The sequence below is a fragment of the Thioalkalivibrio sp. XN8 genome (assembly GCF_011058255.1).
GTDB lineage: Bacteria > Pseudomonadota > Gammaproteobacteria > Steroidobacterales > XN24 > XN24.
In genome coordinates this window covers 1-114578 of record NZ_JAALFH010000052.1, presented here as the reverse complement: position 1 = coordinate 114578, position 114578 = coordinate 1, and the positions used below count along the sequence as shown (strand labels likewise).

100 protein-coding genes and 1 riboswitch (1 of these 101 running past the window's edge) are annotated in these 114578 nt (G+C 69.5%); of the genes, 60 read left to right on the top strand and 40 right to left on the bottom strand.

Annotation, left to right across the window (positions count from 1 at the left end):
• From G6N75_RS06630 to G6N75_RS06620, 3 genes are all read right to left on the bottom strand, one after another.
• A protein-coding gene (locus G6N75_RS06630; RefSeq protein WP_165347566.1) for a DMT family transporter crosses the window boundary here: on the bottom strand, positions 1-479 show its 5' portion. 415 nt of this gene lie to the left of the window's left edge; only the first 479 of its 894 coding nucleotides appear in the window; it begins with the start codon at positions 477-479; its stop codon lies beyond the left edge, outside the window.
• Positions 480-541: 62 nt separating this feature from the next.
• Positions 542-1462: a hypothetical protein gene (locus G6N75_RS06625; protein ID WP_165347565.1), complete on the bottom strand. Its 921-nt coding sequence runs from the start codon at positions 1460-1462 to the stop codon at positions 542-544.
• 20 nt (positions 1463-1482) lie between these two features.
• Positions 1483-3510: a copper-translocating P-type ATPase gene (locus G6N75_RS06620; protein ID WP_206202977.1), complete on the bottom strand. Its 2028-nt coding sequence runs from the start codon at positions 3508-3510 to the stop codon at positions 1483-1485.
• A 68-nt stretch (positions 3511-3578) separates the two neighbouring features.
• Between G6N75_RS06620 and G6N75_RS06615 the strand changes: the two genes are divergently transcribed.
• Positions 3579-4403: an amidohydrolase family protein gene (locus G6N75_RS06615; protein WP_165347564.1), complete on the top strand. Its 825-nt coding sequence runs from the start codon at positions 3579-3581 to the stop codon at positions 4401-4403.
• Between the two features lie 15 nt (positions 4404-4418).
• Here G6N75_RS06615 and G6N75_RS06610 read toward each other — a convergent pair whose 3' ends face one another.
• From G6N75_RS06610 to G6N75_RS06550, 13 genes are all read right to left on the bottom strand, one after another.
• Complete coding sequence (locus tag G6N75_RS06610) at positions 4419-5876, bottom strand: alpha/beta fold hydrolase (RefSeq protein ID WP_165347563.1); 1458 nt, start codon at positions 5874-5876, stop codon at positions 4419-4421.
• 28 nt (positions 5877-5904) lie between these two features.
• Positions 5905-8127, bottom strand: coding sequence for a patatin-like phospholipase family protein (locus G6N75_RS06605; protein WP_165347562.1), 2223 nt, complete (start codon positions 8125-8127; stop codon positions 5905-5907).
• Between the two features lie 47 nt (positions 8128-8174).
• Entirely contained in the window at positions 8175-8993 is an 819-nt protein-coding gene (locus G6N75_RS15285; RefSeq protein WP_165347561.1) for a transporter, read from the bottom strand.
• 156 nt (positions 8994-9149) lie between these two features.
• Positions 9150-10844 (bottom strand): SulP family inorganic anion transporter, encoded by a 1695-nt coding sequence (locus G6N75_RS06595; RefSeq protein WP_165347560.1) that lies wholly within the window; start codon positions 10842-10844, stop codon positions 9150-9152.
• Positions 10845-10872: 28 nt separating this feature from the next.
• Complete coding sequence (locus G6N75_RS06590; protein ID WP_165347559.1) at positions 10873-11736, bottom strand: YihY/virulence factor BrkB family protein; 864 nt, start codon at positions 11734-11736, stop codon at positions 10873-10875.
• Between the two features lie 64 nt (positions 11737-11800).
• Complete coding sequence (locus G6N75_RS06585) at positions 11801-12178, bottom strand: SHOCT domain-containing protein (protein WP_165347558.1); 378 nt, start codon at positions 12176-12178, stop codon at positions 11801-11803.
• A gap of 116 nt (positions 12179-12294) precedes the next feature.
• Complete coding sequence (locus G6N75_RS06580; RefSeq protein ID WP_165347557.1) at positions 12295-13455, bottom strand: hypothetical protein; 1161 nt, start codon at positions 13453-13455, stop codon at positions 12295-12297.
• Positions 13437-15044 (bottom strand): HAD family hydrolase, encoded by a 1608-nt coding sequence (locus tag G6N75_RS06575; RefSeq protein WP_165347556.1) that lies wholly within the window; start codon positions 15042-15044, stop codon positions 13437-13439. Before G6N75_RS06575 ends, G6N75_RS06580 begins: the two co-directional genes overlap by 19 nt.
• Complete coding sequence (locus G6N75_RS06570) at positions 15041-15433, bottom strand: DUF1622 domain-containing protein (RefSeq protein WP_165347555.1); 393 nt, start codon at positions 15431-15433, stop codon at positions 15041-15043. Before G6N75_RS06570 ends, G6N75_RS06575 begins: the two co-directional genes overlap by 4 nt.
• A 67-nt stretch (positions 15434-15500) precedes the next feature.
• Positions 15501-16991 carry an arylsulfatase gene (locus tag G6N75_RS06565; protein ID WP_165347554.1) on the bottom strand — a complete coding sequence of 497 codons (1491 nt, stop codon included), beginning with the start codon at positions 16989-16991 and terminating at the stop codon, positions 15501-15503.
• A gap of 43 nt (positions 16992-17034) precedes the next feature.
• A complete protein-coding gene (locus tag G6N75_RS06560; protein ID WP_165347553.1) occupies positions 17035-18450 on the bottom strand; it encodes an anaerobic sulfatase maturase in 1416 nt (471 codons plus the stop codon).
• Positions 18447-18914, bottom strand: a complete 468-nt coding sequence (locus G6N75_RS06555) for a DUF202 domain-containing protein (protein ID WP_165347552.1) — start codon at positions 18912-18914, stop codon at positions 18447-18449. Before G6N75_RS06555 ends, G6N75_RS06560 begins: the two co-directional genes overlap by 4 nt.
• Entirely contained in the window at positions 18914-19414 is a 501-nt protein-coding gene (locus G6N75_RS06550) for a hypothetical protein (RefSeq protein ID WP_206202975.1), read from the bottom strand. Before G6N75_RS06550 ends, G6N75_RS06555 begins: the two co-directional genes overlap by 1 nt.
• A 289-nt stretch (positions 19415-19703) precedes the next feature.
• On the opposite strand from G6N75_RS06550, the gene G6N75_RS06545 reads away from it, so the two are divergent.
• The 5 genes from G6N75_RS06545 to G6N75_RS06525 all read left to right on the top strand — a co-directional run bounded on the left by G6N75_RS06545 (position 19704) and on the right by G6N75_RS06525 (position 27303).
• Positions 19704-20672 carry a LysR family transcriptional regulator gene (locus tag G6N75_RS06545; RefSeq protein WP_165347551.1) on the top strand — a complete coding sequence of 323 codons (969 nt, stop codon included), beginning with the start codon at positions 19704-19706 and terminating at the stop codon, positions 20670-20672.
• 132 nt (positions 20673-20804) lie between these two features.
• On the top strand, positions 20805-22205 hold the full coding sequence (locus G6N75_RS06540) for a DUF1254 domain-containing protein (RefSeq protein ID WP_165347550.1): 1401 nt from the start codon (positions 20805-20807) through the stop codon (positions 22203-22205).
• A 19-nt stretch (positions 22206-22224) separates the two neighbouring features.
• Positions 22225-23697, top strand: coding sequence for a DUF1214 domain-containing protein (locus tag G6N75_RS06535; protein ID WP_165347549.1), 1473 nt, complete (start codon positions 22225-22227; stop codon positions 23695-23697).
• A gap of 3 nt (positions 23698-23700) precedes the next feature.
• Positions 23701-25635 (top strand): PhoX family phosphatase, encoded by a 1935-nt coding sequence (locus G6N75_RS06530; RefSeq protein WP_165347548.1) that lies wholly within the window; start codon positions 23701-23703, stop codon positions 25633-25635.
• A gap of 159 nt (positions 25636-25794) precedes the next feature.
• The gene (locus G6N75_RS06525; protein ID WP_165347547.1) at positions 25795-27303 is read left to right on the top strand and encodes a DUF1254 domain-containing protein; all 1509 of its coding nucleotides are present in this window, start codon (positions 25795-25797) and stop codon (positions 27301-27303) included.
• Positions 27304-27337: 34 nt separating this feature from the next.
• Here G6N75_RS06525 and G6N75_RS06520 read toward each other — a convergent pair whose 3' ends face one another.
• Complete coding sequence (locus G6N75_RS06520; protein ID WP_165347546.1) at positions 27338-28210, bottom strand: bile acid:sodium symporter; 873 nt, start codon at positions 28208-28210, stop codon at positions 27338-27340.
• Positions 28211-28337: 127 nt separating this feature from the next.
• Here G6N75_RS06520 and G6N75_RS06515 point away from each other — a divergent pair, with 127 nt between their 5' ends.
• The gene (locus G6N75_RS06515; RefSeq protein ID WP_165347545.1) at positions 28338-29306 is read left to right on the top strand and encodes a LysR family transcriptional regulator; all 969 of its coding nucleotides are present in this window, start codon (positions 28338-28340) and stop codon (positions 29304-29306) included.
• Between the two features lie 6 nt (positions 29307-29312).
• On the opposite strand, the gene G6N75_RS06510 is transcribed toward G6N75_RS06515, so the two are convergent.
• Positions 29313-30020: a Crp/Fnr family transcriptional regulator gene (locus tag G6N75_RS06510; RefSeq protein ID WP_165347544.1), complete on the bottom strand. Its 708-nt coding sequence runs from the start codon at positions 30018-30020 to the stop codon at positions 29313-29315.
• Positions 30021-30125: 105 nt separating this feature from the next.
• Here G6N75_RS06510 and G6N75_RS06505 point away from each other — a divergent pair, with 105 nt between their 5' ends.
• The gene (locus G6N75_RS06505) at positions 30126-31463 is read left to right on the top strand and encodes a DUF1214 domain-containing protein (RefSeq protein ID WP_206202974.1); all 1338 of its coding nucleotides are present in this window, start codon (positions 30126-30128) and stop codon (positions 31461-31463) included.
• Positions 31464-31487: 24 nt separating this feature from the next.
• Here the strand turns inward: G6N75_RS06505 and G6N75_RS06500 are convergent, their stop codons facing one another.
• Positions 31488-33101, bottom strand: coding sequence for an alpha/beta-hydrolase family protein (locus G6N75_RS06500; protein ID WP_346765501.1), 1614 nt, complete (start codon positions 33099-33101; stop codon positions 31488-31490).
• Between the two features lie 275 nt (positions 33102-33376).
• Here G6N75_RS06500 and G6N75_RS06495 point away from each other — a divergent pair, with 275 nt between their 5' ends.
• Genes G6N75_RS06495 through G6N75_RS06460 form a run of 8 tightly spaced genes read left to right on the top strand, consistent with a single transcriptional unit; the run spans position 33377 to position 44305 of the window.
• Entirely contained in the window at positions 33377-34123 is a 747-nt protein-coding gene (locus G6N75_RS06495) for a hypothetical protein (RefSeq protein WP_165347542.1), read from the top strand.
• Positions 34124-34133: 10 nt separating this feature from the next.
• Positions 34134-35174: a DUF2860 family protein gene (locus tag G6N75_RS06490; RefSeq protein ID WP_165347541.1), complete on the top strand. Its 1041-nt coding sequence runs from the start codon at positions 34134-34136 to the stop codon at positions 35172-35174.
• Between the two features lie 53 nt (positions 35175-35227).
• Positions 35228-35815 (top strand): DUF4136 domain-containing protein, encoded by a 588-nt coding sequence (locus G6N75_RS06485; RefSeq protein ID WP_165347540.1) that lies wholly within the window; start codon positions 35228-35230, stop codon positions 35813-35815.
• Positions 35816-35847: 32 nt separating this feature from the next.
• The gene (locus G6N75_RS06480; RefSeq protein WP_165347539.1) at positions 35848-36435 is read left to right on the top strand and encodes a hypothetical protein; all 588 of its coding nucleotides are present in this window, start codon (positions 35848-35850) and stop codon (positions 36433-36435) included.
• Positions 36428-38191, top strand: coding sequence for an autotransporter assembly complex family protein (locus G6N75_RS06475; protein WP_165347538.1), 1764 nt, complete (start codon positions 36428-36430; stop codon positions 38189-38191). The genes G6N75_RS06480 and G6N75_RS06475 overlap by 8 nt, the downstream gene beginning before the upstream one ends.
• Positions 38188-41523 carry a translocation/assembly module TamB domain-containing protein gene (locus tag G6N75_RS15545; RefSeq protein ID WP_165347537.1) on the top strand — a complete coding sequence of 1112 codons (3336 nt, stop codon included), beginning with the start codon at positions 38188-38190 and terminating at the stop codon, positions 41521-41523. Before G6N75_RS06475 ends, G6N75_RS15545 begins: the two co-directional genes overlap by 4 nt.
• Before the next feature lie 15 nt (positions 41524-41538).
• A complete protein-coding gene (locus G6N75_RS06465; RefSeq protein ID WP_165347536.1) occupies positions 41539-43362 on the top strand; it encodes an SLC13 family permease in 1824 nt (607 codons plus the stop codon).
• A 19-nt stretch (positions 43363-43381) separates the two neighbouring features.
• Entirely contained in the window at positions 43382-44305 is a 924-nt protein-coding gene (locus G6N75_RS06460; protein ID WP_165347535.1) for a cation diffusion facilitator family transporter, read from the top strand.
• 4 nt (positions 44306-44309) lie between these two features.
• Here the strand turns inward: G6N75_RS06460 and G6N75_RS06455 are convergent, their stop codons facing one another.
• From G6N75_RS06455 to G6N75_RS06445, 3 genes are read right to left on the bottom strand one after another with little or no spacing between them, the layout of a single operon-like run.
• Complete coding sequence (locus G6N75_RS06455; RefSeq protein WP_165347534.1) at positions 44310-45416, bottom strand: hypothetical protein; 1107 nt, start codon at positions 45414-45416, stop codon at positions 44310-44312.
• Between the two features lie 3 nt (positions 45417-45419).
• Positions 45420-46673 (bottom strand): arginine deiminase, encoded by a 1254-nt coding sequence (arcA, locus tag G6N75_RS06450; protein ID WP_165347533.1) that lies wholly within the window; start codon positions 46671-46673, stop codon positions 45420-45422.
• Between the two features lie 27 nt (positions 46674-46700).
• Positions 46701-48134, bottom strand: coding sequence for a basic amino acid/polyamine antiporter (locus tag G6N75_RS06445; protein ID WP_165347532.1), 1434 nt, complete (start codon positions 48132-48134; stop codon positions 46701-46703).
• Positions 48135-48340: 206 nt separating this feature from the next.
• Between G6N75_RS06445 and G6N75_RS06440 the strand changes: the two genes are divergently transcribed.
• Together G6N75_RS06440 and G6N75_RS06435 are read left to right on the top strand one after the other, a co-directional pair.
• Positions 48341-49468, top strand: a complete 1128-nt coding sequence (locus G6N75_RS06440; protein ID WP_165347531.1) for a copper resistance protein NlpE N-terminal domain-containing protein — start codon at positions 48341-48343, stop codon at positions 49466-49468.
• 10 nt (positions 49469-49478) lie between these two features.
• A complete protein-coding gene (locus G6N75_RS06435) occupies positions 49479-49922 on the top strand; it encodes an HIT family protein (RefSeq protein WP_165347530.1) in 444 nt (147 codons plus the stop codon).
• A gap of 12 nt (positions 49923-49934) precedes the next feature.
• Here the strand turns inward: G6N75_RS06435 and G6N75_RS06430 are convergent, their stop codons facing one another.
• The gene (locus G6N75_RS06430) at positions 49935-50969 is read right to left on the bottom strand and encodes a sodium:calcium antiporter (protein ID WP_165347529.1); all 1035 of its coding nucleotides are present in this window, start codon (positions 50967-50969) and stop codon (positions 49935-49937) included.
• Between the two features lie 18 nt (positions 50970-50987).
• Entirely contained in the window at positions 50988-51860 is an 873-nt protein-coding gene (locus tag G6N75_RS06425) for a neutral zinc metallopeptidase (protein WP_165347528.1), read from the bottom strand.
• A gap of 111 nt (positions 51861-51971) precedes the next feature.
• Here G6N75_RS06425 and G6N75_RS06420 point away from each other — a divergent pair, with 111 nt between their 5' ends.
• Positions 51972-52493, top strand: coding sequence for a DUF937 domain-containing protein (locus tag G6N75_RS06420; protein WP_165347527.1), 522 nt, complete (start codon positions 51972-51974; stop codon positions 52491-52493).
• A gap of 12 nt (positions 52494-52505) precedes the next feature.
• Here the strand turns inward: G6N75_RS06420 and G6N75_RS06415 are convergent, their stop codons facing one another.
• On the bottom strand, positions 52506-53177 hold the full coding sequence (locus G6N75_RS06415) for a Crp/Fnr family transcriptional regulator (protein ID WP_165347526.1): 672 nt from the start codon (positions 53175-53177) through the stop codon (positions 52506-52508).
• A gap of 176 nt (positions 53178-53353) precedes the next feature.
• On the opposite strand from G6N75_RS06415, the gene G6N75_RS06410 reads away from it, so the two are divergent.
• The 4 genes from G6N75_RS06410 to G6N75_RS06395 are packed head-to-tail and all read left to right on the top strand — an operon-like array spanning position 53354 to position 58994.
• Positions 53354-55261, top strand: a complete 1908-nt coding sequence (locus G6N75_RS06410; RefSeq protein WP_165347525.1) for an amidohydrolase — start codon at positions 53354-53356, stop codon at positions 55259-55261.
• Between the two features lie 5 nt (positions 55262-55266).
• A complete protein-coding gene (locus G6N75_RS15275) occupies positions 55267-56073 on the top strand; it encodes a transporter (protein ID WP_165347524.1) in 807 nt (268 codons plus the stop codon).
• A 37-nt stretch (positions 56074-56110) separates the two neighbouring features.
• Positions 56111-57223 (top strand): choloylglycine hydrolase family protein, encoded by a 1113-nt coding sequence (locus tag G6N75_RS06400; protein WP_165347523.1) that lies wholly within the window; start codon positions 56111-56113, stop codon positions 57221-57223.
• 34 nt (positions 57224-57257) lie between these two features.
• A complete protein-coding gene (locus G6N75_RS06395) occupies positions 57258-58994 on the top strand; it encodes an amidohydrolase (protein WP_206202973.1) in 1737 nt (578 codons plus the stop codon).
• A gap of 13 nt (positions 58995-59007) precedes the next feature.
• Here G6N75_RS06395 and mgtE read toward each other — a convergent pair whose 3' ends face one another.
• On the bottom strand, positions 59008-60390 hold the full coding sequence (mgtE, locus tag G6N75_RS06390) for a magnesium transporter (protein ID WP_165347522.1): 1383 nt from the start codon (positions 60388-60390) through the stop codon (positions 59008-59010).
• A gap of 149 nt (positions 60391-60539) precedes the next feature.
• Between mgtE and G6N75_RS06385 the strand changes: the two genes are divergently transcribed.
• Complete coding sequence (locus G6N75_RS06385; RefSeq protein WP_240900981.1) at positions 60540-60923, top strand: CBS domain-containing protein; 384 nt, start codon at positions 60540-60542, stop codon at positions 60921-60923.
• A gap of 27 nt (positions 60924-60950) precedes the next feature.
• On the opposite strand, the gene G6N75_RS06380 is transcribed toward G6N75_RS06385, so the two are convergent.
• The 3 genes from G6N75_RS06380 to G6N75_RS06370 form a co-directional block, all read right to left on the bottom strand.
• Entirely contained in the window at positions 60951-63254 is a 2304-nt protein-coding gene (locus G6N75_RS06380; RefSeq protein ID WP_165347520.1) for a tetratricopeptide repeat protein, read from the bottom strand.
• A 129-nt stretch (positions 63255-63383) separates the two neighbouring features.
• On the bottom strand, positions 63384-64934 hold the full coding sequence (locus tag G6N75_RS06375; protein WP_165347519.1) for an alkaline phosphatase: 1551 nt from the start codon (positions 64932-64934) through the stop codon (positions 63384-63386).
• A 104-nt stretch (positions 64935-65038) separates the two neighbouring features.
• Entirely contained in the window at positions 65039-66304 is a 1266-nt protein-coding gene (locus G6N75_RS06370) for an MgtC/SapB family protein (RefSeq protein WP_165347518.1), read from the bottom strand.
• Between the two features lie 103 nt (positions 66305-66407).
• On the opposite strand from G6N75_RS06370, the gene G6N75_RS06365 reads away from it, so the two are divergent.
• Entirely contained in the window at positions 66408-67250 is an 843-nt protein-coding gene (locus G6N75_RS06365; protein WP_165347517.1) for an alpha/beta fold hydrolase, read from the top strand.
• A 12-nt stretch (positions 67251-67262) separates the two neighbouring features.
• Here the strand turns inward: G6N75_RS06365 and G6N75_RS06360 are convergent, their stop codons facing one another.
• Both G6N75_RS06360 and G6N75_RS06355 read right to left on the bottom strand, forming a co-directional pair.
• Positions 67263-67859, bottom strand: coding sequence for a hypothetical protein (locus G6N75_RS06360; protein ID WP_165347516.1), 597 nt, complete (start codon positions 67857-67859; stop codon positions 67263-67265).
• Entirely contained in the window at positions 67856-68350 is a 495-nt protein-coding gene (locus tag G6N75_RS06355) for a sigma-70 family RNA polymerase sigma factor (protein ID WP_165347515.1), read from the bottom strand. Before G6N75_RS06355 ends, G6N75_RS06360 begins: the two co-directional genes overlap by 4 nt.
• Before the next feature lie 192 nt (positions 68351-68542).
• On the opposite strand from G6N75_RS06355, the gene G6N75_RS06350 reads away from it, so the two are divergent.
• The 3 genes from G6N75_RS06350 (at position 68543) to G6N75_RS06340 (ending at position 72175) form a co-directional block, all read left to right on the top strand.
• A complete protein-coding gene (locus tag G6N75_RS06350; protein WP_165347514.1) occupies positions 68543-68881 on the top strand; it encodes a hypothetical protein in 339 nt (112 codons plus the stop codon).
• A gap of 86 nt (positions 68882-68967) precedes the next feature.
• Positions 68968-69624 carry a DoxX family protein gene (locus G6N75_RS06345; RefSeq protein ID WP_165347513.1) on the top strand — a complete coding sequence of 219 codons (657 nt, stop codon included), beginning with the start codon at positions 68968-68970 and terminating at the stop codon, positions 69622-69624.
• A 139-nt stretch (positions 69625-69763) separates the two neighbouring features.
• Positions 69764-72175, top strand: a complete 2412-nt coding sequence (locus tag G6N75_RS06340) for a fused MFS/spermidine synthase (RefSeq protein WP_165347512.1) — start codon at positions 69764-69766, stop codon at positions 72173-72175.
• A 19-nt stretch (positions 72176-72194) separates the two neighbouring features.
• Here G6N75_RS06340 and G6N75_RS06335 read toward each other — a convergent pair whose 3' ends face one another.
• Positions 72195-73073 carry an alpha/beta hydrolase gene (locus G6N75_RS06335; protein WP_165347511.1) on the bottom strand — a complete coding sequence of 293 codons (879 nt, stop codon included), beginning with the start codon at positions 73071-73073 and terminating at the stop codon, positions 72195-72197.
• A gap of 163 nt (positions 73074-73236) precedes the next feature.
• Between G6N75_RS06335 and pgaA the strand changes: the two genes are divergently transcribed.
• From pgaA to pgaD, 4 genes are read left to right on the top strand one after another with little or no spacing between them, the layout of a single operon-like run.
• The gene (pgaA, locus tag G6N75_RS06330) at positions 73237-75642 is read left to right on the top strand and encodes a poly-beta-1,6 N-acetyl-D-glucosamine export porin PgaA (RefSeq protein WP_165347510.1); all 2406 of its coding nucleotides are present in this window, start codon (positions 73237-73239) and stop codon (positions 75640-75642) included.
• The gene (pgaB, locus tag G6N75_RS06325) at positions 75642-77594 is read left to right on the top strand and encodes a poly-beta-1,6-N-acetyl-D-glucosamine N-deacetylase PgaB (protein WP_165347509.1); all 1953 of its coding nucleotides are present in this window, start codon (positions 75642-75644) and stop codon (positions 77592-77594) included. The genes pgaA and pgaB overlap by 1 nt, the downstream gene beginning before the upstream one ends.
• Complete coding sequence (pgaC, locus tag G6N75_RS06320; protein ID WP_240900980.1) at positions 77594-78865, top strand: poly-beta-1,6-N-acetyl-D-glucosamine synthase; 1272 nt, start codon at positions 77594-77596, stop codon at positions 78863-78865. The genes pgaB and pgaC overlap by 1 nt, the downstream gene beginning before the upstream one ends.
• Positions 78862-79371, top strand: a complete 510-nt coding sequence (pgaD, locus tag G6N75_RS06315; protein WP_165347508.1) for a poly-beta-1,6-N-acetyl-D-glucosamine biosynthesis protein PgaD — start codon at positions 78862-78864, stop codon at positions 79369-79371. The genes pgaC and pgaD overlap by 4 nt, the downstream gene beginning before the upstream one ends.
• Here pgaD and G6N75_RS06310 read toward each other — a convergent pair.
• Together G6N75_RS06310 and G6N75_RS06305 are read right to left on the bottom strand one after the other, a co-directional pair.
• The gene (locus G6N75_RS06310; RefSeq protein ID WP_165347507.1) at positions 79316-79828 is read right to left on the bottom strand and encodes a LysM and BON domain-containing protein; all 513 of its coding nucleotides are present in this window, start codon (positions 79826-79828) and stop codon (positions 79316-79318) included. The genes pgaD and G6N75_RS06310 overlap by 56 nt on opposite strands.
• A gap of 19 nt (positions 79829-79847) precedes the next feature.
• Entirely contained in the window at positions 79848-80693 is an 846-nt protein-coding gene (locus tag G6N75_RS06305) for a hypothetical protein (RefSeq protein WP_165347506.1), read from the bottom strand.
• Between the two features lie 76 nt (positions 80694-80769).
• Between G6N75_RS06305 and G6N75_RS06300 the strand changes: the two genes are divergently transcribed.
• The 20 genes from G6N75_RS06300 to G6N75_RS06205 all read left to right on the top strand — a co-directional run bounded on the left by G6N75_RS06300 (position 80770) and on the right by G6N75_RS06205 (position 99414).
• Positions 80770-82185 (top strand): hypothetical protein, encoded by a 1416-nt coding sequence (locus G6N75_RS06300; RefSeq protein WP_165347505.1) that lies wholly within the window; start codon positions 80770-80772, stop codon positions 82183-82185.
• A gap of 87 nt (positions 82186-82272) precedes the next feature.
• The gene (locus G6N75_RS06295; RefSeq protein WP_165347504.1) at positions 82273-82695 is read left to right on the top strand and encodes a hypothetical protein; all 423 of its coding nucleotides are present in this window, start codon (positions 82273-82275) and stop codon (positions 82693-82695) included.
• Positions 82692-82919, top strand: coding sequence for a helix-turn-helix transcriptional regulator (locus G6N75_RS06290; RefSeq protein WP_165347503.1), 228 nt, complete (start codon positions 82692-82694; stop codon positions 82917-82919). The genes G6N75_RS06295 and G6N75_RS06290 overlap by 4 nt, the downstream gene beginning before the upstream one ends.
• 231 nt (positions 82920-83150) lie before the next feature.
• Positions 83151-83239: riboswitch (cyclic di-GMP riboswitch) on the top strand.
• Positions 83240-83360: 121 nt separating this feature from the next.
• On the top strand, positions 83361-86243 hold the full coding sequence (locus G6N75_RS06285; RefSeq protein WP_165347502.1) for a hypothetical protein: 2883 nt from the start codon (positions 83361-83363) through the stop codon (positions 86241-86243).
• 8 nt (positions 86244-86251) lie between these two features.
• Entirely contained in the window at positions 86252-86773 is a 522-nt protein-coding gene (locus G6N75_RS06280) for a hypothetical protein (RefSeq protein WP_165347501.1), read from the top strand.
• A 3-nt stretch (positions 86774-86776) separates the two neighbouring features.
• Positions 86777-87556 carry an SH3 domain-containing protein gene (locus G6N75_RS06275; protein ID WP_165347500.1) on the top strand — a complete coding sequence of 260 codons (780 nt, stop codon included), beginning with the start codon at positions 86777-86779 and terminating at the stop codon, positions 87554-87556.
• 9 nt (positions 87557-87565) lie between these two features.
• A complete protein-coding gene (locus G6N75_RS06270; protein ID WP_165347499.1) occupies positions 87566-88225 on the top strand; it encodes an outer membrane beta-barrel domain-containing protein in 660 nt (219 codons plus the stop codon).
• Positions 88226-88233: 8 nt separating this feature from the next.
• Complete coding sequence (locus tag G6N75_RS06265) at positions 88234-88713, top strand: TlpA disulfide reductase family protein (RefSeq protein ID WP_240900979.1); 480 nt, start codon at positions 88234-88236, stop codon at positions 88711-88713.
• Positions 88714-88715: 2 nt separating this feature from the next.
• Complete coding sequence (locus tag G6N75_RS06260; protein ID WP_165347498.1) at positions 88716-88937, top strand: DUF4266 domain-containing protein; 222 nt, start codon at positions 88716-88718, stop codon at positions 88935-88937.
• Positions 88924-90042, top strand: a complete 1119-nt coding sequence (locus tag G6N75_RS06255; RefSeq protein ID WP_165347497.1) for a DUF3570 domain-containing protein — start codon at positions 88924-88926, stop codon at positions 90040-90042. Before G6N75_RS06260 ends, G6N75_RS06255 begins: the two co-directional genes overlap by 14 nt.
• Positions 90029-90562, top strand: coding sequence for an AraC family transcriptional regulator (locus G6N75_RS06250; RefSeq protein WP_165347496.1), 534 nt, complete (start codon positions 90029-90031; stop codon positions 90560-90562). The genes G6N75_RS06255 and G6N75_RS06250 overlap by 14 nt, the downstream gene beginning before the upstream one ends.
• Positions 90563-90572: 10 nt before the next feature.
• Positions 90573-92444: a hypothetical protein gene (locus G6N75_RS06245; protein ID WP_165347495.1), complete on the top strand. Its 1872-nt coding sequence runs from the start codon at positions 90573-90575 to the stop codon at positions 92442-92444.
• A complete protein-coding gene (locus G6N75_RS06240) occupies positions 92441-95230 on the top strand; it encodes a tetratricopeptide repeat protein (protein ID WP_165347494.1) in 2790 nt (929 codons plus the stop codon). Before G6N75_RS06245 ends, G6N75_RS06240 begins: the two co-directional genes overlap by 4 nt.
• Positions 95214-95810 (top strand): tetratricopeptide repeat protein, encoded by a 597-nt coding sequence (locus tag G6N75_RS06235; RefSeq protein WP_165347493.1) that lies wholly within the window; start codon positions 95214-95216, stop codon positions 95808-95810. Before G6N75_RS06240 ends, G6N75_RS06235 begins: the two co-directional genes overlap by 17 nt.
• Positions 95807-96154 (top strand): hypothetical protein, encoded by a 348-nt coding sequence (locus G6N75_RS06230; protein ID WP_206202971.1) that lies wholly within the window; start codon positions 95807-95809, stop codon positions 96152-96154. The genes G6N75_RS06235 and G6N75_RS06230 overlap by 4 nt, the downstream gene beginning before the upstream one ends.
• A 3-nt stretch (positions 96155-96157) precedes the next feature.
• Positions 96158-96820, top strand: a complete 663-nt coding sequence (locus tag G6N75_RS06225) for a MotA/TolQ/ExbB proton channel family protein (protein WP_165347492.1) — start codon at positions 96158-96160, stop codon at positions 96818-96820.
• A gap of 1 nt (position 96821) precedes the next feature.
• A complete protein-coding gene (locus G6N75_RS06220; protein ID WP_165347491.1) occupies positions 96822-97322 on the top strand; it encodes a biopolymer transporter ExbD in 501 nt (166 codons plus the stop codon).
• Entirely contained in the window at positions 97319-97813 is a 495-nt protein-coding gene (locus G6N75_RS06215) for a biopolymer transporter ExbD (RefSeq protein WP_206202970.1), read from the top strand. The genes G6N75_RS06220 and G6N75_RS06215 overlap by 4 nt, the downstream gene beginning before the upstream one ends.
• A 10-nt stretch (positions 97814-97823) precedes the next feature.
• On the top strand, positions 97824-98768 hold the full coding sequence (locus G6N75_RS06210) for an AgmX/PglI C-terminal domain-containing protein (protein WP_165347490.1): 945 nt from the start codon (positions 97824-97826) through the stop codon (positions 98766-98768).
• Between the two features lie 10 nt (positions 98769-98778).
• Positions 98779-99414, top strand: a complete 636-nt coding sequence (locus G6N75_RS06205; RefSeq protein ID WP_165347489.1) for a hypothetical protein — start codon at positions 98779-98781, stop codon at positions 99412-99414.
• Positions 99415-99436: 22 nt separating this feature from the next.
• Here the strand turns inward: G6N75_RS06205 and G6N75_RS06200 are convergent, their stop codons facing one another.
• From G6N75_RS06200 to ppk2, 4 genes are all read right to left on the bottom strand, one after another.
• Entirely contained in the window at positions 99437-99808 is a 372-nt protein-coding gene (locus G6N75_RS06200; RefSeq protein WP_165347488.1) for a nuclear transport factor 2 family protein, read from the bottom strand.
• Positions 99809-99820: 12 nt separating this feature from the next.
• Entirely contained in the window at positions 99821-100213 is a 393-nt protein-coding gene (locus G6N75_RS06195; protein ID WP_165347487.1) for a nuclear transport factor 2 family protein, read from the bottom strand.
• A 122-nt stretch (positions 100214-100335) separates the two neighbouring features.
• Entirely contained in the window at positions 100336-101568 is a 1233-nt protein-coding gene (locus tag G6N75_RS06190; protein ID WP_165347486.1) for an outer membrane protein transport protein, read from the bottom strand.
• 38 nt (positions 101569-101606) lie between these two features.
• Positions 101607-102485, bottom strand: coding sequence for a polyphosphate kinase 2 (gene ppk2, locus G6N75_RS06185; protein WP_165347485.1), 879 nt, complete (start codon positions 102483-102485; stop codon positions 101607-101609).
• A gap of 112 nt (positions 102486-102597) precedes the next feature.
• Here ppk2 and G6N75_RS06180 point away from each other — a divergent pair, with 112 nt between their 5' ends.
• From G6N75_RS06180 to G6N75_RS06165, 4 genes are all read left to right on the top strand, one after another.
• A complete protein-coding gene (locus G6N75_RS06180) occupies positions 102598-103302 on the top strand; it encodes a TMEM175 family protein (RefSeq protein ID WP_165347484.1) in 705 nt (234 codons plus the stop codon).
• A gap of 82 nt (positions 103303-103384) precedes the next feature.
• Positions 103385-104650 carry an iron-containing alcohol dehydrogenase gene (locus G6N75_RS06175; RefSeq protein WP_206202969.1) on the top strand — a complete coding sequence of 422 codons (1266 nt, stop codon included), beginning with the start codon at positions 103385-103387 and terminating at the stop codon, positions 104648-104650.
• Positions 104651-104681: 31 nt separating this feature from the next.
• Positions 104682-106835, top strand: coding sequence for a saccharopine dehydrogenase NADP-binding domain-containing protein (locus G6N75_RS06170; RefSeq protein ID WP_206202968.1), 2154 nt, complete (start codon positions 104682-104684; stop codon positions 106833-106835).
• Positions 106832-108295 (top strand): wax ester/triacylglycerol synthase family O-acyltransferase, encoded by a 1464-nt coding sequence (locus tag G6N75_RS06165; RefSeq protein ID WP_165347483.1) that lies wholly within the window; start codon positions 106832-106834, stop codon positions 108293-108295. The genes G6N75_RS06170 and G6N75_RS06165 overlap by 4 nt, the downstream gene beginning before the upstream one ends.
• 30 nt (positions 108296-108325) lie before the next feature.
• Here G6N75_RS06165 and G6N75_RS06160 read toward each other — a convergent pair whose 3' ends face one another.
• The gene (locus G6N75_RS06160; RefSeq protein WP_165347482.1) at positions 108326-110056 is read right to left on the bottom strand and encodes a TIR domain-containing protein; all 1731 of its coding nucleotides are present in this window, start codon (positions 110054-110056) and stop codon (positions 108326-108328) included.
• Positions 110057-110213: 157 nt separating this feature from the next.
• Here G6N75_RS06160 and G6N75_RS06155 point away from each other — a divergent pair, with 157 nt between their 5' ends.
• Both G6N75_RS06155 and G6N75_RS06150 read left to right on the top strand, forming a co-directional pair.
• Positions 110214-111305, top strand: a complete 1092-nt coding sequence (locus tag G6N75_RS06155; protein ID WP_165347481.1) for a ketoacyl-ACP synthase III — start codon at positions 110214-110216, stop codon at positions 111303-111305.
• A 128-nt stretch (positions 111306-111433) separates the two neighbouring features.
• Complete coding sequence (locus G6N75_RS06150) at positions 111434-112033, top strand: 1-acyl-sn-glycerol-3-phosphate acyltransferase (RefSeq protein ID WP_206202967.1); 600 nt, start codon at positions 111434-111436, stop codon at positions 112031-112033.
• On the opposite strand, the gene G6N75_RS06145 is transcribed toward G6N75_RS06150, so the two are convergent.
• Complete coding sequence (locus G6N75_RS06145) at positions 112030-112326, bottom strand: hypothetical protein (protein WP_165347480.1); 297 nt, start codon at positions 112324-112326, stop codon at positions 112030-112032. The two genes, G6N75_RS06150 and G6N75_RS06145, sit on opposite strands and share 4 nt — an antisense overlap.
• Before the next feature lie 73 nt (positions 112327-112399).
• Here G6N75_RS06145 and G6N75_RS06140 point away from each other — a divergent pair, with 73 nt between their 5' ends.
• Positions 112400-112924 (top strand): hypothetical protein, encoded by a 525-nt coding sequence (locus G6N75_RS06140; protein ID WP_165347479.1) that lies wholly within the window; start codon positions 112400-112402, stop codon positions 112922-112924.
• A gap of 1 nt (position 112925) precedes the next feature.
• Positions 112926-114110: an iron-containing alcohol dehydrogenase gene (locus G6N75_RS06135; protein WP_165347478.1), complete on the top strand. Its 1185-nt coding sequence runs from the start codon at positions 112926-112928 to the stop codon at positions 114108-114110.
• Positions 114111-114578 lie beyond the last annotated feature (468 nt).

The window sequence follows — 114578 nt, the reverse complement described above, 5'->3', positions numbered from 1 at the left end:
ACGACGCCGAGCGCCGTGATGCCGCTGGCGGCGACATCGTGAATACCGGTGAGCAACACGATGCCGAGCATCACCAGCCCGATGCCGAGCCACCGGTAAGCATTGGGGGCTTCGAGCTTGAGCACGAAGGAGACGATATAGACGTACACCGGCGCGCAGTACATCAGCGTGACCGCGACGGCGACGCTGCCGTTCTCGATGCTGACGAAGTAAAACGTGAAGTTGCCGGCCACGCCCAGGCCGGCGATGATCGCCCATAACCACAACAGGGGATCGGCCAGGCCGCTGCGGGCCGGGTGCGTGGCCAGCCAGCCGAACACGAACAGCAGCCCGATGGCGCCGCGGTAAAAAGCCACGACCGTCGCATCCCAGCCGGCGTTGACCAGGATCCCGGCAATGCCGCCGGAAAGGCCCCAGCAGAAGGCCGCCAGGGCGACCAGCACCAGGTTTTCATCGGGCGCGCGACGTCCTTTCGCCATGCCGCAACCATAGCCGCTTTCGCCGGCGGCTACCGGCCGGCGGGCTTCTCCCGCGGCCGGGCTTAACGCGGCGGCCCGGTGAACCGGTAGGTCGCCGACCAAGTCGCTGTTTCGCCGGGCTCCAGGGCGGCGCGCTTGAATACCTCCGGGCAAAAGCCGCGGGCGTCGGCGTAGAGCGCGAATCGTGCCGGCGGGAAAGACGCCCGGTAGCGTACGACCGGCACGCCCTCGACTTCCCAGGCGAAAGTGTTCGAGCCGGCCGGGACCCCGGCCAGTTCGCCGGCGTAATAGGCTGCCGCGCCCGCGGCCAGCGGCTCCGCCAGCCCGAGCGCAGACCCGGTGCGATCGAGCGCAGTCTCGGCCGCCGGCAGCGCGTAGCCCGTGACCACGCGGTAGCCCGGGCCGACCGGCAGGTCGCCCAGCCGGAACCAGTGGTGGTTGTAGTGCTCGAAGCTCCACCCGACGGCGCCGGTGTTGCTGAGCTCGTAGCGGATCGTCAGGGCGTCCGGGCCGTGCAGTTCATAGGTCTTGCGGTAGCGGTACTGCCAGGGTCCCTCGCCGTCCGAGTGCTGGCCGACGGTCAGCGTGCGCTCGCCCGCTGTCACCTCCACGGGGAACAGCGTAGCGACGGGGTACGGATGATCGAACCGGTAGTCCGCGCCGGTGTCACGCCGCAGCCGGCCGATGCCGATCTTGGTGAAGGTGTCGTCCACGGCGGCCGACTCGAAGCCGAGCACGCCGTCGCCGTAGAGGCCGAACTCGTCGGGCAGGCCCCACGGCCCCAGCAGCTCGATCCCGTCCAGCATCACGCTGCGCACGACGGCGGTGCGGTCGAAGCGCGGCCCGAATTCCGCCGCGAGCCGGTCCGTCGCCACCTCGATCTCGAGCCGCAGATCGCCGGCAGCCAGGACATGCAGGTCCCCTGCTGCGGCGTGCCCGCCGCACAGGCAGGCCGCGACGACGGCGATGGCTGGATTGCGCATGCGTGGAGAGTAGCAGCGCCTCAGCCGGCGAGCACGTCGGCCCGGGACAGCAGCTTGGCGTTGATCGCCACCAGCACCGTGCTCGCCGACATCAGCGCCGCGCCGACGGCCGGCGACAGCACGATGCCCCAGGCCACGGCTACCCCGGCCGCCAGCGGGATGGCGACCACGTTGTAGCCGGTGGCGAGCGCAAAGTTCTGCAGCATCTTGCGCCAGGTCGCGCTTGAGAGCTTGACGATCGAGACCACGTCGCGGGGATCGTTCTGCACCAGCACGACGTCCGCCGACTGCACCGCTACGTCGGTGCCCGCGCCGATGGCCACGCCGAGATCCGCCTCGACCAGCGCCGGCGCGTCGTTGACGCCGTCGCCGACCATCGCCACCACGCCGCCCTCCGCCTTCACGGCCTTCACCTTCTCCGCTTTCTGGTCGGGCAGCACCCCGGCGAAGTACTCGTCCAGCCCGAGCTCCTCGGCCACGCGCGCGGCCACCGGCTCGACGTCGCCGGTCAGCATCAGGCAGCGGATACCCATCTCCTTGAGCTGCTTCACCGCCTCGCGGGATTCCTCGCGCACGATGTCGGACAGCGCCACCGCGCCGGCCACCTCGCCGTCCTCGATCACGTAGATGACGGTCTTGCCCTCTGCGGCCGCCTCGCGCACGTCGTCGCGCTCGAAGGACAGCCCCTCCTCCTCCAGGTACTTCGGGCTCACGGCCTTCACGCTGTGCCCGTCCACCCTGCCCTCGGCGCCGCGGCCCTTGATGGCCTCGAAGTCCTCCGGGCTACCGAAGTCCAGCGCCCTATTTTCGGCCTCGCGCACGATGCCCCTGGCGATCGGGTGCTCGGAGTGGCTCTCCAGCGCCGCGGCCAGCGCCAGCACCTCGTCGGGCTCGCGCTCGCCGGCGGCGAACACGTCGCTGACGCCGAAGCGGCCCTCGGTCAGCGTGCCGGTCTTGTCGAAGATCACGGCCGCAAGATCGCGGGCGCGCTCGAAGGCGGTGCGGTCGCGGATCAGCAGGCCGCCCCTGGCGCCCATGCTGGTGCTCACGGCAACCACCAGCGGCACCGCCAGGCCCAGCGCGTGCGGGCAGGTGATGACCATGACCGTGACCATGCGCGAGAGCGAATAGGTGAAACTCTGGCCGAGGGCCAGCCAGGTGAACAGCGTGACCAGGCCGACGGTGATGGCGAGGTAGGTCAGCCAGCCGGCGGCACGATCGGCCATGTTCTGGCTCTTCGAGCGCGACTCCTGCGCCTTGCGCACCATTTCGACGACCTGCGACAGGTAGGTCTCTGCGCCGGTCTTCTGCACCTCGATCTTGATCGAGCCATCGCCGTTGACCGAGCCGCCGACCACCTCGTCGCCCTCGTCTTTCTCGACCGGCTGCGACTCGCCGGTCAGCATGGACTCGTCCACGCTGGTCCGGCCGTCCACGATCTCGCCGTCGACGGGAATCTTCTCGCCGGGCCGCACCAGGACCCGGTCGCCGGCGGACAGCTCGCGCACCGGCACCTCCTCGGTGTCGCCGGACTCCCTGATCCGCGTCGCCTTGTCCGGCATCAGCTTCACCAGCTCCTCGAGCGCGCCCGAAGCGCCCATGACCGAGCGCATCTCCACCCAGTGCCCGAGCAGCATGACGACGATCAGGGTCGCCAGCTCCCAGAAGAAGACCTCGCCGCGCAGCCCGAACACCACCGCCGAGGAATAGGCATAGGCCACGGTGATGGCCAGCCCGATCAGGGTCATCATGCCGGGCTGGCGATCCCGGAGCTCGCCGGCCAGGCCGGTGAGGAAGGGCCAGCCGCCGTAGAAGAACACGGCGGTGGCGAGGCCGAACAACACGTAGTCGTCGCCGGGAAAGTCGAGCAGGCCCTCGATGCCGAGGAAGCGCTGGATCAGCGGCGACAGCGCCAGGATCGGGACGGTGAGCGCGAGCGAGATCCAGAATCGCCGCCGGAAATCGCGGACCATGTGCTCGTGGTCGTGCGACGTGTCGTGCGATTCGCCGTGCTGCTGCTCGCCCGTTTTGTCGGCCTGCTCGTTCATGCGCTCTACCTGAGTCTAGCAGCGCGCCGCGCCGCATGCCGGCGGCCGGATGCGTTAGGATGAGGGGCATGCTGATCGACTGCCATGTACACCTGAACACCTACGAAGAGAACCGCCAGCGCACCGTCAACGACGCCCTGGCCGAGCTGTATGCCGCCATGGACGCGAACGGTGTCGACCATGCCGTGGTGCTCACGTCCTACAAGGTCAACGCCCAGCGGCCGCACGTGGACGAGGTCATCCGCGCCGTGAACGGCGACCCGCGCATCACCATCATCGAGGGGCTGCGCTGGCGCGATCCCGAGGAACGCACCGACCTGTTCAACATGGAGGAGCGCATCCGCAGCGGCCTGGTGAAGGGGATCAAGCTCTATCCCGGCTACGACCGTTTCGCCATCAACGATCCGTCGCTCGAGAGCGTGTTCCGCATCGCCGCCAAGCACGAGGTGCCGGTGATGATCCATTGCGGCGACACCTACTCGAAGCACGCCAAGGTCCGGCAGGCCCATCCGCTGCTGGTGGACGACGTCGCGGTGGACTTCCCGGACGTGCAGTTCGTCATCTGCCACCTGGGCAACCCGTGGTTCCAGGACGCGGCGGAGGTGCTGTACAAGAACGACAACGTGCTGGCCGACATCTCGGGGCTGACGCTCGGCGACTTCCACTACGAGTTCGAGCGCTACATGGTCCAGCGCGTGCGCGACATGATCAGCTACATGGGCGATCCCGGTAAGCAGCTCATGTACGGCACCGACTGGCCGCTGGCCGGAATGCGTACCTATCGCAAGTTCTTCGACGGCCTGGAGCTGGCGGACGAGGCCAAGGAGGGCATCGCCTGGCGTAACGCCGCGCGGCTGTTCAAGATCGACCTCGACGCCGCCGCCGCGACTTGACCGGGGCCGCTCGCCTCACTCGACCGTCGCGCCACCGGCGCTGATCCAGTCCAGCGCGCGTGCCTCGAGATAGGGATAGAAGGGGTTGTGCCGCAGGCGGAGCAGCCAGTCGGCGGGAAACAGCAGCAGCCCGCGTTCGCCCTGGATCGCCATCTGGCCGAGAAACAGCAGGTCCTCGCTCTCCGGCGGGCGCTGGCCGTAAAGCGGATCGTCCGGCGGAAACGGCAGCGCCACGTGCGACAGCGAAATCACGCCGGCCGGCCATGCGAGGCCGAGCGGCTCGGCCGGCCCGGTCGCGGCCGACCGCGGCGGCTGGCGCCGCGCCACGACCGACGGGCTGTCCTCGTGCTCGTTGGTCACCAGCGTCACGGCGAACGGCAGGCCGGGGTTGCCCGCCACCTGCATCGACAGGGACCGGGGATCGACCGCCGTGAGAATCGACTTGGCCGCGTAGCGGTTGATGTCGAACAGCACCAGCTCGTGGCGCCCGCCCGCCAGGCGCCCGAGCAGCCGCTGCACCACCGCCGTCGTGGACACAGTGGCGTCCACGTCCGATTTGAACACCAGCGTCGGCGGAAAGTCCTGCAACCCGCCTGCGCGTTCCCGCTCGGCGATGCGGCGGGCGACGGACGCGGTCAGCCGGTGCACCTGCTCGCCCGCGTTGGTGGCGAAGGAGTTGTACTTGTAGGGGTCGAACTCCGGCTCGATCGCCAGCCAGCCGAGGCCGCCGAGGCCGGGCAGGACCGACAGGCGCCGCTTCCAAGCCGCCAGCGCGGCCGCGGGACTGATCCCGACCGCCGGCGAGACCAGCACCAGGCTCGCCGGCACCGGCGCCGCGGCCCCGTCCAGCGCCGCCAGCGTGAAGTCCAGGGCCAGCGTCGCGCCGTTCGAGTAGCCGACGAGGTGAACGGGCTTGCCGCCGAGGCTGGTCGCGAGGTGCGCCATGGCAAGGCGCACTGCGGCCGCCATGTCCGCCACCGAGACCGTGCGCAGCCCGGCCGGCGAGGTGCCGTGCCCCGGCAGCCGCAGGCCCACCACCTGGTAGCCGCGCGCCTGCAGCGCTTCACCGAGCGCGCGCAGGCTGTAAGGCGAGTCCGACATCCCGTGCAGCAGCAACACGCCGCCGACGGGGTCCGCCGCGGGCAGCAACTCGAAGCTGCGGTTCCAGTTCGGCGCACGGACTGCCGGATCGGCGATGCTGCCCTTGCTGAAGCGCACCAGCGCATACTCGGGGCCGGTCCCGGTCTGCGCGTAGACCTTTTCCTCCAGCTGCGCGAACAGGCGCTCCTCGAGCTGCAGGTAATCCTCGAAGCTGCGGATTTCGTCGGCCTTGCGCGCCGTGAACTCCTCGTCCAGGGTCTCGGTGTGCCAAGGGCTCAGCGGCGGGCCCGAGCAGGCCTGCAGCAGCAGCGCGGCAGCTGCTACCAGGATCCAGTGCGCCCCGAATGGGGCCGTGGCGGCGGCGCGAGTCATGCGTTCCGTCCTGTCGGCCGATGCCGGTCTATTGCAGGCGGTCGAGCAGCGTGCCTTCCGGAATCGGGCGGCCGAGCGCGAACTGGAGCTGGGCGCGGCCATTGTCAGCGGCGCCCACGGCAAGGATAAAGGGCCCGAAGGCCGTGCGCGCACCGATGGCCAGGGAAACCCCGAACAGGGTCCCCTCGTCCACACCGTCGAGCCGGTCGGTCATGCCGGCGGCGTGCAGGCCGAGGCTGCCGAATACTCTCTGGCCGAACGCCGGCGCCAGGTCGATCAGCCGCAGGGCCCAGTTCGCTGACGCCGTCCAGTAGCCCTCCCCGCGCAGTTCCCCCGGCGCAAAGGCCGGGAAACTGCGGATGCCCCCGACCTTGAAATCCCGGTGCCGGGGCAGCTCGCCGCTCACCAGGCGGCCGGCGCCCGCGGCCAGCAGCACGGTGCCATTCGACCATGGCAGCGACCGGCTCGCCACGCCCTCGATCACGTCGTAATCGAACTCACCGCCCAGCCAGCTGCCGGAACTGGTGTAGCTGAGCTGGGCGAACATGCCGCGCGTCGGCAGGGCCGCCGCGTTGCGGGTGTCGTAGAGCGCTGTGAAATGCAGGTTGGCGTCGCGGCGGCGCGTCGTGTCCACCGCGTCGATGCTGCGGATATCCTCGTCGAACTCGGTGCTGCCCCAGCGCAGCCCGGCCGTGGCGCGGGCGTGGTTGCCGAAGTTGACGCCGCCGTCGAGCCGCAGCTGCGCCTCGACCAGGTCATAGCGCGCCACGCGGTCGCCGTCGTCGTAAAAATTCTCCAGTGAGCGACCGACACTCGCGCCGGGTTCCACGAAGTAGCGCTGCGGGACGTCGAGCGGCTGGTAGAACGCCGAGTCCAGCAGGCCGAATGTGCCGAGCTGCACAGTGTTGCGCCACTGGCCGCCAAGATCATTCACCCACTCGCGCCGATGATCTGCGCGCAGCACGAACTGGGTATCCCCATCGGTTGCGCCCGCCAGCCCGACGTCGAAGCGGATGAAGTCGGTCCCGCCGGGACGTTCCACCGCCTCGATTTCGACGATCGCGCCGCCGCCGGGGCCCGGCGGGAGGTGGTAGCCGACGCGCTCGAAGTCGCCGCTGGCGTAGACCCGGCTCATGTCGGCTTCCAGGGCCGCAACGGAAACCTCGTCTCCCGGCTGCGTCACCAGGCGCGTCCTGAGGAAGTCCACCGAGGCATGCTGCAGCGGCTGGAAGCGGATTTCCGCCACGCGAACCAGGCCGTGCTCCGGCCGGTCGATCCCGGCCCGCCAGGCCCGGTACTCGTCCTCCGATACGGCGTAGCGTGACAGCTCCGCCGCTACCCGCCGCGCTGAAGCCTCGCCCAGCGACAGGGTTTCCGGCACGCGGCCGAACTGCGTGGAGCCGATGTCGCCGGTCGGCACGATCACCGCAACGTCACGCTCCGTGAGGCTGGCCAGCTGCGCCCGTTCGTTGGCGATGACCATCGCGCTGAACGAGCGGCCCGTGATCGCCAGCGCCCCCTGCAACTGGCCAAGGGTCGGCGGCGGCGCCTCCAGCGACACGGCAATCACCACGTCGGCGCACAGCCCCCGCGCCACGTCCACCGGCAGGTTGCGCATCATGCCGCCGTCGGCGAGCACCATGTCGCCCTCCAGCACCGGGGCGAAGACGCCCGGCACCGCCATGCTGGCGCGCATCGCGCGGATCAGGTCGCCCGTGCCGATGACCACCATCTGGCTTGTCGCCAGGTCGGTGGCCACGGCGCGGAAGGGGATCGGCAGCTGGTCGAAATCATCGATGTCGCGGGCGCCGCCGACCACGGCCCGGAAGAAACCCTCGATGTTTTGCGTGGACACGAGGCCGGAGGCCCCCTGGAGCCCCTGGCGCGAGATCGCCAGCTCGATGCTGTTGCTGTAGGTGATGCCGGCCAGCTTGCGCTGCATCGGCAGCTTGGAACGACGCCCCGCCGAGCCGATGGTGGCGCTCCAGTCAGCGTCCAGGATCTGGCGCTCGATGCGCTCCATGGGCACGCCCGCGGCATAGGTCGCGCCGACCAGGGCGCCCATGCTGGTGCCGGCGATACAGTCGATGGGAACGCGCAGTTCTTCCAGCACCGCAAGCACGCCGACGTGGGCGCCGCCGCGGGCGCCACCGCCGCCGAGCGCCAGCCCGATGCGCGGACGATCGGGCGCCGCGACCTCTGCTGCAAGCGTCGGCTGGGCCCACAGCGGTGCTGCGAGCAGCAGCAACACGGGGGGGAGACTCGCCCAGGCCCCGCGCGAGCCTTGTTTGATTTGCCCTATCTCGGGAACAGCAGGGTGACGGTGAAGCGGAAGCCCCATCCTTCCGGCCCGCGGTCGGTGCTCTGCACCCAGTAATTCACGCCCCCCGCGACGCTCATCAGCTGGCTGCCGACGCGCGTGACCTTCGAGACGACGCCCCGGATCGGGATCTGCCATTCGCTGTTTTCCCAGTCGTAGGTGCTCTCCGACTGCAGAGTGTAGGTCCATGCCGTCGGCGTGGTAAACGACATGAAGGGCTGGATGAAAGTGGCGCTGATATCGTCGCGGGCGCTTTCGCCGGCAAAGGACCAGATGTGATTGCCCAGCACGCCGACCGTCCACGGTCCCTGCTGGCGCAGGGCGACGCCGGTCGGGCCAATGCCCCACTTGTCGGTGGTCAAGAGGTCGTCGCTTCCCGTCGGCAGGAGGAACACGGGGCCGGCGCCCCAGATCCAGCCGCCCGCAGTGGGCGCCTTCGGCGAGAAAAACACGCTTTGCACCGTGTCGCCGATGCCGCTCTGGCTGCCCGCGCCCGGGAAGATATCGCTCTGGTCCACGAGCGGCAGGATGGTGCGCGAGATCAGGTTCCAGTCTTCATTGAGGTCGAAAGGGATGACCGGCTGGATGTTGAGCACCCACTGCTCGCCGTCGTCCACGGGGCCTACGTCGCCGTTGTAGTTGAGCTGGATCGGCACGCTGATCAGGGCCGCGACCGGGTTGGTCAGCTGCCGGGCCAGCTCCTGTTCGGACTCGGTTGCGAGCGCTGGCGCCATGGCGGCAGTCGCGCCCAGCAGGACGGCGCAGATCGAGGCAAGATGGTGTCTGGTTCTCGACATGGTCAGGGACTCCTGGGCCGGACGGGGGGCACCGGCCAGATTCTAGTGAGACGGCCCGGGAAGATTGTCCGGTCTCGCACAATCGGGCGGATTGGAAAGTATCAAGACGCGAACCGGCGCCTGTCTAATACTTTTCTGGTAAACGACTCATAACTTTCATGTGTGCGGCTGCGTCCCGCGAGCAGCGGATTGCGTACGTTCGTAGTGATCCACCGCTTCCTGCAGCGAGTCGAACTTCGGCGGCAGCGGCGCGTTCGCGGCCTGCGTCACCTGTACGACGAGCAGCCAGCCGCGCTCACGGGGATTAACCAGCCAGAGCTCGATACCCTGCGCGCCCAGGCTCCTGGCCGCGGCGAGGAATGCATTGGCTGCTGTCGTGTCGATCCCGGCGGCCGCCGTCGCGTCTATCACGACGACCCGTACGTCGCCACGGGCGGCCGCGAGCTCCTTGAGCTTGCCGGCGAGCTCGCGGGCGTTCAGGAAGACCAGCGGCCCGTACTGCCGCCAGATCAGCATGCCGGGAATCTCGCGTGCCTGTGAATGCTCGGCGACATCGACGAACGCCCCCGTCGGCGTACGCCCCACGACCGCGCACGGCGGCGAGCGCACGTGACGCCCGAGGGCGAACAGCGCCAGGACCGTGCCGACCAGCAACCCGCCGACGATGTCGAACAGCAGCACCGCGAGCAGCACCACGATCGCCAGCAGGCACTCGCCCCGGCGTTGCGACCACAGTCGGGCGAAGTAACCGAAGTCCGACAATCCCAGCAGTACCGTGATGACGATCGCCGCCAGTGCTGTCAGCGGCAGCGTCGCCAGTGCCGGCGTAAAAAAGGCGATGACGACCACGGACAACACTGCGGCCGTGATGCCGGCCGCCTGGCTCCGGCCGCCAGCCTGGATGCTCAGGGCAGTGGCGCTCAGCGAGCCCGCCACGGCATAGCCGCCACCGAGGCCTGCGACTATATTGGAGCCGCCCAGCGCACGCAGTTCGCGATCCAGGTTCAGGTCCTCCCCTGAACGTTCGGTGGCGTACATCAGTGCGCCGATCGACTTGGCGTAGCCGATCACCACGATGGCCAGCGCACCCGGTGCGAGCGTAGTCACGGTGTCCAGCGAAAACGCCGCGACCGGAACGGGCAGCGCCAGCCCCTCGAGGTCGATCGCGCCTAGCACCGCGATGCCGGGGCCGGCGTGCAACCCCAGCACGCTGACCCCCAGCGTCGAGGCCACGAGGACGACGAAGGGTCCCGGTAGCGCCGGCGCATAGCGCTTCAGCGCGACCAGGGTCACGAGCGAAATCATGCCCAGCAGCGCCGTGGGGATATGAATGTGCTGCAGCGAGCGCAGCAGCTCCAACAGCCTCTCCAGAGTGCTGCCTGTTGACAAGGTCAACTCGAGCCCGAGCAGGGTGTCGACCTGCTTGAGGATCGTTACCCAGACGAGCCCTTCGATGAGACCTTTCAGCACCGGATACGGAATGAGGTCCGCGATCCAGCCCATCTTGAGGAACGAGAACCCCAGGTAGAATACGCCAACCAGCAGCGCCAGAGTGGCCGCGAGCTGGGCTGCGGGGACGTCGCTACCGGCGACCAGTGCCAGGGTGCTGCCAGCGAGCACGGCGACAGCGGCATCGGGGCCCGCCACCATCAACCTGGACCCTCCGAACAGCACATAGCCGACAATCGCCAGCGGCACGGTCACCAGGCCGACGACCGGAGCAACGCCCACCAGCCCTGCGAGCGCGATCGACACCGGGGTCAGCAGCGCCCAGATCCCTGCACCCGCCACCAGGTCGTGGCGCAGTCTCGACAAGCGTCCGCCCCCAGGGTTCCCACTCTCCTTGTTCATCGGTGCCTCCTCGATCCCGCCACGGTTCTCAGGAACCAGGCGCATTCCGGGGCCGGATGCCTCCGGCGTAAAACTCGGCAAAAACCCTGGTGAACACGGACCCGAAGATAAAAAACTGGGCCAGGAAATAGATCGCGATCAACAGCACGGCCACGGTGCCAGCCGCTTCGAAGGCGGAGCCGACGTGTCCCCTGGCCAGGTACCATCCCAGCATTTTCGTGCCGGCCAACAGCAGGAAGGCCGTCACGCCCGCGCCGACCAGTGCCGCTCTCCAGCTGATTCGCGCATCGGGAAGGAACCTGAAGGTCAGTGCAATTGCGGTGCCGTAGATGAGCCAGTTCGTGCCGGCATTCAGGTAAGGAACATCCATCTGCAACTGGAGCAGGGAACCGAAGAAGGAAAGCAGCAGATTTGACAGCGAAATGACGAGGATCAGGATCCCGGCACACAAAACCATCGCAAAGGAGATCAGCCGGTTCACCAGGAACGCTTTCGTCTGCCCTTTGGCCGCCGGCGGGACCTTCCAGATCGTGTTCAGGGCGTACTGCAGCTTGAAGAACACCAGCGACGCACTCAACAGCAGGGCCAACGAAGTGACGACAAGATCAATATTGGCGCGACTCGATGATTCCTCGGCAATTCTCTCGAGGGCATCCTGCAAGAACTCAGCGACCTCGGTCCCCATCACGAGCTCGACCCTGGCGAACAGGAACTGTATTGCGGCCATGTCGTCGATGAACAACCGCGCAATCAGGAGCGCGATGTAGAGCGTCGGGACCAGGGAGAACAGCGAATAGTAAGACAGTGCCGCGGCGAAATTATTCGGCATCTCGACGATGTAGGTACGGTAGATCTCCCCGAGAAAATCACCGACCGAGCGTGATGCACTCATGCTTCTGGCGCCCCGCACGGCAGCATGAACTTGTTGTCGAGAGTGGCCATGCGGGCGATACGCGTCAAGCCAACGCCTTGGCTTTCAGCTGGTCGAACTCCGCCTGCGTGATCGTGCCCGCGTCTAACAGCGCCTTGGCCTCGGCAATGTGCGCGGCCGGGGATTTGCCGGCCACATCCTTGATGTAGGCCTCGGTATCGGCCTTGGCTCGCTGCACGCTGGCCTGCTGCCGCGCGGCCATGCCCTCGCCGCGGGTGATGATGTAGATGATTGCCGTCAGGACCGGCAGGAAGATCAGGCCGACCATCCACAGCACCTTCCATCCGCCGCCCAGTCCGCCGTCCCTGAACAGGTCGACGACGATCTGGAACATGATAAGAAGGTACGCGATGAAGAAGAAGCTGGAGACCATTAACCAGAAGACGTCCCAGAAGTTGCTCATAACGATTCCTCATGCTGCAGTCGGCGAAGGGATTGGGGCACGATGCCCGCGAAGGCGATGGCCAATGGCTTATAGATGTAGCGCATATTGCAGACCCCGGAAGCTGGATACCCGGGTCACAGCCCGATCAGACGATTGACGATCTGGTCGATCATCGTCGCCAGGGGATACTCGAGTGCGAGCAGCGGCAGCATCGGTAACAGGGTACTGCCGGCGAGTGACCACAGCATCCTCGGCCCGATCGGAAGTAACCGCATGTTGCGGACGATGGTGACGCTCGTCGAAAGATCGGCCAGCGTCTGGATGTCCGCCGAGCCGAGCAGTGCTTCGTCCATCGAGGTATCCGCGTCGAACCACTTGCGTTGGAACGCGGACGCGTATTGCGCGGCCAGCTCCATGTGATCGTGCAGGCCCTGCTGCCGGCACGCCCAGAGGCGGGGCGCGAAGACTGCCAGGGGTCCAAGCAGCAGCAGGCTGGCACCGAGCAGTATCGCCACGAAGGCCACATACATGAGCTCGAGCGGCACGCGGCCGGCAACGATGTCCTCCGCGAACGAGGCGGACAGCACCGCAGAGATCGCGACGACCAGGGGCAGCAGGTGCAACTGCACGTCCCCGAGGATGGCCAGGCCGCCGCACCCGTCCGCATGGGCCGGCATCAGGCGCAGGTCCAGCCACGACAGGTGCCAGAGCAGGTAGCACCAGAGCGCGAAGCGCCAGATCCACCGGAACAGCAGGAACCGGAACAGCGCCAAGCCCACGACCCACCACCACCAGGCGAGGGATGCGGCGCCTTCCGCAGCGGGGCCGGACGTCACGCCGCCCCAGGGGGTACTCGGGCTGGCGAGCGCCAGCAGTACCGCGGCCGCCAGGCACACCACTTCCGGCACCCAGGCATCCCGCCAGCGCATGATCCGGGCGAGCCGGGTCTCGAACGCAGCCAGCGCCTCGGCCGTGAGCAGTCCGGTTCGCCTGCAGTAGCGGGCGAACCTGCCGAGCTGCGGGTCGAATATCGTCTCGCAAAGGAAAAACAGTGGAATGGCCACGAGCAGGCGCACGTGCGCGCCGATCACTTCCACGGAGAACAGCTGCGCGAGATGGCCTTCCGCGGCCGCCAGCAGCACGCCGATCAGCCATGGCACGAGGCCCAGGACCACGCCGACCAGGACAGTGTTGTTGCCGTGGCGCACTAGCCCTGCGCGGCTGGCGAGCCGATGCAGCGGCCCGCCCAGCAGCGAGAATCCGGCGCCCGGCGAATTCAGCGTTGCGTCGGCCATGCACGCAGCTTCTTCCGCGCGGTGCCGAAATTCCCCAGCTGGTAGACGGCTGCCCCGGCCGGCGAGAACGTGAACGGCTCGAACGGCTCGGCGAGCATGCGGTCGAGGTAGTCGCGGGGTCCGATGCCGATCGTCACGTGCGGCTTGAAGTGGTCGCCGCTCGAGCGCGGCACGAACCCGGCCACGTAGTCGATAACCGCCGGATCGATCACCGGGTCGTCCGGGGTCGTGAAGAAGGCTTCCGGAAATCCGGTTGTCGCCGTGAACGGCGCGACGGCCTCGACCAGCGCCCGCTGCAGTTCGACCAGCGCCGGCACCGGCTTCGCGACGATGCCCGCGAGACCGACAGGGCCGCTCGGCATGTAGTAGTACTTGCAGGCCTCCAGCCGCAGGGCGCCGAGGTCGAAGTCGGCGATCGCCGCGCCGGCGGCTGCGTAAACGCGCTCGAGGTCCGCCGTGCGGACGAAGCGCTGGAGCAGCGTGACGTGGGGATGATGGGTCGCGTCCAGCGCGAAGCCCGGCGGGAACACGGCGCGCAGCCGCGCGTTGTCCTGCTGCGCACGCTCGACCATGGTGGCGTCTGGCTCGAGCAGGATGTTGATCGCAGTGACCGAGCTCGGCTCAAAGGAGAAGACCTGGTTCCAGTCCGCCTTCATGCTGACGACCGTCCAGCCGGCCGCATGCGCCTGGTCGAGCAGCGCCTGGGGGAACGCACCGAGCGACGGCTCGGGCAGCCCCAGTGCCGGGCCGTACGCATATTCGCGCGCCGCGTCGTCGTGCAGGAGCAGCAGTCCGAAGCGCGGGCCCTCCCCGCCCAGCGTGTACTCGATCATGTGCTGGTCGCCCGCCGAATTGCCGAACGCGGCGAGCGGCCGGCGGCCGATGTAATGGTGAATCGCGACGACCTTGTCGGCCTTGTCGTTGTAGAAGCTCAGTTCAGGCAGGCGGGCGAGGACCGGCCGGCCATCACGCACCTCGAATTTCGTCTTGATGCTGCTGCCGATCACCTGCTCGGGCGGCACGCCGTAGACGCGCTCGGCCCACACGCGCATGAACTCCACGCCCCCCGCCGACACGATGAAGGTCTTGAAGTCCTTGGCATGCAGGTAGGCCAGCAGCTCGAGCATCGGCCGATAGATCATATCGGTGTACGGCCTGCCGGTCTCCGGGTGTCGAGCGCTGGCAATCCATTGCTCGACGACTTGTGCGAACTCGGTCGTCGTCATGCCGGCATGCGTGGCCATGACGACCTCCAGGAGGCCCGCCTCGCCGCCGGCCAGGGCGCACTCGAGGTCGCCGCGCAGCAGCGACGCGAACGGTTCGCGGTTCCGCCACTCGGGATGCAGGTCAGCAAGCGCGACGACCCGGTCGAGCGCGAAATACATCTGCACGGGCACCGGCTGCTCGCACCACAGCGTGCCATCGTTGTCGAAGGTTGCGATGCGTTCGGCCACGGGGACGAACGCCGGCGAGTCCTCGCGCGTCACGCTGTCGACGAACGCGATGATGCTGTGCCTGGCCGCCTCGTCGTTCCACGACGGCAACGGGTCCGGCGTGGGCGCGATATGCGCTTCAGGCTGTGCAGTCATATCGCCTTTTGCGTATCTGCGCCGCGATCGGGCGGGCTGGACTGTGCCGCGCGCCGCCTCTTTTCCTCCTGCGCCAGATCGTGCTCGAGGAAGTAGTTGATGAAGGCCCGGATCGCGGCAATGGCGGCCAGCTGCCCGACCTCGTCCCAGCTCGGGGCGAAGGCCGTCTGCACGATGTCGGCGGCGAGCTGAAAGGTCAGCCCGGCGATCAGCCAGCGTGCGAACCGGATGTAGCCGGCGTGGAAATCGCCGCCGCCGGGCGACGGCCGGAACATCGCGCGCACGCTGTGCGCGAAGGCCTGCAGCGTCCCGAAAACAACGACCACCAGTGCCATGGCCTGGATGATCGTGACGACGTGGGCGACGACGATGGCGAGCCATTCGTTCATGGTCGGTCCTTCGGTGCGGGATCGGCTGGGCCCCGGCCGGCAGTCACCGGCCGGGGCGCACCGAGCGTCAGTGGTGGCCGCCGCCGCCGGCGGATTCCAGGTCGCGCATCACCATGTCGAGGTTGAAGGACGCAGGCTTCTGCCTCGGCGGGAACTGCTTGAACGCCTCGATCTGCTGGGCCACGAGTCCTTGCATCGCGTAGATGATGTAGGCGTGCGAGATCAACCAGTCATAGTAAGTGTTCGAGTTCTCGTCGGCCCGCTCGAACGGGTCGCGCCGCAGGTTGAACATCTTCGGGACCCGCAGTTTCACGAACGGCTCCGCCCAGCACGCCAGCTGCTTGGCGCGCTGCTCCATCAGCACGACCTTCCAGTCTTGCATGCGAATCGCCAGGATGTCGCCGTCGTCACTGATGTAGAAGAAGAACTTCCGCGGGCTCTCCTTCACCTCGCCTTTCAGGTAGGGCAGCATGTTGAAACCGTCGAGGTGCACCTTGAAGGTCTTGTCGCCTGCCTTGTGGCCTTCGAGCAGCTTCTCCGTTATGTCGGGCACGCCCGCGGCGGCCAGGAAGGTCGCCAGCCAGTCCTGGTGGGAGACGACGCCGTTGATCACCTTGCCGGCCTCGAACTGGCCCGGCCAGCGTACGAAGCAGGGCACCCGCCAGCCGCCTTCCCAGTTCGTGTTCTTCTCTGAGCGGAACGGCGTGATGCCGGCGTCCGGCCAGGTGTTGTAGTGCACGCCGTTGTCGGTCGAGTACATCACGATCGTGTCGTCGGCGATGCCGAGCTCGTCGAGCTTGTCCAGCATCTTCCCGACGTTCTCGTCGTGCGCGACCATGACGTCGTTGTACTCGCCCTGGCCGCTCTTGCCCTTGTGCTTCTCCGCACAGTGCGTGCGGAAGTGCATCGCGGTCGTGTTCCACCAGAGGAAAAACGGCGTGTTCGCCTCATGCGCTTCGTCGATGAAGCGCAGGGCATGCTCCGTCACCTCGTCGTCGATCGTCTCCATGCGCTTGATCGTCAGCGGCCCGGTGTCAGTGATCGTCTGGCCGCCCTTGCCGTCTGCCTTGCAGTGCAGGACGCCGCGCGGGCCGAAGCGCTTCTTGAACTCCGGGTCCTTCGGGTAGTCCTCGTGCTCCGGCTCCTCCTCGGCGTTCAGGTGATACAGGTTGCCGAAGAACTCGTCGAAGCCGTGCATCGTCGGCAAATGCTCGTCGCGGTCGCCGAAGTGGTTCTTGCCGAACTGGCCCGTGGTGTAGCCCAGCGGCTTCAGCAGCTCGGCGATGGTCGGGTCGTCGGCCATCAGGCCGTTGGGGGCGCCCGGCATGCCGACCTTGGTCAGCCCGGTGCGGATCGGGTTCTGGCCGGTCATGAACGCGGCCCGGCCGGCGGTGCAGCTCTGCTGCGCGTAGTAGTCGGTGAAGGCGATGCCTTCGTTGCCTACGCGGTCGATGTTCGGCGTCCGGTAGCCCATCTGGCCGCGACTGTTGTAGCTGATGTTCCACCAGCCGATGTCGTCGCCCCAGAGGATCAGGAAATTCGGTTTTTTCGCTGGCATGTCTCTTCTCTCCATCGTGTCGTGCGTAAATCGTGAATCGGGGTCAGGTATCGGCCGCGGTGCTCGCCTCACGGGCCATCGCCAGGGGCTGCGTGGCACGGCCCTTCTCGCCGTGACAGAAGCGGAACTTGCGGCCACTGCCGCAGGGACAGGGGCGGTACGGCCCGAGCCGTGCGTCCTGTTCGCGGATGGCGGTCATCACGTCGGCCGGCGCGCGCCCCTGGCGCAGCAGCTGCACCATCAGGTTGAAGGTCGGGCCGACGTGGGTGAAGAAAAGCTCGAGCCCGGGGCAAAGATAGTTCTGGCCCGGCTCGCCGTCGCGCGACAGCGCGAAGCGGTCCTTCGGGCAGCCGCCATTGCACCAGTTGAGCACCTTGCAGTTGCGGCACTGGGCGGTCAGCGTGTCGCGCTTGGCATCACCAAACTTGCGTTGCGCCGGCGAGGCGACCATCTCGAGCATGTGCCGCTCGTGGATGTTGCCGAGCTTGTACTCCGGCTCGACGAAGTGATCGCAGGAGTACAAGTCGCCGTTGTGCTCGAGCGCCGGGCCGTAGCCGCAGGTCGGCGCGTGGATACAGAGCAGGTGGCGGTCGAAGAAGGCTTCCAGCGTGACGTCGAACAGCTGCACGTACACTTCGCCGACGTCGTGGCGCACCCACTCCTCGAAGACGTCGATCAGGAACTGGCCGTACTGCCTGGGGCCCACCGTGCGCTCGGTGACCAGGTTGCCGGTCTGCGTGTACAGCAGGCGCTTCTTGCCGGCCTGCTCGCTCCAGCCCTTGTTGGCGATGGCTATGGTCTGTTCGGTGGCACGCTCGATGATGGGGATGAACTGCACCCACTTCGCGCCGAGCTCGTCGCGGAAGAAGCGGTAGACCTCGAGGCCGTGCTGCTGGTTGGCGGCGTTGACGGTGCAGAGGATGTTGAAGTCGACCTCGTGCTTGCGCAGGAACTCCCAGCCGCGCATCACCAGGTGGAAAGTGCCCTGGCCGCGACGGTCGACACGATAAGTGTCGTGGATCTCGCGCGGGCCGTCCACGCTCAGGCCGACGAGGAAGCCGTGCTCCTTGAAAAATGCGCACCAGGCATCGTCCAGCAGCAGGCCGTTGGTCTGGAACGTGTGCTGCACGACCTGCCCGGGCCGCCGGTACTTCTCCACCAGCTCGACGGCGCGCCGGAAGAACTCGAGCTTCATCAGCGTGGACTCGCCGCCCTGCCAGGCGACCGTGACGTGCGGCGTGCGGTGCGACTCGAGCAGCTGGCGCAGATAGGCCTCGAGGGTGGCCTCCGACATGCGGTGCCGGTCGTTCGGGTACAGCGCTTCCTTCGACAGGAAGAAGCAGTAGGTGCAGTCGATATTGCAGGTGGACCCGCTCGGCTTGGCGAGCAGGTGGAAGCCGAGCGGTGCGTCCGCTGGCAGCAGCGGAGTTCCGCCCCCGGGTGCCCTGGCAGTGGTCATCCGCCGCCCCACGGCAGAGCAGAGGCAGGGAGGCTCAGCAGCACGGCAAAGAAGGCGAACAGTCCGATGACGATCAGGACGCCGGTGATCGCAAAGAGCGACGTGAACGCCGGCTCCGGCTGCTCGCCGGCGATGGCACTGTACGACTTGCTCCAGAGGTAGTCGATCTGCCGCCGATACTCCCAGAGCGAGACGATCGCAGCCGCCACGCCGCACAGGATCAGGGCAAGCCCCAGCCACCACGCGGCATAGGGAAAGCGGAGGTCGTTCACGCGAACCTCGTGGACGCGCTGGATGAACTGGAAGATCGTGAAGCCGAACGCGATCAGCGACACCGACGTGCGCATGTAGGCCATCATCGTGCGTTCGACGGCCAGACGGGTGCGCACCCAGGCGAAGTGACTGTCCGAGGTCACCCGGACTTCGAACTGTCGCCCGCCAGCGCCAGTCTGCCCCGTACTCATCAGGCGAGATCCTTTTGCCGACCGAACCACCAGCGCGCTGCGCGCGCGAACAGCCCTCGCAGGATGACGTAGGGCACGAAGGCGAGCGCGAGCGCGAAGATCACGGCCTCGCCGGGGAAGAAGTAATCTAAAACGATCGCCTGGTAGATGATGTCCATCACCAGTCCGAGCAGGATGATGCGCGACGTGGCGACCAGCGCCTCGTCGAAGCGGGCGCGCCGCTCGGCCGGCTCGGTGATAGCCCCCCACAGAAACGGCGAGCGCCCGGTGCGCGCATCGACCAGGCCGGCCCGCCACGCCGCGATCGCGCCCATGGTCGGCTGCAGGAAGTAGCGGAAGACCATCGGACCGTCCTGGCGCCCGACCAGGTTGTACCAGATGCGGGCACGGGCCTCGGCCGAAAAGCCGTACAAGAGCAGGCCCGCGATCGTGAACATGATGATCAGCGCGAGCACCAATCGAGCGAGAAGCACCTGGGACCGGGTTACTGGCTGAGTCATCGTCCGGGCTTGTCCTGAATCCTGTGTACTGGCCGATTGGGGAGGCCCGTCTTCGCGCGCCGCTCGGTCTCATGAGTTACGGGCGCTGCCGCGGCCGTGCCGCGAAAACGCCACGTATGGGAGGCGATTGCCCGACTTTCCATGAGCCGACAGGCGCCCTTTGCAGTATCGGAACGTGAACTGCGGGCTGTCTAATGCTTTTCTGGTCAATCGCTCATAACTTTTCCGTAAGCCGATGCGCGCGGGAGAAGCTGGTGCATTTCCGTGCCGCGGCTGATACCTTTTGCGCATGCGCTTCAAGCTCCGCCAACTCGCCCACGCCCTCGCCGTCTGGAAACACCACAGCTTCCGGCGCGCCGCCGAGGAGCAGCACATCTCCCAGCCGGCCCTGTCGCGCAGCATCCACAACCTGGAGGAATCCCTCGGCGTGCAACTGTTCGACCGGGAGGCCACCGAGGTCACGCTCACCGCCTTCGGCGAGGTCTTCCTCCACCGGGCCCAGGCCCTGCTGGTCGAGGCCGACGAGCTCGAGCGGGAAATGAACCTGATGAAGGGCCTGGGCGTCGGGCGCTTCTCCGTCGCCATGGGGGCGAACGCAGCCCGGGTGTCCGGGATTCCCGCGCTGGCGCAGCTGCTGGCGGAGCATCCCGGGCTGCAGGTCAGGCTGGAGCACCAGAACTGGCGCGACACGGAACGGCTGGTGCGCAACCGCCAGGTGGACCTCGGCTTCGGCGAAATCGCACACCTGCAGGAAGCGTCGGAGCTCTATGTCGAGTCCGTCGCCCAGCACGAGGTGGTGTTTTTCTGCCGGGCCGGTCATCCCCTGTTGGGCCGGGACATGCCGGTCACTACCGGGGACATCGACGCTTACACCTTCGTCGGACCCCCGGTCCCCTACCGCCTGGCGCACCTGTTCCCGCGCAACGGCACCGTCGATGAGAAAACGGGGGACATTTTCCCGCCGGTGGTGGTCGAGGATCTCAACGCGGTATGCGCTATCGTGGCCGCAACCGACGCCTTCGGGGTGTGCGTTCCAGTGTCCATCGAGCCGCGCCTGCGTAGCGGCGAGATCGCGGTGGTCCCGTTCCGAGCACCCTGGCTGCGGGTGGATTACGGTTTCATCCGGCTCGCGGCCCGCAGCGTGTCGCCCGCCGCGGCGGCTTTCATGGCGCTGGTCCGGGCGGCCGAGCCCGAGCTCGAGCAGCGCAACCGGGCGCTGATGGCAGAGCTGTTCGGTCGCGCAGCCCCGGCGACCTGAGGACCGTCACCCGCCCGCCGCGTGCGGGCCGTGCACGGGCGCTCCCGATTGTGCGGACTCGCACAATGTTCCACGCATCTCTCCCTAGAATCGAGCTCAAACCCACGCATGTGGGCATGGGAGGGTCAAGTCGTGTCCAAGTCAAGAATCCTGGAGGGCTGGCTCGCCGCCGGCCTGCTGGTCGCTGCTGCAGCATTCTCACCGGCGCGCGCCACCGAGCCCGCGCAGGACGAGAACCTCGCCTACACCGTCGGCGTGCAGGCCTACATCAGCCATTTTCCGCTGATGGACCTCTACCGGACGCTGTGGGAGACCTCGTTCGACCCCGGCCGCGGTCATGACCGGACGGTCAACGAGTACTTCGTCTTCGACCGCCTGATCACGAGCAAGGACGACTGGGTCATCACCCCCAACAACGACACGATCTACCTGCGCGCCTTCCTCGACCTGCGCGCCGAACCGGTCGTCCTCGTGATCCCGCCGATGGGCGACCGGCAGTACTGGGTGCCCGTCAGCGACATGCACCACGATTTCGACGCCAACCTGTCGTGGGACACGGTCGGCACCCGCGGCGGCGCCTTTGCCTTGTGCGCGCCCGGCTGGCAGGGCGTGCTGCCCGAGGGCGTGCAGCGGGTCGACATGGGCACGCCGATCATCTGGACGCTGCCCCGCATCGCCGTTGACGGCGACCCGGACCTGCCCGCAGCGGTTGCGCTGCAGAAGGGCTTCAAGCTCGTCCCGCTCAGCCAGTGGGGCGCGGCCAAGGTCACCCGGCCCAAGCCGAATCCGGCCGACTTCCCGCGCTTCACGCGCCACGAACTGACCAACGCGAAGGCCTACTTCACGACCCTCAACCAGGTGCTTCGGCTCTCGCCCCGCCTCGGCAACCCGATGGACGACGCGATGGCCGGCTGGCTGCGCGAGATCGGCATGGACCCGGCCACCGGCTTCGACTGGGACAAGCTCTCGCCCCAGGCGCAACGCGGCCTTGAACGGGCCACGGCAGACGCGCACCGGATCATCGCCCAACGCATGCCGCGGGCCGTGCCTGTCGAGAACAACTGGCAGCTCGCCCGCCTGGCCAAGCGCAAGAGCGGCGATCCCGTCATCGCGGCTGCCGCGTCGATGCTCGGGCTGCTGTGGAACCCGGCCGAGATCAGCACCTATGACGTCGCCTTCGTCGACGGCGCCGGCGTGCCGCTGGACGGCGCCAACCGCTACGTCCTGCGCTACGCCCCGCCACCGCCGGTCGCGGGCTTCTGGTCGGTCACGATGTACTCGGCCGAGAACCAGCTCTTTGTCCCCAACCCCATCGACCGCTACTCGTTCGGCGACCGCACGAGGGGAATCGTGTACGAGGAGGACGGCACGCTCGAGGTCTTCCTCCAGCACGCGGAACCGACCGATCCGAAAGAGCGGGCGAACTGGCTGCCCGCGCCCCAGGGGCGTTTCTACCTGGTGACGCGGCACTACTCCCCGCGTCCGCCGATCCTGACCGGCGACTGGCTGCCGCCGGCCATCACCAAGCGCTGAATTTCACGGAGCTGTTGCCATGAAGCACATGAACCATCTCGCCATCGCCTGCGTCTGCGCAGTCGCTGCATGGGCACCGCTGGCCAATGCGGCCGAGCCGGCCCGCCATGAAACCCGCGCCGGCGTGCTCGAATTCGAAGCCAACGGCTATCCGACCGACGCCACCGTCGAGCGCGTGCGCGAAGAGGTCGACTACCAGCGCGCCGTGCAGGCCTACATCCATTACCTTCCGGCCGTCGGCTTCCAGACGTTTCGCAACGCGCATTTTGGCCCTCTCGGCGGCAAGGCGGGTGACCTGGTCATTTACCGCACCACCGAGCAGAAACTGCCCATCCTGACCCCGAACGACACCACGACCTACATTGTCAGCTGGGCCGAACTGAGCGACACCGGTGGCCTGCTCATGTACGAGGTGCCGCCCGGGCCCACCGGCGGCGGCGTTCTCGATATCTGGCAGCGGCCGGTCTCGGATACCGGCATGGTCGGCCCGGACCGCGGCCGGGGCGGTAAGTTCCTGATCGTGCTCGAAGGCACGCCGGTTCCCGAAAATCACGGGGCCGATTTTGTCATCACTTCCAAGGCCAACACGGTGTTCATCGGCACCCGCATCCTGACCCCGGACCCGGAGGAAGGGGAGCGCATTCTCAAGGCGCACAAGATCCATGGCCTCGGCCAGGAGTCGAAAATCCGCATCTTCGAGGCGCCGAACCGGGACTGGTGGAACTACCAGCCCCGCGGACTGGAATACTGGCGGCTGGTCCACGAGGTACTTCAGATCAATCCGATCGAAGAGCGCGACATGGCCGTGCTGCAGGGGTTGAGGAACCTCGGCATCGAAAAGGGCAAGCCATTCAATCCGACGCCCTACCAGCAGGAAATACTCACCGAGGCGGTGCTGGTCGGCGAGACCTGGGCAATGGGCAACAGCTTTTTCAAGCGGGACCCGGTCAGGCACTGGACCGATGATCCGAAGTCCCAGTGGCAGTACATCCTGTTCATGGAAAGTCCGCTCGACCATATGGCCGCGACCCACATGGAGATTGATGCGCGATCTGCCTATTTCTACGAGGCCATCACCGTCACCGAGGCCAACACGACACCGATCGTCGACGCCGGCATCCAGTACCTCGCTTCGTACAAGGACGACGCTGGCCGGTGGCTGGACGGCGCGAAGACCTACGAACTGGTCGTGCCGAAGGACGTGCCGATGCTGAACTTCTGGTCGGTCGTCCTTTACGACGTCGACACCCGCGGCATGATCATCAACCCGCAGGGCAAGACCGAGGTCAACAGCCGCCAACCGCTGGTCGCCAACGCCGACGGCGCCGTGCGCCTGGTGTTCTCCCCCGAGAAGCCGGACGGCGTGCCCGAGGCCAACTGGATCCAGACCAACCCGGAGAAGGGCTGGTTCACCTATTTCCGCTGGTACTCGCCGACGAAGGCGTTCTTCGACCGCTCGTGGAAGATGGGCAACATCGTCGAGATCGAGTGAGCGATGGCCAAAGACTTCGACTCGATGGAGGACAGCAACCGCAGCGCCAACCCGTCCATCCACGAAGTCTCGGACCCGGCGCGGCGGGTGTTCCTGCTGGGCGGCATCGGCGCGCTGGCGGTCGGCGCGCTCTCGCCCTGGCTGGCCGGCCGGGCTTTCGCCGCCGGCCGCGGCCCGCTGCTCGGCTTCCAGCCGGTGCCGGTGAGCGAGGCGGACCTGGTGCTGGTGCCGGAGGGCTACGAGGCCGTGCCCATCGCCGCGTGGGGCGAGCCGGTCGGCGTGCCGGGCAACATGCCGGCCTTTCGCTGGGACGCGAGCAACAGCGCGGCCGACCAGGCGGCGCAGATGGGCATGCACCACGACGGCATCCACTACTACCCCATTGACGGCAGCAGCACGCGCGGCCTGCTGGTGATGAACCACGAGTACACCGACGACGGCCTGTTGTTCCCGGACGGGAAGAGCAACTGGACCGCGGAGAAGGTCGCCAAGGCGCAGGCGGCCCACGGCGTGGCGGTGATCGAAGTCGAGTTGCGGGACGGCCGCTGGGAAATGGTGCGCCCGTCGAAGTACGCCCGGCGCTACACCGCGCGCACGCCGTTCAAGGTCAGCGGGCCCGCGGCCGGGCATGCGCTGCTGCAGACCGAGGCCGACCCGGATGGCCGCACCGTGCTCGGCACGTTGAACAACTGCGGCAGCGGGATGACGCCCTGGGGCACCTATCTCAGCGCCGAGGAGAACTGGGCCTTCTACTTCGACGGCCCGGCCGAGCGCGGTGCCGACCAGCGCCGCTGGGGCCTGCTGCGGACCGGCCTGTCGCGCTGGGGCGAGCACGATCCGCGCTTCGACGCGGGCCGCCACCCGAACGAGTTCCACCGCTTCGGCTGGATCGTCGAGATCGATCCGTTTGATCCGGCGGCGATGCCGGTGAAGCGCACCGCGCTCGGCCGCGGCGCGAAGGAGGGCGCCTGGGTCGCGACCACCCGCGACGGCCGTGCGGTGGTTTACTCCGGCGAGGACGCGCGCTTCGAGTACATCTACAAGTTCGTCAGCCGCGACCGGATCGCGCCTGGCGGCGCCAGGGCCAACGCCACCCTCCTCGACCACGGCACCCTGTACGTCGCGCGCTTCGACGCCGACGGTACCGGCCGCTGGCTGCCGCTGGTGCAGGGCGAGGGGCCGCTGACCGCCGACAACGGTTTCGCCGACCAGGGTGCGGTGCTGGTCCGCAGCCGCCAGGCGAGCGACCTGCTCGGCGCGACGAAGATGGACCGGCCGGAGTGGATCGCAATCGACCAGGGCGGGCGCACCGTGTACTGCACCCTGACCAACAACAGCCGGCGGGGTGCGCCGGGCCGTCCCGGCGTGGATGCGGCCAACCCGCGCGCCAACAACACCATGGGCCACATCATCCAGTGGACCGAGGACGAGGACTTCGACGCAACCACGTTCTCCTGGCGACACCTGCTGCTGGCCGGCGACCCGGACAACGAGCGGCCGGAGGCGCGCGGCAACATCCGCGGCGACAGCTTCGCCTGCCCCGACGGGCTGGCAATGGACACGCGCGGCGTGCTCTGGATCCAGACCGACATCACCTCCGACGAGAAAGGCCGGGGCGAGTTCCAGGGACTCGGCAACAACCAGATGCTGGCCTGCGACCCGGCCACGGGCGAGGTGCGGCGCTTCCTCACCGGCCCGGTCGGCTGCGAGATCACCGGCCTGACGCTCACCCCGGACGGGAGCACGATGTTCGTCAATATCCAGCACCCGGGCGAGCCCCTCACCCCGCGCGAGGACAACCTCGAGGTGCCCAACCTGCACAGCAACCCGGCGGACCCGAGGAAGTACTCGAACTGGCCCGACTTCAGGCCGGACGGCCGGCCGCGCTCGGCCACCGTGGCGATCCGCAAGCTGGACGGCGGGCCCATCGGCACTTGAGGCGGCGTGTCATGCGCAGGACACGCCGGGGCAAGTCGGAAAAGCTCCGGATTGCGCGCGGCCGAGCAATTTCCCCGAGCGCTGCTCCATAGAATCCGGAGCAGTAGAACCGGCTGCCGCCGGTCATCACCAGGCGCCGCATCTCACGGAGTTGTTGCCATGAAAACCAGGAATCATCTCGTCCTTGCCTGTGCCTGCGCGGTCGCCGCATGGATGGCGCCGGCCAACGCCGCGGACCAGCCCCCCCGCTATAGCGCCAAAGTGCCGCCGTCGATCACGACGCCGGATCAAGCAGAAACCGAGCTATTGGGAACGCTCAGCTTCCGCGACGGCATGCCGAGCGCCGAGACCGCCGAGAAGGCGCATGATTTCCTCACGGTGTCGCGGGGCGTGGAGGCCTTTCTCTCGGGCCTGTCGGCCACTTCGATCCAGGGCATGATGGATGGCTACAAGAGCATCGGCGTCAACCCGGGCGACCTGGTCATCACGCGGTTCATGGACGCCCGCATGTTGTTCCTGACCCCCAACACCTCGACCGTCTACGGGTCGGCCGAGCTGAACGTGGCCGACGGCCCGATCGTGATGGTGGTTCCGCCCCGCGTGCTGGGCCCGGTGATGGACGGCATGATGCACTACATCACCGATGTCGGCTTCGTCGGCCCGGACCAGGGCAAGGGCGGCCGTTATCTCTTCGTGCGGTCGGACTACGAGGGCCCGATCCCCGACGGCTACTTCGTCATCCGCACGCCGTCCAACCGCAACCTCCTGTTCTTCCGGTTCTTCATCGAGGGCGGGAACGTCGACGCGGCGGTGGACTCGGCGCGCCGGGACTTCAACATCTATCCCCTCGCTCTGGCCGGCAAGGCGCCGCCCGTGCGCGTCGTCGATGCGACAGGTGTGCAGTTCAACACCATTTTCAGCAACGACTTTAGCTATTTCGAAGAGCTGAACCGGGTGGTGCAGAACGAACCGCCCGAGCTGTTCGAGCCGCAGCTCTACGCCACCTTTGCGGCGATCGGTATCCGCAAGGGACAGCCCTTCGAGCCCGACGCACGCACCCGGAAGCTCCTGACCGAGGCGGTCGCCATCGGCAATGCGTACGCCCGCGCCATCACCTTTGCGCCGCGGGACTCCGAGCGGCTGCGAGTCTGGCCGGACCGGCAGTACTTCGATTGGAAAGGAACCTGGGATTTCCTGGTGGACGACAGCCTGTCGCTCGATGACCGGACGCGCTGGTACTACAGCGTGACCGGCCACTCGGAATCGATGGTTACGCCGCAGGTCGGCGCGGGCTCGGTCTATCCCTACTTCACGCGCGACGTCAACGGCGACTACCTGGACGGCAGCAGGACCTACAGCCTCACCCTGCCGGGCCCGGTCCCCGCCCGCAATTTCTGGGCCTTCACCGTCTACGACAACCAGACCCGCTCCCTGCTCGAGACCGACCAGCGCTCCGCGGGCATCGACAGCAACCGGGAAGGCCTCACCCCCAACCCGGACGGCAGTTACACTGTCTGGTTTGGCCCGCAACCGCCGGAGGGCCGCGAGGGCAACTGGGTGCAGACCCGGCCAGGCCGCGGCTACTTCGTCATCATGCGCCTCTTCGGCCCGCTCGAGCCGTGGTTCGACCAGACCTGGCGGCCCGGCGACGCCGTTCCTGTCGACTGACAGCGGCCGCTCCCGCCGGGCCCCGGCCTGCGTGTCAGCCGACGCGCAGGCCGGGGTCCGGTGAGTCCGCCAGGCGCCGGCGCAGCATCACGGCGATCAGCAGTAACGGCGCCTGGAGCAGCACGAAGAACGCGCTGAAGACCGCGAACTCGCGCTGCTGGAAGGTCGTCACTGCGAGCAGCGCGGCGATGCCCGCGTTGCGCACCCCGAACTCGATTGCCAGCACCAAACGGTCGCCGGGGTCCAGGCTGAGCACGCGCCCGCTGACCCACCCGGCCAGGAGGGCCAGCAGCGTGAAGCCGGCCGTCAGCACCACGGCCTCGCCGAACAGCGCGGCGACGGCCTCGCGCTGATCGGCGAACAAGAGAGCGAGAAACACCGCGAGCAGGCTGAAGCCGAAAACCCGCACAAGCCGCCGGCCGCGCTCGAAGACAGCCGGAAAGCGGTGCCGCAGCGCCATGCCGAGCGCCACCGGCAGCAGCAGGAACAACACCAGGCGGGCCGTCATTTCGCCCACCGGCACCCGGAACGCCTCGAGCCCGAGCGCGGCGGGTACGAGCGCCGCAAACAGGAGGGGCATCGCCGCCAGGGCGACTACCCCGGAAACCGCCGTCAGCGCAATCGAGAACGCCACGTTCAGCCGGGCGACGGAGCAGTAGTAGTTGGACAGTACCCCGCCCGGGCTGACCGCTATGAGCAGCAGCCCGACCGCCAGCGCCGGATGCGGCTGGAGCAGCCAGATCATCAGCAGCGCCAGCATGGGCAGGAGCACCAGCTGCCCCAGCGTGCCCCCGGCGAGCGCCCGGCGCATGCGCAGCGAGGCGTCCAGTTGCCCGCGCGTGATGTCGGTGCCGACGATGGCCATCATCAGGAACACGATGATCGCGAAAAGGGTCTCGAGCGTCATGGGCGGGATCCGGCAGCCTCCGATGCGCCAACTTTGTCCCGACATTGTGCGGTGTCGAACAATCTTCGGGGTGCCGCTGCCTAGAATCAAGCCGTATCCGCGCCTTCCGGCTCGAGGCCGCCCAACCATGCGAATGAAGCTGCGCCAGATCGCCCACGCCCTCGCCGTCTCGCGCCACGGCGGCTTTCGTCGCGCCGCCGAGGCGCAGCACCTGTCGCAGCCCGCCCTCTCCCGCAGCATCCACAACCTCGAGGAAGCGCTCGGGGTGCCCTTGTTCGATCGCGAGTCCAGCGAGGTGACCCTGACGCCCTACGGCGAGGTCTTCCTGCGCCGGGCCGAGGCCATCCTCGCCGAGGCCGCGGAGCTGGAGCGCGAGATGAGCGCCATGAAGGGCCTCGGCGTCGGGCGCCTCGCGGTCGGCATGAGCGTGACGGCGGCCCGGCTCTCCGGCGTCCGGGCCATGGCGCAGCTGCTGGGGGAACATCCGGGCCTGCAGGCCCGGCTCGAAACGCGTCCCTGCCGCGACGTGGAACGACGGGTGCGCAGCCGGCAGGTGGACATCGGTTTCGGCGAGATCGGCCACCTGCACGACACGCCCGAGCTCGAGGTCGAGGCGGTCGCGCGCCACGAGATGGTGTTCTACTGCCGCACCGGCCATCCCCTGCTGGACCGCGACGACGCGCTCTCCCACGCCGACCTCGACGAGTATCCCTTCGCCGGCATCCCGATCCCGTTCCGCCTCGCGCGGCTGTTCCCGCACAATCGCCACCTCGATCAGGACACCGGCGAACTGTTCCCGCCGATCCTGGTGGAAGACCTCGAGGCCGCCTGCAACATCGTCGCCCGGACCGACGCCCTCGGCGTGGCCGTGCCGCTGCTGCTCGAGCCCTGGCTGCAGCGGGGCGAGCTGGCGGTGCTGCCGTTCCGCCGGCCGTGGCTGCGGGTGGACTATGGCTTCATCACGCTGGCGTCGCGCGCCACGGCGCCGGCCGTCGAGCTGTTCAAGGACCAGGTGCGAGAGCTCGAGCTCGAGGTCGTGGCGCGCAACGAGGCGCTGCTCGAGGAAGTTTTCCAGGCCGCCGCCCCGGCGGCCTGAGGCTTCTCACCACCCCGTCGCGAGGGCTCGCAAACCGGGCGCATCGGCAACCCGCAACGTCCGGTAACCGCGCTCGACCAGGCCGCGGGCCTCGAATGTCCTCAGCACCTGCGCCAGCGTGGTACGGGAGACATGCGCCATCGTCGCCAGCTCTTCCTGCGTCACCGGCACGTCGGTCCGCCCCGGGCGCGAGCGCCGCGGCGGGTTCAGTCCCGTGATGCGCAGCAGCACGCTGGCGCAGCGGCGCTCATGGTCGTCCAGCAGCGAGTCGGCGTAGGCGGAGATCGCCGTATCACCGTACTCCATGATGCCGCTGGCGATCGCCTCCCACCATTCGGGCCTTTTTGCGAGCAGCGAGCGGAGGACCCGGTCCGGGATGGCCGCCATCAGCGTCTCGACGCGCGCCAAGGCGGTGACCCGCGGCGCGCTCCGGCCCACGACCGTACCGTAGCCGATCCAGGCGCCCTCGTGGAGGATATGCAGCAAAGGGTTGTCGCCGGCGCCGAACCGCGAGTAGATCTCGACCGCGCCATCCACGATGCCGCAAAAATTGACGTGCGAATCGGTGGCCCGGTAGATCGGCTGGCCGGCCGGACAGGTCACCCAGGCGCACCGGCCGAGGACCGCGTCCTGGAATTCCTCGGGGGCGCGCCCGAACCAGCCCTCGTTGTCCTTGAGGATCGCCACGCGTTCAGGAATCGGCAGTCGGGACATCCAAAAAAACCCCCGGGATTGTGCGCGCCCGGCCAATCTTCCGGGGGGCGCTTCCTAGAATCAAGCGTTAACTCGCGTACGGCCTTGCTTCGAGGGAGAGAAACCGTGAGCACGACACTTCGCGCACTCCATGGCCTGGCGGCCGGCCTGGCCCTCCTGGCCACGCTCGCCGCGCCCATCCAGGCGCGCGCCGCCTCCCCGGCGCTCGACGAACAGGTCATCGCCGACGCCTACGTGTACCTGATCGGGCGCGCCCTGGTGGTGCGCCAGGAGCATCTCGATATAGCGGCCCAGGGCGGCTACAACGTAGCCTTCCACAATCGCCTCGGATCGGCCGACTTCGTCAACCCGAACCTCGGGGTCGCCAACACCGAGGCCTGGATCGCGGTCGACGACGACACGCCCGTCGTGCTCGAGATTCCGAAGATCGAGGGCCGCTACTACACGGCGCAGATCCTCGACGAGTGGGGGGAGACCCTGACCAACATCCACGAGCGCAATTACCCGCTGCAGCCCTATGGCAAGTTCGCCTTCGTCGCGCCGGGCTCCCGCGTGGCGATCCCGGACGACGCGGTCCGCATCGAGCTGCGCTCCTACAAGGCGAAGATGCTGGCGCGGGTCGAGCTGCAGAACGACCGCGAGGGCGCGGTGGCGCTGCAGCGCCAGATCAGCATCAGCCCGCTTGGCGAGCCGAAGTTCCCGCCCGCCGTGAAGATCCCCGAGTTCGACCACGCGCAACTGGTCGGCGTGGAGCTGTTCGACGCGACCGAGGACCTGCTCAAGAGCGCCCCGGACGTGTCGCCGATCGCCGCGCAGCTGCAGGCCCAGGTCCGGGCAGTGGCGCTCGCGACCAAGGACCCGGCGCAGCGGGCGGCCATCGACAAGACCCTCCGCGACCAGGTCATTCCGCGGTTCATGCGCTATGCCACCCAGGAAGGCGGCCAGGCGCGCAACAACTGGCTCGGCACCGCCATGATTCTCGGCAACTACGGCGAGGAGTTCTGGACCCGCAGCGGCGCGAACCTGATCGGCATCTGGGCCAACAACTCGCACGAGGTGGTCTATTTCATCGGGACCCGCGACGAGGCCGGCCGGCCGCTGGACGGCAGCAAGACCTACCTACTGCACTTCCCCAACGACGCGCTGCCGCAGGACGTGGTGCACGCCTTCTGGTCGGTGCACCTGGTGGGCGTGCCGGACTTCATGCCGGTGCCCAACCGGCTTGACCGCTTCATGCTGAGCTCGCACTCCAACACCCGGACCAACCCCGACGGCTCACTGACCCTGGTGCTCGGGCCAGAGCCGGTGGCCGGGATTCCCGAGTCGAACTGGCTGCCGACAGCGCCCGGGCGGATGTTCTCCCTGAACTGGCGCGCCTATGTCCCCAAGGAGGTCGTCCGGCGGGGCGAGTGGTTCCCGCCCCTGGTCACGAAGCGGGACTGAGGCTTCCGTCGCCCGCGCGCCGCGTCACTCGAACAGCCGCTCCAGCCGCTCGAGCTCGGCCGGGGTCCAGCCGGCGGGCGCAATCAGCGCCCGCCAGGCGCTTAGGTAGTCGCGGGGCGCGTACTCGTGGCCGAAGCCGGGGGGCGCGGTGCCGACCATCATGTCGGCGCCCAGCTGCAACATGGTGACGACCGGGAACCAGCGCAGGTCGGGCGTCACGCCCGGCCCGCGCGGCGGCTTCATCCAGGCGGGCGCGCGCCAGGCGGCGCTGGGCTCGAAAAAGGTGATCGGGTCGCTCGGGTACTGCAGCACGACGATCCGGAAGTCGCCCCAGGGCGCGTAGTCGGCCATCGCCTCCTGCGGCTCGTCACCCGCCCCGAGCGTGAACCGGACCACGGCCCCGTCGCGAAACACCGGCAGCCAGGCCGGCGAGCCGGGCGCCCGCTCGCGAACCATCCGCCGCCAGCTCTCGTTGCGGAACGGCGGGCCGACCCAGAGCACGCCGTCGAAGGGATCGTCGATGATGTCGAACAGGTCGAAGGACAGGTCCGAGTTGAGCGAGCCGAGGCTCAGCCCGCTGAGGAACAGGCGCGGCCGCGAGTCCGGCGGCAGCTCGCGCCAGTAGCCGTAGATCTCCCGGAACACGACCCGCGCCGTTTCCGCACCGTAGGCGCCCTTGGTCAGCAGGGCCAGCGGGCTGTTCAGGTAGGAGTACTGCACGGCCACGGTGGCGATGTCGCCCCGGAGCAGGTATTCGAGCGGGTCCTGCCCGGCCGGGTCGATCCAGCCGGTGCCCGTGGGCGTCGCCAGCACCAGCACCGAGCGCTCGAAGCCGCCGGCGCGAATCAGCTCTTCCAGCGCCAGCCGCGCCCGGTCCTCCGGAGAGTCGGCCGAGTTCAGGCCCACGTAGACGCGGATCGGCGCCGGCAGGTCCGCGGCGAAAAACGCGCTCAGCGCCGCCCCGTCGGGCCCGCCGGCCACGAACCGCCGTCCCTGCCGGCCTAAAGTCGACCAGTCGACCAGGGACGCGGCGCTGCCCGTCTGCTCCGGGCGCGACGGCAGCGGCAGGTCGGCCTCGATCAGCGCATCGAGCTGCTGGAAGGAGCGGTCGGCCGTCCGCAGCACCGCACCCACCAGCACCCCGTCGATGAGCGACCAGAACACCACCACGGAGGCGACGACGGCGACCATGTAGGACACGCGCCGCGGCACATAGGCCTTCAGGCGCGTCGAGAGGAAACGGGACAGGCGCCGGAACAGCCGCGCCAGCGCCAGCAGCACGAGAAACACCAGCAACGCAACCGGACCGACGACCGTCGGCTCCAGGCCCCAGTCCTGGTCCATGCCCATCAGGGCCCGGAGGGAGTTCTGCCAGTTCGAGGCCTGCCAGAGAAACGCCAGCGCAACCACCGCGCACAGCGCCCCGGCCCCGAGCACCAGGACCCGACGGGACCGCCCGGCCGCGACCGGCAGCCCGAGGAAGTTCCAGGTCGCCAGGCCGGCGACCCCCAGCGCGTAGCCGACGGCAAAAGACGCGCCGGACAGGATGCCCTGGACGACAAAAGGCCGGGGCAGCAGCGAGGGCGACAGCGAGACGGCGAAGAACAGCGTGCCGACCAGCACCCCGACGATGCTCAAGCCAGCCCAACCCTGTCCCAACCTGCCCGGCGGTCGCTCAGCCATAGGGTTCATATTCTGGCACCGGCAACGGCATCGGTCGCAGCGGTACCGGTTGAATCTCGATGCGAAAAACCTATCGGAGCCGAAGCAAAAACACATTAGACGGGCCGGCAGCGCTGGGGCAAATTCATGGCATCCAGGCAACTTTGGCCGGGTCCCGGCCATGGGCGGGGATCGACCGCCGAACCGCGGCGTCCCGCCCGGTGCCCGCTGCACAACAACCAGGGTGGACCATGTTCAGAGCAAGCAAGACCGCCGCGGCACTCGCCGCGTCCCTGATGATCGCCGCGCCGGCGCTGGCCCAGGATTCGTCCGGCGAGTGGCGGCAGACCATTTACTTGTACGGGATGGGCGTCAGCATCGACGGCGAGGCGCAGATCGGCCCCGTCACCGTCGAGGTCGACAAGAGCATCTCGGACGTGTTCGATGCGCTGAAGTTCGGCGCGATGGGCCAGTACCGGCTCGAGAACGGCACCTGGTCGTTCAGCGCCGACGCAACCTACATGAGCCTCGGCGACCGCGGGACCGGCCCCCAGGGCATCGTCGGCGCGCGCCTCAATACCGACCAGCTGACGGTGATGGGCACCGTGGGGCGCCGCTTCAGCCCGCGCCTCGAGGGACTGTTCTCGCTCGCCTACTTCGACCTGTCGGCCGACCTCCGGCTCGGCGCCGCCGGCCAGAACGTGTCCGCCAGCCGCGACGCGGACTGGGTGGACCCGCTGGTGGGCCTGCACTACACGTCGCAGCTCGACGACAACTGGTCGCTCAGCCTCCGGGGCGACATCGGCGGCTTCGGCATCGGCTCGGACCTCACGCTGCACGGCTGGGCGACGCTGGTGCGGCAGCAGACGCCCAACTTCTCCTGGTACCTGGGATATCGATACATCTCGTACGACTATGAGACCGGCAGCGGCATCAATTTCCAGCGCTACGACCTGAGCCAGTACGGCCCGGGCGCCGGCGTCGCCTGGTCCTTCTAGGAGTCGGCTGATGTCCGGTGTGCGTCCCCGCTTGGTATTCGTAGCTGCGCTCGCGGCCGCCGTCTCAGCGCCGGCGCTCGCGGTCGACCCGGTGCCCGCCACGCCGGGCTGGCGCGGCTTCGTGGTCGTGGCCGCCGGATCCACCGACGTGCGCAGCAATGTCGTGGTCGGCAACAGCCTCATCGAGGTCGGCGACCCGGTCATCGGGTCGATCAACCAGCGGCCGTCGAGCGACGACACTTTCCATCCCCTGGCCACGGGCGAGCTCAGCTACACCACCGCGGGCGGCTGGCAGTTCTTCCTCGGCAACTCTCTCGAGGACCTGGTCACCCTGGATGCGGTGACCCAGTTCGGCGTCCGCACGAACGTGGGCGGCGCAGGCACGATCGAGGTCGCCGCCCTGGCCAGCGGCATCCAGACCAAGGCCTGGGAAGATCCCTACGCCGAGGGCGTGCGGCGGGAGGAGACCGATCGCGACGCCACTGGCGTGCGGCTGCAGTGGGGCCGGTTCATGGGCTCAGCCTTCCAGCTGGGCCTCACGTTCCGCGACCTGTCTTTCGACACCGAGCGCAGCGGCCAGGGCGTCGTCAGCGTCGCGTGCGACGCGGCCTGCCAGGCGGCGCTGCGGCGCGACGGGACCCAGGCCTCCATCGACGTCTCCTACCTCTATCGTCTCGGCGCCGGCCGCAACCACCTGCTGCGCCCGTTCATTCGCTATACCGTCGACGATCGCGACGGGGGCGCCATCGCCGGCGACAGTTATCGCCTGCAGCTGAGCTACGTTTACCTGACGTCCGCCTACACCGTCGCCACCAACGTCATCCTCGGCGGCACCAGCCGTGATGAGCCCAATCCCCTCTACGGGCGCCGGATCGATTCCGATCGCTTCGCCCTCGACACGACGCTGTTCTACCGGTTGCCGACCGCCAGCGGTCGCTGGCAGGCGGTCGGCAGCGTCCTGTGGGGCGAGGACGATTCGGACGTGAATTTCCATGACACCCGGGTGTTCATGGTCTCGCTCGGCGCCCTGTACCGCTTCGGCGCGCGTTGAGCCGGCTGCCGGCCGGCAGGAGGAACCCTCGTATGTTTGCACGGAGTAGCGCGATGAAGTCCATGAAATGGCTCGGCCTGCTGGCCGCCCTCGTCCTGGCCGGCTGCGCGTCGGCCCCGACCGTGAGAACGGAGTCGGCGCCGGGCGTCGATTTCGGCGCCTATCGCACCTTCAGCTTCGCGACCCCGCTGAGCACGGACCGCGCCGGCTTCCACACGCTGGTCTCGCAGCAGCTGGTGTTCTCGACCCGCCGGGAACTGGAAGTCCGCGGCCTGCAGTTCGTGGCCGACCCGGCCCAGGCGGACCTGCTGGTGAACTTCCATGCCCACGTGGCGGAGCAACTGCGGGTCCGGTCCACGCCGGATCCCTGGGTGGGCCCGACCTACTGGCACCACCGCCGCGGCTTCTACGACCCGTGGCGCGGCCACCCCCGGTGGCCCAGCCACTCGCGCATCGAGGTCGACCAGTTCACGGAGGGGCAGCTCAACGTGGACGTCATCGACCGGCGGCTGAACATGCTGGTCTGGGAAGGCGTGGCGAGCAAGCGGCTGATGCAGCGGACGATGAACGACCTGGGCCCGGCGCTCGACGACGCCGTGCACCGGATGTTCCGCACCTTCCCGCTCGGCCCCAGCCTCTGAATCATCCTTACCTCTGACGGGAGAAAAGACCCATGAACCTCAACTTCAAGCCTGTTCACCTGGTCGCCGTGGCGACGCTGGCCTGCGCCCTCGTGGCCACCGAAGTCCATGCCCAGAGCACGACGGTCAGCTATGGCCGCATCACCGCGGTGCGCCAGGTCGAGCTGCAGAACCCGGATGCCCAGGCTGCCGGCGCGCTGCTCGGCGGCATCGCGGGCGTAGCGAGCGGCTCCGGCCAGTCGCGCAGCAACCGCGCGCTGCGCGGCATCGGCGGCGCGGCGGTCGGCGGCCGGGTGGGCGCCGCCGCCGGCTCCTCGACCGGCTTCGAATACACGGTGCTGATCGGTGGGACCAACACCATCCGGATCGTGACCGAGCAGGCCGGGCTGCGCACGGGCGACTGCGTCTCCGTGGAACGCGGCAAGTTCAACAACATCCGCCTGGCGGCGGACGAGCGCTGCGAAGCCGCCCTGGCCGCGGCGACCGCCGCGGCCGCCGCGCCGGCCCAGGCCGAGGCCGCAGCGAATGCCTGCATCGCCGCCAAGGAGCAGCTGCTCGCCGCCGTCACGGACGAGGAGTTCGACCGGGCCGAGCGCCGGGTTCGCCTGTTGTGTGACTAGTCGCGCGCCGACAGCAGGACGAGGCATCCTCGTCCTGCTGCTGGCGTGCTGCGCCCTCCTGCCGGCGCCGACGCACGCCGCCGGCGCCCCGATCCGGGTCGAGATCAGCGGCGTCGACCGCGAGATCGAGGACAACATCCGCGGCTCCCTGACGCTGCTGCGGCTGGCCGACCGGGAGAACCTGTCGGCGGCCGCGGTCCGCCGGCTGCACGGCCGGGTGCCGCGCGAGGCGCGCGAGGCGATGCGCCCGTTCGGCTTTTACCGTCCGCACATCGAGAGCCGCCTGCAACTGGAAGGCGAGCAGTGGCTCGCCGTCATCGACATCGATCCCGGCGACCCCGTGATCGTGAGCGAGATCGACGTCCGGCTGAGCGGCGCGGGCAGCGGCGACGAGCAGCTGCTGCGCGTCATCGAGCAGAGCCCGCTGCGCGTCGGCCGGCGGCTGCGGCACCAGGAACACGACCGGCTGCGCAACAGCCTGCAGGGCGTGGCCGCGATGCGCGGCTACTTCGAGGCGCAGTTCGAGGTCCGCCGGCTCGAGGTCGACGTGGCCGAGTCCGCGGCGCGGGTCGTGCTGCATCTCGACACCGGCCCGCGCTATCGCTTCGGCGAGGTGACGATCAGGCAGGACATCCTGAACGAGGATCTCGTGGCCCGCATCGTCAACATCCCGGCGGGCGACTACTACAACGCCGACGCCCTGCTGCAGGCGCAGTACCGGATGACCGACACGCTGTATTTCGCCAGCGTCGTGGTCGAGGCCGGCACGCCGGATCCGGCGACCCTCACCGTGCCGGTGAACATCGAGACGACGCCCACCCGACGGCAGCGGATTCGCGCCGGCATCGGCTACGCCACCGACACGGGCTTCCGCGGCACCCTGGGGATCGACTGGCGCCGGCTCAATGACCGGGGCCATTCCGCCAGCGCCCTGCTCCGGGTGTCGCAGAATTTCAACGAGCTGTCCGCCCGCTACCTGGTCCCGCTCGACGACCCGCTCAATGAGCGGCTGCTGTTCCGCGGCAGCCTGGCCTACGAGGATCTCGGCGACCTGGAAAGCCGGCGCGCGCAGCTCGGCGTGTCCCAGGTGACGCGGCTGCGCAGCGGCTGGCAGCGCATCCTCTACACCGACCTGCTGGAAGAGCGGACGCGCGTGCCCGGCGAGCCGGAGTTGGAGGACCTGCTGGTGCTGCCGGGCGTGAGCGTGGAGCGGCTCGTGGCGGACGACGTCCTGGTCACCCGGCGCGGCTTCCGCCTGCGCGGCGACCTGCGCGGCTCGCACGAGGCGCTCGGCGCGGGCACGAATTTCCTGCGCTTCGAAGCGGACGCCAACCTGGTGCGGTCGCTGGGCCAGGACTGGCGCTTCTTCGGGCGCAGCAGCGTCGGCATCGGGCTGGTGGACGATTTCGGCGCCCTGCCCGCCTCGCAGCGCTTCTTTGCCGGCGGCGATATGAGCGTGCGCGGCTACGACCTGAACACGCTGGGGCCGCGGGACGCGAACGGCAACGTCATCGGCGGCCGCCACCTGGTCTTCGGCAGCCTCGAGGCGGAACGGCGCGTGTGGAACCGCCTGGCGCTCGCCGCCTTCGTCGACGCCGGCAACGCGCTCGACACTTTCGAGCTCGACGTCGAGGTCGCCGTCGGGGCCGCCGTCAACATCCTCACGCCCGTGGGCACGGTGCGCATCGGCGCCGCGCGCTCGGTCACCGAGAGCCTCGACTGGCGTTTCTACCTGTCCATCAGGCCCGACCTGTGAAGTACCGCAAGCTTGCCGCCCTGCTGTTGCTGCTGCTGGTCATCGCGCTGGCCGGCGCCGTCGGCTGGCTGGGCGGCACCACGAGCGGCCTGCGTTTCCTGGCGGGGCTGGCGCTGCCGCGGCTGCCGGTGACCCTGGACCCCGGCGAGATCGAGGGTCGCCTGGTCGGCCCCGTCAGCCTGGGACGCCTGGAGATCGACACGCCGGGCTTCCGCGCGGAGCTGGCCGGCCTGGAGCTGGACTGGCGGCCACGCGCCTTGCTCGGGGGAACGTTCCACGCCACGGACCTGCGGCTCGCCCGGCCGGAGATCGAGCTCCGCGAGCCGGCGCCGGGCGCGGCGGCGACGGCCGGCGCCGGCTCGCCGTTCTCGTTGCCGTTCGAGGTCATCGTCGAGCGGCTGGCCGTCACTGGCGGCGCGCTGCGCGCCGGCGACGACGCGCCGGTCGTGACCGACGTGGATCTCGAGGTGTCCGGCCGGGCCGCCGGGCGCCGGCTCGTGCTGCAAGGCCTCGAGCTGGCGAGCAGCCGGGGCCGGGCCGCCGGCAACGCGCAGCTCTCGCTCGACCCGGCGGAGGCATGGGATATCGACCTGCGCTGGCAGCTGCCGCTGGCCGGCGAAGAGCTCGCCGGGCACACGCGGGCCCGTGGGCCGCTGGCCGAGCTGGCGGTGTCGCAGGACCTCTCCGCACCGCTGGCCGCCCGGCTGGACGGCATCGTGCGCGGACTGCCGGGACCGCCGTCATGGGCGGTCGACCTGGTGGTCGAGCCGCTGCCGCCGGGCGGCGAGCTGTGGCCCGAGGCGATCGCGGGGCTGGCCGCGCGCCTGCGCGTCGAGGGCGACCTCGAGGACAGCTCGGTCGCCGGCGATGTCGAGCTGCCGCGCTACCTGCCCGGCCCCACCGGCATCGCGGCCCGGGCCGGCTGGGTGGACGATGTCGTGCGGCTGGACAGCCTCGAGCTCACGCGCGAGGACGGCATGCGCCTGGGGGGCAGCGGGACCGTCGCGGCCGACGCGGCGACCCTGGCGCTCGATTTCTCCGGCCTGGACCCTGCGACGTTCTGGCCGGAATGGCCCGGCCGGCTGGCCGGGTCGGTGCGGCTCAGCGGCCTGCCGTCCGCGGCGAGCGGCCTGGACATCCGCTTGCAGGCGCTGCGCGGCGAGCTGCGCTCGGTGCCGCTGTCGGGCGAGGCCGACCTGAACGTCGGCGCCGACCAGTACGTGCTGCGCCAGGCGCGCATCTCGGCCGGGGGCGCCTCGCTGAATGCCAGCGGGCGCCTCGACCCGGCAGCCGTGGCGCTGACGGCGGCGCTCGACGTGCCCGCGCTGGCGACGCTGCATCCCGACGCCGCGGGCGCGTTGCGCGCCTCAGCCCGGCTCGCCGGCACGCGGCAGGCGCCGACGCTCGAGCTCGAGGCCGCCGGCCGGGACCTGCGCTGGCAGTCGCAGCGGGTGCAGGCACTGGAGCTGGCGGTGGCGGGGTCAGCGCAGGCGCATCGCGCGCGGCTGGAGCTCGACCGGCCGGGGCTCGACCAGGCCTTCCTGCTGACCCTGGAAGGCGCGTTCGCCGACCGCCGCTGGAACGCGCTGCTGACCGACGTCGTTTTCAGCGCCGCGGGGGAGCCGGCCTGGTCGCTGCAGGCGCCGGCGCGCCTGGCGGTGGACAGCGAGGTCGTGTCGCTCGGCGAGGCCTGCATGGACGGGAGCTTCGGGCTGCTGTGCCTGGAGGGCGACTGGCGCCGCAGCGGCCCGCTGCGCGGCAGCGCGACGCTGGCGCGGCTGGACCTGGCGCCGCTCAGCCAGCGCTTCACCCCCGGCCTGCGCGCGACCGGGGTGCTGAGCGGGGACGTGGACATCCAGGCGGACGGCGAGCGGTTCCAGGCCCTCGCCGGCCGGGTGGAGCTGACCGCGGGCGAACTGCGGCTCGCCGACGAGGAGGACAAGGCGCTGCTGTCCTGGGCGCGCGGCCTGCTGGAGCTCACCGGCGACGGGGATGCGGCGCGCGCCGAGCTGAGCCTGGCGCTGGCCGATGCCGACCACGTGGACGGGCGCCTGGCGCTGGGCTGGAACCGGCCGGACCTGCCCATCGCCGGCCGCATCGAGGCAACCCTGGGCCAGGTTCACCTGCTGCCGGCCCTGGTGCCGGAACTGGCCGAGCTGAAGGGCGACACCACGCTGCGGGCCACCATCGGGGGCACCCTCGGTGCCCCGTCGCTCGAGGCAGAACTCGCGCTGCGGGACGGCTCGGTCAACATGCCGCGGCTCGGGCTGCGGCCCGACCAGCTCGAGGCGCTGGTCACGCTGGCCGGGCGGGAGCTGGGCTTCACGATCACCGGCCGCTCCGGCGCAGGCCTGTTCCGGACCGAGGGCCGCTTCGACCTGGCGGCCGAGGGCGTGGCGGGCCGCGCCACCCTGTCCGGGGAACAGTTGCTGCTGGTGAACCTGGCGGAAGCCCGCGTCGCGGCCAGCCCCGACCTCGAATTCAGCTACACCGGCCGGGCGCTCGAGATCAGCGGCGAGGTCGCGATTCCCTTCGCCCGCATCACGGAGCTCGGCGGGGCGACCACCGTCTCCGCGAGTCCCGACGAAGTCCTGGTCGGCGCCTACGTGCCGGCCGAGTCGCAGGGCCTCCGGGTCACCAGCCGGGTCCGCGTCACCGTGGGGCCGGACGTCCAGCTCGACGCCGCCGGCCTCAGGGGCGGGGTCGAGGGCAGCCTCCTGACCGTGATCCAGCCGGACGCGCTGCCCTGGGGCCGCGGCGAACTGCGCGTGGTGGACGGCACCTTCGGCGCGTTCGGCCAGCGGCTGGAGATCGAGCAGGGTCGCCTGATCTACACCGGGGGGCCGCTCGACAACCCCGGGCTCGAGATCCGGGCCGTGCGCCGGCTGGAGGAGGTCACGGCGGGCGCGCTGGTGCGCGGCACGCTGCAGCAGCCGGAGATCTCGGTGTACTCGGAGCCACCGATGCCGCAGGCCGAGGCGCTGGCCTACCTCACGCTGGGCCGGAGCCTGGCCGACCTGCGCTCGGGCGAGCAGCGCGTCGTGAACCAGGCGGCGAACTCCCTCGCGCTGTCGGGCGGCAACCTGATCGCCAAGGACCTCGGCCAGCGGCTCGGCTTCGCCGACGTCGCCCTCGCCGCCGAGAGCGAGGGCACTTCCCTGGTGGTGAGCCGCTACCTCGGCGGCGGGCTCTACGTCGGCTACGGCATCGGCCTGTTCGACACGGTCAACACGCTGCGCCTCCGCCTGCAAGTGAACCAGCGGCTGTCGCTCGAGACCATCTCGGGCGACGAGCATGCCGGCGACTTGTTTTACACTTTCGAGCGCGACTGACCCGAGTACCTGTTGATGAGCCCGGAACTGATCGTCGTCCTGCTCCTGCTGGCATCGGCCGTCGCGATGTTCATGCTGAACCGCCCCCGCATGGACGTGGTCGCCCTGCTGATGATCGCGGCCCTCCCCTTCACCGGCGTGATCACCATCGGCGAGGCCGTCGCGGGCTTCTCGGACCCGAACATCGTGCTGATCGCGCTGCTGTTCGTGCTCGGCGAAGGCCTGGTGCGGACCGGCATCGCGCGCCGCCTCGGCGACTGGATCAGCCGCGCCTCCGGCGGCAGCGACGTGCGGCTGGTGGTGCTGCTGATGGCGACGGTCGGCATCGTGGGCTCGATCATGAGCTCGACCGCGATCGTCGCCATCTTCATCCCGGTGGTGCTGCGCATCTGCCAGAGCACCGGCACGGCGCCCGCGCGGCTGATGATGCCGCTGAGCGTCGCGGCGCTGATCAGCGGCATGATGACCCTGGTCGCCACCACCCCGAACCTGATCGTCCACGGGGAGCTGCTGCGCCAGGGCAAGCCGGGCTTCGAGTTCTTCACCATCACCCCGATCGGCATCACGGTGCTGGTGCTCGGCATCGCCTACATGCTGCTGGCGCGGCGCTGGCTGCCCGCGGTGCAGGCGGATGGCGCGGAGGCGACGCGCCGGCCGGGCTTTCGCGACTGGATCGAGCGCTACGCGCTGGCGGAGCGCGAAGTCCGCGTGCGGATCAGGCCGGACTCGCCGGTGGTCGGCCACAGCCAGGAGACGCTCGACCTGCGGGCCGCCGGCGTCAACCTGCTGGCCATTGAGCGCGCCTCCGGCCGCCTGCTGCGGCCGACCCCGACCACACGGATTCGGGCGGGCGACATCCTGCTGCTGGACATCATCGCGCCGCAGATGCAGATCGAGCAGTGGATCGAGGAGTATCACGTGGAGCGGCTGCCGCTCTGCCCCAACCATCTCTACCTCACCGACCGGGCCCAGGACCTCGGCATGATCGAGGCCATCGTGCCGGCCGAGTCGAGCTTCGTCGGGCGCTCCGTGCTGGAGACGCGGCTCCATCGCGACCTCGACCTGACCGCCATCGGGCTGCGCCGCGGCCACCGGGTGATCGGCGAAGGGCTGCTGGAGGAGAAGCTGCGCGTCGGCGACACCTTGCTGCTGACGGGCTTCTGGAGCGACATCCGCAACCTCCAGCACGACGTGCACGAGCTGGTGCCGCTCAACCTGCCGGCCGAGCTCGACGACGTGCTGCCGGCCCACGACCGGGCGCCGCAGGCGCTGGCCATCCTGGCGCTGGTGGTCGTGCTGATGGTCTCCGGACTGCTGCCCAACCTGCACGCGGTCCTGTTGGGCTGCCTGCTGCTCGGCGCGTTCCGCTGCATCGACATGAACAGCGCCTACCGCGCCATCAACTGGAAGAGCCTGGTGCTGATCGTGGGCATGATGCCGTTCTCGCTGGCGCTCGAGCGCACCGGCGGCGTGGACCTGGCGGCAGAGGCCCTGCTTGCCGTGGTGGGCGAGGCGTCCCCGCGCCTGGTGCTGGCGGCGATCTTCGCCATCACCGCCTTTACCGGCATGTTCATCTCCAATACCGCGACCGCCATCCTCATGGCCCCCGTTGCCATCGCGGTGGCGAAGTATCTCGAGGCCTCGCCCCTGCCCTTCGCCATGATCGTGGCGCTCGCGGCCTCCACCGCCTTCATGACGCCCGTGTCCTCCCCCGTGAACACGCTGGTGGTCGGCCCCGGCGGTTACCGCTTCGCCGACTTCCTCCGTATCGGCGTGCCTTTCGCCCTGGTGGTGCTCGTCGCCAGCGTGCTGCTGGTGCCGCTGCTGCTGCCGCTCTGATCACCCTCGGATGAATGCAATGCTATCGCGTGCTGCAGCGAACCGGCTCGAGCAACGGACCCTGCAGTGGTCCATCGGCGCGGTGCTCGCCATCGCGGTCGGCAGCGTCGGCTATGGCCTGTGGATCGACTCCGAGGTCGTCATCCTGAACGGGGTGTTCTCACTGTTCAGCCTCATCGGCGCCGGGTTGAGCCTGCTCGCCGCCCGGCTCGTGGTCCGCCCGGAAGATCGGCGCTTTCCCTTCGGCTATTCCCACATCGAGCCGCTGGTGCTCAGCGTCAACGGGTTCATGGTGCTGGTCGTGTGCATCTACGCCTTCATCAATGGCATTGAGGGGATCCGGGCCGGCGGGCGCGCCGTCGACCCGGCCGAGGTCATGCTGTTCGGCGCGGTGAGCGGGGCGATCTGCCTCGGCATGTGGCTGTACCAGATGACGGTGGCGCGCAAAGTGGATTCCCAGTTCATCAGGGACGACGCCAGGGAATGGCTCATCGATTTCGGCTTCAGCATGGTCACGCTGGTCGCCTTTGCGGCCCTGCCCCTGCTGCGCGAGCCCAGGCATGGCGTGTGGGCCCAATACGCGGACCCGGTGATGGTTTCCCTGCTCGCGCTGATCGCGCTGCCGGTGCCGCTCGGCGTGCTGCGGCGCAATCTCCGGGAGGTGCTGCTGATGACGCGGGACGACGACGAGGTGACGCGCCGCGTGGAGGCGGTCATGGCGGAGATCACGAGCGAGCACGACATCGTCCGGTACGTGCCTCGGGTGGTGAAACGGGGGCGCCGCCACTTCATCGAGATCGACATCGTGGTCGGCCCCGCTTTTGCGCTCCAGACCGTGGCGCAACAGGACACCCTGCGCGAGCGCATCTGGCGCGCGCTCGACAAGCCGCTCGAAGATGCATGGCTGTCGATCGCCGTGACCGGCGACACGCGCTGGATCTAGCCGGCTAGAACACGCGCCGGACAGCGACCCAGAGCTCGGTCGAGGAATAGTTGCCCCAGAGCGTGTTGCTCTCGTCGCGGATGTACAGGATCTCCGGGCGCACGGTCCAGCCCCCGCCCAGCCGGTAGACCAGCCCGCCGCCGAACTCGAACAGGTCGTCGGCCCGGGTCTTCGCGCCCACCGGGGCCTCGGTCTCGTCATACAGCACCCGGTCGTCGTGGAAGCCGTTGTGCTCGTACCAGCCGAAGAGGAACACCGAGGCCGAATCCCCCAGGTCCCTGCCCCAGTGCACCGAGGCGCCGTAGATGGTCGCGTCGCCATCCGGTGCGCTGCTGCGGCGCCACTCGTAGCCAAGGCCGGCATTGATGCTGAGCGACCCGCGACCGTCGCGCTCGGCCCGGGTCCAGCTCACCTCCAGGCCGGCATTCGTGCGATTCCGCTCGGCCAGGCTCGACGGGTATTGCCGCCGCCGCAGGTCGGCCGTGGCCTCAATGCCGTGGTCGCTGTCCAGCAGGTAGCTGCGGCTGACGAACACCCCGAAGTCGTTGCGATAGCGGCCGTTGCCCCGGTAGCTGGTCCGGCCGCGGGCGCCGACGGCTGCACTGCCCCCGTCCAGCGCGCGCCGGGCCGAGCCGTTCCAGCGCAGGTCGCTGTCGTTGCGCCGGTCGGCCGCGTCGTAGTAGCGGAAGCGGTAGTCCAGGCTGCCGTCGAGTGACCAGTCGTTCCCCGGCAGATACGTCGCCCCGCCATTGAGCCGCGCCAGCACGAAGGGATCGCGGGCCGGGTCGGCGCCCGACGCCCGGGTGCTATCGGTCGTGTTCTCGCGGTAGTAACCCAGCCCCGCCTGGGCGAAGCTGGAGAAGCCCAGGCGCTCGCCGCGCCGGTTGCGCCGGGCGACCTCAGCGTAGGCCTCGGCCCTTTCGCGCGCGTCCGTCCCGAGGTACTCGAGCTGCAGCACCTGTTCGAACTCCAGCACCGCGCGGGCGTACTCGCCCTGCGCGAGGTACGCGAGGCCACGCTCGAGATATGCGGCGCCCGGCCCCGCGTCGGCGGCAGCAGCGCCCGGCAGCGCCAGGACCAGCAGCATCGCCAGCGCGGGTATCGCCCGCATCGATCAGAAATCGACCGGGTCGCGGATGATCGGGCAGGTCATGCAATGGCCGCCACCCCGGCCGCGGCCGAGCTCCGAACCGTCGATGGTGATGACTTCGATGCCGGCCTTGCGCAGCAGTGTGTTGGTGTAGGTGTTGCGGTCGTAGGCGAACACCACGCCGGGCGCGGCGCACACCAGGTTCGCGCCGCTGTCCCACTGGGTGCGCTCGCGCATGTAGTCGTTGCCGCCGGTCTCGATGATGCGCATCTTCTTCACGCCGAGCGCCCGGCCGACCACCTCGGCAAAGCGGCCCTGGTCCTTGCGCACCTCGATGCCGCCCGGCCCGTCCGCGGGATACACGGAGAAGGTCTGGACGTGGTCCATGATGTCCGGGTACTGCAGCACGCAGTCGCGGTCCGCGAAGGTGAACACCGTGTCCAGGTGCATGGCGGCGCGCAGCTTCGGCATGGCGCAGATGATCACCCGCTCGGCCGCGCCCTGCGCGAACAGGGCCTGCGACACCTGCTCGATGGCCTGGCGCGAGGTGCGCTCGCTCATGCCCATCAGCACGACGCCCTTGCCGACGGGCATGATGTCGCCGCCCTCGAAGGTGGACAGGCCCCAGTGCCGGGTCGGGTCGCCCCACCACACTTTCACCTTGCCGGCGAAGCGCGGGTGGAACTTGTAGATCGCGGTGGCCAGGATGGTCTCTTCGTGCCGGGCCGGCCAGAACAGCGGGTTCAGCGTCACGCCGCCGTAGATCCAGCAGGTGGTGTCGCGGGTGTAGAGGGTGTTCGGCAGCGGCGGCAGCAGGTACTCGGCCACGCCCGAGTTCGCCTCGCGCACCAGCTTGAGCTTCTCGCCGCCAAAGTCGTCCGGCACGTCGTAGGTGGAGAGGCCGCCGATCAGCGTCTCGGCGAGCTCACGGTCCGCCAGCGACTCGAGGTAGGCACGGGTCTCGGCCATCAGGCTCACGCCGACCTCGTTGGGCGTGACCTGGTTGTCGAGGATCCACTGTTTCGCCTCCGGGACGGCCACCGTCTCGGCGAGCATGTTGTGCATTTCGATCACTTCGACGCCGCGGTCGCGCATCTTCTGGATGAAGTCGAAGTGGTCGCGCTTGGCGGTCTCGACCCAGATGACGTCGTCGAACAGCAGCCGGTCGTTGTTCGACGGGGTCAGGCGCAGGTGGGCGCGGCCCGGCGCGCAGACCATCACGAGGCGGAGCTGGCCGACCTCCGAGTGGACGCCGAAGGCGGGGTTCTGGTCGGTCATGTCGCTTGCTCCCTTGCAGCAGTTCATTCAGATCGTGATCTGCCCGGTGGCCAGCGACCAGATCGCGATCACCGCACCGAGGACGATCACGCCGAACAGGACGGCCTCGCTCTTGGCGAACACGGGCAGGTTCATCGAGGAGCGGGCGCGGTAGTACAGCACCGTCGACGGCAGGTAGATCAGGGCCGACAGCAGGATGTACTTCAGGCCGCCGGCATAGATCATCAGCAGGGCGTAGAAGGTCGCCACCCCGGCGATGACGAGCTCTTTCTTGCGCAGCCCCGGGTCCCGCTCGTAGGTTTCGCCGGTCCACGCCAGCTTCAGGCCGTAGGCGGCCACCAGCAGGTAGGGGATCAGCGTCAGCGCGCTGGTCAGCTCGAGCGCGACCACGAAGGCATACTGCGTGAACATCGTGATGATGAGGAAGGCCTGCACCACGAGGTTGGTCAGCAGCAGCGAGTTCTTGGGCACCTTGGCGTCATTGGTCTCTTCGAAGTACTTCGGGAACAGGCCGTACTTCGCCGCCAGGTAAGGCACTTCGGCCGCCAGCAGCGACCAGGCCAGGTAGGCGCCGAGCACGGAGACGATCAGCCCGGCGCTAATGAACTTGGCGCCCCACGGCCCGACCATGCTCTCCATCACGCCGGCCACCGAGGGAGCGCGCATGGTGGCGATCTCGGCCCGCGGCAGCACGCCGAAGGACAGCACGGTGACCGCCACCAGCAGCGCAATGACGATGAAAAACCCGATCACGGTGGCCCGGCCGACGTCCGCGCGGTCGCGGGCGTAGCGCGAGTAGACGCTCGCCGCCTCGATGCCGATGAAGACGAACACCGTCACCAGCATGGTGCGGCGGACCTGCTGCCAGATGGTGTCGTAGGAGGCATCGGCCCCGCCGCCCACCAGGTTGTCGGCGAAGATCTTGGGGTCGAAGTGGAACAGCAGCACCACGATGAACACCAGCAGCGGCACGATCTTGGCGATGGTGACGATCTTGTTGATGCCGGCCGCGCCCTGCACGCCGCGCAGGATAAGGAAGTGGAAGCCCCACACCAGCGCCGAGGCCACCAGCACGGCGGTGAGCGTGTTGCCGTCGCCGAACACCGGGAAGAAGGCCCCGAGCGTGGACTTGATCAGCACCCAGTAGGACACGTTGCCGACGCAGGTGCCGAGCCAGAAGCCGATCGCCGCGGCGAAGCCCCAGTATTCGCCGAAGCCGTACTTGGCGTAGGCGAAGATGCCGGAGTCGATGTCGGGCTTGCGCTGCGCCAGCGACTGGAATACGAAGCCGAGCATCAGCATGCCGCCGCCCGCGATCACCCAGGCAATCAGCGCGCCGTAGACGCCGGTGGCCGCAGCAAAGCGCGACGGCAGCGTGAAGATGCCGGACCCGACCATCGAGCCGACGACCATCGCGACCAGCGCGGGAAGGGCGAGTTTCTGTACGGTCGATGCTGACATCGGCAGCTGCCTTCTGCTCGAGGCCCGGCAGCACGCGGAGGCCAGGGCCGTGGGTCGGCCCCTAAAGTTGCTTACCGCTTCCCGTTGCGTCTAATGCTTTTTAGCTTCCGCCCCGATGCGTTTCTGGCATGAGAATTCCCTGATGATTCCCTGCCAGCCCTGCTAGAGTTCCGTCAGCGTGATGAACAGCAGGGATACCAACCGCCATGCGATACCTCCCCGTCCTTTTCCTGGCCGCGACGCTGCTGGGCTGCCAGCCCGAGCAGGCGGCTGCCCCCGCTCCGGCCGCGGCGCCCGCCCCGGCCCCCGCGCCCGACATGCACACCAGCCGTAACGCGCTCGACTGGGCGGGCACCTACGAGGGCGTGCTCGCGTGCGCGGATTGCGCCGGGGTCCACACCCGGCTGACGCTGGCACAGGACGGCAGCTTCGAGCTCTTCACGCGGCGCCTGGCGAGCGGCGCCACGCCCGTGATGGCGCAGGGACGGTTCGAGTGGGAGCCCGGCGGCAACATCATCGTGCTGGCCGGCGAGGGCGAACCGCAGCGCTTCGCAGTCGGCGAGGGGCGGCTGTTGCGGCTCGACCCCGGCCAGACGCAGCCGGCCTGGGGCCGGACCGACGCCGTGCTGCCGCTGGCCGGCGCCGACTGGCGCACCGGCGAGCCCGGCCTGGGCCAGGTCCTCGAAGACCATCGCTGGACGCTGGTGAACGCCGTCGATGCGGGCAACCAGCGCCTCGAGGCGCTGTTCCCCGACCCCGAGCGCGCCTTCGTGTTCGGGTTCGCCGGTAACCGCCTGCACGCGCAGGGAGGCTGCAACGGCCTGCGCGGCGCGTTCGGGATCGACGAGAACGGGATGCTCGCCGTGACCGGGGCGATGAGCACGATGATGGCCTGCCCGCCGCCGCTGATGGCGGCGGATGCGGCGCTCGGGGCGCTGCTGGCCGAGCCGCTGGCGACGGTGCTGGTGCCGGGGCCGCAGCCGACGCTGGCGCTGCTCGCCGGCACCGGCGAGGCGCTGCTGCTGAGCGGGGAGCTGACGCCGACGGCCCGCTTCGGCGCGCCGACGAGACTGTTCCTCGAGGTCGCGCCGCAGACCGTGGCCTGCGAAGGCTCCGCGCGGGCCGACGGGCGCTGCCTGCAGGTGCGGGAGCTGGTTTTCGACGAGCAGGGCCTCCCCGTGGGCGAGCCCGCCGAGTGGCAACCCTTCGCCGCGGAGATCCAGGGCTATGCGCACGAGGCCGGGATCCGCAACGTGCTACGGGTCGACCGGTTCGGCGACGGGGCCCTCTACGTGCTGGACCTGGTGGTGCAGTCCGAAGTGGTGCCGGAGTAACGCGGCGGCGATGGCCGGATTCGAGCTGCACCCGCGGCTGCAGGCGGACTGCCACAGCATCGGCCGGTTCGCCCTGAGCCGGGTGCTGCTGTACCGCAATGCGTCGTTGCCCTGGCTGATCCTCGTGCCCGAGGTGCATGGCGAGGCCACCGAGCTGTACGAGCTCGACGCTGCCGACCGCCGCATGCTCGATGCGGAGATCGACACGCTCGCCCGCTATCTCAAGGCTGCGCACGGCGCCAAGAAGGTCAACGTCGCCGCCATCGGCAACCTGGTTCCCCAGCTTCACGTCCACGTCATCGGGCGCCGGCCCGATGACCCGTGCTGGCCGGGGGTGGTGTGGGGCAACCTGCCGCCGGCGGCAGACTGGGGCCCGGATCAGCTGGAAGCCATCGCCACGGCGATCGCGGGGCTCAGCTCCCGTCCTGGGGCTGCTCGGGCTTCCAGCGCTTGACGACCCGCAGGGTCAGGCGAAGACCAGGTAGGCCACCATCAGGGCGTACAGCAGCAGCACCAGCACGCCCTCGAAGCCGATGTTGCCGATCCCGCGACGCTGGCGTCGCAGCAGCCCCAGCAGCAGCACGGCGGTCATCAGGATGGTCACGCCAATGAGGAACAGCGGCTGCGCCGGGATGGCGTGATACACGGAGCCCTCGCGGTAGGCGATGTCGCTGATGGGGATCAGCAGCGCATCGAAGGCGTTGCCGCCGATCACCCCGCCGACCGCCAGCGTGAGTGCGCCCCGCCGCACGGCGGCAATCGCGATCACCAGCTCGGCGCAGGAGGTGACGAAGCCGGTGAACATCACGCCGACCAGGCTGCCGGAGAGGCCGGTCTTCTCGGTCAGCGCGATGCCGCTTTGCGCCACCACGTAGCCCGCCGCCGCGACGGTCAGCGCCGCGCCGGCAAAGCGCAGCCACAGCCCGGCCAGGGAGGCGCGCACGTTGCGGGCCTCCGGCTCGTCGCGCACCGTCTCCCCGGTCTCGGCCGGAATCCACGCGGGTTCCTCGCGATGGCGCGCGGCCATGCGCTGGACCAGCAGGTAGACCAGGAACAGGGCCGGCGTCGCGGGATGGATCGCCCACAGCGCCAGGTCGGGACCGGTGGCCGCCAGCAGCGCAGTGGCGAGCAGCACGATCAGCAGCGTGGCGCTGAAGAGATTGGTGAGCGAGGCCGCGGCATGCTCCAGGTTGGCGCGCCGGTAGGCCATGTCCGCGACCACGAGGAACACCGTCTGCACCGCGATGCCGCCCAGCGCGTTGCTCACCGCCAGGTCCGCGTGCCCCGCCGCCGCGGCCGAGGCCGAGACCACGATGTCCGGCAGCGAGGTGGTGGCGCCCAGGAGCAGGCCGCCGCTGATGGCCTCGCCCAGCCGCGTCCGGTCGGCCAGCCGGTCCACGAGCCCCGTGAGGACGGTGCCGACCACCGCGATGACCGCGCCCGCGAATAAGAATGCGGCGGCGATCCACGGCAGGGTCAGCTGTTGAAAATACGCCTCCACAAACCCGGCACGGCCCCGTCAGAGCCGCTCGTACGGCAGCTGGAAGGTGTCGCCCTCCTCGATCCGGCCGCTCTGGAGCCCGAGGTTGAACCACCGCATGCGCTGCTCCGAGGTGCCGTGGGTGAAGGCGTGCGGCGCGATCCGGCCCTGGGTGCGCTGCTGGATGGCGTCGTCCCCGATCTGGTTGGCGGCGCGCATGGCCTCCTCGATGTCGCCGTGCTCCAGGTACTGGCGGTTGTGGTGCGCCCACACGCCGGCCAGGTAGTCGGCCTGCAGCTCCAGCCGCACCGAGTACTGGTTGTACTCGGGCCGGCCGCGCAGCCGGGCGACCTGCTCGGAGATACCCAGCAGGTTCTGCACGTGGTGGCCGACCTCGTGGGCGATGACGTAGGCCTGGGCGAAATCGCCCGGCGCGTCGAAGGCCTGGGCCAGCTCGTCGTAGAACGAGAGGTCGATGTAGATCTTGCGGTCCGCCGGACAGTAGAAGGGCCCCATGCGCGCGTCGCCCATGCCGCAGGCGGTGGGGTACTGGCGGCGGTAGATGACGAGCTCGGGCTCCTGGTACTGGCGTCCGATGCGCTCGAACTCGCGCGCCCAGACGTCCTCGGTGTCCGCCAGCACCACCCGCACGAACTCGAAGCGCTCCTGCTCCTCGGGGCTGGGCTGGTAGGCCGTCTCCTGCACCTGGCCGCCGCCCATCAGCGCCGCGGGATCGACCAGGCCGAGCTGCCAGCCGATGAAGCCGAGCACGACCAGCAGGAGGATGCCCTTCATGCCGAATGTCCGGCCGACCAGGTTGAGGATCATGCCCAGCCCGCCGACGCCGGCCGCCACGCGCCGGCCGCGCGCGTCCTCCACGTTTGTGCTGCCCCGCCGGCCCTTCCACTTCATGCGTCGGCTCCCTCCCCGCCCGCCAAGCCCCGGTCGGCCCGAGTCTAGGGTTTTTCTTTCCGTCACGCAGCCCGTCTATACTCCGACGACTTTCCACGCGGAGGACGGGTCATGCAGGTAGCGGATCTTTTGCAGCAGATGGGCGGACTGGGCGCCGTGGCGCGCGAACTGGGTGTCGACGAACAGCAGGCGCGCAGCGGCGCCGAAGCCCTGCTCCCCGCGATCCTCGGCGGCTTCAAGGAGCAGGCCCGGGCCCAGCCCGGCGGCACCGGCGGCCTGCTGGACATGCTCGGCCAGCTGGGTGGCAGCGGCCTGATGGACGAAGTCCTCGGCTCCCAGCCGACCAACCTGGAGCACGGCAACCAGGTGCTGGGCCAGATCTTCGGCTCCAAGGACGTCAGCCGCGCGGTGGCGCAGAATGCTGCCGGCCAGACTGGCCTGGACGCGAACACCCTGAAGCAGATGCTGCCGATGCTCGGCATGCTGGTGGCCGGCTACATGAGCAAGGAGGGTGCTGCGGCGCCGCAGGCGAGCCAGGCCCGGGCCGGCGGGCTGGCTGCCATGCTCGATGCCGACGGCGACGGCAACCCGCTCAACGACGTGATGGGAATGCTCGGCAAGTTCGGGCGCTGAACCCGGCCGGGCTCAATCAGACGTCCGATCGAGCAGGCGCTCCGGGTCGTGCACCACGACTTCGCCGTAGCGCACCTCGATCCATCCGGCCGCCTGCCAGCGGCGCAGCGTGCCGTTCACGACCTGGCGCGACACATTGGCGAGCTCGCCAAGTTCTGCCTGGCTGAGCCGCACCGGGAAAAGCGCGCGATCGAGTGTCAGCACGGTGCGCCCGGCGGCGCGCAGCAGCGCGGCGGCGAGCCGGGCTTCGCTGCGGCGCAGCTGCAGGTCGGTGACGATATTCGCGGCCACGGCCAGGTTCTCGAACGCCAGCATTCCGAACAGCCGGTGCCATGCCGGGACAGCATCGCACAAGGCGTTCACTTCCTCGATGGAAAGGTAAATCACTTCCCCCGCGGTATGAGCCTGCGTGGCGACCCGGCGCCGCTGACCCGTCATCAATGGCCCTTCGCCGAACCAGGCCCCCGGATACAGCAGGAGGCTGAGGCGCGGCACGTTGCGCTCTGGCGCCACGGTCACGCCAAAAGTGCCTGCCGCAATGCCATAAATGCCGGCCGGTGCGTCACCGAGATGAAACACGAAATCGCGTGCCGCGTAGCGCTGCGCCTTGCCCCGCTCGAGCACAGCCTGCTGGAAATCCGGCGGGCAGCGCGACAACCAGCCCTGCTGCAACAGCGCCTCCATGACCGTTTCCCTCGACGCGCAACTTCTGTGAAGGTTTCGAGAAAAAGCCCGATTTGTCAATTTCGGGACAATTCGGCGCGGTGCGTTCGCGTACTTTGCAGCGCTACCCAGGGAGGCGGCCGAGGCCCAGGAACGGGCTCCACACCGCCTTCCACGCCCCACCAGGAGACTGTCCGATGCGTATTCCCCCGGCGTTCGCGCTGCTGGCCGCCCTTGCCGTTCTGTTCACGACGCCCGTCCATGGCGAGGCCGCCGACCGGATCTGGACCGGCGGCACCATCCTGACCATGAACGATGCCGCCATGCGCGCCGAGGCCGTGGCCGTCAAGGACGGACGCATCCTCGCCGTCGGCGCGGCGGACACGGTCATGGCCCATCGCGGTGAAGGCACCGAGGTGATCGACCTCGAGGGCCGCGCGATGGTGCCGGGCTTCGTCGACAGCCACGGCCACGTCTTCATGGGCGGCCTGCAGGCATTGTCGGCCAACATGCTGGCGCCCCCGGACGGCGACGTCACGGATATCGCCTCCATGCAGCAGGTCATCCGCGACTGGGTCGCGGCGAACCAGCAGGTCGTCGACAAGATCGATCTCATCTTCGGTTTCGGCTACGACAACGCGCAGCTGGCCGAGCTCCGGCACCCGACCCGCGAGGATCTCGACGCCGTGTCACAGGATGTCCCGATCATTCTCGTGCACCAGTCCGGCCACATCGGCGCCATGAACTCCAAAGCGCTTGCCGAGGCCGGCATCAGCGCCGCTTCCGAGAACCCGCCCGGCGGCATCATCCGGCGCGGCGCTGACGGCGAGCCCGACGGGGTGCTGGAAGAAACCGCCTTCTTCACGGCGCTGCTCAAGCTGATCCCGCGCGTCGGCGAGGCCGGCGCGAAGCAGATGGTGCGCGCGGGCAGCGAGCTCTGGGCGCGCTTCGGCTATACCACGGGGCAGGAAGGCCGCACGTCGGCCGTCGGCGCCAACATCCTGCGTGAAGTCGCTGCAGAAGGCGGCCTCGCGATCGACGTGGTGGCCTACGCCGACGTGCTGCTGGATCGGGGCTACATCGCCGAAAACGCCGAGCGGACCTACCACAACCGCTACCGGCTCGGCGGCGCCAAGCTCACCATCGACGGCTCGCCGCAGGGCTTCACGGCCTGGCGCGACCGTCCATACTACGACCCGGTCGGTGAATACCCGCCGGGTTACGTCGGCTATCCCGCCATCACCAACGAGCAGGTGCTCGAGGCCGTCGACTGGGCCTACGAGAACGGCATCCAGCTACTGGTCCACTCGAACGGCGAGGCCGCCTCAGACCTGCTCATCGCGGCGCATGCAGCGGCCCAGGAGGCGCACGATGCAGCACAACGTCGCGACGTCCTGATTCACGGCCAGTTCCTGCGCGAAGACCAGGTCGCAGACCTGGACCGGCTCGGCATCTTCCCGTCGCTGTTCCCCATGCATACTTTCTACTGGGGCGACTGGCACCGCGACCACACGGTCGGCCCGGTGAACGCCGAGAATATCTCCCCCACCGGCTGGGTGCTCGCGCGCGGGATGAAATTCGGCTCCCACCATGACGCACCGGTGGCCTTCCCCGACTCCATGCGGATCCTCGACGCGACAGTCACGCGCCGCTCGCGCTCCGGGGACATCATCGGGCCGGCCCACCGCATCGATGTCCTCACCGCGCTGAAAGCCATGACCATCTGGCCGGCCTGGCAGCACTACGAGGAGCACTGGAAGGGTTCGATCGAGCCGGGCAAGCTCGCCGACCTGGTGGTCCTGTCCGCTGACCCGACCGCCGTCGATCCCGAGACCCTCGACCAGCTCAAGGTGCTGGAGACCGTCAAGGACGGCGAGACCGTATTTACGCTCGAGAACGCCGGCGCCGCCACGACCCGCCCGCCGAACAACCCGGCAGTCGCCCGGCTCCTGGTCGCGCTCGGCGCGCACGGCGCGGGCTCGGGCCACGACCACGATCACTCGGCTGCCAGCGGCGCTGGCGCCGCAGCGCCGACCTGCATGAGCGACGGCATTCTCCACCTGGCCACCGCCATGCTTGGCGGCTTTGCTGCAACCGAGGAATAAGCTATATGAACCGTTACACCACACCCCTTCCCGTGCTCGCCCTGGCGGCCCTGTGGACGACCACCGCCACGGCGCAGGAGAGCAAGGAAGACCTCGCCAAGCAGCTCGCCAATCCCGTGGCCGCCCTGGTCAGCGTGCCGTTCCAGCTTAACTACGACCAGAATATTGGTCCGGCCGACGACGGCGAGCGCTGGACCCTGAACATCCAGCCGGTCATCCCGTTCAGCCTCAACGAGGACTGGAACATCATCTCGCGCACCATCGTGCCGCTGATCGACCAGTCCGACATCTTCCCCGGCGCCGGCAGCCAGTCCGGGCTGGGCGACATCATACAAAGCGTCTTCTTCTCGCCCGTCGAGCCGACCGCCGGCGGCTGGATCTGGGGCGTCGGACCCGCTTTCCTGCTGCCGACGGCGACGGACGAGCTGCTCGGGGCGGACAAGTGGGCCGTGGGCCCGACGGCGGTGGCGCTGCGCCAACAGGGCCCATGGACCTACGGCGGGCTCGTCAATCACCTCGTTTCCTTCGCCGGTGATGACGATCGCGGTGACATCAACGCCACGTTCCTGCAGCCGTTCGTCTCGTACACTACGCCCGACGCCTGGACCTTCACCCTGCAGACCGAGAGCACCTACGACTGGGAAGGCGAACAGTGGAACTTTCCGGTGGTCGCGGTCGCGTCGAAGGTGACGAAAATCGGCGAGCAGCTGGTGAGCATCGGCGGCGGCATCCGATACTATGTGGACAGCCCGGATGCGGGCGCGGAAGGCTGGGGTGCGCGTGTCGTGATCACGCTCCTGTTCCCGAGGTGATGACGCAGGCCAGAGAACGGTAACGAGGAGCAAGATCATGACGACAAGCACACGACATATACCGAGAATACTCTCGCGGGCTGTCATCCTCGCCGGGAGCTTCTGCCTGGCCGCCGGACAGGCGCTGGCCTGCACCGGCATCATCCTGCGCGCAGAGGACGGCGCGATCGTGCCTGCCCGGACGCTGGAGTTCAGCTTCGATATCCAGTCGAACATATACGCGGTTCCGGCAGGCACCGAGATCGAAACGCTGGCGCTCGATGCAGATGAGTCGGGCTTCACTTTTACTGCGAAATACGGTTTCCTCGGCGCCAACGCATTTGAGTTCCCCGTGGTCTTTGACGGGATCAATACCGAAGGACTTTATTTCGGCGCCTTCTACTTCGCGACGGAGGCGGTGTTCGGAGAGGTCTCCGATGACAACCGTGACCGCGCCGTGTCTTCGGATGAACTCGGGAACTGGGTCCTGGGCCAGTTCACGACCGTGGAAGAGGTCCGCGCCGCCCTGCCGAAGATCGAGGTCGTCGGCACCTATGTCGACGTGATCGACGGCTTTGCGCCCTTCCATTACCTGGTCGCCGACGCCTCGGGTGCCGCGATCGTGATCGAGTACACCGCGGCAGGGCTCACCATCCACGATAACCCCGTCAATGCGATCACCAACGATCCGACCTTCGACTGGCACCTGACCAATCTCAGCAACTACATCGGCCTGCAGGCGGAGAACCGCGAGACGATCACCGTCGGCGACCTGACCCTCGCGACCTTCGGACAGGGCAGCGGGATGATCGGGCTGCCTGGTGATTTCTCCTCGCCGGCCCGTTTCGTGCGCGCCGTGGCGTTCGCCAACACCGCGCTGCCCTCTGCCACCGGCGACGAAGCCGTATTCCAGGCCTTTCACATCCTGAACGCCTTCGACATCCCCAAGGGCGCGGTTCGTGAAACCGGTGCCACGGAGATGCACACGGATTACACGGTGTGGTCGTCGGCCTCCGATACCGCCAGCCGCAGTTACTACTTCAAGACCTACAAGACACAGGCCATTGAGAAAATCGACGTGCGGGCGGCGCTCGACGGCCTCCACGCGCCGGCCGTGCTGACGATGGAGAGCGGTTTCGTTGTCCGGGACCGCACCAAAGACTTCCGGTGAGCATCGCGAATTGGAGTAGAGAGTAATGCTGCATATGCGTCGACTGATAGGCTTGTTCACCTTGTTGATCGCCGGCGCGGTGCATGCCCAGGAGGCCGATCCCGCGGAGGAGGCGATGGCCGCGGCCGTCGAGGCGGTCGAGGCCGCCGAGGTGATCTATTACGGCGGCGACATCCTGACACTGGATGCCGGCGACACGGTCGCCGAAGCGCTGGCGGTCGCGGACGGCCGGATTCTTGCCGCAGGCCGGGCCAAGACGGTATTCACCCACCGTACCGAGGCGACGGAAGTGGTGGACCTGCAGGGCCGCACCATGGCCCCCGGCTTCATCGACAGCCACAGCCACTACTTCAATGCGTTGCTCCTGGCCGACCAGGTCAACCTGTATCCGCCGCCGGCCGGGCCGGGCGCCGATGTCGACAGCATCGTCGCCGAGCTCGAGCGATTCGCCGAGGCGCGGGCGATCCCGGCAGGGCAGATGATCATGGCGTACGGCTATGACGACACGGTCATGCCGGACGGACGCCTGCTCAACCGTGACGACCTGGATGCGGCCTTTCCGGACAACCCGGTGCGCGTCGACCACATCTCCATGCACGGCGCGGTGCTGAACAGCCGGGCGCTCGAGCACTACGGCATCGGCGCCGAGACCGAAACGCCGCCGGGCGGCGTCATCGTCCGCAAGCCGGGTACGAACGAGCCCTGGGGGCTGATCATGGAAACCGCCTTCCTCCCGGTCTTCGAGCAGACGCCGCCGCTCACGCCGGAGGAGGAGATCGCAGGCACCCGGGCCGCGCACCGCATGTACGCCGCCGCCGGTATCACCACGGCACAGGAAGGCGCCACGCACCTGCACCAACTCCAGGCGATCACGCGCGCGGCGGACGCCGGCGCCCACAGCATCGATGTCGTGGTGTTCCCCTTCATCACCGACGTGGACAAGATCCTGGCCGAGTTCCCGCTCGAGCTGTGGGGCGAGTACCGGAAGCGAGTGAAGATCGGCGGGGTGAAGATCACCATCGACGGCTCTCCCCAGGGCCGCACCGCGGCCTTCACGACGCCGTACCTGACGGGCGGCCCGAGCGGCGAGGAGAACTGGAAAGGCGAGCTGTTCGCCCCGCAGGAAGTCATCAACCAGGGCCTGAAGAAGGTCTACGGACTCGGCGTGCCGGTGACTTTCCACGTCAATGGCGATGCGGCCATCGACTCGCTGATCGCGGCCCACGAGTTCGCGGCGGCCGACGATCCGACCCGCTACCGCAACGTCACGGCCATCCACGCCCAGTTCACCCGCCGCGACCAGGTCGACGCCTTCGCCAAGTACCAGATCAGGCCCTCTTTCTACGCGCTGCACACCTACTATTTCGCGGAGGCGCATATCGAGAACCGCGGCCCGGAGCAGGCGGCGTACATCAGCCCGATTCGCGACGCGATCGACGCCGGCCTGCGGCCGACCAACCACACCGATGCCCCCGTGGTACCGCTCGACCAGATGTTCATGCTCTGGTCGGCGGTCAACCGTATTTCCCGTGCGGGTGACGAGATCGGGCCAGGGCAGAGGGTCACGCCGCTGGAAGGACTGAAGGCGATGACGCTATGGGCGGCCGAGCAGTACGGCGAGCAGGACAGCAAGGGCTCGCTGGAGGCCGGCAAGGTCGCCGACCTGGTGATCCTGGACCGCAACCCGCTGACGGTGGAGCCGATGTCGATCAAGGACATCCGGGTCGTCGAGACCATCAAGGACGGGCGTACGGTCTATCGGGCCGAATAACCGGGAACAGAACTCACAGCACGATCAGCGCCGCCAGGCCGAGGAAGGCGAAGAACCCGACCACGTCGGTGACGGTGGTGACGAAGGGCCCGGAGGCCAGCGCCGGGTCCACGCCCATCCGGTCGAGCGCCAGCGGCAGCACGATCCCGGCGAAGGCCGCGGCGGCCAGCGTCAGCATCATCGCGATCGCGATCACCACGGCGAGCATCGGCACGCCGAACCAGAAGGCCACGACCAGCGACATGACGATGCCGAAGGCGGCGCCGTTGAGCGTGCCGACGACGACCTCGCGCCACAGCACGCGCCGGGCGTTCTTGCCGGTCAGCTCGCGCGTGGCCAGGGCGCGCACCGCGACCGTCATCGACTGGGTCCCGGCGTTGCCGCCCATGGACGCGACGATGGGCATCAGCACGGCCAGGGCGACCAGCGCGTTGATTTCGTCCTGGAACAGGGAGATCACGTAGGAGGCGAGGATCGCCGTCAGCAGGTTCACGAACAGCCAGACGAAGCGCCCGCGCGTCGTGTCCCAGATCCGGTCGCTGAGGGAGCTCTCCTCGCTGACGCCGGCCAGGCGCAGGATGTCTTCCTCGTGCTCCTCGTCGAGGACGTTCATGGCGTCGTCGATGGTGATCACGCCGACCAGCTGCTCCGCCTCGTCGACCACGGGCATCGAGATGAGGTGGTACTTGTTAAACAGGTGCGCGACCTCTTCCTCGTCCTCGCTCGCCCGGACGGTGCGGAAGCTCTCCTCGGTGATGTCCTGCAGCAGCACGTCGCGCCGCGAGGCCAGCATCCGGCCCAGCGTCACGTAGCCGCTCGGGCGGCCGTCCGGGTCCACCAGGATGACGTGATAGAACTGGTCGGGCAGCCATTCGGCGGCGCGCAGGTAATCGATCATTTCACCGACGTTCCACTGCGCCGGCGCGGTCACGGTCTCCACCTGCATCAGGCGCCCGGCGGAATTCTCCGGCCAGGACATGGCGCTCTGGACGGCCTCCCGGTCCTCGGTCTCCAGTGAGTCCAGGATGAAGTCCCGCGCCGGGTGCTCCAGGTCTTCGAGGATGTCGACCAGGTCGTCGGAGTCCAGCTCGCGCACCGCCTCCGCCAGCACCTCCGGCGGCAGCACGTCGATCACCTCGTCCCGGATCGACTCGTCGATTTCGGAGAGAATCTCGCCCTCGAACTCGGCCGCGTAGAGCCGCAGGAAGGTCGCGCGCTGCTCCGGGTCGAGCTGTTCCAGCAGGTCGGCGATATCAGCGGGATGGACCGGCTCGAGCGCCGTCTTCAGGGCGCCCGCGTCTTGCGCCGCGATGGCTGCGCGGATCACCGACCACTGCTCGGGCGTGAGTTCCTCGAGAACCTCGGCGACGGCCTCGGCGGCTTCAGGCTGCTGCATCGGGATCTCCTGGTCGTGGGCGCGGCCCCGCTATCTTACGCGGACTGCCGGCGACAAGCTGCGGCCGGATCTGGGGTATGCTGCCCCGACTCCTGCCATCCTCCGATAATGCTGCGCGGTACCGGGACATGGTTGCAATAACGCAGTTGATGAGCGCCAGCCCGGTCACGGTCGGGCCGGACGACACGCTGGCGACGGTCCGGGAGATTTTCCACCACCTCAAGTTCCATCACCTGCCGGTGGTGGAGCACCACGCGCTGATCGGGGTGGTGTCGGACCGCGACCTGTTGAAAGCCCTCAGCCCGCACCTGGGCTCGGCCGCCGAGACCACCCGCGACCTCGCCACCCTGAAAAAACGCGTGCACCAGGTGATGCGACGCGAGCTCGTGACGCTGCCGGCCACGGCGGTGCTGATGGACGCGGTCCGGGTGTTCAACCGCGAGGGCGTGTCCTGCATTCCGATCGTGGACGAGCAGGGCCGGCCGCTGGGGATCCTGACCTGGCGCGACGTGATGCGGGCGCTCGAACAGTAGCGGGCGGGGCGCCGGCGGAAAGGCTGCTCAACCGGCCGACTTGAGCGCCGCCAGCTTGTCCCGCGCCAGCGGCGGGTAGGCATAAGCCTCGTCCGCGGAAGCCCAGGTCGCCAGGGCGCGTTCGAGGTGCCGGATCGCCTCCGCACGCTGCCCGCGCGCCTCGAGAACCAGGGCCAGCTCGTAATTCGCGCGGCCTTGCGAGGGCTGGGCCCTGAGCGTTGCCCGGAGCTGCTGCTCGGCCGCCTCGAGGTCGCCCATGGCACGGTATACCCGCCCTAGCTGCAGCGGAATCGAGGTGTCGGTCGGGGACAGCCGCATCTCCTCCTCGTAGGCGGCGATCGCCTCCGGCCACTCGCCGCGAATCTCGTGCAGCCGGCCCTGGCCGAAGACGATGTCCCGCTCCAGCACGTTGAATCCCGTGTGCGCGAGCATTGCCCGGGCGTCGTCCAACGCGGTCGCCAGGGTCGCGGCGTCCTCCCGCGCCTCGTGCACTGCCATCCGCCCGATCGGAACCAGCGAGTCCATCGGGGGCTGGAGCTGTCCGGAGAGCTCCTCGAGGCGTTCCAGCGCTTCCTCGGCCTGCCCGGCATGCACCCAGGCCCTGAGCCCCAGCAGCCGAAGTTGGATGTTGGCAACCGGCGGCTGGAACTCCGCCCCCACGGCCTCGGACTCGAGCTGGTAGTCAAGGGCGCGACTGAACGCCCCACGAAAGTCATGGTAGCGCCGGATCGAGCGCAACACGGTGAAGCGCTGCTCGGGCGACTTCGCCGCCGCCAGCGCGCGCTCATTGGCGGCCTCGGCGGCCTCGAACTCGCCCACGTCCGTGTGCAGTTCTGCCAGCCCGGTGATGACGCCCACGTCTTCCGACGCGACCAGGGAGGCGCGTTCATACAGGGCGCGGGCCGCCGCGTGGTTGCCGACGCGCCTTTCCAGCTGCGCGAGGAGGATCAACCCGTCCTGGTGACCTGGCCGTTCCTCGATGATTCGCTCGTAGGCGACCCGGGCGGCGTCCGGCCGGCCGAGCTGCTCGTTCAACTGGCCCACCTGCTGGACGAGATCCAGCCGCGTCGGGTCCAGCGCGAGCGCCTTCTCGAGAGCCGCCACCGCACCCTCGAAATCGCCCTGGAGCCTGCGTACATGGGCGCTGTAAAACTGCGCGTCGAGATCCTGGGGATAGAGTTCGGCCCACATCTCATAGACCGCGAAGGCCTTCGGCAGGTCGCGCTGCATGCCGTACCACTCGGCCCGCACGGCGAACTGGAAGCGTTCGGGCATGCGGTAGAGGTGGTCCATGGTGGTCCGAATGGCCGCCGTGGCCGCGGCGACGTCGCCACTGAGAATACTCAGCTGGTAGAGCGTGAACGCCGCAGCGGCATAGCTCGGGTCCAGTTCCACCGCCTGTCGGAGCTCGGCCCGGGCGGCATCGAAGTCGTCCCGCTCCAGCAACACCCGGTCAGCCTGGCCATAGGCTCGCAGCGCCTCGATGGAATCCGTGGCATGGTCCCGCGCCGGCAGGTCCAGGCCCTCGTCGACGTACCTGCCCGGCAAGCCGAGGTCCTTGCGCAGCTGAATGGCCGCATCGTCGATCAGCGCCATCAGGTCCGTGCCCTCGTAACCGCGTTCCGCCACCAGCCCGCCGCGCTCCGCGTCGTGGAGCAGCACCGAGAAGCGGAACGTGGAGCCGTCGTAGGCGAAGCGCCCGTCCACAAAGTAGTCGAGGTTGAGCTCCCGCGTGATCCGCCGCTTCAGGGGTCGCGGCACCTCGCCGACCTCGTAACCCGCGCTGCGTGCCTTGTCCCGAAACAGCGCCGGCGGTCGCAGGTCGATGAACATGTCCTGCACCATGTCGATGCTGAGCACCTTGAGGGCGCCGTAAGCGAGCGCAATGGTGTCGTCGCCGCCGCCCTCGACGTCGAAGGGAAACAACACCAGGCTCTTGCGGAACTCGCTCTTCGGCACCACGCGCTCGACCGCGTTGCCTTCCGGGTCTTCGACCGTGACCGTGGTCGTCATCGCGCCCAGGTCGCGGCCCGCGAACAGCGCAGCCAGCACGGTGACGGTGAGCAGCGCGTTGAGGGGAATGAAGATCTTCTCGGCCCGCCGCCACTGGTCGGGTCCGCGCCGGCCGTGAAACCAGGTGAACAGGACGACGCTCGGCAGCATCATCAGCAGCAGCAACAGGACCAGGTTCGTCAGGTGGGGGGAGAGCAGGAAGCGTTCCTCGAGAAAGGCGAAGAACTCGATGAGCACCCAGGACCCCGCCAGGTAGGCGGCCAGGTATTGCGGCACCCGCCGATCCAGCAAGTCCCTGGTGATGCTCTTACTACCCATGGGGCCTCCCCCTGCGCCCGCAGCCGGAACGTTAACGATAGCATTCGCAATAGCGCGCTCCACCCGATTCTAGCGGTGCGGCCGGAATGAATCATGGTGGCCGGCTTCGCCGCCGGCCCGGCCACGGGCTTAGCGTGCCAGGGCCTCGCGCATGACGTGGAACACGGCCGTGTTGTCCACGTAGCCGCCGTCCCAGCCGTAGGGCTCGCCCCACAGCGCCGCGGCCTGGAGGTCGGTGCGGGCGAACTCCGCGAAGCGTCCCGCGCCGGCGCCCAGCGCCCACAATGGCACCAGCTCGTTGGTGTGGCGGCCGGACGCCCACTGGTGGCCGGGCATCCGGCCGGCGCCGCGATCCTGCACGGCGCGAAAGCCGAGAAAGGTGTCCTCCGCCGGCTGGTACCGGGCCGCCTCGACCGCCTCCTCGGAGCGGTCGGCGGCGAGCCAGCCTCCCGTGCCGTTGCGGAACGTGCCCTCGCCCCACAGCCCGCCGGTCTCGTGGTCGGAGGTAATCACCAGCAGAGTCTCGTCCCAGCCCGAGTTGGCCTCGACCCAGGCGATAACGGCGGCCACGGCCTCGTTGAAGGCGGCCTGTTCCTCGATGAACCGCGGCAGGTCGTTGTCGTGCCCCATCCAGTCCACCGCCCCGCCCTCGACCGCGAGGAAGAACCCGCCAGGGTCCCGGCCGAGCACGTTCAGGGCCCCGGTGGCCATCACGGCCAGCGTGGGCACGGCGGGATTCAGGGCCATGCCCGAAGGTTCGTCGGCAGCCGGCAGGCCCTGGCGGTCGGCCTGCAGGGTGGTGCGGCTGCGGGCAATGCCGACGACCCGCGCCGGGACCTCGTCCCCCGCCGCCAGTGCCTCGAAGTCGCTCTTGGCCTCGATGAACACGCGCACGTGCGGCCCGGCGCCCCCGGCCAGCGCCGCCCAGGTCTCCGGTCCGCCGACTGCCGCGAAAGACTCCGCATCGCCTGCCGGGGGTTCGACGCGGTTGCCGCTGGAGTCATAGCCGGGGTGGCCGGCGCCCATGATCACGGCCAGGTCGCTGGCCAGCATCTCCCGGAATATGCCCGCCATGTCGCTGCGCGTGGAATTGTGCGCGATGACCGCCGCGGGGGTCGCATGCGAGGCCTGGACCGAGGTCACGACCCCGGCGGCCCGGCCCTGCTCCAGCGCGACCTGGGCAATGGTGCGAAAGGCGATCTCGCCGCGCCAGTCCATGTTGATGCGGCCGTTCGCGGTCTTGCGCCCGGTCAGCAGCGCCGTACCGGAAGCAGCGCTGTCGGTGTACGAAGTGTAGTTGAGCCCCACCGGCGGGAAGTCGTTACGCATGGCGCCGTCGAACCGCTGCCAGCGCAGGGCCGGGTCATAGCCCTGTGGGACTGCGCCGGCCGCTTGCCGGGCATCGGCCCTGCTGGGCAGGATGCGGCCGTCGGCATCGACCAGGTTCAGGGCGTAATGCGTCATGCCGTAGACGACCGGCGCGGAGCCGTCCGGGCGCCCCACCTGGTAGGACTGCGTGCCGGCGCGGCCCTGGTAGTAATCAGCGGCCAGCCAGCCGTTGAAGCCGATGCCGTCGGCGATCATGAGGATGACGTTGCGCGCGCCGCCGTCCTGGGCCGGGGCGGGGCCGGCGCAAAGGACAGCGAGGACGAGGATGGCGAAAAGGCGCTGCAGTTTCATGCGCGGAGCTCCGGCACGCAGTGGGGGGCGGGATTTTATGCCCAGTGGTTAACGACCTTGTCTCAGGCGCATGACAGAATTGTGATGCCCGGGGGCCGCGGGCCTCACCAGACCCACAGCCACGCCGTCGTGAGCCCGCCCGCGACGGCGGCCAGCAGCGGGCCGGCGACCCGCAGGCCGACGGGGCGCCCGCCGATAAAGGCGGCCATGCCGCCCTTGACCAGCGTGTTCACGCTCGCGGCGATGACGATGCCGGTCACGGCGACGGGCACCGCCAGGTCTTCGCTGCTCATGCGCGCCAGCGAGAGCGTAATCGCGTCCACGTCGGCCACGCCGGAGGCGGCGGCGAGCGCCAGCACGCCGGCCTCCCCGAACCACTGCCGCAGGGCCTTGCTGAGCAACATGATCAGCGCCAGCAGCGAGCCGAATGCCAGCGCGGTCTTCAGCTCCAGCGGGTTCTGGAGCGGCGCGGCGCCCTCGCTGTCCTGCCGCGCCGACGCCCGCCAGTAGAACAGCGCCCCGCCGTAGGTCAGGACCCCCATCACGACCGCCGGCCAGGCCAGCTGCGCAAACAGCTGCGGGTTGACCAGGCTGCCGACCAGCAGCATGCGCGGAAACATGGTGCCGCAGGCGAGCAGGATGCCGGTGGCGAGCATGGCGGGCGGGACCTTGCCGGCCCGCGCCACGCGCGAGAAATGCAGGGTCACGGCGGTCGAGGACGCCAGCCCGCCGAACAGGCCGGTGAAAATCGTGCCGCGGCGCGCGCCGGCGATCTTGATGGCGAAGTAGCCGATGAAGGAAATCGTCGCGACCAGGACGACCATCCACCAGATGGCATAGGGATTCAGCGCCTGCCAGGGCCCGTAGCCCTGGTTCGGCAGGATCGGCAGCAGCACCACGGAGATGAGCAGCAGCTTGATGACGGCCTGCAACTCGCCCGCCTCGAGCGCGCCCACCCAGCGGTGCAGGACCGGCTTGGCGCTCAGCAGCAGCGTCGTGACCACCGCCGCGGCGGCAGCCACCGCCGCCTCGCCCATGGCCGCCAGCGCGCCGAAGGCGAAGGTGAGCAGGGCGCTGACCTGGCTGGTCATGCCCACGTCTTCATTGCCCTCGCGCAGGTTGACGACGTAGATCGCCGCCACCGCGCCCGCGAGCCCGACAAACCCCAGGCCCAGCACCAGCTGCCCGAACTGCTCCGCCAGCAGCGCCAGGACGCCGCCCAGCAGCCCGATCAGCCCAAAGGTGCGAACCCCGGCGATCCGCTCGCCCTCTTTCGCCTCCCGCTCCTGCCAGCCGCGCTCGGTCCCGATCAGGAGGCCGATCGCCAGGGCCACGCCAAGATGGTAGAAAACCAGCTGCGCCTCGTTCATGCCCTAAATATAGTCGCTGGTCCCCCGGGCGCGTCGCGTAGCGGAAGCCCGCGCACCGTGGCAGACTCGAGCGCCATCGCATCGCAACGTCGCGAGGACCGCCGTGGACAACCCCGCGCCGCGGTTTCACTGCAGGCATCGCGGCCTGAACCTGTCTTACCTCGACTCGGCGCCGGGAAACCGGGCGCGGCCGGCCGTGCTGCTGCTGCACGGCTTCCCCGATGAAGCCACGCTCTGGTCGGCGCAGTTTCCGGCCCTGCATGCCGCGGGCTACCGCTGCATCGCGCCCGACACCGTCGGCTGCGGCGAGTCGGACATCGCGCCCGGGCTGCGCGACTACCGGGCGCCGGCGATCGCCGGGGATCACCTGGCGCTGCTGGACGAGCTCGGGGTCGCCCGGGCCCATGTAGTGGGACACGACTGGGGGGCGGTGCTGGCCTGGCTGCTGGCGGGGCATTCTCCGGAGCGGGTCCGCAGCCTGGCCGTGCTCGGCGTCGGCCACCCCACCGCCTACGCCCGCGCCGGCCTGAAGCAGAAGCTGCTGGCCTGGTACACGTATTACTTCCTGCTGGCCGGCATCAGCGACCGGCTGCTCCAGGGCGACAGCCCGCTCAGCCTCACGAGGTACTTCCAGCATCCGCGCAAGGCGCAGGTCCTCGAGCGGCTGCGCCGCCCCGGCCGCATGACCGCCGCCCTGCGCATCTATCGCGCCAACGTCGCGACGGTCCTGCTGCAACGCCACCCAAAGCCCGCGGCGCCGACGCTGGGCATCTGGGCCGAGGGTGACCGGTTCCTGGTCGAGTCGCAGATGACACGCTCGGAGGGCTGGGTGACCGGCCCGTGGCGCTACCGGCGCTTCCCCGGCGACCACTGGACGCCGGTTACCGAGCCCGCGCGCCTGAACGCGGCGCTGCTCGACCACCTGCAGGCCGGACCGGGCGGCTGACCGGTATCGCGCTCAGGTGGCGACGGCGAGCAGCACCCCGTGGGTGTGGCAGAGGCAGACCTCAACGCCCGCCGAGTAGCGCACTGCGCCGGGCTCGCCGCGGTCCATGTCGGCGGCGCCGTAATGCCGCTCGGCGTCGTAGCGCGCCTGGTGCACGGAAATGAAGCCGGTTTCGGTCCGGTAACGGAGCATGGCCGCCGGCGTCGCGGCGACGGAGCTGAAGCGGGCCCCGACCAGCGTCCCCGGCACGTCCTCGACTTCCGCCGGGTCGAGCAGGTTGAAGCCGAGCGAGGCAAACACCTCGCGCAGTTCTCCGAGGTCGCCGGACACGATGTCCAGCGGCTCGGCCCGCAGGTGTTGCGCGGCGATCTCGTCCGCCAGCCGCTGGGTGTTGCCGCGCGCCTGCATTACGCCGATGCCCCACCAGCCGCCGACCGCGGCGACGCCGAGCCCGGCTGCAGCTCCCAGCCAGAGCCGGCGCGACGGGTCCGCAGGCGTGTCTGCCGCCAGCCGCCGCAGTTGCGCCAGCTCGCGAGCGTCCAGCGCATCCTCGCTCGCCAGCTCCCGGATGCCCTCTTTCAGGCTGACTGTCGTCGTGTCGTGCTTCATAGCGATGCTCCAAATGAGTCTCCCGCGCTCACCGCCAGGCGGTTGCGCAGGCGATGCAGGCGCGCCAGCAGGGTCCCGCGCGGCGTCCCCGTGCGCTGGCTGATCTCGTCGACCGTGTAGCCTTCCACGGCCCAGAGATGCAGGACCTCGCGCTCGACGGCAGACAGGCTGGACCAGGCGCGCCGCAGCGCGTCGCGCGAGACCGCCATGTCTTCCAGCGGCTGCAGGTCCGTCGCGATCACCCCGTCCAGCTCCTCGTATTGCGTCCAGGCCGCGGTCTTGTCACGCCGTACTTCGCTGTAAAAGCCGTTACGGACGCTGGTCATCAGGTAGGCCAGCGGCTCGTCGATGTCCTGGCGACCCGAGGCCAGGCCGCGCGTGACGGCCCCCTGCACCAGGTCATAGGCCAGGTCCCGGTCGGCGCCGAGGGAGCGGGCGTAGCGAAAGGCCCGCTGGTAGTCGTCGTCGGTCAGGCTGTGCATCGATGCCATGGGCAGGAATCCATTTATCGGTTGCTTACCCCACATGACTCGTGGCGGCGGCGCTTGATTGCACCCGGGGTCAATAAATACTTCGTGCGCGCCGATGCAATCATCCGCGCCGGCGCGGCGTCACCCCATGCAAGGACCCGCCGAACGCGGCGCGGCCCTGCACCTTAATACCGGGAACCGAGGAGAGAAACCATGAAGAAGATCCACCAGAACACGTCCGTCATCCTGGGCGCCGCCCTGCTGTCGTCGCTGGGCATCAGCGCCGCCCATGCCGCCGAGGCGTCCCCGGCCGCGCTGTTCAGCGCCGTCGACCTCGACCGCGGCTACATGCTGTCCGTGGGCGAGGGCAAATGCGGCGAGGGCAAGTGCGGCGGCGACCAGAAGGAGAAGGGCGAGGACAAGAAGGGCGCCGAGGGCAAGTGCGGCGAAGGCAAGTGCGGCGCAGCCGACAAGGAAGGCGGGCAGCAAGACGGCAAGAAAAAGGGCGCCGAAGGCAAGTGCGGCGAGGGCAAGTGCGGCGGGGTGGCCTGAGCCCCGATCCAGGCTGGCCGCGGGGTTCGGAGTGAATCCCGCGGCAGCCTTCCCTCGCCCCCCTGCCACCAACGGAGATCACCGACATGCATCCTGCCCTGACCGGACTGCCGCAGTTGTGGCGCGACATCACGGCCCGACTCGAAGGTCTCGGCGCCTGGCTCGCCCCGCTCGGGCTGCGGCTCATCCTGGCGTGGGAGTTCGGCGAGGCCGGCCTGGAGAAACTTCGCGGCGAGAACTGGTTCGCCCACGTCCAGGACAGCTTCCCCATCCCCTTCAGCATGATCAGCCCCCAGCTCAGCTGGATGCTGGCGACCTGGGCGGAACTGCTGGGCGCGGCCGCGCTGGTGCTCGGCCTGTTCACACGCTTCTTTGCTTTCTCCCTGTTCATCCTGACCTTCGTGGCGACCGCCGCGGTGCACTGGCCGGACAGCTGGTCCAGCCTGGGCGAACTCTGGCAGGGTTACGCCATCAGCGACGACGGTTACGGCAATTTCAAGCTGCCGCTGCTGTTCGCGCTGATGCTGCTGCCACTGGTGCTGAACGGCGCCGGCAAGCTGAGCCTGGACCACTGGCTCGGCAGGGCCCTGCTGCCCGCCCCGGGCCGGCCGCGGGCGGACCTCGCCGCATGGTCGCTGGCGGGCCTCGGCCTGGGCCTGCCGCTGGCGACGCTGTTGCCCCTGCCAGGGCTCGCGCTGGCGCTGCTTGGCGCGGCAGGCCTGTTCCGGGCCTTCACGCGCTAGGCGCCGCCGCGCACTAGGGGTTCTTCCCACTGCCTGAAGGGTTTGCCGTGCGGCTAAGATGCTGCGACGGCCGCGGGCTTCGTGCCCGTCGCGACGGGCGCGGCGCGGGACACCCAACCCAGCCAGAGGGCTCACGCTGATGGTTTGGACCCTGAGCAACAGGCTGCTCTTCACAGCCATTTTCATCTCGGGCGCTTCGGCCCTGATCTACCAGCTGATCTGGGTCCGCCTGCTGGGACTGGTCTTCGGGGTCAGCAGCTTCGCCGTCGCCACGGTGGTTGCCGTGTTCCTGCTCGGGCTGGGCCTGGGCAGCTATTTCTTCGGCAAGTGGTCGGAGCGTACGCGCGATCCGCTGCGGATCTACCTGTACGTGGAAATCGGAATCGCCGCGACCTCGCTGCTCGCCTTCCTGGTGATCGAGACGCTGCCCGTCTACCGCTATCTGTACGAATACGCCTACAACAATCTCGGCTTCTACGGCCTCTCGCTCGCGCGGCTCCTGCTGTCGACCCTCGTGCTGCTGCCGCCGGTGTTCCTCATCGGCGGCACCATGCCGCTGCTGGCCAAGTATTTCCTGCGCAACCGGGAGCAACTCGGCTCCAGCTTCAGCAAGCTCTACTATCTCAACACGCTCGGCGCCGCCACCGGCGTACTGCTGACCGGCTTCGTGCTGGTGCGCTGGTTCGGCGTGACCGGCGCGCTGGCGATCGCCATCGCCGGCAACCTGGTGGTCGCGCTGATCGTCGCCCTGAGCAAGCGGGGCGCCCAGGACCTGGCGCCGGTCACCGGCGAGAAGGCGCCCTACTCCTACATGCTGGTGTTCCTGTTCCTCACCGGCTTCATCGCGCTGGGCTACGAGATGCTGTGGGTGCGCATCCTCTCGACCTACGGGCTGTCCACCTCGCAGGCCTTCGCGCTGATCCTTGCCGGCTTCCTGCTCGGGTTCTCGGTCGGGGCGTGGATCGTGGCGCGAAGCGTGGACCGGCGGCGCGATCTCGAGTCCTGGTTCAGCGCGGTATCGATCGTGACGGCCTTCAGCGGCGCCGTCGTGCTGCTCATTTTCCGGCAGTTCGAGCAGTTGACCGTCCTCCTGGCGGACGCCACGCCGGCCGGCCAGCTGACGCTGGGCATGGGCCTGGCCTTCACGGTGTCGTTCATCCCGGCGGTGTTCATGGGCATCCTGTTCCCGCTGGGCGTGCGCATCTACGCCCAGGACGTGGACCGCATCGGCGCCAAGGCCGGCGCCACCTTTTTCTCCAACACGCTCGGCTGCGTCCTCGGCAGCCTGCTGACGGGCTTCGTGCTCATTCCCTTCGTGGGCATGTGGAACACCACGCTCATCCTGGTCAATCTCAGCCTGCTGATCGCCCTGGCCTTCCTGCTGCGCAGCAGCCGCCCCGCCAGGATGCAGTGGGTATCCCTCGTGGTCGTCGCCGCCGTCGCCAACCTGCTGATCTTTGCCGACAGCAAGTCCTTCCACGCCGAGCTCAAGGGCCGCGACCTGCGGACCGCGGCCGAGGGCTTCGACGTCATCTATTACGCGGAAGGCCTGTCGGGCACGGTCACCGCCGTCGAGCGGGACGGCTATCGCGGCCTGTTCGTAGACGGCCAGAACGTCTCCGGGACCGATGTCGTGCTGCTCGCCGACTCGAAGATGCTGGCCCACATCCCGCTGCTGCTGGCCGAGGACCCGGAGGTGGCGCTGACGGTGGGCTACGGCACCGGCACCACCTCCGGCAGCATGCTGCTGCACGGCGTCGAGGTCCACGCCGTCGAGATCGAGCAGAAGATCATCGACGCGGCGCCGCTGTTCGGCAGCGTCAACTACCATTCCTATGCGGACCCGGACCTCGAGCTGGTGCTGGACGATGCCCGCAACTACATCGCCGCCACCGACCAGGCGTTCTCCGCGATCGTCACCGACGTGACCAACCTCAAGTACAAGCGCAACCCCTACCTCTACACGCGCGAGTACTTCGAGATCATGCGCGACGCCCTGACCCCGGAAGGCGTGGCCGCCGCCTGGCTGCCGATCGGCGGCCTGTCCTTCCAGGACCTGCGCATCCTGATCGCCACCTTCGACGACGTCTTCCCGCACACCACGGCCTGGTATTTCACCCAGTTCCCGACCCACTTCATCATCCTCGTCGGCACCCCGGAACCCACCCGGGTGGACCTGGCGGAACTGCGGCGGAGAATGGTCGGCGAGATCGAGCGCGACCTGCGCACGCTGGACGTGGACAACGTCTACGAGCTCGCCAGCATGCTGCTGCTGGGCGAGCAGGACGTGGATGAGCTGGCCGCCGGCGCGCCGCTCCACACCGACAACCGCCCGATCCTCGAGTACTCCGACATGGCTCTCTACAACGTCGAGGACGTGGCGCCCAACCTCGGCCGGCTGCTGGAGTACCAGCAGGAGGACCTGCTCGAGTACTTCAGCGGCGCCGAGCGCGAGCTCACCGAGCTCGCCGAGCACTTCAGGCTCTACAACCGCTACTACCGGAACTACATCGAGCTGTACCAGCAGCAGTTCGGCGCGCCGGGCTCCTGAGCCCGCGCGACCGGCCGCGCTACTGCTCGTGCGCGGACTCGGTCACGAACTCGGTCACGTCGTCGAGGGTAGCGGCGATCCACTGCAGGGGCGGCGCGAGCGCCGCGACCACCCGCACGTGCGCGACGCCGTCGTACAGCCGCAGCGTCACGGGCACGCCGTGCGCCTCGAGCTGCTCGGCCAGGCGCCGGCTGTGCTCGGCCAGCGCCGCGCCGTCGTCGGTCCCATGGACCAGCAGGGTCGGCGGCGCCGCGGCCGAGACGAACTCGATCGGCTGGCTGCGCGCGCGGCTCTCTGCCGGGAACACGTTCTCCAGGTAGCCGCGATCCAGCGGCAGGAAATCGTAGGGACCGGACAGGCCGATGAAGCCGGCGAGCGGCGGCGGCGAATCGCCGGCCGCCCGCAGGTAGCGCTCGTCGAGGGCCAGCAGCGCCGCGATATGGGCGCCCGCCGAATGACCCATTACGAACAGGGGGCGCTCCCCTGAGGCGACGCCGGGCAGGTTGTCGCGGGCCCAGTGCACGGCCCTGGCCCCGTCCTCCATGAATGCCGGGAAGGCCGCATGCGGATGGCCGCGGTAGTCCGGGATCAGCACCACGATGCCGGCCCGCGTCAGCCCGGAGGCGACAAACTCGAAGTTGCCGCGGTTCCCCTCGCGCCAGCCGTTGCCGTAGAAGAACACCACCACCGGGGCGTCGTCGGCGGCGTCCACCGGACGGTAGAGATCGAGGCGCTGGCGGCGCTCTTCACCGTAGGCCAGGCCGGTATCGGCCTGGTAGTGGGCCGACGGACTGAGCGCATTGACCACGGTGACCGGGCTGCAGCCGGCGAGCAGCGTCGCGGCGAGCACCGCGGCGGGCACGATCGCCAGCCAGTTGGGCGCTTGGGCGAGGCTCATGACCCACATTCTAGCGTGGCTGCCGCCGGCCGCCCGGCGCTGGCGTCGCGACCGGGCCCGAAATGGTGCGATTTCTGTCGGTTATCTCTCATTCATGACAGCCTTGCTGCCGCTAACATACGCGGTCGCTCGACGCCCCGCGTCGTCTTCCAGGCCCGTTATCTTGGTCCCAGCCGCGCTCGTCCTTTGCCTGACCTCGCTTGCCCAGCCGGCGCTCGTGCCCGGCCTGGCCGGCGCGACGGCGCCCCTCGCCGCGCGCGAGGCCGCGGTCATCCAGGCGCGCGCGGGCCGCTTCGACGCCTCTATCGCCGCGCTCCGCGCCCTGCTGGCCGATGCGCCCGGCGACCGGGCGCTGCGGGCCGACCTGGTGACGGTGCTGGAATGGGCCGGCCGGCCGGCGGAGGCGGTGGCCGCGGCTGGCGGTCTCGACGCCGCCACGCTGCCCGACTACGCCCTGCTGGCCTGGGCCCGCGCGCTGCGGGCGACGGGCGACGCCGCCGGCACGGCCGCCCTGCTCGCGCCGCAGCTCGAGCGCCAGTCGCGCAACCCGGATATCGGCGTGCTGTACGCCCTGGCCCTGAGCGATCTCGAGCGCAATGCCGAGGCCGCCGCGCACCTGGCCGCCCTGCGGGAGAAAGCGCCGGACAGCGTCGAAGCGGCAGCCGCCGCCGCCTATCTCGAGCGCCGCATCGGGCGGCCCGCGACAGCGCTGGCCGCAGCGACCGCCGCACTGGAGCTCGACCCCACGCACAACGAGGCCGGGCGGCAGCGGATCTTCGCGCTGGCCGAGCTCGGCGCCGCGGGCCGCGCCCTCGACCTCGCCCGCGCGCAGCCCGGCCTGGTGGCAGGGGCCGAGCTGCAGCGGCTGCAGCTCGAGCGCGCCGCCCAGCTGGTGCGCTGGGCCGCGCTCGCCCCCGAGGACAGCATCGAGCGCCGGGCCGACATCGCCGCCGCCCTCGGCCTGCTGGACGAGCTGCAGGCGGCGGCCGACCTGCCGCCCGCGCTGGCCCGCCGGGCCGAGTTCGACCGGATCGGGGCGCTGCGGGTGGCCGGGCGCATGGACGAGGTCATCGCGGCGTTCGAGGCCCTCGAGGGTGAGGCGCCCGCCTTCGTCCGCCAGGCCGCCGCCGACGCCTATCTCGCGGCCCGCCAGCCGGAACGAGCGGCGGCGCTCTACGAACAGGCGCTGCAGGCCGAGCCAGGGCTGGTCGAGGCGCAGTTCGGCCTGGTGTACGCGCTGGTCGAGTCCGAGCGCCATGCAGAAGCCGTGGCGCACGTCGACCGCATGGCCGCCGCGCGGCCCGCCTGGCTGGGCGCGCAGGAAGGCCAGGGTCCCAACTGGGAGCGCCTGCGCGTGGACCTGCTCGCCGCCATGGTCCGCGCGTATGCCAACCAGCCGGCCAAGGCGCAGGCCCGGCTCGAGGCGCTGGCGGCGGACGCGCCCGCCAGCGCCCAGGTGCGCCGCGAGCTGGCGACGGTGTATCGCTGGCGCGGCTGGCCCGAGCGCGCGCTGGAGCAGATCGAGCTCGCCCAGGCCTATGAGCCCGAGGTGCTCGGCGGGCGCCTGGAGCATGCGCTCACGCTCGCAGCGCTGGGGCGCTACCAGGCGGCCGACGCCCGTTTCGCTGCGCTCGACGCGGAGTTCCCGGGCCAGCCGGCCGTGGCGCGCGAGCTCGAGCGGTGGCGCGACCGCGAGCGCTGGTGGATCAGCGTCGAGGCCGGCTACGGCGAGAGCGACGGCTTCGCGGACTTCGGCTCGCGCGAGCGCAGCCTGCGCACCCGCGTGGCCGCACCCCATTTCGACTACTGGTGGCAGCCCTACGGCTTCCAGGACTGGGTGTCCGGGCGCTTCCCGGAAGGCGAGCGCACCTGGCGCCGGGCCGGCTTCGGCCTCGGCTGGCGCCGCGAGCGCCGGCACGCCTACCTGGAAGTCAGCCGCAGCCTGTCGGGCGACCCCGAAGTCGGCCTGACCGGCGGCTTCGACTGGCATCTCGACGATTACTGGAGCTTCGCCACCCGCTACGAGTCCTTCTCGCTGGACGCCCCGCTGCGGCCGCGGGCCGAGGGCCTGAGCGGCCGCAAGGCGGAAATCGCCGCGCGCTGGCAGGCGCACGAGTCGCTGGACGCACGCGCCAGCTTCAGCCGCCTGGCACTGTCCGACGGCAACGTCCGCCTGGGGCTGCTGCTGTCCTCCGACCACCGCCTGCGCGCCGATGCGCAGCACGTGACCAGCGGGCGCGGGGAACTCTACCTGTCGCGCGCCAGCCGCGAGGGCGGCCTGTATTTCAATCCCTCGCGCGACGCCTATCTCGGTTACGGCCTGCAGCACGACTGGCTGACCTGGCGCGACTACGACCGGGCCTTCACCCAGCGCTTCGCCGTCACCGCGGGCCTGTACTGGCAGGAGGACTTCGGCACCGACCCCACGGGCGCGCTGCGCTACGAACACCTCTGGCAGCTGGACCGGACGTGGCGCCTGCGCTACGGCGCGGGGTGGGCCAGCCGGGTCTACGACGGCGCCCGCGAGCGCCAGTGGGACCTGCTGCTGGCGCTGGAGGGCTACTTCTGATGCGCCGGCCCAGCTTCATGGCGGCGCTGCTGGCCGGGCTGCTGTCCTTCGCCGCGACCCCGGCGGCGCCCGCCGCTGCGGGCGAATGGGTCGCCGTCAGCTGGCACGACGTGCGCGACGAGGTCGCCCGCGAGATCGATCCGGACGCGTATGCGGTCTCGACGCGGGACCTGGCCGCGCAGTTCGAATGGCTGCGGCGACACGGCTGGCAGCCCGTCAGCCTGCAGCAGGTCATCGACGCCCACGAGGGGCGCGCCCCGCTGCCGCCGCGGGCGGTCCTGCTGAGCTTCGACGACGGGCTGGCCAGCCTGTACACCCGCGTCTTCCCGCTGCTGCAGGCCTTCGACTACCCGGCGGTGGTGGCGATCAACACCGGCTGGCTGGAGGCCGTCGCCGCCGGCGCCACCGTGCCCTACGAGGGCGCGCGGCGCGGCGCCGGCGGGTTCGTCAACTGGGAGCAGCTGCGCGCCATGGTCGATTCCGGGCTGGTGGAAATCGCCAGCCACACGCACGACCTGCACCGCGGCATCCCGGGGAACCCGCAGGGCAACCTGCAGCCGGCCGTGACGACGCTGGCCTGGCGCCCCGGCGAGGGCCGCTACGAGACGGCGGCCGAGCGCCGCGAGCGCATCAGGACGGACCTGGCCCGCAGCACGGCCATCATCGCCCGGGAGACGGGACAGCCGCCGCGCGCCGTGGCCTGGCCCTACGGCGAGTACGATGCCCTGGCCGAAGAGGTGGCCGCGGAACTCGGCATGCCCGTCTCGCTCGGCCTCGCCACCGGCGTCAACACCGTCGACCGCCTGCAGGGGCTGAACCGGCTGCTGATCACCGGCAACCCGGGCCTGGAGCGCTTCGCGCTCAACCTGCCCCAGCGCCCGACGCGCAGCATCCAGCGCGTGGCCCAGGTCGATCTCGACTACGTGTTCGACCCGGACCCGGCGCAGCAGGAACGCAACCTCGATGCGCTCATCGAGCGCATGCACGCGCTGGATATCACCACGGTCTACCTGCAGGCCTTCGCCGACCCGGACGGGGACGGCCTGGCGCGCGAGCTGTACTTCCCCAACCGGCACCTGCCCGTGCGCGCCGACCTGTTCAACCGCGTAGCCTGGCAGCTGCGCACCCGCGCCGGGGTCGAAGTGTTCGCCTGGCTGCCCGTGCTCGCCTTCGCGCCGCCGGACGAACAGCAGGCGGAAGCGCTGCGCGTGCGCCGGCACCTGCCCGACGGCGGCTCGGCGCCGGCCGGCTTCGACCATCCGCGGCTGAGCCCCTTCCTGCCCGAGGCGCGCGCGCTGGTCGGCGAGATCTACGCAGACCTCGCCCGCCATGCCCACGTGGCCGGCGTGCTGTTCCACGACGACGCCTTCCTGGCCGCCGACGAGGATGCCGCGGCCTGCCTGCCGGCGGCGAGCTGGCCCGGCGGGCATCCCCTGCCACGGCCCTGCGAGCAGCTGACGCCGGCGGACAAGACCGCAGCGCTGGTGGACTTCACGACCGAGCTGGCCGAGCGGGTGCGCCGCTACCGGCCCGCGATCCGCACGGCGCGCAGCCTCTACGCCCGGGCCGTGTTCGACCCGGCCGCCGAGGCGCGCTTCAGCCAGTCGCTGCCGGCCTTCCTCGCCGCCTACGACTACCCGGTGCTGATGGCCATGCCGGGGCTCGAGCAGGTCGCAGGCGACCCGTTGCCGTGGCTGCTCGGGCTGGTTGACACGGTGGCCGCCCATCCCGGCGGCCTCGAGGCCACGGTGTTCCAGCTCCAGGCCCGGGACTGGCGCGAGGAGCGCTGGCTCGACGCCGCGACCCTGCGGGGCCAGCTGCGCGCGCTGCTGCGCGCCGGCGCCCTCAACCTCGCCTACTACCCGGACGATTTCGTGCGCGGCCGGCCGGCGCAGGAGCCGCTGTTCCAGGGCCTGTCGAAGCGCAGCTTCCCCTACCGGGAGTCGCGCTGATGCTGAGCTGGGGAGACATGACCGGCCCGCTCGCCGTGATGTTCAATTTCGCCTTCTATTTCCCGCTGTTCATGGCGTGGATCTGGATCGTCGCCGGCCTGTGGTACCACTTCCACTGGGAACGCAAGTCACCAGGCGGGCCGGAATCGCCGCCGCCGCTGCCCGCAACGCCGCCCTGCTCGATCCTCGTGCCCTGCTTCAACGAGGCCCAGAACGTGCGCGAGACGATGACGTGGCTGGCGCAGACCGAGTACCCGGACTTCGAGATCATCGCCATCAACGACGGCAGCAGCGACGAGACCGGCGTGCTGCTGGACGCGCTGGCCGCGGAGATCCCCCGGCTGCGCGTGATTCACTTCGCTAGCAACCAGGGCAAGGCGATGGCGCTGCGCATGGGCGCGCTGGCCGCGCGCAGCGAGTACCTGGTGTGCATCGACGGCGACGCCGTGCTGCACCCCTGCGCCGTGCACTGGCTGATGCACCACCTGCTCTCGGGCCCGCGGGTCGGCGCGGTCACCGGCAACCCGTGCATCCGCAACCGCTCGACGCTGCTCGGCCGGCTCCAGGTCGGCGAGTTCTCCTCGATCATCGGCCTGATCAAGCGGGCGCAGCGGATCTACGGCCGCATCTTCACCGTGTCGGGCGTGGTCTCGGCCTTTCGCAAGGCGGCCCTGCAGCGCAACAGCTACTGGAACACGGACATGGTCACGGAGGACATCGACCTCACGTGGCTGATCCAGGCGGACCACTGGGACGTGCGCTACGAGCCCAACGCGCTGTGCTGGATCTGGATGCCCGAAACACTGCGCGGCCTGTGGCGGCAGCGCCTGCGCTGGGCCCAGGGCGGGGTGGAGGTGCTGCGCCGCTACGCCGCGCGCGTGCTGTCCTGGCGGCGGCGACGGATGTGGGGCCTGCTGGCGGAGTATTCGCTCAGCGTGGTCTGGGCCTACACCATGGCCTTCATCTTCCTGCTGTATTTCCTCGGCCTGGCGGTCGAAATGCCGCCGGCACTCACGGTGACGACCGTGCTGCCGCGCTGGAACGGCGTGATCCTCGGCTGCACCTGCCTGGTGCAGTTCGGGGTCAGCATGATGATGGACAGCCGCTACGAAAAGGGGCTCTGGCGCGACTACTTCTGGGTGATCTGGTACCCGCTGGCGTTCTGGCTGATCAGCATGGCCACCACGGTGGTGGCGGTGCCCAAGGCGCTGCTCAAGCGCCGCGGCACGCGCGCGGTGTGGGTCAGCCCGGACCGGGGGCTGCGGCCGTGACCACGCCCCGCCCGCTGCGCCACCCCGAGATTCTCTACCGGCCGGAGCTGCAGCCGGTGGGCCAGCGCACGCTGTACTCGGTGCTGACGCTGATCGCCTGGACCGTGTGGCTGTACCTGTTCGTGCCGCTGATCAGCCTGCTGGCCTGGTGGTTCGGCATCGACGCCTTCTCCCGCCACCTGCTGGAGCCCGCCGACCGCAGCGACGCGATCACGCTGCTGGGGTACGCCGGGGTCGTGGTGCTGAGCGCCGTGGTGATCGTGGCCTGGTCCTTCTACAACCTGCAGCGCTACGGCGGGCTCGACCGGCGCAAGCCGATCTCGCCGGTCAGCGACGAGGACCTGCGCGCGCGCCACGGCATCGACGCGGGCACGCTCGCTGCGCTGCGCGGGGAGCGGCGGATGGTGCTGCATCTCGACCCGGAACTCCGGGTCGAGACGCTGCCCGCCGTCACGCCTCCGGAATGCGCAACACCTGTCCCGGATAGATGCGGTCCGGGTTCGTGAGCATCGGCGTGTTGGCCTCGAAGATCACCGGATACTTGCCGGCGCTGCCGTAGAACTCGCGCGCGATCTTCGACAGCGTGTCGCCGGGCTGCACCGTGTAGAAGCGCGAGGAGGGCTGCTCCGAGCTGTCCGGCTCCGGCGCCTCTGCCGGGGCAGCGGGGGCCGCCTCGGCCGCGGCAGCCTGCGGCCGGGCCGGCGGGGTTCCCACCTTCAGCCGGTCGTCGACTTTCTCCACGCCCTTGATGTTGCCGGCCGCCAGGATCGCCTTCTCCTTGTCCTCCAGCGTCTCGGCCCAGCCGATCAGCGACACCATCTTGTCCTGCTGGTGCGCGACCACGGAGAACACCTTCAGCTTCAGGCCCAGGCCCGCGATGTGCTCGCGGACCTTGTTCTCGTCGATGGCGTCGTCGCCGAACAGCTTGTCGCCGGCGTCGGCGATGAAGTCGAAAAATCCCATGTCGTTCTCCTTAGTTGGCTCAATCGTCCCGGCCGGGTGCGCCTGCCGGCGCAGGCTGGCTGAAAATCGGCATCCCGTAAGCGGCGAAGAAGTCGCGCACCTCGGCCATCGGGGTCCGCGCGGGCAGTGAACTCTGCTGCGCGACGTTCTCCCAGGCCTGCGCCAGCTGGGTCGCCGCCGGCGGCCAGAACTCCGGCGCCGTCACCGTCTCCCACCAGGCGTCGAAGTCGCCGGGCTTCGCCGCGCGGCTCGCGTAGCGGCCCGGCGCCCAGTCCGCGAAGGTGGGCACGCGCTGGTAGAGGCGATACATCTGCGCGAGGCGTTCGCCCGCCAGCGGATCGGGCTCGCTGCTCGACTCGTGCTGCCGGCGCATGTGCTCGTAGGCCTCGCGCAGCTCCTCCCCGGCGCGGTCGAACAGGCGGTTGCCGTACCTGGCGAGCAGGTAGCGCTCGCGGCCCCAGTCCCCCCGGGCGACGGCGTCGCTCTGCTCGAGGCAACCCCTGAGCACCGGGAGCCAGTCCTCGGCCACGTTCGACACCACCAGGCTGGGGATCGAAGTGACCATGGCGAAGCGCCGGAAACCCTGCCCCGGCCGGAGCCGGACCGCGCTGGTGAAAATCCCGCTGAGGCGAGCGCGGGCATCCGGCGCCTCCAGGTCGACATGCCCGAGGCGGTAATCCTCGCCGCCGAGCAGGTGTTGCCAGCGGTAGAACACCTCGACGCCCTCGGGAGCGCCGGACTCGCGCAGGCCGAGGCAGCTCACGGTCGGTCCGTTCGGATTGAAGATGCTCCAGCTGAACCAGATGCGGCCAGGACGCTCGAGCCAGCTCGCAGCGCTGCGCTGCAGGGGAATTACCGTATGCATTTCGGTATTCTCGCAGGGTTGGCCGGGCCCGGCGAGTCCGGGCCCCGATCGCAGCAGTCGCGGGGGAGCGGAGCACATGCCAGAGCGGGATTCTCGAGCCCCGGAACGTCAGTCAGCGGAGGCCAGGGCCGAGCTGGCCCGGCTGCGCGACCGCACCGACGAGCTCGAGCTGATCATCTCGAGCCTGACCACGGTCGCGCTGTTCACTTTGCCCGGCTGGCTGTTCGAGCGCTTCGCCGAGGCTTACACGCATTTGTCCCTGACCCTGGTGGTGAGCAGCAGCACGGCGCTGATCTTGCTCACGGGCCTGGCGTACGGACTCGGCGCATGCTTCCTGCTGCACCTGCTGGCGCGCGCCTACTGGGTCGGCCTGATCGGCCTGCGCGCAGTGTTCCCGCGCGGCATCGACTGGAACCGGACGCCCGGGATCGGGCCGCTCACCCGGGAAAACTATCGCCGGCGGCTGCCGGACCTGCAGACCGCGATCGAGCGCTCCGACCGCCTCGCGTCCTCCCTGTTCGCAGTGATCAGCGTCATCGCGCTGGCCATCGTCTGGATCGTGTTGCTGATCACCCTGGCAGCAAGCGTCGGCGGCCTGGTCGGCTCCCGCTTCGGCGCCACGACTTTCGGCATGAACGCCGCGGCCCTCGGCCTGGTGGGCATCGCCGCGGGCAGCGCCGTGCTGCTGTGGCTTCTCGACACGTTGCTGGCGCAACGCGTGCCGGCGCTGCAACGCGCGCCGTGGTTCCGGGGGCTGGTGAACGCACTCGGCAGGATCAACGGCTGGCTGGTGCCGCAGCGGCTGGTCCTGCCGGTGCAACTGACCCTGCAAAGCAACACGCGGCCGATCATCGCCATGATCCTGTTCGTGCTGGCGGTGATCGCGATCGTGGTCCTCGGCCAGTTCAGCTTCAACCGCGCCGTGAACTTCACCGTCTCGGACCAGTTCAGTTACCTCGACACCGAGCACCTGCAGGGCCCGGCCTTCCGCAGCAGCTATTACGAGGACCTGCGCGACGGCAAGGACCGCCTGCGCGCGCGGCCCACGATCCCGACCTTCGAACAGCGCGGCAGTCACCTGCGGCTGTTCCTGCCCTACCATCCGATCCGCGACAACCTCCTGCTGGAGCGCCTCTGTCCCGGCGCGGACGCCGATCTTGGCGCACCCTGCCTGGCGCGGCTCTGGTCGGTGTCGTTGCAGGGCCAGCCCATCGACCTCGACGGCTTCGTGGCCACCGAGCGGCTGGACCTGGGCATGCGGGGCATCACCGGGGTCGTGGCGCTGGACGGTCTCGAACCGGGGCTGCAAGTGCTGGCGGTGACCTGGAACCCGCACGCCGAAACCGGGGATGCCCCGATCGACGACCGTTATACCGAAGCCCGCTTCGATTTCCGCATTCCCTTCCTGTTCGCGCCCGAGTTCGAGCTTGGGCCGCCCGGGTCTGCGCCCGCTGCTCATGCAGTCCCGGGGTCCGACGTTGGACCCGAGTAAAGTTAAATTTATTTTACTTATTGACAAACATTTTTAACATTCGGTAAAACTTGCTTACCATTCAGTCCTTCTTCGGGGGGTTCAAGCATGTCTTACCGAGAAAAAGTCGCCTGGTTGTCCCTGCTGGCCATACTCGTGGCCTTCGGGCCTTATTTCGCCGTCGTGGCGACAGCTCCGCCGGACGACACGCTGCCCAACCTGCGCCAGCTCTGGCTGTTCGCCATCGCCGTCGCCGTGCAGCTGGCGATCCTGGGCGCCGGCCATGCCCTGTTTCGCCTGCGCACACCGGAGGAAGCCCGGGAGCCGGCCGACGAGCGCGACCTCGCGATCCAGCGGCGCTCGGTCAGCATCGCCTACGGCACGCTGATCGCCGGCGTGATCATGGTCGCGATCATCATGCCTTTCTACGCCGGCGGCTGGGCCATCGTGAACGGGGCCATCTTCGCGATCGTCCTGGCAGAACTCGTGTCCTACGGCGTCACCGTGGTCGCCTACCGGCGGCAGTCATGAGGGCAGGCACGATCAGCAACCGGGTCCGGCTGCTGCGTTTCCAGCACGGTGAAATGACCCAGGCGGAACTCGGCAAGCGTATCGGCGTGACGCGCCAGACCATCGCCGCCATCGAGGCCGGCAAGTACTCCCCGTCCCTGGAGGCCGCCTTCCGCATTGCCGCAGTCTTCCAGGTGCCGCTGGAGGACGTGTTCCAGTGGACGCCGCCGGGCGGCGGCGAATAGCGGCTGCGCAAAGGCTCCCCGCGTCATGCTCCGGCAGGCCCGGCAAGCCCGGCCGCGGCGCACACGCGGGCGCCGGCGCCGGCGCCTGCAGCGGCCGCGATGAATACTAAGTAGAAACCGAGGCTTAGACTCGTTCCAACGCCTCCCCGGCCGGCCCGCGGCGGGGTGTTGCGCCGGCGCCACGTGCGCTGCTTCCTTGACATGGCACAGGGCCTCTGGCATCCGTGGCCCCGCTGATAAAGGCAAACCCGTCGAAAGGCGGGGACGCAAAACCACCGGTCTACAGGTCCCCAGGGACCCAGGACAGCGGGGTTGCCGGCCATGGGAGATGGTCCGGGCGCAAGGCCCGGACCCGGTGTCACCAGCACCCTTCCCCGACCCGACAGCCTCAAGTTTGCGCCCCTGCCCGCCGACGTAACCAAGAGAGCGGGAGGTCGCGACATGGTGTGGGCAAACAAACGCAAGCTGGGTTACCCGGCGTTACTGGGATTCCTGATAGCGGTCGCCGGCTGCGGCGGCGGCGAAGAATCGAGCGATTCGGCCGTCGTGGTCGAAGGCGACTTTCCCATTGTCTTCGCCATGCGGGCGGTCGACGCGGTCGGCAACCCGACCGACGGGGCCATTTTCCGGCCCGGCGGCGACCTCATGATGAAGGACCTGTCGTCGCCGACCGCGCCGCTGGTCAATCTCACCGCCGACTACACGCTGGGCGAAGGCGACGTCTCCGATCCGGAGGTGTCTTACGACGGTGAGCGGGTCCTGTTCTCCATGCGGGGCCCGAACGACCCGACCTGGAACGTCTACGAGCTCGACCTGCCCAGCCGCGTGCTCCGGCGCATCGTCGCCGACGACGCCATGGCCAATGCGGGCGACGACGTGGACCCGGCCTACCTGCCGGACGGCCGCATCGTGTTCAGCTCCAACCGGCAGGAAAAGACCCGCCAGCTGCTGGCGGAGCGCAACATCGAGCCCTACGCCTACCGCGACGAGTACGAGCGCGAGCGGGTGCTGGCCCTGCACGTGATGGGCGGGGACGGCAGCGAGATCCGGCAGATCTCCTTCAACCAGAGCCACGACCGCAACCCGACCGTGCTCAACACCGGCGAAATCCTGTTCGCGCGGTGGGACCACGTCGGCAACCGCAACCACTTCCCCCTGTTCATCACCAACCCCGACGGCACCAATATCTTCGTGCAGTACGGCGCTTTCAGCCCGGGCAACAGCTTCCTGCACCCGCGCGAGATGCCCGACGGCCGCGTGATGAGCTCGCTGATGCCGCTGTCCGGCACCCGCGAGGGCGGCGCCCTGGTGGCGGTCGACATCCGCAACTTCGCCGAGGCCGGCGAGGCGGTGCCCGGCGCGCCCGCCGACGCCGTGGCCCAGCAGCAGCTCACGCTGTTCCCCATCGATTTCGGCCGCGGGGTCTCCGAGTTCGGCCGCTACACCACCCCTTATCCGCTGTGGGACGGCACCAACCGCGCCCTGGTGAGCTGGTCGCCGCTGCGCCCGGAGATGGAGTTCAACCCCGTCACCGGCCAGGACGAAGAAGTCGAGGGCCCGCCGCTCTACGGCGTCTACATGTTCGACCTGGACGCGAAGAACCTGCTGCCCATCGCGCTGCCGCCGGAAGGCTGGGCCTACACCGACCCGGTCGCGGTCCAGTCCCGCCCGGTCCCCAACACCATCACCGACAAGCCGCTGGACGAGGAGCTCGCAGCCGAGGGCATGGGCATCCTGAACGTCAAGAGCGTCTACGACACCGACGGCCTCGGGCTGATGGGCGCGCGGATGCTGGTGGCCGGCGAGACCATCCCCATGACGGCGCCGCCGCCGGACGACACGCGCAGCCAGGTGGCCGACCTGATGACGCTGAAGGATCCCACGCTCAGCACGGCGGCCGACCGGCCGGCCCGCTTCCTGCGGGTGACCGAGGCGGTGCCGACGCCGCCCGGCGTGTCCCGCGAAGCCATCGGCGAGACCGACCTCGAGATGCAGCAGATCCTGGGCTACGCGCCGATCGAGCCCGACGGCTCCTTCCGCATCAAGGTGCCGGCCGACACCCCGCTGGGCGTGGTGGCGCTGGACGCCCACGGCCGCGCGATCCAGGTCCATACCAACTGGCTGCAGGTCCGCCCGGGCGAGACCCGCACCTGCAACGGCTGCCACTCCCCGCGTCGGGGCAGCGCGCTGAACTCGGCGCCGATCGCCGGCTTCCATCCCAATGCCGCCATGGCCGGGGAGCTGGGCGAGTCCATGGCCGAGACGCGCACGCGCGTCGACCCGACCGCGCTGGAGCTCAGCTTCGACCTGGTGTACGAGGACGTGTGGACCGATCCGGCCCAGGCCGGACGCGCCGCCGACGAGCCCCTGCTGATCAGCTACGCCGACCTGCCCCCGGGCGTGCCGGTGCCGGTCGACGGGATCATCAACTACCCCGACCACATCCAGCCGCTGTGGGAGGCCGACCGCGGCGACGCCACCTGCGTCGGCTGCCATCTCAACGACGACCCGAACGACCCGCTGTCGGCCGGCCTCGACCTGGGCGGCACGACGGCCGGCTCCGGCCGTCTCAAGTCCTACGAGGAGCTGATGATCGGCGACCCGGTGCTCGATCCCGATACCGGCCTGCCGCAGCTGCGCATCATGCCGGACGGCGGCATCGAGATCGTGCGGACCGCGCCGCTGGTCAACACCGGCGGCTCCCGCGACAGCTCCCGCACCGCCGGGCTGATGGCGAAGCTGTTCGAGCAGCCGCTGCGCTCGGGCCGCGACATGAGCATGCCGCCGACGGTGGATCACAGCGGCCTGCTGAACGCCAGCGAGCTGCGCCTGGTGGCGGAGTGGATCGATCTCGGCGGGCAGTACTACAACGACCCCTTCGACGACGCCAACGGCGACGGCTTCCGCGCCATGTCCGAGGTGCGCGGCGGCCTGCAGGGACTCTCCGAGCAGCTGTTCGCCGCGACCGTGCACCCGGTGCTGATGTCGCAGTGCGCGTCCTGTCACCAGCCCTTCGGCAACACGGGCTCGCCGTCCACGCCGAACGAGCCGGTCAATGCCGGCTTCGAGACCTCGCGCTACGTGCTGACGGGCAATGTCGAGGGCGACTTCAACGCTTCCGTGTCGATGGTCTCGGACGTCTGCGAGCCGGAGTCCAACTACCTGCTGCTGCGGCCGAGCTCCACCGAGGTGGACGATCCGCCGCATCCGCGCATCGGCATCGACCCGGCCGTGCCGGGCTCCGGCACGCCGGTGCTCGAGGCCGGCAGCGCCGACTGGCAGGCCATCCATGACTGGATCGCCGCCGGCAGCTGCGAGACCTAGGTCCCAATATGCGCCAGCGCGTCGTCCAGCCACTGATCGCCTCCGCATGCATCCTCCTGGGTGCATGCGGGGGCGAGGTGGAGAACAGCCCGGTCTCCGCCACCGGCGGCACCCTGTGCGTCGAGGACTATGCGGAATGCGTCAACCCGATCTTCGACGCCGTCATCAACGGCCGCACCGGGCAGACCACCTGCGCCTCGAGCGGCTGTCACGACGTCGGCGCCGGCTCGGGCGGGGCCTTCAAGATTTTTCCCGGCGCCGAGCCCGGCTCGGTCGAGATGATGGCCAACTTCTTTTCGGCGCGGTCCTTCTCCAATCTCGACAACCCGGACCAGAGCAAGCTGCTGCTGGAGCCGCTGCAGGGCGTGTTCTCCATTACCGGCACGCACACCGGCGGCGACATCTTCCCCAGCGTCGACGACGCCTGCTACCAGGCCATCCGTGAATGGATCTCGGTGCGCGTCGAGGACGAACAGGCCGCGAGCTGCGGCTTCTGCACGCCACCTGCCCTGCCGGAATGCGGGTACTGAGCCATGGCCCACGACGTGCAGGGAGCACTCGGAGGCTGGCGGCGCCTGGTGGCGCTGGCCCTGGCCCTGCTACTGCTGCCGTGGCTCGCCCCGGCCGCGGCGGCCGACGAGGCGCCCCTGTGGCTGACCGTCACGCAGCCCTACGCTGAGCTGCACACCGGCCCTGGCCGGGGCTACCCGGTGTTCCACGTGGTGGAACGCGGCCAGGACTTCCGGCTGCTGCGCCAGCGCACCGACTGGCTGATGGTGGAGACCAGGGACGGCACGCGGGGCTGGATGCACCGCACCGTGGCGGAACTGGCCGAGGGGCCCGGCGGCGCGGCCGTGCGGTTCGGCCGCCCGGGCCTGGCCGACTGGCAGGAACGACGCTTCGAGGCCGGCTTCGCGCTGGGCGACTTCGAAGGCGACCCGCTGTTCAGCTTCCGCGCCGGCTACCGGCTCGGCCGCCACTTCGTCGGCGAGGCCCAGGTGCTGCAGGCCTCGGGCAGTTTTTCCAGCACCCGGGCCTTCCACGCCAACCTCCAGGTGCTGCCCTTCCCCGACAACCGGATCGCGCCTTTTTTCAGCATCGGCGCCGGGCGCCTGACCAACGAGCCTAAAGGCACGCTGGTGGATGCCGAAGAAGTCAGTGAATGGGCCGGCAATGCCGGCCTCGGGGTGCGCGGCTGGCTGACCCGGCGTTTCCTGGTGCGGGGCGACCTGCGGCACTTCGTTTTCACCCGCGACGTGAACAACAACGACGACTTCACCGAGATCTCGCTGGGCTTCTCGGTGTTCTTCTGAGGACCAGACATGAACCCTGCACTGCGCCCCCTGTTGATCCTGGCCGCCGCCGTGGCGGCGAGCGGCTGCAGCGTGCTGCGCCCCGGCGCGCCGCCCGACGAGCCCGTCGAGGGCCCGGTCCCCGCCGTGATCGACCCGATGCTGGAGCGGCGCGACATCGTCCGCCCCGAGGTGGATACCGAGGACTGGGAGGTCGGCGTCTTCGGCGGCATGCTCTCGGTCGAGGATTTCGGCACCGAACCGGTCTACGGCCTCCGCTTCGCCTACCACGCCACCGAGGACCTGTACCTCGAGGCCCGTTACGCCTCCTCCTCGATCAGCGACAGCAGCTTCCGCCGCCTCGGCGCGCCGATCTTCGAAGCGGAAGAGGAGGACCTCACGGCCTACGACCTCTCGGTCGGTTTCATGGTGCTGCCCGGGGAGGTGTTCCTCGGCACGCAGTGGGCCCGCACCAGCGGCGTGTACCTCAGCTTCGGCGTCGGCCAGGTGGAATTCGCCGACCGCGACAGCATCAGCTACGCCTTCGGCTTCGGCCTCAAGGTCCTCCCCACCGACTGGCTCAGCCTGCGGCTCGAGGCGCGCAACAACATCTTTGAATCGGACCTCCTCGGAGAGAACGAGTGGAAACAGAACTTCGAAATCAACCTGGGCCTCGGCGTCTACTTCTGATCGGCGCCTTGCTGGCGCTCGCCCTGCCGGGCGCCGCGCTGGCGAACTCGACCACGGTGCGCGCCGGCGTCGAGGCGCCGGACTTCGCGCTGCGCAGCTCGGCCGGGCCGAACCTGCGCCTGTCCGAATACCGCGGCCAGGTGGTGATGATCAATTTCTGGGCCACCTGGTGCGGCCCCTGCCGCCAGGAGATGCCGAAGCTGGACGAGATCTTCGCCCGCTACGAGGCCGCGGGCTTTGCGCTGCTCGGCGTGAACATCGACGAGAACAGCGACCAGGCACAGCGGCTGGCGGACGAGCTCGGCGTGACCTTCCCGCTGCTGTTCGACGACGAGCAGAGCGTCAGCCGGCTGTACGACGTGCAGGCGATGCCGATGACGGTGATGGTCGACCGCGAGGGCCAGGTCCGCAGCGTGCATTACGGTTACCGGCCCGGCATGGAGCAGCGCTACCTCGACGAAGTCCGCGCGCTGCTGCGGGAGGAATGACCATGCGCCGCCGCACCCTGCTCGTGCTCGCGCTGGCCGCTCTCGGCGGCTGTGCCGCGCCGCAGCCCTGGGTCGCGCCTTACGAGCGCGAGACCCTGGCCGACCCGATGATGCTGTTCTCGCGCAATGCGTTCATGGACAAGCATCGCCAGCACGTGTTCGACGTCCGCGAAGGCTCGCGCGGCGCCGGCGACGGCGACGGAGGGGGCTGTGGCTGCAACTGAGGCCAGGACCGGCAAGACGCGCTATGCCGGGCTGCTCGGGCAGCTCGCCGTGGCGCTGTGCTGCACCTGCGTGGCCGCGGTCGCCGCCACGCTGCCGGAAGAACTCGCCGAAGTGATGTACCACAGCTACGACGGCGGCGGCGTGCAGGTCACCGGCCCGGCGCTGCGGGTCCGCAAAGGCTTCGGCACCGACTTCTCCGCCTCCGCCAGCTACTACGTCGACAGCATCAGCTCCGCCTCCATCGACGTCGTCACCAGCGCCAGCCCCTACACCGAGACCCGCAAGGAACTCGCCGCCAGCGTCGACTGGCTCCAGGGCGACTCGCTGATGACGCTCGGCTACGTCGGCAGCGACGAGAGCGATTACCAGTCCGACACCGTCTCCGTCGCCGTGGCGCAGACCTTCTTCGGCGGCATGAGCACGCTTTCGCTCGGCTACGCGCGCGGCGACGACACCGTGTCCCGGGTCGACACCGACTTCGAGGACAGCATTTCGCGCAACAGCTACCAGCTGGGCTGGTCGCAGGTCGTGACGCCCAAGATCCTCGCCAGCCTGGACTACGAGGCGATCCTCGAGACCGGCTTCCTGAACAATCCCTACCGCTCGGCGCGCATCCTCGGGGCCCAGGTCCCGGAGCGCTACCCGCGCGCCCGCAACAGCCACGCGGTGGCGCTGCGCGGGATCGGCATGGTGCGCGACAACAACGCGGTCGAGCTGGGCTACCGCTGGTACCGGGATACCTGGCAGGTGCAGTCCCACACGCTCGAGACCGCCTACGTGCGACGCCTCCGGCCGGGACTGACGGCAGAGGTCTCCTACCGCTACTACACCCAGGACCCGGCCTCGTTCTACGCCGACGACTTCGACGCCGTATTCGAGTTCATGGCGCGCGACAAGGAGCTCTCCACCTTCCAGAGCCACACCCTGGGCGCCCGCGTCACCTGGGACCTCGGCCGCAGCCTCGGCCCGCTGCAGCGCAACGAGATCAGCCTGGGCTACGACTTCATCCGCTTCGACTACGACGACTTCACGGACATCCGCAACGGTGAACTCTATGGATTCGACAGCCACGTTTTCCAGGTCTGGTTCGGTGGCCGCTGGTAAGCCGCCCGCGCGCCGCGCGCTCGTTGCAGCGCTGGCGCTGCTGGCGACGCTGGCCGCGCCCGCGGCCGCCCAGGCGCCCGCGCCGGACGCCGAGCTCCGGGCGCTGAAGCAGGAACTGGTGGCGCTCAACCGGGACCTGTTCCTGCTCGAGGAAGAGCTGCTGTTCCCGGCCAGCACGCAGGTCGCCGTGTACCTGTCGATGGACGTCGGCAAGTACTTCGCGCTGGACGCGGTGGAAGTCGCGATCAACGACGAGCGGGTGGCCAAGTACCTCTATACCGAGCGCGAGGTGGACGCCCTGCACCGCGGCGGCGTGCACCGGCTCTACCTCGGCAACCTGAAGACCGGCCCGCACGAACTGGTCGCGGTGCTGGTCGGGCGCGGCCCGCAGGGCCGGGAATACCGCCGCGCCGCCAGCCTCCAGTTCGAGAAAGGCCTGGGCCCGCAGCAGCTGGAGCTGGTCCTGCGCGACAGCGAGGCGCTGCAGCAGCCGACTTTCCAGGTCAGGACCTGGGAGTAAGGACGAGGCCATGATCCGCGGCGGGCTGACATTGCTGGCGACCCTGGGCGCGACGGTGCTGGCCGCGCCCGCGGCCGCGCAGCCGCCCGCCGCTGCCCCGCCCGTGGTGCAGGACCTGGCCTGGGGCGAGGTCCTGTTCCGGCATTACCAGGAAGACCGCATGGGCGCGCTGGTGCGCCTCGACGTCGCCGAGACCCGGGACGAGCTGGCGCACCACGCCGGCGAGGCCCGCCTGCTCCAGGGCGGCCTGTACCTCGCCTGGGGCCTGCGGGAGGAAGCGGCCCGGATTTTCCGCGCGTTGCTCGCAGCGGGCGCGCCGCCGGAACAGCAGGACCAGGCCTGGTACTGGCTGGCCCGCATCCACCACGAGCGCAGTGAGCACGACGCCGCGCTGGCGGCCCTGGCGCGGATCGGCGATGACCTGCCGAAACCGATGGCCGCCGACCGCCTCGACCTCGAGAGCCGGGTACTGCTGGCCCTGGGGCGCTACGACGAGGTCGTCCGACTGCTGGCCGACCACCGCCAGCCCGGCGCCTGGAGCGCCTATGCCGACTTCAACCGTGCCGTCGCCCTGGCGCGTACCGGCGCGACCGGCCCGGCAGCGGAACTGCTCGATCGCCTCGGCCGCGGCCGCGCCCCGACCGAGGAACTGGCGCTGCTGCAGGACCGGGCCAATCTGGCCCTCGGGCTGGCGCGCCTCGACGCCGGCGACGCCACCGGGGCGCGGGCGGCCCTCGACCGGGTCCGGCTCGACGGCCCCTACGCCGGCCGCGCCCTGCTGGCAGCCGGCTGGGCCGAGGCGGAACGCGAGCGCTATCGCGCCGCGCTCGGGCCCTGGACGAAACTCGCTGCGCTGGGCGACGCCGACGGGGCGTCCCTGGAAGCGATGCTGGCCGTGCCCTGGGCCTGGCACCAGGTCGACGAGCCGGGCCAGAGCGTGCTGGGCTACCGGCGCGCCGCCGAGGCCTCCGAGGCCGAGCTGGCCCGACTCGCAACCGCCGTACAGGCGGCGCAGGGCGACGAACTGCTGGAGCTGGCGCTGGCCGATCCCGAGGAGCCGCCGGTCGTGGCGGGACCGCTGCCGGCCTACCTGTACGCGCTCGCGGTCGATCACCCCTTCCGGGCCGTGGCCGCCGACCTGCGCGACCTCGAGGCGCTGCGCGAGAACCTGCTCGAGTGGCGCCGCAGTCTCGGCGCCCTGCGCGACATGGTCGAGGCCCGGCGGGCCCGCTTCGCGCAAGTCGCCCCGCAGGCCGAACAGCGCCTCGCCGACGACGGCCTCGAGGCGCTGGCGACGCGCCACCAGGCCGCCAGCGCGCGGCTGGAAGCGATTCGCGCCGCCGGCGACCCGGCCGCGCTGGCCAGCCCCGGGGAACGGGCGCTGCTGGCCCGCATCGACGCCCTCCGGGCGCGGATCGCCGCGCTGCCGGCCGGCGCGGACCGGGAGCGCCTCGACGAGCGGCTGCGCCGGGCCGAGGGCGCCCTCGCCTGGCAGCTGAACCACGAATGGCCGGCCCGCCTGCATGCCGCGGAGCGGGCGCTGCGCGCCGCGGACCGGGCCCTGGCCACCGCCAGGGAACAGCGCGAGAGCCTGGCCGCCAGCCTGGCCGCCGGCCCGGCCGGCTTCGAGGGTTACGACGAGCGCATCGATGCCGCCGCGGCCCGGGTGGACCAGCTGCTGGCGCGGGTCGAAGCCGACCAGGGCCGGCGCTTCGGCGAGCTGCGCGCACTGGCGATCGAGGAACTGCAGCGGCGCGAACAACGCGTCGCCGCTTACCTGGGCCAGGCCCGGTTCGCGCTCGCCGCCGCTTACGACCAGGCCGTGCAGCCGCGGGCGGCGCGCGGCGACGAACCGCCGCCCGCGCCGGGGACGACGCCATGAGCCTGGCAGCTGCCATCGTCATGGCCGCGCTGTGGCCCTTCGGGAGCGGCCCCGATCCAGATGCTGCGACGGTGGGCGATGCAGGACCGCTGCTGACCGAGGCAGGCGCGCCGCCGCCACCGGCTGACCCGGTGGCGGCCGCCGAGGCCTACGCCGCGTTCCTCGCCTCGCCCGCCGCCGCAGACCCATCGATGCGCGTCACCGCCATGCGGCGGCTGGCCGACCTGCGCCTCGAGGCCGCCGAGATCGCCCTGATGGAAGGCGTCTCGCCGCTGGGCTACCTCGAGGAGGCGGTGCGCCTGTACCGTGCCCTGCTGGCGGACCCCGGGTCGCGGGACGCCGGCCCGGCCTGGCAGGACCACTGGCGCTACCAGCTGGCACGAGCCGAAGCCATGGCCGGCCGGGATGCCGCGGCCGAGACGGTGCTGCAGGAACTGGTCGCCGCCCAGCCGGGCTCTCCCCTGGCGCCCGAAGCCTGGTTCCGCATCGGCGAGGCACGCTTCATGGCGCGCGACTGGATGGCCGCCGAGGACGCCTACCAGGCGACGCTGGAACTCGAGCGCGACGGGCCGTTCTCCGAGCAGGCGCGCTACAAGCTCGGCTGGACGCTGTTCAAGCAGTCCCTGCACGAGCAGAGTTTCGTCTACTTCGGCCAGGTCATCGACGGGCGCCTGGGCACCACGCCGCTGGAGGCGCTCGACCGGGCCGGGCGCGAGCTGGTGGACGACAGCTTCCGCGCCATGGCGATCGGTTTCTCCGCCCTCGACGGCGCTGCCAGTGTCGACGCCTGGCTGGATGCGCGCCCGGCCGGCGACCCCGACTGGGCCTGGCTCAGCTACACGCGCCTGGGCGAGCTGTACCTCGAGCAGGAACGCTGGACCGACGCCGCGGCGGCTTTCGGCGCCTGGGCCCGGCGCGCCCCGCTCGACGCGCGGGCGCCGGTGCTGCAGGCCCGCGCGATCGACGCCCTCGAGGAGGGCGGCTTCGCCACCGAGGCGCTGGCCGCAATGGCGGCCTTCGCCGAGCGCTTCTCGCTGCAGGGCGACTGGTGGCAGGGCCGTGATCCCGCGGCCCACGAAGCGATCCGGGAGCGCCTGAAAGACTCGCTGGACACGCTGGCCGCGCACCATCACGCCGCCTTCCAGGCCGGCACCGGCACCGCGGCGACGGCCGCCGGCTGGTACCGCCGCTGGCTGCAGGAATTCCCGGCCGCGCCGGAAGCCGCCGAGCGGCATTTCCTGCTGGCCGAGCTGTATTACGGCGACGGCGCGCTGCCCGAGGCGGCCGCGGCCTACCACGCCGCCGCCTACGCCTACGACCCGCACCCGCAGGCCGCCGAGGCGGGCTACGCCGCCGTCGTCACGCGGCGCGACCTGGCCGAGCAGGCCGGCCAGGCCGAGGACGCGGCAAGCGCCGAGCTGGCGGTGGTGGAAGCGGCGTTGCTGTTCTCGGATGCCTTTCCGGCCGACCCGCGGGCGCCGGAAGTCGAGCTCGAGGCCGCCGAGCGGCTGATGCAGCTCGGCCGCCTGGAGGCGGCGCGCGCGGCGGCTGCCCGCGTGCTCCAGCGCGAGGACGCGCCGCCGGGGCCCCAGGCTGCTGCCCGCCTGGTCAGCGCGCATGCCGCCTTCGACCTCGCCGACTATGCCGCGGCGGAACAGGATTACCTCGCCTGGCAGGCGGCGACGGCGATGGCCGAGCCGGGGGCAACGCTCGCCGCCAGTGTCGCCGAGCGCATCGCCGCCAGCATCTACCGCCAGGGCCAGGCGGCGGCCGAAGCCGGCGAGCTCGACCTCGCGGTGGGCCACTTCGAGCGCATCGCGGCCGCCGTGCCCGACAGCCCGGTGGCGGCCACCGGCCAGCACGACGCGGCCGCCCTGCTCTTCAACGCCGGCGCCTGGTCCCGCGCAGCCGGGGCCTACGAGGCTTTCCTGGCTACCTGGCCGGGGCACGCCCTGGCCGCCGAAGCCCAGGTCAGCCTGGCGGCCGCGCTGGTCGAACTGGGCGACGCCAGCCGGGCCGCGCCCGCGCTGGCCGCAGTGTCGGCGCTGCCGGGCGAGTCGGAGGACGTCCGCCGTGCCGCGCTGTGGCAGGCCGCCGCCCTGTATGAGGAAAGCGGCGATACCGCCCGGGCCGAGCAGGCCCTGCGCGACTACCTGGACCGCTTCCCGGTGCCCGCCGACGCCGCCCTGGAAGCGCGCCACCGCCTGGCCGGGCTGGCCGGCCAGCGCAACGACGGCCCGGAGCGGCGCCGCTGGCTGGAAGCGATCATCGCCACGCATGAACAAGCCGGCGCCGAGGCCACAGCCCGCAGCCGGACGCTGGCCGCCGCCGCCTCGCTGGAGCTGGCGATGCCTGTCGTGGAGCGCTTCGCGGCCACGACGCTGGCCCCGCCGCTGGAACGCAGCGTGCCGGAAAAGGCCAAGCGCATGCGCGCGGCGCTGGATGCGCTCGGCGCCGCCGCAGCCTATGGCGTGGCCGAGGTCACCACCGAGTCCGCGTTCCGGATGGGCGAGCTCTACCGCGACATGGCCAAGGCCCTGATGGGCTCGACCCGGCCCGCGGGGCTCGACCCCGAGACGCTGGACCAGTACGAGATGCTGCTCGAGGAGCAGGCCTTCCCCTTCGAAGAGGACGCCATCGCCATCCACGAAGCGAACGCGGCGCGCGCGCGCGACGGGCTGTACGACCAGTGGGTGATCGCGAGCTTCGAAGTGCTCGCCGAGATGGTGCCCGCGCGCTGGAACCGCCAGGAGACCGGAGAAAGTGTTGTTGAACTGCTTCGCTAGATCGCGCGCCGGCCTGCTCGGCACCTGCACCGGCCTGCTGCTGCTGGCCGGCTGTGCCGCCGTGCCCGGCGGACCGGACGGGGCCCCGCGGCCCGACGACCAGCGCTTCGACCAGGCGGTCGCCGCCATGGCGCAGGGGCCCCAGGACAATGCGCTGGAACTGCTGGACGAACTGGCCGCCGAATACCCGGCCCTGCCCGGGCCCTGGGTCAACATGGGCATCGTGCATGCGGCGGCGGGACGCGACGCCGAGGCCGAGGCCGCGTTCCGGCATGCACTGGCAGCGGACCCGGCCCACGCCGTCGCGCACGCCGAACTCGGCATCGTGCTGCGCCGGCAGGGCCGCTTCAGCGAGGCCGACGACGCCTACCGCGCCGCGCTCGAGCTCGACCCGGACTACGCGCTGGCCTGGCGCAACCGCGGCGTGCTGCTCGATCTCTACCTGGGCCGCCCGGCCGAGGCGCTGGAGTGCTACGAGCGCTATCTCGCGCTGGTCGGCGGCGCCGAGGCCGACGAGCAGGTCGCCCGCTGGGTGGCCGAGCTGCGCCTGCGCACCGACTCGAGGGTAGCCAACCGATGAACGCCGTGCGCCGGACTCCGCCGCTCCTGGTCCTGCCGCTCGTCCTGCTGCTGGCGCTGCCGGCGGTGGCCGAGGAGGAGACCAAGCTCGAGCTGGACACCGCCAAGGTGACCGGCAACCGCGAGCTGCCGCGCGTCATGGCGATCGTGCCGTGGAAGAAGGCGCCGGCGGGCGAACTGCCCGGCCGGCCCGTGCAGAGCCTGCTGGACGAAGCGCTGGCGCCGGCCGACCGGCTGGTGATGCGGCGCGAGGCCGAGCAATGGGCCGCCCTCGAGGCGGCCGGAGAGTTTTCAGTTCCTGGACCTTCCGGCGAACGCCGGACGACATCAACCGTGGAGGAGTAAGCAATGGAAATCTATACCGCAATCGTCGGTTTCTTTCAGGAGGGCGGGGTCTTCATGTACCCCATCGTCATCGTGCTGGTGGTCGGCGCAGCCATCGCCATCGAGCGCTGGGTCTACCTGTCGGCCGCGGGCGTCAGCAACCGCAAGCTGTGGCAGCAGCTGATGCCGATGGTGCAGTCGGGCAAGTACGCCGAGGCCATGAACCTGGCCGGCCGCTCCAAGGTGGCGATCGGCAACATCCTGGCCTACGGCCTGTCGCGGCTCGGCACTGCCCGGCGCCGGGACGACATCGAGAAGGCGATGGAAGAGAGCCTGCTCGAGACGCTGCCGCGGATCGAGAAGCGCACGCATTACCTGGCGACCTTCGCCAACATCGCGACGCTGCTCGGCCTGCTCGGCACCATCATCGGCCTGATCAGGGCCTTCACGGCCGTCGCCGCGGCGAACCCGGCGGAGAAGGCCGACATGCTGTCGGCGAGTATCTCCGTGGCCATGAACACTACGGCCTTCGGGCTCATGGTGGCCATTCCCCTGCTGCTGGCGCATACCGTGCTGCAGAGCAAGACCACCGAGATCGTCGACAGCCTCGAGATGGCCGCCGTGAAGTTCCTGAACGCGGTCACTGACCCCGCGCAGTCCCGCCAGACCGGGGCGACGGGAGGCTGAGATGAGACTCCTGAAGCGCCGCCGGCGGGTCAACGAGCCGGGCGAGCTCGACATCACCGCCTTCATGAACCTGATGGTGGTGCTGGTGCCGTTCCTGCTGATCACCGCTGTGTTCTCGCGCCTAGCCGTGCACGAGCTGACGCTGCCGGGGCCCTCGGCCGAGACGACCGAAGCCGCCGAGCAGGGCCTGAACCTCGAGGTGGTGGTCCGCGCGGACGCGCTCGAGATCGGCGACCGGCGTACCGGGCTGCTGCAGCGCTTCGCGGCCGATGAAGCGGGCAGCTTCGACTATGCCGCGGTCTCCGACTTCCTGGCGCAGGTGAAGCTGCGGCACCCGGAGACGCGCGACGCCACCATCCTGCTGGAGCCGGAAATCGAGTACCAGCGCCTGGTCGACGTCATGGATACGTTGCGCGTGGCGCGCGTCGAGGAAGGAACAGCCGAACTGTTCCCCGACATCTCGATCGGCGACGCCCCGGCAGCGAAGGGAGGCAAGCGATGAACTCGTCACGACGCGCGCGCCGCATGGAAATGCACCACAAGCGCCGGCGCGGGGCGCCCCTGAGCCTCGTGTCCCTGATGGACATCTTCACCATCCTGGTGTTCTTCCTGCTCGTCAACTCCTCCGACGTGCAGCAGCTCACCACGCCGAAGTCGATCCAGATGCCGGAGTCGATGGCGCAGCAGCCGCCCCGCGAGACCGTGGTGGTCACGGTGGGGCCCGAGTCCATCCTGGTGCAGGGCGAAGTGGTCGCGATGACGGCGGATGTCCTGGCCGCCGACGACGACCTCATCCCCGGCCTGGCCGCCGCGCTCGAACAGCTCAGCGCCCGGCGCCTGCGGGCGGACGAGGGCCTGCCGCCCGAGGTGACGATCCTCGGCGACCGCGAGCTGCCTTACCGCCTGCTGCGCAAGGTGATGGTGACCTGTACCCGCGCCGACTATGGACGCGTCTCGCTCGCCGTGGTGCAGCGGGATGCCGAAACCGCATGAGGAGGCCCGCATGACAACCCTGGCCATACGCGGGTTCGACTTGCCGTGGACCCGGGACCCCCAGGTCGAGCAGCGCTTCCGGCGCATTCTCGGCCGGACTGCCCTGGCCGCGCTGCTGCTCAGCCTGCTCATGCCCTGGCTGCCGCTGCCGGAACCGGACTCGTCCGAACCCCCCGAGGTGCCGGAACGCTACGCCCGGCTGATGATCGAGCGCACGCCGCCTCCCCCGCCGCCGGTGGTAGCGGAGGAGCCCGAGCCCGAACCGGTAGTCGAAGAGGCGGCCGCGCCGGAGCCGGACCCGGTCCAGACCGCGCAGCCGAAACCCGCCGAGCCGCCGCAGCCGAGCGCACGCGAGCGCGCCGCGTCGACCGGCGTCATGGCGTTCGCGGATACCCTGGCCGACCTGCGCACCCATGAGGCGGTCGCTGCCGCCACCACGGCGGATGGCCTGGCGGCCGGCGCCGGCGAGTCGCAGTTCAACGAGCGCAACGTCGTCACCGCCCGCGGCGGCCGTGCCAGCGGCGGCATCAACACCGCCGGCATGTCCCGCAACACCGGCGGCACCGGCCTCGGCGGGCGCGCCGTGACCCAGGTCGCCTCGCCGGTCGGCGGCGGCGGCGGTGGCGGCGGCGGCAGCGCGGCCGGCACCGGCGGCGACGGCCTCAACGCGCGCAGCCGAGAGGAAATCGAGCTGGTCTTCGACAAGAACAAGGCGGCCATCTATGCCCTGTACAACCGCGCCCTGCGGAGCGATCCGACGCTGCGCGGCCGGCTCGTGCTGGAGCTGACCATCGCGCCCAGCGGCGAGGTCACCGACTGCAAGGTGGTCTCCTCGGAGCTGACCGACCCCGAGTTCGAGCGCCGGCTGGTGGCGCGGGTGAAGATGTTCCGCTTCGAGGACAAGGACGTCGCCACCGTGACGACGACCAAGCCGATCGAGTTCTTCCCGGCCTGAGGCGCGACGGATGAACTGGACCCGCGGCGGGAGATCACTGGCCTGCGCCGCGGCGCTGGGCGCCGCCGCGCCCGCACTCGCGGACGGGCCGGCGCGGCTGGCGGCGACGCTGGTCGCGGCCGGGGACGCAGCTGCGCTGGTGGAATTCCCCGGCGGACAGCGCTGGCTGCGCGCCGGCGACGAGGCCGGCGGCTGCCGCCTGCTGCAGGTCGACGGTGCGGCGGCGGACCTCGACTGTGGCGGCCGGCCGCTCCGGCTCGAGCTGGAGGCCGGCGCCGGGAAACCGGTGGCTGCGCCGCCGGACTCCGCCATGGCCAACATCGAGCTGCCCGCCGGCAAGGTGCAGTCGCTGGCGGCGCGGCCGCAGGCGATCGCCCTGGCAGCAGACTTCGCGCCGCTGGTAGAGGACGGGCAGCTGCGGGGCTGGAGGGTGGACAGGCTCGACGAAACCGGCCCCCTGGCGGGCTTCGGCCTGCGCGAGGCGGACGTGATCCAGGCCGTCAACGGCGCACCCGCGGCCGAGCCGGCCGCTTTCGCGGCGGCCCTCCGGGCCCTGCCGTCGACCTATGCCTTCACGCTGGAACTGTTCCGCGACGGGCAGCCCCTCACCCTCACGGTAGCGGCGCCGCCGGCGGCGGGCCCCTGACTGCAGCCTTCAGCCCGCAACCTCAGGGGTGCAGGTAGAACACCTTGCTGAGGATCTGCCACCGCCCGTCGACTTTCACCAGGTTGAAGAAATCGGTGAAGCGGTGGCCGGTCCAGTCGTCCATGTCCACCCGCACCGAGGCCGCGGTCCCCGCGATATCGATGCTGGCGATGCGCGCCTGGAGGCCCGGCGCCGGGCCATTCTCGTCGTGCCAGTCATAGAAGCCCTGGATCGGGCCGCAGAACAGGTCCGGGCCGACGTAGCCGCAGATGTTCGCGTCCGCATGGAAGGCCGGCTGCAGCACTGCGCTCTTGCCGGCGCGGCCGCCCTCGATATAAGCCTGCATGGTGGCGGTGACCTGGTCGAGCTCGTCGACGTAGCTTTGGTCCGACATTTTGGTACTCCTTCAGGGCCGGGTGGCGGCCAGTTGCAGGGCCGTGTCGGTGTACTGGTGAAACGACGCTACCTTGCCGTCGCCGAACCTCCACACGTGGGCGAAGGGCGCCCTGAAATGCTTGCCGGTCGCCTTGCAGGTGCCGCTGTACTCGCCGAGCGCCACCACGGTCGAACCGTCCTGGACGAACTCCTGCGGCACGGCGGCAAACCTGTCCCACTCGGCGCCGAGCTTCATGAAAACGCCAGCCAGTACGGCATCCGGCCCGATCGAGACGCCGCCGTACGGCCCGCCCGCCGCCTCCGTCCAGTGGATGTCCGGCGCGAATACCCCCAATACGGCGGGTATGTCTCCTGCCGCAAACGCCTGGTACACGCCGCGCGCCAGTTCCAGCTCTTTGCTCACTCGTTGTTCCCCCAGGGTCGTGATCAGTTTCGTTGCCCGGGGGGCATATAACACGCGGGCGGGCTTTGTTGTTATGCAGCAAGGCGCGGTCGCGGCACGGGCGGGTAATGACGGCTAGCGGGCTAAAGCGAACCGAAGCTGATCCCAAGCTGCAGCAGCAGCGTATCGCGGGACTTGAACCGGCCTTCCAGTGAACCGAGACCCGGGATGCTGGGCGTGGCGACGGGCGCGTCGCCGAGGCCGAAGTAACTGAGGCCCATCATCACCCGGCGCCTGTCCGTCCACCGCCACTCGGCCGTGAAGCCGAGCGACCAGACCGCGTCGAGACGCAGCGTCATGCCGCGCTGTTCGTCATCGATCATCTGGTTGGTCACCAGCGCGCCCACCCCGAGCATCCAGCGCTCGGCGGCCGGCCAGGTGTAGCTGGTGCTGAGCGCATAGATGTCGTCATAGCGACTGTCGTTGCGGACGAACGACTCGCCGTCGTAATAAAACTCCGAGAGCCGAAAATTGCTGAAATCGATCCACGCCAGGTCGAGCGTCACGGCGGACCGGTTGGCGAACTCGTGGTAGACGCCGGCGAAGATGGACTGCGGAGACGTGCTCTCGATGGTGAGGCGGCGCTCCAGCAACCCCAGGCCTCGCATGGCGGCCTCGGTATTCGGCCCCAGCCCGGACAGCTCGTTGGCTGCGCTCCGCCTTGGATTGATCTCCGAGCTGTAGACCAGCCCCCAGCGGGTCCGCTCGCTGCTCTGGTAGAGCGCTGACAGCCCGAACCCGAGCTCGAGGCTGTCGGCCTCGACCCTGGAGCGCCCGTCGGGGAAGCCCGGATCGAAGATGTTGCGCACCGCCCGCTCCTGCTCGAAGCTGTTATAGGTGATCGCCGCGCTGGCGGCGACCGACCATTGCTCGTTGATGCGGTAGGCGAGGCTCGGGAAGGCGCTGACGAACACCGAGTCGTAGCTCTGGATGAAATAGCGTCCCGGCCACTCCCCGAGGTCGTCGGAAAAGCCCGTACCGAGGAAGGTGAACGACGCGCTGAACCGGTCGTTGATGGGCTGCACCACTGCGATCCGGGGCACGACGGTGTCGCCCGAACTGTTCGTGTTGAACTCGGCGCCGGTGCCGCTGAAGGCGCTTTCCCACCGGGACTCGCTGCTGAAATACAGCAACTCGACGCTGAGCGCGCGCTCGGTGAAGCGGGCGATGCCCGCAGGGTTGGCGCCGGCGGTCTGCGCGCTGTCCGCGGACGCGGCAAGGCCGGTGCCGAGCGGGTATGGACGGGCGATGGCCGGGCCGCTGGCCGTTGCGAGGAGCAACACGCCCATGAGCAGGTGGCGGCGGGACTCGTGCATCACTCTCTCCAGGTGGCAGGTTCGGCGAGCCGACCGGTTCACGCCGGCCGCCACAGCTCGGGGCCGCCACAGATCTTCGCGTCGGTGGCCCCGACCAGCGCCTCGTCCTTGCCGGCGTAATCCAGCGGGCCGAGCACGGCGCGGATGGCGGCCAGCCGCGCCCGGTACTTGTCGTCGGCGCGAATGACGGTCCACGGCGCGGCCGGCGTATGGCTGCGCTCGAAGGTCTCCGCGATTGCAGCCGAATACTCGTCCCAGCGGGCCAGCCCCTGGATGTCGATCGGGCTCAGCTTCCACTGCTTCAGCGGGTCGGCCTCCCGCGCCAGCAACCGGCGCAGCTGCTCGGCCCGACCCACGTTGAGCCACAGCTTGACGAGCACGATGCCTTCGTGGACCAGCGTGCCCTCGAAGCCCGGCAGCTGGGCGAAGAAGCGCTCGCGCTCCGCCGGCTGGCAGAAGCCGAACACCTGCTCGATGACGCCGCGGTTGTACCAGCTGCGGTCGAACAGCGTGATCTCGCCGGCGGCCGGCAGGTGCGGCACGTAGCGCTGGAAATACCACTGGCTCTGCTCGCGGTCCGACGGCTTCGACAACGCTACCACGCGCGCCACCCGCGGGTTCAGGTTCATGGTCATGCGGCGGATGGCGCCGCCCTTGCCGGCGCTGTCGCGACCCTCGAACACGACCACCAGCCGGGTGCCGCTGTCCTGCACCCAGCGCTGGCATTTCGCCAGCTCGATCTGCAGCCGGTCGAGCTCGTCCTCGTAATCGGGCTTCTTCAGCCAGCGATCGTAGGGATAACTGTCATCGAGAATGTCGCGCTTCTTGCCGTCCTCGATGGCGGCGCGAACGTCTGGCGGCGCTTCCTCGGCCAGGTAGCGGCTGACGGCGCCGTCGAAGGGCAGGTCGCTGGACATGGGGGGCACCTCCTTGCTGCGCAGAGTGTGCCACAGCCGACTGGCGCCGCGCGGGGAGCCGGATGAGGCTAGAATCCCCTGTCGCAGGCCCACCGTCACGAGGAGCCGCCCGATGGCCGAAGCCCCTGACCAGCCGTTCCCGCAGCGCGGCCTCGAAGTAACCCGGCTCAGCACCTTCACCGATGCTGCCTTCGCCTTCGCAGCGACGCTGCTCGCGATCTCGATCGACGACATTCCGGGCTCCTACGCCGAATTGATCGAGGCGCTCAAGGACAGTCCGGCCTTCATCGCCAGCCTCGCGCTGCTGCTGCTCTACTGGCGCTCGCACCAGGCCTGGAGCAAGCGCTTCGGGCTCGAAGACACCGGGTCGGTCCTCCTGACCTTCGGTCTCGTGACCGTGGTCATGATCTACGTCTACCCGCTGAAGCTCATGTTCGGCTCGGCGTTCCACTTCATCTCGAACGGCTGGCTGCCCCTGGGCTTCTCGCTCGACACCCTGGACGAGTTTCGGGGCCTGCTGACGATTTACGGCGTCGGCTTCATCGCCCTGAACGTGATCATGGCCGGCCTCTACTGGCGCGCCTGGTCGCAACGCGAGGCCCTGGCGATGAGCGAAGCCGAGCGCTTCTATTGCGCCTCCGAGTCGGTCGCCTGGCTCCTGGTCGGCAGTTTCGGCGCCATTTCAATCGTGCTGGCCTGGGCCCTGCCCGACGGCAGGCTCGGGCTCGCCGCCTGGATCTACATGATGCCGGTCGTGGTCGGCCCGGCGATCGGTATCACGCAGGCGCGCATTATCGAGGCGCGTTTCGGGCGCTAGCGTCGCCCCGCGCCGGCCGTGGTTTCGCCTTATACTTCTGGGTTCGCGCCGGCCACTTTGGCCGCAGCGCCGGAGGTTTCCCGTGATTCTCGACCTGATTCCTGATACCCCTCGCACCACCGGTTTGTCGGCCCTGATGAAGGGCGCCGGCATGGTCACCCGCTTCCTGCCGGTGCCGCGCCCCACGCTTCTGGTCGGCCCCGGCTCGAGCGGCCGGCTGGGCCAGGCGGTGGCCGGCTTCGGGCATGAGAAGCTGATGATCGTCACCGACGCGATGATCGTTAAGCTCGGCCTGCTCAAGACGCTGACCGACGCGCTGGAGGCCGGCGGCGCCGGCTACGCGGTGTTCGACGAGATCACGCCCGACGCGCCCATCCCGCTGGTCGAGCGCGGCATCGACTTCTACCGCACCCACGGCTGCGACGCCATCGTCGCGGTCGGCGGCGGCTCGTCGATGGACGCCGCCAAGGCCATCGCCGTGTCCATTGCCAATCCCGGCAAGCCGCTGCGCAAGCTGGCCGGTTACTTCAAGGGGCTGCGCAACCCGGTCCCGGTCTATGCCGTGCCGACGACCGCCGGCACCGGCTCGGAGGTGACGGTGGCCGCCGTAGTGGCCGACCCCGAGCACGAAACCAAGCTGGTCATCGTCGACACCCGGATCGTCCCGAAGATGGCCGCGCTGGACCCGGAACTGATGACCGGCCTGCCGCCGCACATCACCGCCGCGACCGGCATGGACGCCCTCACCCACGCCGTCGAGTCGTTCGTCGGCAACTGGGCCACCGGGTACACCGACGGCCTCGGCCTGTCGGCGGTCGGGCTGATCTTCGAGAACCTGCGCACCGCGTACGGCAATGGCGGCGATCTCGAGGCGCGGGAGAAGATGGCGCTGGCCGCCACTTACGCCGGCATGGCCTTCACCCGCGCCAACGTGGGCTACGTGCACGCCATCGCGCACCAGTTCGGCGGCAAGTACCACACCCCGCATGGCCTGGCGAACGCCATCATGCTGCCGCACGTGCTCGAGTTCTCCCGGCCCGCGATCACCGGGCGGCTGGCCAGGCTGGCCGTGCGCGCCGGCCTGGGCGCGGAGCACGAGCCGGAGGGAACCCTCGCGGGCAAGTTCATTACCGGGGTCATCGAGCTCAACCGCGACCTGGGCATCCCGGCGCACCTGGACGCGCTGCGCGCCGCGGATATCCCGGCACTGGCGCGCGCCGCGCGCCGCGAGGCGGAGACCGGCTACCCCGTCCCGCGCTACATGACCCAGGCCCAATGCGAAGACATCATCCGCCGCGTTCTGCCGCCGGCCGCGCCCTCGGCCCGGCGCCGCAAAGCTGCTGCCTAGGACGCTGCACCGTACCCCGGAGAGCGAAACAATGAGAATGAAAAAAGTCGTCACCGTCACGCTGGGTTCCTCCCAGCGGGATTTCACTTTCGAGACCGACTTCCTCGGCCACCGCTTCCAGGTCACGCGCCTCGGCGCGGACGACGACGTGAACAGGGCCTGGGAACTGATGCGCCGCGCCCAGTCCAAGGCCGACGCCATCGGCCTGGGCGAAGTCGCCGATCACTACCACGTCGGCCAGGACACGGTCACCAACCGCGAGACCCGGCGGCTCACCAAGGTCGTGACGCGAGTGCCCGTGACGACCGGCGCCAAGCTGCGCCGCCTGCTCCAGGTGCACGCGGTCCGCTGGGTCCAGAACCACATCGGCAGCTATTTCAACAACAATATCGTGCTGTTCCTTTCGGGCATGCGGAACTACGACATGGCCCTCGCCATGTCGGATTACACCCCGAACCTGCGCTTCGCCGACGTGTTGGCGCAGACCGGCGCCCCGACCATGCTCACCTCACTGCGGCAGCTCGAGCTCTACGCGCGGGGCAGCGACCTGGTGCTGTCGGGGCGCCCCGGCGAGATGCTGGAGAGCGCGCTGACCGGCTTCAAGAGCCGGCTGATGGCGCGCGAGGTGGCCCGGGCCCACGTCATCGTCGGCACTTTCGCCGAGCTGAAAGCCGTCGGCAGCGCGAAGAACCTCGCGGGCAAGACCGTCATCACCTCGGCCGTGGACGAAGAGGCGGAAGAATTTTTCAGGGCCTGCAAGGCCAACCTGGTCATCGACGTCTCGCCGCAGCTGTTCGACAAGGTCGTGGGCATCAACGTGCTCGAGGCCATGATCCTGGCCTCGCTGCGCAAGCCGCAGGAGGCGATCTCGGACGAGGACTTCCACGAGATCATCGAGGAGCTGGACATCCAGCCGCGGCTGCTCCACCCGACCGGCAAGTTCCGCGACATCCGGCGCTTCGCTTTCGTCATCCATCCGCTCAGCCAGGAGTACATCCGCAAGGGCTTCCCGGTGCCGAAGGGCACGCCGAAGTTCGTCATGAACCAGGTGGAATCGCTCGCCGCCCACCTGCCGCCGATGATCTACTGCAAGATGGAGAACATCGTCTCGCCGACCGGCGCCGAGGCGGAGGGCTGGCTGATCACCGTGGGCGGGACGCCGAAGGAGATGCTGGCGCGCAGCCCCGAGTTCACCTACCGCCGGCTGCTGGCGGCCGCGAAGATGGCGGAAAAGCTCGGCGCCCAGATCATGGGGCTCGGCGCGTTCACCAAGGTCGTCGGCGACGCCGGCGTAACGGTCGCGCGCCGGGCCCGCATCCCCATCACAACCGGCAACAGCTATTCGGCGTCGGGCGCCCTGTGGGCCGCGCATGACGCCATGAAGCGCATGGGCCTGGTGCAGCTGCACCCGGTGGACAAGCACGTCATGGCCAAGACCATGGTGATCGGCGCCACCGGCTCCATCGGCTCGGTCAGCGCTCGGCTGCTGGCGATGGCTTTCGAGGAAGTCGTGATTGCCGGGCGCGACATGAAGAAGCTCGAGCGGCTCAAGGCCTCGATCCTCAAGGACACGCCGAACGCCAACGTGGTCTGCTCGACGAACTACGACGAGCTGCTCGGCGAAATGGACATGATCGTCACCTCGACCTCGGGCGCCGGCAAGAAGATCCTCGACATCACCAAGGTGAAGCCCGGCTGCGTCATCACCGACGTCGCCCGGCCGCTGGACCTGCCGCCGGAAGAGGTCGCCAAGCGGCCCGACGTGCTGGTCATCGAGTCCGGCGAGATCGAGCTGCCCACGCCGGTGAAGGGTCTGAAGAACATCGGCCTGCCGCCGAACGTCATCTACGCCTGCCTGGCCGAGACCATCGTGCTGGCGCTGGAGGGACGCTTCGAGGTCTTCACCATCGGGCGCGACACCGAGTGGGAGAAGGTCAAGGAGATCTACCAGCTCGGCCTCAGGCACGGCATGAAGCTGGCGGCGATCTCCGGCGCCAACGGCGTGTACACCGACGAGGACATCGCCCGCGTGGTGGAGCTGGCGAAGGCTGCGCGCAAGACCTGGCCGACCGGCGGCGGCGCCGCCCCGGCGAAGAAGAAGGCCGCGGCGCGCAAGAAGAAGGCGCCGGCCCGGAAGGCCGCGGCGCGCAAGAAGACGGCGCCCCGCAAGAAAGCCTCTGGATGAGCGCCGTCCGGCTCAACCCGCTCGATACCGCGTGGCTCTTCACCGAGTCGCGGGCCACGCCCAACCACGTCGGCGGCCTGCTGCAGTTCCGCCTCCCCGAGGACGCGCCGAAGGACTACCTGCGCCAGCTCATGGCGGAATTCCGCAGTCACCGCAATTTCATCGCGCCCTGGAACCGGCGGCTCAAGTACCCCTTCACCCGGAACCCCCTGCCGGCCTGGGTCGAGGACGAGGACATCGACCTCGAGTACCACGTGCGCCATGCCGCGCTGCCCTGGCCGGGCGGCGAACGTGAGCTGGGCGAGCTCATCGGACTGCTGCAGAGCACGCCGATCGACCTCAGCCGGCCGCCCTGGGAATGCACCATCATCGAGGGCCTGGCCGGCAAGCGCTTCGCGCTGTTCATCAAGATCCACCACTCGCTGATCGACGGCGTCAGCGGCATGATGCTGCTGCAGCGGGCGATGTCCTTCGACCGCGAGGAGAGCCTCAAGCTGGCGCCCTTCTGGGCGCAGCGCGGGCGGCCCAAGAGCCAGCCCCCAAAGGCCGGGCCGGCCCCCACCGTGGCCAACGTCATGGCCTCGGCGATCGGTGGCCTCAGGGCGCAGGTCCGCACCATTCCGCAGCTGATCGGCGCCTTCACCCAGTTCCTCAAGCGGGTCGGCGACGACGGCACCGGGCTGGTGATTCCCTTCGACACCCCGTCGTCGCTCCTCAACGGTCGGGTGCGGGAAAAGCGCCGCTTCGCCACCCAGCAGTTCCCGCTCGCCCGCCTGCGCGCGCTGGCCGAAGCCGGCGAGTGCACCATCAACGACATCGTGCTGACGGTCTGCGGCGGCGCGCTCCGGCGCTACCTGCTGGAGCGCGACAGCCTGCCCGACAAGCCGCTGACGGCGGGCATCCCGGTCTCGGTCCGGCCCAAGGACGACGAAGACGCCGGCAACGCCATCAGCTTCATCCTCGCCACGCTCGGCACCGACCTCGTCGACCCGCGCCTGCGGCTGCGCTCCGTCCGGTCTTCCGTGCAGCACGGCAAGGAACACCTGCGGCAGCTGCCGCGCCGCGCCATGCACCAGTACACCATGCTGCTGATGGCGCCGACCATCCTCACGCTGCTGACGGGCATCGGCGGGCGCACTCGACCGATGTTCAACGTCACCATCTCCAACGTCCCGGGCCCGGACCGGCCGCTGTATTTCCGCGGCGCAGAGCTGGTCGCGATCTACCCGGTGTCGATCGTGACCCAGGGCCAGGCGCTGAACATCACCTGCGAGAGCTACGCCGGCATGATGAATTTCGGCTTCACCGCCTGCCACACCACCGTGCCGAGCATGCAGAAGATCGCCGTCTACACGGCCGACGCCCTCGAGGAGCTGGAACAGGCGTTCCTCAGGCGCAAGCCGCGCCAGGCCCGGGCGCGCAGCCCGAGGAAGAAAAAGCCGGCACCACGACGGGCTTGAGCACGGCGAGCACCGCCGGTCCACGCAGTATCAGGCGTCGGATCGTTGCGCCAGGCGCTCCTTCGCCGCACCGATCATCCGGTCGAAGCGCGGATCGCTGCGGATGGGATCGAGGTCGGAATCCGCTTCGATCCAGCTGAGCATGCCTTGGGAAGCCCGTTGGGCAACGCCCTCGAGGATCGCCAATGCCGTATCACTCTCGCCAAGTGTGGACATGGCGCAGGCAAGGTTATAGTGAAGGTTCGAGTTGTCGGGATCGATCAACCGCGCCCGAGTCACCCACTCGACCGCACGCTCCCGCTGTCCGAGGACCGCAAGCGCATAAACACCGAGCCCGATTGCCCGACTGTGTCCTGGCTCGACTGCCACGAGTTTCTCGATGCGGGTCATGGCCTTCGACGCGGCGCCCCTGGCGCGGGCCTTGTCGCCCTTGGCCATGAAGGACTGAACCACGAATATTGCTGCGGTGAAATCTGAGTCCATCAGGTCGGTCGCGATCTCGAAATACCGGATAGCCTCGTCGTAACGACGCATCCCCATGCAGCAAAGTCCAGCCATTCTGTTGGCGACATATGAGCTGCGATCGAGCTCAATGGCTTTGCAGGCCGCCTCGAAACCATCGATGAAATTCCCGGCGCTGCGGTGCGCGGCAGCGACCGCGGCATGCGCGTCGGCCAGGTTCGGCCCGAGCGCCAGCGCCCGCCGGGCCGGGTGCTGGACGTCGTCGATCGGCAGGTCCTTGTGGGTGAACAGGTTCCATTGCGCCAGCGCCATCGTCGCCCATGCCTGCGCATAGTTCGGATCCAGCTCCACGACGTGCTTGCAGATCCGGATCACGATCTCGTTGTTGCGCTCGTTGTCCAGCAGCCAGAACTGGCGCGCCATCAGGTACAGCTTGTAGGCCTCGGCATTGCTGGTGGAGCGCTGCTCCAGGGCGTCCTGTTCCTCCGGCAGCAGCGTCAGCTTGAGCGCCGCCACGATCGCCTTGGAGATCTCGTCCTGCAGGGCAAAGATGTCCTTGAGGTCGCGGTCGTAACGCTCACCCCAGACCTGCGCGTCGTTGGCGGCATCGATCAGCTGGGCCGTGATGCGCACGCGCTCGCCCGCTTTCCTGACGCTGCCGACCAGCACGTGAGAGGCCTTGGTCTGCAGCCCGATCTCGCCTACCCCGCCGGTTGCGCCCTTGAACGAGAACGCCAGGTTGCGGGAGACGATGGACAGTGCGGACACCTTGCCGAGATCGGTGATGATGTCCTCGGTAATGCCGTCGGAGAAATATTCCTGTTCGGGATCACCACTCATGTTGGCGAAGGGCAATACGCACACGGCGACCTGGGGCTCCGGCTCCCGCGACGGCGCCGGCTGCTCCGGCGTCCCGAGCCGCGTCGCGAGCGCCTTGCACAGGCTCCTGAACGATGCGCTCTGCGGATCCTCGCGCCAGTCGTCCAGGTCCGTGGTGTGCACGGCCCGGAAATCAATGGGCAGCCGCGCGGCCTCGAAGCGCACGGGGAAGAGCACGCCCCGGTCAGCCGCGTCGCGTGCTTCTCCGCGCACCCAGCGCGAGTCCACCGACCTGGGCGTCCAGACGACGATCAGCGCCCCGGCCTGGTCCAGTTCGCGCGCAATCAGCGCATCGAATTCTTCGCCCGGCGAGATCTCCGGGTCCCACCAGACGGTCCAGCCCTCGGCCTGGAGGGCCGCCACCAGCGGTGCCACCCGGGGGCGGTCCTGGCGAGAATAGGAAACGAAAATGTCAGCCACAATGTAGTCCCCTCGGGGCCGGGCCTGCTCGTCATGCCGCCGCCGCCAACACCCGGCAAATTCCAGCCATGGAGCATAAACGAAATCCCCCGGGACAGCAGCGGGCCGGCAACCGTTCTGCGCTAGAATGCTTCCATTTGCTGCGGGGACTCATGGCGTGAGAAACGCGACCATCACCGGCTGGGGCAAGTGCATGCCGCCGGCCACGCTCACGAACGACGACATCGCCACCTTTCTCGACACGGACGACGAGTGGATCACCAGCCGCACGGGCATCCGCGAGCGCCGCATCTCCCACCTGTCGCTGGAAGAGATGGGCGCCCTGGCAGCGCATCGCGCCCTGGCCTGTGCCGACCTCGCGCCTGACGCGCTCGACCTGATCGTCTTCGGCACCTGCAGCTTCGACCAGCAGGTGCCCAACTCCGCCTCCGGGGTGCAGAAACGCATCGGCGCGGTCAATGCCGGCGCGATGGACGTCAACACCGCCTGCACCAGCTATCTCTATGGCCTGACCAGTGCCGCCGCCATGATCTCCCAGGGCGTGGTGAACAACGCGCTGGTGATCGGCGGCGAGCTGATCTCGCCGCTGATGGACTGGACCGACCGCGGCGTGGCGGTGTTGTTCGGCGACGGCTGCGCCGCCACCGTGCTGCAGGCGACGGACCGGAACGAGGGCCTGCGCGCCAGCAAGCTCGGCTGCTACGGCGAGGTGCGGGAGATCCTGCTGGTGCACGGCATGGGCCAGCGCTACGCCAACCGCGGCTGGTACAACGGCGACACGCAGTGGGTGTTCGAAGGCCAGGAGATCTTCAAGCGCGCCGTGGTCGGCATGAGCCAGGCCTGCCAGGACGTGCTAGAGCAATGCGGCATGGGTCCCGACGACGTGGATCTCGTCGTGCCCCACCAGGCCAACCTGCGCATCATCGAGGCTGTGATCAAGCGCTCCGGACTGTCGATGGATCGCTGTTTCGTCAACGTGCAGCGCTACGGCAACATGTCGGCGGCGACGGTGCCGGTGGCGCTGGTGGAAGCGCTGGAGGAAGGCCGCATCAAGCCGGGCGCCAATATCCTGCTGACCGGCTTCGGCGGCGGCCTGACCTGGTCGGCCCAGCTGCTGCGCTGGGGCGAACGCGTCACGCCGCTGCACGAAACGCATATCGAGATGCCGCCCTGCGAGCAGACCGCGCTCCAGATGGTCGAGGGTTACCTGGCCGCCAAGCGCGGCAGCGGGGAGAGCGCGCCGGAGTGAGGCCCGGCCGAGCCAGAGTGGCATGGCTGCTCTCCTCCACGTGTCGCTGCCGCGCCTCTCCCTTGTAGCTTGTTGGCTGCAACCTTCAGCCCCTTAACCGTAGTCGAGCCCCCGGAGCCTTCCCACTCATGAAAATGCACCGCGCGACCCAGCCTTCGCGGCCCTCCTGGTGGCGGCGCTTCTGCCTGTGGCTGCTGCGTGCCATGGGCTGGACGCCGGTGATCGCGCCGTTGCCCGGCCCCCGGGGCGTCATCATCGTGTACCCCCATACCTCCAACTGGGACTTCGTGATCGCCGTCCTGTACCGCTTCGGCACCGGCCTGGCGACCAACTGGATGGGCAAGGACTCGCTGTTCCGCTGGCCCTTCGGCGGGTTGCTGCAGCGCATGGGCGGGGTGCCGGTGAACCGGCGCGCGGCCAGCGGCTTCATCGGCGCCGCGGTCGAGCAGTTCGGCGCCCAGGACTGGCTCTGGCTGGCGCTGGCGCCGGAAGGCACGCGCAAGCACACCGACCACCTGAAGTCCGGCTTCTACCAGATTGCGGTACGCGCGGGCGTGCCGGTGGGCTTCGGCTTCATCGACTACCCCTCGAAGACAGTCGGGCTGGAGAAGTTCGTCCGCTTCAGCGGCGACGCGGAGCAGGATATCGCCCTGATCCGCGAGTTCTACGGCGACAAGCGGGGCAAGCGCCCGCCCGCGGCCGGCGAGTTGCGCTTCCGCGAACGCTAGCCGAAGAGGTCGTCCAGCGCCTGTCGCGCGGCGGCGGCCGCGTCGTCCTGCTGCCCCGCCAGGCCGTGGCGCGGCCGGAACCAGCCGCAGAAGTTCGCCCGCGCCTTGTCCGCGACCGGCTCGGCCACGGGCTCGCGACAGGCGTTGGCGCGGCTGGTGTCGTAGAACTCGCACATACGGCAGACGTGCAGCTCGGCCCGGCACTGGCGGCACTCCGCCGTGCGCGACAGCGGCAGCGGCTCAGCGACGACCGCGGCGCCGCAACGCCAGCAATTCAGCGTATCCGTGGGCATGGCTCACCTCCCCAGACAGGATTCTAGCGCTACACTACGATGCAGTGCCGCGGCCCCGCTGGAGCAGGATTTTATGAGCAGCTTCCGCCATCGCCTCAAGCGCCTCTACGTCGCCCTGATGATGCGGATCGTCGGCTGGGGGCTGCGGGCCATGAGCCGGGTCGACCCGGTGGTCCGGGCCGAGGCAGCAGGCTTCCCGGACGGCATGGTGATCGCCATGACCACCCTGCCCGACGGGCCCGGCATGGTGCTCGAGAAGACCGCCGAGGGCCGGCTGCGCTATCTCGGCGGCCGCCTGCCGGCGGAGCTCGGGCTCGCCATCCGCTTCAAGCACCTGGACTATGCCTTCCGCGTGTTCGCCTTCATCGAGAGCACGCCGACCGCCTTCGCCCGCGCGCGCATGGTGGTGGACGGCGACGTGTCCGCCGGCATCCGCCTGGTGCGCTGCATGTACCGGCTGGAGGCCCTGCTGATGCCGCGCTTCATCGCCGCGCGCGGCGTCAAGCGCTACCCGGAAGACCTGGGCCTGGGCGAGAAGCTGGGCCTGAACGTGAAAATCTACGGCCGCATCGCGCTCGATCTCGTGACGAGGAGCTGACGTGAACGACACCTACTACGAATTCGCCTGCCCCGTGAAGCTGATCGTCGGCGCGCGCGCGCTGGAGAACATTCCCTTCGAGCTCGGCGCGCTGGGCGCCAGCCGCCCGCTGGTGGTGACCGACCGCGGGGTCGCGGGCGCCGGGCTGGTAGACAAGCTGCGCGAGATCCTCGCCGCCGGCGGCCTGGAGATCGCCGCGGTCTACGACGAGGTGCCCCCGGACTCCTCCATGAAGGCCGTGAAGGCCATCGCGCGCAACTACGCTGAGCTCGGCTGCGACGCCCTGATCGCCCTCGGCGGCGGCTCGCCCATCGACACGGCGAAGGCCGCCAACATCCTCGCCTCCTACCAGACCGACGACCCGGCCAAATACTCCGGCGTCGGCAACCTGCCGCGCCGCCTGAAGCCGCTGCTGGTAATCCCGACCACGGCCGGCACCGGCTCCGAGGTCACTTACGTCTCCATCGTCAGGGACGAGGAACGCGGCGTGAAAATGCCCTTCGCCTCGCCCTTCCTGATGCCCGACGCCGCCGTGCTCGACCCGCGCATGACCCTCAGCCTGCCGGCCCAGATCACCGCGGCGACCGCCATGGACGCCATGACCCACGCCTGCGAGTCCTTCATCTGCCTGGCCAAGAACCCCATGAGCGACGCCTATGCCGCGGCGGCGATCCGCTCGGTCTCGGCCAACCTGCTGCACGTGCTCGACCATCCCGCCGACGAGCAGGGCCGGCTCGCCCTGGCGCAGGCCGCAGCCATGGCGGGCATCGCCTTCTCCAACTCCATGGTCGGTCTGGTGCACGCCCTCGGGCACTCCGTCGGCGCGCTCTGCCACGTCCACCACGGCACCTGCATGAGCATCCTGTTGCCGGCCGTGCTCGAGTACAACCTCGAGGCGCGACGCGACGCTATCGGTGAGCTGCTGCTGCCGCTGGCCGGCGCCGACAGCTACGCCGCCACGCCGCCCGAGCAGCGGGCCGACCAGGCGATCGCCTGCCTGAAGCGCCTGAAAGACGACATCCACGCCCGCTGCGGGCTGCCGCGGACGCTGTCGGAGACCGGCAAGGTCCAGGAATCCCAGCTCGAGCAGATCGCGGCCATGTCGCTGGACGACGGCTCAATCATCTTCAACCCGGTCGAGGTCGACCGCGAGGAGGCGCTCGGCGTCCTCAGGCGGGCCTGGTAGCGCCACCCCCGAGGCCGGGCTCTGCAAGACCTGACCGCGGGGCCGCGCCATTCCCTCGAAGACCTGACCGCGGGGCCGCGCCATTCCCTCGAAGACCTGACCGCGGGGTCGGGTCCTGTAGGGTCCCCTTCGCTTGGAAATCTAATGCCGCTCAGCGGACCCTACAGGACCCGACCCCGCTGCATGGTTTCAGGCGGACGGCGCGGACAGCGCAGCGCGACTCGGCGGCAGTCCCCGGCACGTGCCAGCTCGGCTCGGTGGCCGACCACGGCTGCCTGGCCCGCGCAGCGCCAGCGCTGCTCGACGTCATGTGAGCCTGGCCCGCTGCCGCCGTGGCCGTGAACCCGGTCCGTGCCGTCCCTGAGGGGGCAGCGGGGTCGTGCCATGCCCCTAAGACCTGACCGCGGGGCCGGCCCCTGTAGGGTCCCCTTCGCTTGGAAATCTAATGCCGCTCAGCGGACCCTACAG

Bases quoted from the DNA above. Each gene is read 5' to 3' on its own strand.
- G6N75_RS06240 (WP_165347494.1), top strand. From the start codon at position 92,441: ATGAGCCTGGCAGCTGCCATCGTCATGGCCGCGCTGTGGCCCTTCGGG.
- G6N75_RS06460 (WP_165347535.1), top strand. From the start codon at position 43,382: ATGCTATCGCGTGCTGCAGCGAACCGGCTCGAGCAACGGACCCTGCAG.
- G6N75_RS06520 (WP_165347546.1), bottom strand. From the start codon at position 28,210: ATGACGCTCGAGACCCTTTTCGCGATCATCGTGTTCCTGATGATGGCC.
- G6N75_RS06570 (WP_165347555.1), bottom strand. From the start codon at position 15,433: ATGAACGAATGGCTCGCCATCGTCGTCGCCCACGTCGTCACGATCATC.
- G6N75_RS06345 (WP_165347513.1), top strand. From the start codon at position 68,968: ATGCATCCTGCCCTGACCGGACTGCCGCAGTTGTGGCGCGACATCACG.
- G6N75_RS06375 (WP_165347519.1), bottom strand. From the start codon at position 64,934: ATGAAACTGCAGCGCCTTTTCGCCATCCTCGTCCTCGCTGTCCTTTGC.
- G6N75_RS06625 (WP_165347565.1), bottom strand. From the start codon at position 1,462: ATGCGCAATCCAGCCATCGCCGTCGTCGCGGCCTGCCTGTGCGGCGGG.
- G6N75_RS06245 (WP_165347495.1), top strand. From the start codon at position 90,573: ATGATCCGCGGCGGGCTGACATTGCTGGCGACCCTGGGCGCGACGGTG.
- G6N75_RS06560 (WP_165347553.1), bottom strand. From the start codon at position 18,450: ATGACCACTGCCAGGGCACCCGGGGGCGGAACTCCGCTGCTGCCAGCG.
- G6N75_RS06270 (WP_165347499.1), top strand. From the start codon at position 87,566: ATGAACCCTGCACTGCGCCCCCTGTTGATCCTGGCCGCCGCCGTGGCG.
- G6N75_RS06260 (WP_165347498.1), top strand. From the start codon at position 88,716: ATGCGCCGCCGCACCCTGCTCGTGCTCGCGCTGGCCGCTCTCGGCGGC.
- G6N75_RS06445 (WP_165347532.1), bottom strand. From the start codon at position 48,134: ATGTCAGCATCGACCGTACAGAAACTCGCCCTTCCCGCGCTGGTCGCG.
- G6N75_RS06145 (WP_165347480.1), bottom strand. From the start codon at position 112,326: ATGCCCACGGATACGCTGAATTGCTGGCGTTGCGGCGCCGCGGTCGTC.
- G6N75_RS06140 (WP_165347479.1), top strand. From the start codon at position 112,400: ATGAGCAGCTTCCGCCATCGCCTCAAGCGCCTCTACGTCGCCCTGATG.
- G6N75_RS06620 (WP_206202977.1), bottom strand. From the start codon at position 3,510: ATGAACGAGCAGGCCGACAAAACGGGCGAGCAGCAGCACGGCGAATCG.
- G6N75_RS06150 (WP_206202967.1), top strand. From the start codon at position 111,434: ATGAAAATGCACCGCGCGACCCAGCCTTCGCGGCCCTCCTGGTGGCGG.
- G6N75_RS06305 (WP_165347506.1), bottom strand. From the start codon at position 80,693: ATGCATACGGTAATTCCCCTGCAGCGCAGCGCTGCGAGCTGGCTCGAG.
- G6N75_RS06400 (WP_165347523.1), top strand. From the start codon at position 56,111: ATGACGACAAGCACACGACATATACCGAGAATACTCTCGCGGGCTGTC.
- pgaB (WP_165347509.1), top strand. From the start codon at position 75,642: ATGCGCCGGCCCAGCTTCATGGCGGCGCTGCTGGCCGGGCTGCTGTCC.
- G6N75_RS06465 (WP_165347536.1), top strand. From the start codon at position 41,539: ATGAGCCCGGAACTGATCGTCGTCCTGCTCCTGCTGGCATCGGCCGTC.
- G6N75_RS15275 (WP_165347524.1), top strand. From the start codon at position 55,267: ATGAACCGTTACACCACACCCCTTCCCGTGCTCGCCCTGGCGGCCCTG.
- G6N75_RS06205 (WP_165347489.1), top strand. From the start codon at position 98,779: ATGAACTGGACCCGCGGCGGGAGATCACTGGCCTGCGCCGCGGCGCTG.
- G6N75_RS06165 (WP_165347483.1), top strand. From the start codon at position 106,832: ATGAGCGCCGTCCGGCTCAACCCGCTCGATACCGCGTGGCTCTTCACC.
- G6N75_RS06485 (WP_165347540.1), top strand. From the start codon at position 35,228: ATGAAGTCCATGAAATGGCTCGGCCTGCTGGCCGCCCTCGTCCTGGCC.
- G6N75_RS06435 (WP_165347530.1), top strand. From the start codon at position 49,479: ATGGCCGGATTCGAGCTGCACCCGCGGCTGCAGGCGGACTGCCACAGC.
- G6N75_RS06230 (WP_206202971.1), top strand. From the start codon at position 95,807: ATGAACGCCGTGCGCCGGACTCCGCCGCTCCTGGTCCTGCCGCTCGTC.
- G6N75_RS06530 (WP_165347548.1), top strand. From the start codon at position 23,701: ATGGCCAAAGACTTCGACTCGATGGAGGACAGCAACCGCAGCGCCAAC.
- G6N75_RS06295 (WP_165347504.1), top strand. From the start codon at position 82,273: ATGTCTTACCGAGAAAAAGTCGCCTGGTTGTCCCTGCTGGCCATACTC.
- G6N75_RS06515 (WP_165347545.1), top strand. From the start codon at position 28,338: ATGCGAATGAAGCTGCGCCAGATCGCCCACGCCCTCGCCGTCTCGCGC.
- G6N75_RS06510 (WP_165347544.1), bottom strand. From the start codon at position 30,020: ATGTCCCGACTGCCGATTCCTGAACGCGTGGCGATCCTCAAGGACAAC.
- G6N75_RS06410 (WP_165347525.1), top strand. From the start codon at position 53,354: ATGCGTATTCCCCCGGCGTTCGCGCTGCTGGCCGCCCTTGCCGTTCTG.
- G6N75_RS06280 (WP_165347501.1), top strand. From the start codon at position 86,252: ATGCGCCAGCGCGTCGTCCAGCCACTGATCGCCTCCGCATGCATCCTC.
- G6N75_RS06425 (WP_165347528.1), bottom strand. From the start codon at position 51,860: ATGAAGTGGAAGGGCCGGCGGGGCAGCACAAACGTGGAGGACGCGCGC.
- G6N75_RS06170 (WP_206202968.1), top strand. From the start codon at position 104,682: ATGAGAATGAAAAAAGTCGTCACCGTCACGCTGGGTTCCTCCCAGCGG.
- G6N75_RS06360 (WP_165347516.1), bottom strand. From the start codon at position 67,859: ATGAAGCACGACACGACGACAGTCAGCCTGAAAGAGGGCATCCGGGAG.
- G6N75_RS06565 (WP_165347554.1), bottom strand. From the start codon at position 16,991: ATGCCAGCGAAAAAACCGAATTTCCTGATCCTCTGGGGCGACGACATC.
- G6N75_RS06595 (WP_165347560.1), bottom strand. From the start codon at position 10,844: ATGAACAAGGAGAGTGGGAACCCTGGGGGCGGACGCTTGTCGAGACTG.
- G6N75_RS06555 (WP_165347552.1), bottom strand. From the start codon at position 18,914: ATGAGTACGGGGCAGACTGGCGCTGGCGGGCGACAGTTCGAAGTCCGG.
- G6N75_RS06225 (WP_165347492.1), top strand. From the start codon at position 96,158: ATGGAAATCTATACCGCAATCGTCGGTTTCTTTCAGGAGGGCGGGGTC.
- G6N75_RS06455 (WP_165347534.1), bottom strand. From the start codon at position 45,416: ATGCGGGCGATACCCGCGCTGGCGATGCTGCTGGTCCTGGCGCTGCCG.
- arcA (WP_165347533.1), bottom strand. From the start codon at position 46,673: ATGACCGACCAGAACCCCGCCTTCGGCGTCCACTCGGAGGTCGGCCAG.
- G6N75_RS06490 (WP_165347541.1), top strand. From the start codon at position 34,134: ATGTCCGGTGTGCGTCCCCGCTTGGTATTCGTAGCTGCGCTCGCGGCC.
- G6N75_RS06215 (WP_206202970.1), top strand. From the start codon at position 97,319: ATGAACTCGTCACGACGCGCGCGCCGCATGGAAATGCACCACAAGCGC.
- G6N75_RS06335 (WP_165347511.1), bottom strand. From the start codon at position 73,073: ATGAGCCTCGCCCAAGCGCCCAACTGGCTGGCGATCGTGCCCGCCGCG.
- G6N75_RS06355 (WP_165347515.1), bottom strand. From the start codon at position 68,350: ATGGCATCGATGCACAGCCTGACCGACGACGACTACCAGCGGGCCTTT.
- G6N75_RS06440 (WP_165347531.1), top strand. From the start codon at position 48,341: ATGCGATACCTCCCCGTCCTTTTCCTGGCCGCGACGCTGCTGGGCTGC.
- pgaC (WP_240900980.1), top strand. From the start codon at position 77,594: ATGCTGAGCTGGGGAGACATGACCGGCCCGCTCGCCGTGATGTTCAAT.
- G6N75_RS06180 (WP_165347484.1), top strand. From the start codon at position 102,598: ATGGCCGAAGCCCCTGACCAGCCGTTCCCGCAGCGCGGCCTCGAAGTA.
- G6N75_RS06415 (WP_165347526.1), bottom strand. From the start codon at position 53,177: ATGGAGGCGCTGTTGCAGCAGGGCTGGTTGTCGCGCTGCCCGCCGGAT.
- G6N75_RS06370 (WP_165347518.1), bottom strand. From the start codon at position 66,304: ATGAACGAGGCGCAGCTGGTTTTCTACCATCTTGGCGTGGCCCTGGCG.
- G6N75_RS06190 (WP_165347486.1), bottom strand. From the start codon at position 101,568: ATGCACGAGTCCCGCCGCCACCTGCTCATGGGCGTGTTGCTCCTCGCA.
- G6N75_RS06300 (WP_165347505.1), top strand. From the start codon at position 80,770: ATGCCAGAGCGGGATTCTCGAGCCCCGGAACGTCAGTCAGCGGAGGCC.
- G6N75_RS06495 (WP_165347542.1), top strand. From the start codon at position 33,377: ATGTTCAGAGCAAGCAAGACCGCCGCGGCACTCGCCGCGTCCCTGATG.
- G6N75_RS06420 (WP_165347527.1), top strand. From the start codon at position 51,972: ATGCAGGTAGCGGATCTTTTGCAGCAGATGGGCGGACTGGGCGCCGTG.
- G6N75_RS06550 (WP_206202975.1), bottom strand. From the start codon at position 19,414: ATGACTCAGCCAGTAACCCGGTCCCAGGTGCTTCTCGCTCGATTGGTG.
- ppk2 (WP_165347485.1), bottom strand. From the start codon at position 102,485: ATGTCCAGCGACCTGCCCTTCGACGGCGCCGTCAGCCGCTACCTGGCC.
- G6N75_RS06580 (WP_165347557.1), bottom strand. From the start codon at position 13,455: ATGGCCGACGCAACGCTGAATTCGCCGGGCGCCGGATTCTCGCTGCTG.
- G6N75_RS06545 (WP_165347551.1), top strand. From the start codon at position 19,704: ATGCGCTTCAAGCTCCGCCAACTCGCCCACGCCCTCGCCGTCTGGAAA.
- G6N75_RS06395 (WP_206202973.1), top strand. From the start codon at position 57,258: ATGCGTCGACTGATAGGCTTGTTCACCTTGTTGATCGCCGGCGCGGTG.
- G6N75_RS06585 (WP_165347558.1), bottom strand. From the start codon at position 12,178: ATGAGCAACTTCTGGGACGTCTTCTGGTTAATGGTCTCCAGCTTCTTC.
- G6N75_RS06200 (WP_165347488.1), bottom strand. From the start codon at position 99,808: ATGTCGGACCAAAGCTACGTCGACGAGCTCGACCAGGTCACCGCCACC.
- G6N75_RS06610 (WP_165347563.1), bottom strand. From the start codon at position 5,876: ATGACTCGCGCCGCCGCCACGGCCCCATTCGGGGCGCACTGGATCCTG.
- G6N75_RS06290 (WP_165347503.1), top strand. From the start codon at position 82,692: ATGAGGGCAGGCACGATCAGCAACCGGGTCCGGCTGCTGCGTTTCCAG.
- G6N75_RS06285 (WP_165347502.1), top strand. From the start codon at position 83,361: ATGGTGTGGGCAAACAAACGCAAGCTGGGTTACCCGGCGTTACTGGGA.
- G6N75_RS06535 (WP_165347549.1), top strand. From the start codon at position 22,225: ATGAAGCACATGAACCATCTCGCCATCGCCTGCGTCTGCGCAGTCGCT.
- G6N75_RS06480 (WP_165347539.1), top strand. From the start codon at position 35,848: ATGAACCTCAACTTCAAGCCTGTTCACCTGGTCGCCGTGGCGACGCTG.
- G6N75_RS15285 (WP_165347561.1), bottom strand. From the start codon at position 8,993: ATGTCGAGAACCAGACACCATCTTGCCTCGATCTGCGCCGTCCTGCTG.
- G6N75_RS06615 (WP_165347564.1), top strand. From the start codon at position 3,579: ATGCTGATCGACTGCCATGTACACCTGAACACCTACGAAGAGAACCGC.
- G6N75_RS06575 (WP_165347556.1), bottom strand. From the start codon at position 15,044: ATGACTGCACAGCCTGAAGCGCATATCGCGCCCACGCCGGACCCGTTG.
- G6N75_RS06275 (WP_165347500.1), top strand. From the start codon at position 86,777: ATGGCCCACGACGTGCAGGGAGCACTCGGAGGCTGGCGGCGCCTGGTG.
- G6N75_RS06210 (WP_165347490.1), top strand. From the start codon at position 97,824: ATGACAACCCTGGCCATACGCGGGTTCGACTTGCCGTGGACCCGGGAC.
- G6N75_RS06385 (WP_240900981.1), top strand. From the start codon at position 60,540: ATGAGCGCCAGCCCGGTCACGGTCGGGCCGGACGACACGCTGGCGACG.
- G6N75_RS06220 (WP_165347491.1), top strand. From the start codon at position 96,822: ATGAGACTCCTGAAGCGCCGCCGGCGGGTCAACGAGCCGGGCGAGCTC.
- G6N75_RS06350 (WP_165347514.1), top strand. From the start codon at position 68,543: ATGAAGAAGATCCACCAGAACACGTCCGTCATCCTGGGCGCCGCCCTG.
- mgtE (WP_165347522.1), bottom strand. From the start codon at position 60,390: ATGCAGCAGCCTGAAGCCGCCGAGGCCGTCGCCGAGGTTCTCGAGGAA.
- G6N75_RS06380 (WP_165347520.1), bottom strand. From the start codon at position 63,254: ATGGGTAGTAAGAGCATCACCAGGGACTTGCTGGATCGGCGGGTGCCG.
- G6N75_RS06340 (WP_165347512.1), top strand. From the start codon at position 69,764: ATGGTTTGGACCCTGAGCAACAGGCTGCTCTTCACAGCCATTTTCATC.
- G6N75_RS06310 (WP_165347507.1), bottom strand. From the start codon at position 79,828: ATGGGATTTTTCGACTTCATCGCCGACGCCGGCGACAAGCTGTTCGGC.
- G6N75_RS06590 (WP_165347559.1), bottom strand. From the start codon at position 11,736: ATGAGTGCATCACGCTCGGTCGGTGATTTTCTCGGGGAGATCTACCGT.
- G6N75_RS06525 (WP_165347547.1), top strand. From the start codon at position 25,795: ATGAAAACCAGGAATCATCTCGTCCTTGCCTGTGCCTGCGCGGTCGCC.